We start from the raw sequence: 110,810 nt of genomic DNA on the forward strand, positions 1-110,810 counted from the left end.
CTCGCCCCGCCCGAGACGCCGTACGCCACGATCCTGCGGCACGGCAAGGCCGCACATCGCCGGGGGAGGATCGCGCTGGGCGCCGGGGCCGCCGTGCTGGCCGCGGCCGTGCCGGCCACCACCGTCGCGGTGGGCAACCTCTGGCCCGACGAGCAGGAGCCCGAATCCACCCTCCCGGCCCTCCCCACCCCCTCCAGGGAGGAGACCCTGGCTCCGGCCGAGCCGCCGGAGGCGCGGGGCCCGTCCGATCCGGAGCGCCAGCTGCTGGACGGCTTCACCCTGGAGGAAGCGCGCGCCCATCTCGACACGTGCATGGGCGAGGACCCCTGGGCAGCGGCCGAGGCCGAGGCCCGGGGGGACGAGACCCCTCCGCCGTTGCACGCCGGGGACTTCCGGATCCTGCTCGCCTGGGTCAGCCAGGGCGATGAGAACGTCGGCATGGAGCCGCAACGCCGGGTGCTCGCCGTCACCGACGACCCCGAGGCATCCCCCTACGTCCAGCTGGTGTGCACCGGCACGGGCATGCAGTCCTCGGGGGGCGACGGCCGCCCCGCCCCGGACAACGGCCTGGCGGTCGAGCCCGATGCCAACGCCGGGCGGTACCACATTCCCCCCATGATGGGTGAGTGGGAGCTGCCGTTCCGCTGGGCTGACTTCGGCGTGGTCTCCCCGGAGGTCGAGCGCGTCACCGTGACGTACGCGGGCGAGACCGAGGATGCCGTCATCGAAGCCGGGTACTACGTGGTCGCGGGCATAGCCGAGGAGTGGCCACGGGTGCGCCCCGTGATCACGGGGTACGGCGCCGACGGCGAGGTGCTCTACGACTCCCGCGAGGATCCGACGTACCCGCAGGACCCGATAGAGCCGTAGGGCGGCCACACGGGCGCGTGTCGGCCGGCCCGGGCGTCCGGCAGAATCGGAAACATGAGTGAGCCCCTGAAATACGCCGACCGCACCTACCGCTCCGGCTCCGCCCTGGTGGCGGGGGTGCTGCTGCTCGGCCTCGCGGGCTGGCTGGGCGGAGACGCGGTGCTCCGGGGCGACGGGCGCACGCCGGTGACGGCGCTGTCGACGCTGCTCCTCGCGGTGCCGCTGGTCGTGGCCTTCACGCTGCGGCCGGCGGTCTTCGCCGGGGACGAGCGGCTGCGGGTGCGCAACCCTTTCCGCACGATCACCGCTCCCTGGGGGGCGGTGGAGTCCATCCAGGCGCGGTACTCGTGCGAGCTGATCGCCGACGGCACGAAGTACCAGATGTGGTCGATCCCGGTCTCCCTGCGCGCCCGGAACCGCGCCAACCGCCACAACGAGCAGCTCGCCCGGGGCGAGTCGCCGCGCGGCGGGCTGCTCGGCCTCTCCGGTTTCGGCGGCGGCGGCCTGGACCCGCAGCAGGACCCGACCGAGAAGACGGCCCCGTCGGACGCGGCCGTGGCCGAGCTGCGGGAGCTGGCCGAGCGCCACGCCGAGGAGGAGAAGGCCCAGGGCCCGGTCACGGTCCGCTGGTCCTACGAGATCCTGGCCCCGCTGGCCGCCGGGGCCGTGGCGCTGCTGCTGCTCTGGCTCACCGCCTGAGCGCGAGCCGGCTCACAGGCCCAGCGCCTCGGACAGGGCGGACTTGAGGGCCGCCAGGGTTGCCGACGCCTCCGACCGGGCGTCGGCGAGGGCGGCCGCGTCGCGGACCGGCGTGGCCGTCTCCAGGTAGCACTTGAGCTTGGGCTCGGTGCCGGACGGGCGGACGATCACGCGCGCGGCGTCGAGGGTGTAGCGCAGCGCGTCGGTCGCCGGGAGAGAGCCGGAGCCCTCGCGCAGGTCGTCGGCGCGGCGGACGGGCAGGCCGGCGAGCTCACGGGGCGGGGTGGCGCGCAGGCGGCGCATCGCCTCGGCGATGAGGGACAGGTCCGCGACCCGCACCGACAGCTGGTCGGTGGTGTGCAGGCCGTGGGCGAGCGCGAGCTCGTCGAGGAGGCCGGCGAGCGTGCGGCCGCGCTCCTTCAGGTCGGCGGCGAGCTCGGCGGCGAGGAGAGCGGCGGTGATGCCGTCCTTGTCGCGCACGCCGTCGGGGTCGACGCAGTAGCCCAGCGCCTCCTCGTAGGCGTAGCCGAGCCCGGGGACGCGCGCGAGCCACTTGAAGCCCGTGAGGGTCTCGGCGTGGGGCAGGCCGGCCGAGGCGGCGATCTTGCCGAGAAGGGAGGAGGAGACGATCGAGGTGGCGAAGGTGCCGCGCACGCCCTTGGCGACGAGGTGGGCGGCGAGCAGGGCGCCGAGCTCGTCGCCGCGCAGCATCCGCCAGCCGTGGGGGCCGGGGATGCCGACGGCGCAGCGGTCGGCGTCGGGGTCGTTGGCGATGACCAGGTCGGGCCCGGGCCGGGCGGCGTGGGCGGCGGCCAGCGCCAGGTCCATCGCGCCGGGCTCCTCCGGGTTGGGGAAGGCGACGGTGGGGAAGTCCGGGTCGGGCCGGGACTGGGCCGGGACCTCGATGGGCGCGGGGAAGCCCGCGCGGGCGAAGGCGGCGTTCAGCACGTCCTGGCCCACCCCGTGGAGCGGCGTGTAGACGGTTGTGGTGGTGCGCGGCGAGCCGGGCGTCAGCGGCGCGGTGGCGCGGTCCAGGTAGGCGTCGACGATGTCCTGGCCGAGGAGCTCCCAGCCCTCCTCGGGGCGGGTCACGTCGGCGAGCGGGCCGACGTCGGCGATCTCCGCGGCGATGTCCTCGTCCACGGGCGGCACGATCTGACTGCCGTCGCCGAGGTAGACCTTGTAGCCGTTGTCGCGCGGCGGGTTGTGGCTGGCGGTGACGGCCACGCCGGCGACCGCGCCGAGGTGCCGCACGGCGAACGCCAGCACCGGCGTGGGCAGCGGCCCGGGCAGCAGCGCGGCCCGCAGCCCGCCGCCCGCGCCGGTGATGACGGCGGCCGTGTCGCGGGCGAAGGTGGCGCTGTGGTGGCGGGCGTCGTGGCCGATGACGACGAGGCCGGGGGTGCCGGCGCGTTTCGTCAGGTAGGCGGCGAGCCCGGCGGCGGCGCGGATGACGACGGCGCGGTTCATCCGCATGGGGCCGGCGCCCATCTCGCCGCGCAGCCCGGCGGTGCCGAACCGCAGCGTGCCGGAGAAGCGTTCGGCCAGCGCGGCGGTGTCGCCGGCGTCGAGCAGGGCAGCGAGTTCGGCCCGGGTGCCCGGGTCGGGGTCCTCGGCGAGCCAGGCCCGCGCGCGGGCGGTCAGCTCCGCGGTGGCGGCCTCGTCCACCTCGTCCACGGTGGTGCCTCCTGTCAGCTCCGGGGCCTTCGGGTTCAGATTCTGCCGAGGACGCGGGCCAGCAGCGAGCCCATCCGGGCGGCCGAGTCGCGGCCCGCCTGGAGGACCTCCTCGTGGTTGAGGGGTTCGCCCGTCAGGCCGGCGGCGAGGTTGGTGACCAGCGAGATGCCCAGCACCTCCGCGCCCGCCTCGCGGGCGGCGATCGCCTCCAGCACCGTGGACATGCCCACCAGGTCGCCGCCGATCGCGCGCACCATGCGGATCTCGGCGGGCGTCTCGTAGTGCGGCCCGGGGAACTGCACGTAGACGCCCTCCTCCAGGGAGGGGTCGATCTCCTTGCACAGGGCGCGCAGCCGGGGCGAGTACAGGTCGGTGAGGTCGACGAAGTTGGCGCCGGCGATGGGGGAGGCGGCGGTCAGGTTGATGTGGTCGCTGATGAGGACGGGCTGCCCGACCCGCATGCCCACGCGCAGTCCGCCGCAGCCGTTGGTGAGCACCACCGTCTTGCAGCCCGCGGCGACCGCGGCCCGCACGCCGTGCACCACGGAGGCGACGTCGCGCCGCTCGTAGTAGTGGGTGCGGCCCAGGAAGACGAGCGCCCGGGTGCCGCCCAGCGCGTAGGAGCGGACGGTGCCCGCGTGGCCCTTGACGGCCGGCGGCGCGAAGCCCGGCAGCTCGGTGATGGGCAGCTCGTGCTCCGGTTCTCCGAGCGCTTCGGCGGCGGGGACCCACCCGGAGCCCATCACGAGGGCGACGTCGTGAGCGGCCACGCCGGTCAGCTCTCGCAGCCGGACGGCGGCGGCGGTCGCGTTGGCGGCCGCGTTGTCAGATGCGTTCACGCGCTGAGCCTAACCGGTCGAGCCCTACGCGCGTAGAAGGCCTCCGGCGGGCCGGGTCCGGTCTCTCCCGCGCGTCCGACTCAGCAGGGGCGCTTGCGGAGTTCCATGACGTAGTCGTGAGGGGCGCCGCCCGACTCGGCGGCGTCGGCGATCTCGCCGAGGTAGCGGGCCGAGGGCAGGCCGCCCTCGTAGGCGTTCAGCACATAGACCCAGGCCGGGAGGTCGCCGTCGAGGGTGTGGACCCTGACGCGGGTGCGGCGGTAGATGCCGAGGCCCACGCCCTCCCAGCGGTCGAGGTGGTCCTCGTCCATGGGGGCGATGTCGTACAGGGCGACGAAGACCGCCGAGGGCGGGGCGTCCTCCACGATGGTGGCCAGCGCGCCCTCCCAGCCCATCTCCTCACCGCCGAAGGTGAGCCGCCATCCGGTGAGCCAGCCGGTACCGCGCAGCGGCGAGTGCGGGGCGCGGCGGGCCATCAGCCGGGCGTCCAGGTTTCCGGCGTATGCGGCGTAGAGCGACATGCACCTGAGCGTACGGGAGGGGCAACGATGTCCGTATGAGCCGCCTGGTGTCACAGGGCCCCGGCCCGGGGCGCCGCCCCCCGGCTCCCGGGGGGCGCGGAAAGGGCGGGCGGGTGCGGGAGGCGAAGCGGCCGTAGGCCACACTGGAAACGTGACTCGAATCGTGATCATTGGTGGCGGACCCGGAGGCTACGAGGCGGCGCTGGTGGCGGCGCAGCTCGGTGCGGAGGTGACCGTCGTCGATCGCGACGGCCTGGGCGGCGCCTCCGTGCTCACGGACTGCGTGCCGTCGAAGACGCTGATCGCCACCGCCGAGGTGATGACCGGCTTCGACTCCTCACGGGAGGAGCTGGGCATCGAGCTGGACTTCGACGGCGACGGCATCGGCGACCAGGTGCGCGGGATACAGGTCGACCTGGGCAAGGTCAACCGCCGGGTGAAGCGGCTGGCGCTGGCCCAGTCGCAGGACATCACCGCCGCCGTCACCCGCGCCGGCGTGCGGGTGCTCCGCGGGCGCGGGCGGCTCAGCGCGGGCCAGGCGCCGGACGGTTCGCGCCGGGTCACGGTGACCGGGGAGGACGGCGCCCCCGGTCAGAGCGAGGAACTGGTGGCCGACGGCGTGCTGGTCGCCACCGGCGGCCACCCCCGGGAGATCCCGGACGCGCGCCCCGATGGCGAGCGGATCCTGAACTGGACGCAGGTGTACGACCTCGCCGAGCTGCCCGAGGAGCTGATCGTGGTGGGCTCGGGCGTGACGGGCGCGGAGTTCGCCGGCGCGTACCAGGCGCTGGGCTCCCGCGTCACGCTGGTCTCCTCCCGCGACCGGGTGCTGCCCGGCGAGGACTCGGACGCCGCCGCCGTGCTGGAGGACGTGTTCCGCCGCCGGGGGATGAACGTGATGGCCCGCTCCCGGGCGGCGGCGGCCAAGCGGGTCGGCGGCCGGGTGGAGGTCACCCTCACCGACGGCCGGGTCATCTCCGGCACGCACTGCCTGATGGCGGTCGGCGCGGTGCCGAACACCGCCGGCATGGGCCTGGAGGAGGCGGGCGTCAAGCTGTCCGGCTCCGGCCACATCGTCACCGACAAGGTGTCGCGCACCTCCGCACCCGGGGTGTACGCCGCAGGCGACTGCACTGGCGTGCTGGCGCTCGCCTCGGTGGCCGCGATGCAGGGCCGGATCGCGATGTACCACTTCCTGGGCGACGCGGTCACGCCGCTGGACCTGGGCACTGTCTCGGCCAACGTCTTCACCGACCCGGAGATCGCCACCATCGGCTACAGCCAGGAGGACGTGGCCGAGGGCCGGATCGACGCGCGGGTGGTGAAGCTGCCGCTGCTGCGCAACCCGAGGGCGAAGATGCAGGGCGTGCGGGACGGCTTCGTGAAGCTGTTCTGCCGGCCGGGCACCGGGATCGTGGTCGGCGGGGTCGTGGTCTCCCCCCGGGCCAGCGAGCTCATTCATCCGATTTCGATCGCGGTGGACAACTCTCTGACGGTCGAACAGATCGCAAAGGCGTTCACCGTGTACCCGTCTCTGTCCGGCTCGATCGCCGAGGCCGCGCGCCAGCTGCACACCCGTAAGACGGACGACGAACAGTAGGCACTGGTCAGCGCTGGTGTCGCCAGACGGGCGCCCGGCCCCTATATCACGCCGGGGGCGTGCGTGCATCAACTTCGGTAATTCCCCGCAACCTGCTGAAACCAGATGGTCGTTGGGGTTACTGTCGGTTCCGTGTTCGCTGCAGAACGTCGTCAGATGATTCTCGAAATGGTGCGGGCCAACGGGGCCGTGTCGCTCCGTGAGCTGGCCCGCGTAGTCCAGACCTCAGAAGTGACCGTGCGGCGCGACGTGCGCGCCCTGGAGGCGGAGGGGCTGCTGGACCGCAGGCACGGTGGCGCCGTCCTCCCCGGGGGCTTCACGCGCGAGTCCGGCTTCCCGCAACGGGCCATGGCCGCGACGGCCGAGAAGGCCGCCATCGCGGAGCTCGCGGCCGGGCTGGTGCGCGACGGCGAGGCCGTCGTCGTCGGCGCCGGCACCACCACCCAGGAGCTCGCCCGCCGCCTCGCCCGCGTCCCCGGCCTCACCGTCGTCACCAACTCCCTGCTCGTCGCCCAGGCACTCGCCCACGCCAACCGCGTCGAGGTGGTGATGACCGGCGGCACGCTGCGCGGCTCCAACTACGCCCTGGTGGGCAGCGGCGCGGAACAGTCGCTGCACGGCCTGCGCGTCAGCCGGGCGTTCATCTCCGGCGCCGGGCTCACCGCCGAACGCGGCCTGTCCACCTCCAACATGCTCGCCGCCAGCGTCGACCGGGCGCTGGTGCGCGCGGCGGCCGAGGTCGTCGTGCTGGCCGATCACACGAAGCTGGGCACCGACACCATGTTCCAGACGGTGCCCACGGAAATGATCGCCCACCTGGTGACCGACCAGCCGCCGCCGGAGTGCGACAAGGCCGGGACACAGCTGGAGATGCTGGCGGACAGCGGGATGCGGATCTCGGTGGCCGGGCAGGCGCCGGCGGTGGGCGGCAAGCCGGGCGGCCTGCCGCCGGGCGCCGGGGGCGCGGGCGAGGGACCCGCCGGGCGCCGGGAGCTGCCGCTCCCAGGCCCGCGCGTGGCGCCCCACCCGCGCAGCGCGGCGGCGCGCCTGCGGTAGGTCCTGGCGGCTCCGCCCCCAGCCCCCCGGCGGGGAGGCTGGAGGGCGGGAGCCCGTCAGCCCTTGATCTCGCAGATCACCGCGCCGGCCGAGAGGGAGCCGCCGACTTCGGCCTTCAGGTCGGCGACCGTGCCGGCGCGGTGGGCGTTGATCGGCTGCTCCATCTTCATCGCCTCCAGGACCACGATCAGGTCGCCCTCGGCCACCTCCTGGCCCTCGGTCACGGCGACCTTCACGACCGTGCCCTGCATCGGCGAGGCCAGCGCGTCACCCGAGGCGGCCGCCACGCTGCGCCTTCCACCGCCCTTGCGCCGCGCCGGCTTCGCGCCGCCCGCCACCGCCGCCCGCGCCAGCGGCATCGCCAGCGTGGCGGGCAGCGACACCTCGAGCCGCTTGCCGCCGACCTCGACCACCACCGTCTCGCGCGGAACGCCCTCCTCGCTCTCGGCTCCGGCCCCGGCGCCCGGGGCGGTGCCGCCGAACGGCTCGATGGTGTTGACGAACTCCGTCTCGATCCACCGGGTGTGGACGTCGAACGGCTGGCCCTCCCGGCCCGTCACCTCGGGCGCGAACGCCGCGTCGGCCACCACCGCGCGGTGGAACGGCAGCGCCGTCGCCATGCCCTCCACCCGGAACTCGTGCAGCGCCCGCGCCGCCCGCTGCAGGGCCTGCTGCCGGTCCGCGCCGGTCACGATCAGCTTCGCCAGCAGGGAGTCCCACGCCGGGCCGATCACCGAGCCGCTCTCCACGCCCGTGTCCAGCCGCACCCCCGGCCCGCTCGGCGGCGCGAAGGTCGTCACCGTGCCGGGCGCGGGCAGGAAGTTGCGCCCGGGGTCCTCGCCGTTGATCCGGAACTCGAAGGAGTGGCCGCGCAGCGGCGGGTCGTCGTACCCCAGCTCCTCGCCCTCCGCGACGCGGAACATCTCCCGGACGAGATCGATCCCGGTGACCTCCTCCGTCACGGGGTGCTCGACCTGGAGGCGGGTGTTGACCTCGAGGAAGGAGATCGTGCCGTCCTGCCCCACCAGGAACTCGCAGGTCCCGGCGCCGACATAGCCGGCCTCCCTCAGGATCGCCTTCGAGGCGCGGTACAGCTCGGCGTTCTGCTCCGGCGACAGGTAGGGCGCCGGGGCCTCCTCCACCAGCTTCTGGTGCCGCCGCTGCAGCGAGCAGTCGCGGGTGGAGACCACCACCACGTTCCCGTGCTTGTCGGCCAGGCACTGCGTCTCCACGTGCCGCGGCCGGTCCAGGTACCGCTCGACGAAGCACTCGCCGCGCCCGAAGGACACCTGCGCCTCGCGCACCGCCGAGTCGTACAGCTCGGGGATCTCCTCCAGCGTGCGCGCCACCTTCAGGCCGCGCCCGCCGCCGCCGAACGCCGCCTTGATCGCGATCGGCAGGCCGTGCTCCTCGGCGAACGCCACCACCTCGTCCGCGCCGCTCACCGGGTCCTTGGTACCCGCCACCAGCGGCGCCCCGGCCCGCTGCGCGATGTGCCGGGCGGCGACCTTGTCGCCCAGCGCGCGGATCGCGTCCGGCGGCGGCCCGATCCAGGTCAGCCCTGCGTCCATCACCGCCTGGGCGAAGTCGGCGTTCTCGGACAGGAATCCGTAGCCGGGGTGCACGGCGTCGGCGCCGGCGTCGGCCGCTGCCTTGAGCACCTTGTCGAAGTCCAGATAGCTGGCCGCCGGCGTGTCACCGCCCAGGGCGAACGCCTCGTCGGCGGCACGGACGTGAACGGCGTCGCGGTCCGGCTCCGCGTACACGGCGACGCTGGCGAGACCCGCGTCCCGGCATGCCCGGGCTACGCGAACGGCGATTTCGCCACGGTTGGCGATGAGCACCTTGCGCACTATGGCTCCCTCCTCGGAACAAGCCGAGTTTAGGTACTGGCGACACCCCGCAACGAGTCGCCCACAGGAGTGACCCTGCCGGCGCGCCGCTTCCCGGGTGGGCGGGCGGTGGCGCGAAGGGGCGCGTGGTGGCGTCGCGATCCGCTGCTGGCCTTGCGTTTCCAAGGTACGCGCCCCGATTGCGTTTGCCTTGAGATTGGCCACGGCCTCGGTTAACTCCGGCAGTCCGACACAGGACTGCGCCATGCGCTTTGTGGAATTCCCATAACTCGCGGGCGCATTATTTGCGCCCGGGCCCGTCGGGCACCCCGGCGGCCGCGCGGGTGCGCGAGGTTGCTTCCAGGGTCTTGCCGCGCGGTCTACCCAGCAGTAGCGTGCGCGGCGTGAACCGGGGCAGACGATGCGTGGCGGCGACGGCCGCGGCCGTCGTGCTGGCCGCGGGCGTGGTGGTCGGCATGGTGCACCTCGTCCTCGGCATGGCCGTGGACCGGCAGGAGATGGAGGTGGCCGGTCTCTCCACGACGGCGATGAGCCTCAGCACCTGGACCGCGGGCGGGCTGCTGGCGGCGTTCCTGCTGCTGTGCGCCGGCCTGCTGGGGCGCACCTGCGTGACCGACCGGCCGCCGGGCCGCGGTGTCCGGGCGCTGCTGGTCGGCGCCGCCGCGCTGCACGCGGTGCTCGCCACCCTCGCCGTGGGCCTGGCGGGCTGGCTGGTCTTCGGGGGCCTGATGCTGGTCTTCGGGCTCATCCTGCTGACGCTGACGCTGTACCCGTCGGCGCCAGCGGCGTCCACGGCGTCAGGTCCACAGGTCGGTGATGGCGACGCCGAGCTCGGCGAGCAGCCCGCGTAGCAGCGGCAGCGACAGGCCGATCACCGTGCCCGGGTCGCCATCGATGCCGTCGATGAACGGCGCCGACCGGCCGTCGAGCGTGAACGCTCCCGCAACATGGAGGGGTTCGCCCGAGGCCACGTAGGCGGCGATCTCCGCGTCGCTCGGCTCCCCGAACCGGACCGTGGTGGCGGCGACGCCGGAGGCGCGGCGCCCGCCCGCCGCCGTGTCGATCACGCAGTGCCCGGTGCGCAGAACGCCGGACCGGCCGCGTATGGCCTTCCAGCGCGCCGTGGCGTCCTCGGCGTCCGAGGGCTTGCCGAACGCCACGCCGTCCACGTCCAGGACGGAGTCGCAGCCGACCACCAGCGCCCCGGCCGCGTCCTGGCGTTCGCTCACCGCCGCCGCCTTCGCTTCGGCCAGCAGCAGCGCCAGCTCTGCGGGCGTGTGGGCGGCGTCGCTCAGGGCCTCCTCGTCCACGCCGCTGACGATCACCTCGGGCGCGAGCCCGGCCTGCCGCAGCAGCCCGAGGCGCGCGGGCGAGGCGGAGGCCAGGATGAGGCGCGGAGCGGGGCGTCGCGTGGGGTGTGCGGGGGGTGCGGGGGCGTCGCTCATGGCCGTCAGCGTAACGCCGGGGGCGGGGGTCCGGGGTCTCCGGCCCCGGACCCCCGCCCACCCACGCCCCAGCACCCCAACAGGGGCTGAGCGCCGTCGTCAGGGGGCGGGTGGGCGGGTGGGGGAGGGCTAATCCGCCGAGTGCGCATCGGCGTTGTCCGTCACCTTGATCCGGCCCCTCGCGATCCGCGCCACCCGCTCGGCGCGGCGGGCAATCGTGCTGTCGTGGGTGACGAGCACGAAGGTCAGCTCCAGTTGGCGCCACTGCTTCTCCAGCACCTCCATCACCTCGTCGCGGGTGGACTCGTCGAGGTTGCCCGTGGGCTCGTCGGCCAGCAGCACGCTGGGGCGTTTGGCCAGCGCGCGGGCGATGGCGACGCGCTGCTGCTGGCCGCCGGACAGCTCGCTGGGCAGGTGGTCGGCGCGTTCGGCCAGGCCGACCGAGGCCAGGGCCTCGGCCGCGCGCCGGCGGCGTTCCGCGCCGCGCAGGCCCAGCGGCACCAGCGCGGTCTCGACGTTCTCCTGCGCGGAGAGCGTCGGGATGAGGTGGAAGCCCTGGAAGACGAAGCCGATGCGCTCGGCGCGCAGCCGGGTCAGCTTCGCCTCCGACAGGCCGCTCATGTCGGTGCCGTCGAGCCGCACGCTGCCCCGCGTGGACCGGTCGAGGCCGCCCAGGAGCTGCAGCAGCGTGGACTTGCCGCCGCCCGTGGGCCCCTGGATCACCAGGCGGCTGCCGGTCGGGACGGTCAGCGAGACGCCGTCGAGGGCGGTGACGGTGGCGCGGCCGCGCCGGTAGTTCTTGGTGACGTCGGTGAGTTCGTACATGGTCGGTCTCCGTTGGCGGTGTGACGGCGGCTAGGCGACGCGGCGCAGGGCGTCGGCGGGGCGCAGGCGGGCGGCGCGCCAGGCGGCGAAGGCGCCGGCGATCAGACCGCCGATCACCGCGAGGGTGACGGCGATGGTGAGCATGTCGAGGCTGACGGGGGCGGTGAGGCCGATGTCGAGCGACCCGCCACCGCCACCGCCGGATCCGGCGGCGTTCTCGGACGCCTCGCCGCCCGCGCCGCCCGGCCTGATCATGACCGGCCCCCCGCCCCCGCCCGGCCCCTGGCCGAGGCCGCCCGCGAGGTCGGCGGTCAGGCCCGGTTTGACGGTGGTGATCGCCCACGCCGCCAGCACGCCGAGGCCCAGCCCGATGGCGCCGCCGACGAGACCGGTGACCAGGGACTCGCTCATCACCTGCCCGGTGACGCGCCGCCGCGTCCAGCCCAGCGCCTTGAGCGTGCCGAACTCCCGCACCCGGCGGGACACGGCCGAGGAGGCCATCATCCCCGCCACGACGAAGGAGGTGCCGAGCACGATCCACGACAGCCAGCGGCCAACGCCGTCGGCCAGGTCGGCCGCCGTCGACAGCGAGCCGGAGACCTGGTCGGCCAGGTCGTCGGCGGTGGTGACCTGGGCGCTGTCGATCCGGTCGGTGATGGCGGTCTCGATCGCGTCGAGCCGCGTGGAGTCGGCCGCCTGGACGTAGATGTCGGTGAGCTCGCCCTCGCTCTCCGAGAGGGTCTGCGCCTGCTTGAGCGGGATGTAGGCGTCCGAGGCGGCGTCGGCGCCGGCGGCGTTGACCAGGCCGACGATCTCGAAGTCCGTCCCCTTGATGGTGAGCGTGTCGCCGACCGCGAGGTCCTCGCTGGCGGCGTAGTCGGCGTCGAGGAGCGCCACGGCGTCGTTGGTCTCGTCCGTGGCGAAGCCGCGCCCGTCGGTGATCTCGGCGCCGTTGAGGGGGCCGAGCTCCGGCTCGCTGACGTCGGTGCCGAGGATCGAGTAGCCGTCGACGCCGAAGTCCGCGCCGCCGCCCCCGACACGGGGCCCGCCGTCCCCGGCCGGAGGCCGGCTCTGATCGCCCTCCCCCCCTTCCTCGCCTTCCGTGATCTCGCCGGGGTCGAAGGAGCCGGAGACCGAGATGCTGCTGAGCCGGAGCGAGCCGGCGGCGTTCGCGACGCCGTCGATGCCGGCGATCTCGGCGACGCGGGAGTCGTCGAGGGTCCCGAAGCCCTCGACGACGAGCTGGTCGCTGGACTGTTCCGCACCCTCCTCGGCGTCGAACTCGAAGCGTGGGCCCCGCCGCTCGCCCTCCTCGGGTTCCTCGAACTCCCGGGTGACGGTCATGTCGGTGCCGAGGCCGTACAGGGATTCCAGCACGTCGTCCTGCGCCTTGCGCATCCCGGAGGAGACGGCGTTGACGATGACGACGAGGGCGATGCCGAGGGCGAGCCCGAGGGAGATGACAAGCTGGGCCTTGCGGCGTCTTCGCAACTCGCGCCGCAGATAGGTGAACATCATGCGGGGGACGCTAGGAAGGGGCCGTGAGCCGGTCGTGAGGGGCCGATGAGAACTTCATGAGAAGCGAGGCCCTGCCGGGGGCTCAGCCGCCGCGTATGAGCAGATACGCCGCCAGCGCCGCCACCGCCAGGATCCACCACATCCGCCGCTGCATGGCTCGGGCGGTGCGGGCCTCCTCGTTCGGCTCCTGGCGCATGTCTGACCACAGCATGGGCCGATGCTGCCGGGCGTGGAGGGCCCGCGACATGAGTACTTCTACTCAGATTCAGACGGCATTCATTCGACGGCATTCATTCAGGGGTGTCGCCGCCCGTGCGGGCATGCTGCCGACATGACGACGATCAGGCAGATCTCGCTGGGCGTGGACGACGACCGGCGGGCGGCGGCGTTCTGGCAGGAGGCCCTGGGCTATGTGCGGCGCGCGCCGCGCTACGACGGGGACGACTGGATCGTGCTGGAGCCGCCGCCGGGCACACCGGGCGCGGCGATCGCGCTGGACGTCAGCGGGAGCCCGGCGGAGGAGTTCCCCCGCGTCCACCTCGACCTCGACGCGGGCGGGCGCGATCTCGACGAGGAGGTCGAACGCCTGGTCGCGCTGGGCGCGCGGCACGTGGACTGGCCGTACTACCCGGACAGCCCGCCCCGGGGAGCGCTGCCGTACGTGGTGCTGGCCGACACCGAGGGCAACCGCTTCTGCGTCGAAGGGCGGCGGCGAGGTCAGCGGTAGCTCATGCGCCAGGCGTCCGGGCCGGGGGCGCTCGGCAGGCCGCGCGGCACGGTGCGGGCCGGATCCGACCACGCGGCGGGCCGCGCGCTCGCGGCGCCGCCCGCCTCCTCCGCGGCGGCCGCCGCCGCGGCGGCAGCCCGCGCCTGCACCACCGCCACGGCGGCGGCCAGCTCCTCCGGCGTCGGATTGCCTCGCACGACCCTGATCATGCGCTCATCGTACGCACGCCCCGCCGGCCGGCCGGCCGGGCACGGCGCGCGCGGGCGAACGCGCCCCTCACAGCGGAATGTTCCCGTGCTTCCGCGGCGGTAGCTGCTCCCGCTTGGTGCGCAGCGCCCGCAGCCCTCGCACCACCTGGTGGCGGGTCTCGGCCGGGACGATCACCGCGTCGACGTACCCGCGCTCGGCCGCCGCGTAGGGATTCAGCAGCGCGTCCTCGTACTCGCGCGTCAGACGCTTCCGCTCCGACTCGCGCTCCCCGTCGTCGTCGATGGCCGCCAGCGTCCGCCGGTGGAGGATGTTGACCGCGCCCTGGGCGCCCATGACGGCGACCTGTGCCGTGGGCCAGGCCAGGTTCAGGTCGGCGCCCAGGTGCTTGGAGCCCATCACGTCGTACGCCCCGCCGAACGCCTTCCGCGTGATCACGGTGATCAGCGGGACCGTCGCCTCCGCGTAGGCGTAGATCAGCTTGGCGCCGCGCCGGATGATGCCGTTGTACTCCTGCTCGGTGCCGGGCAGGAAGCCGGGGACGTCGACGAAGGTCAGCACGGGGATGTTGAAGGCGTCGCAGGTGCGGACGAAGCGGGCGGCCTTCTCGGAGGCGTGGATGTCCAGGCAGCCGGCGAACTGCAGGGGCTGGTTGGCGACCACGCCGACCGAGCGGCCCTCCACGCGGCCGAAGCCGGTGATGATGTTCGGCGCGAACATGGCCTGCGTCTCCAGGAACTCCCTGTCGTCCAGGACGTGTTCGACGACCTCGTGCATGTCGTACGGCTGGTGGTCGGAGTCCGGCACCAGGGCGTTGAGCTGCCGGTCCTCCTCCGTGACCTCCGCCAGGTCCGCATCCTGCGGGTACGCGGGCGGCTCGGCGAGGTTGTTCGACGGCAGATAGGACAGCAGCGCCTTGACGTACTCGACGGCGTCCTTCTCGTCCGCCGCCATGTGGTGGGCGACGCCGGAGCGGGTGTTGTGCGTGCGCGCCCCGCCCAGCTCCTCGAAGCCCACCTCCTCGCCCGTCACCGTGCGGATGACGTCCGGGCCGGTGATGAACATGTGCGAGGTCTGGTCGACCATCACCGTGAAGTCGGTGATGGCGGGGGAGTAGACCGCGCCGCCCGCGCACGGGCCGAGGATCAGGGAGATCTGCGGGACGACGCCGGAGGCGTGGACGTTGCGCCGGAAGATCTCGGCGAAGAGGCCGAGCGCCACCACGCCCTCCTGGATGCGGGCGCCGCCGCCGTCGTTGATGCCGATGACCGGGCAGCCGGTCTTCAGGGCGAAGTCCATGACCTTGACGATCTTCTCGCCGTAGACCTCGCCGAGCGACCCGCCGAAGACGGTGAAGTCCTGCGAGTACACGCAGACCGGGCGGCCGTCGACCGTGCCGTAGCCGGTGACGACGCCGTCGCCGTACGGGCGGGTGGCGTCCATGCCGAAGCTGGTCGAGCGGTGCCGCGCGAACTCGTCCAGCTCGGTGAAGGAGCCCTCGTCCAGCAGCATGCCGACCCGCTCGCGGGCCGTCAGCTTGCCCTTGGCGTGCTGCTTGGCCACGGCGCGCGCCGAGCCGGCGTGCGTGGCCTCCTCCGCGCGCCGCCGGAAGTCCGCGATCTTGCCGGCGGTGGTGTGGATGTCGGGTTCGGGGGGCACGGCACGGGCTCCTCACACGTCGTCGAGCGGCGGCTGGCAGTGGCTGCCGCAAGGCAGGTTAACGACCCCCGGACGCCGCCGACGGTGCGGCGTGGGACACATCACCGGCATAGGCTTGAGACATGACGCCTACCGTCGGCCGTGCCCGGAGCCGCTGGTCCGATCTCGACCGACCGCCGCTGAACGCGGCCGCGCTGCGCTCCGCGCTCGTCTGGCCCGACGGCCTGTGGACGAGCCTGGAGGTGACGCAGTCCACCGGCTCCACCAACGCCGACCTGCTGAACGCCGCGCGCCAGGGCTCGGCCCTGGCCGGGAGTGTGCTCATCGCCGAGGAGCAGACCGCCGGGCGCGGGCGGCTGGGCCGCAGCTGGTCGGCCCCGGCCCGGTCGGGGCTGTTCTTCTCCGTGCTGCTGGAGCCGGAGCCGGAGGTGCCCGCCGCCCACTGGGGGTGGCTGCCGCTGCTGGCCGGGGTCGCCACCGCCACGGCGCTGTCGCGGGCCGCCGGCGTGGACACGGCGTTGAAGTGGCCCAACGACCTGCTGGTGCACGTGGACGGCGAGGAGCGGAAGGTCGGCGGCATCCTCGCCGAGACCACCACGACCTACGACCAGGCCAACGCCGTGGTGCTCGGCGTCGGGCTGAACGTTTCGCTGCGCGCGGACGAGCTGCCGGTGCCGCAGGCGGGCTCGCTGCTGCTGGCGGGCGCGAAGAACACCGACCGCGATCCGCTGCTGCGGGCGGTGCTGCGTTCGCTCGCCGACTGGTACTCGCGCTGGGCGGACAGCGGCGGCGACCCGGCCGTCAGCGGGGTCCAGCCGACGTACGCGGCGGGCTGCGCCACGCTCGGGAGGCGCGTGCGGGCGACGCTGCCCGGCGGGAGGGAGCTCAACGGCGAGGCCGTGGCGCTCGACGGCGAGGGGCGGCTGGTCATCGCCGCCGCCGACGGGGTCCGCCACTCGGTGGCGGCGGCCGACATCGTGCACCTCCGTGCGACGTGACGCAGGGCACACTGCCGTAGGGTTGGGCCGAGGAAAGCGCGCGACGAGCGCGGCGAAGGAACGGTTGGGGAAGTGCGCAGCGGAGGGATTGCCACCCTGATTGTGGATGCCACGCGGAAGGCGGGCGATGGCCGTGGCTGAGGCCGAGCAACCTGGGCCCAGGCGCGCTCCGGGGCCGGATCCCAGACTGGATCCGGGGTCGGATTCCAGGCACGAACGACCGGAACGGCCGGAACAACCGGAACGGACGGAACCACTGGAACCACCGGAACCACCGGATTCCCGGCCGGAACGCACGCCGGACGCCGTCGGCCGGGGCCCGGGCACCGGTCCGGACGCCGGACCCGACGCGGGACCGGAGCCGGCGCCGGAGCGCGGCGGCGACGAGGCACGCGAGCCGGGGAGCGGGGCGGGGCCCGAGACGGAGCTGGAGACGGACGAGACGATCGCGCTCCGCATGGAGCAGCTGATCATCGGCGCCGAGCGGCAGTACACCCCCTTCCAGGCGGCCCGCGCCGCCGGGGTCTCGATGGAGCTGGCCGCCCGCTTCTGGCGGGCGATGGGCTTCCCCGACATAGGGCAGGCCAAGGCCCTGACCGAGGCCGACGTGCTGGCGCTGCGGCGGCTGGCCGGCCTCGTGGAGGCGGGGCTGCTGAGCGAGGGCATGGCCGTGCAGGTGGCGCGTTCCACCGGCCAGACCACGGCGCGGCTGGCGGACTGGCAGATCGACTCCTTCCTGGAGGGCCTGACCGAGCCGCCCGAGCCCGACATGACCCGGACCGAGGTGGCGTATCCGCTGGTCGAGCTGCTGCTGCCGGAGCTGGAGGAGTTCCTGGTCTACGTGTGGCGGAGGCAGCTCGCCGCCGCCGCCGGGCGGGTGGTGCAGGCGCAGGACGACGCGGAGATGGTGGACCGGCGCCTGGCGGTCGGCTTCGCGGACCTGGTCGGCTTCACCCGGCTGACCAGGCGGCTCGAGGAGGAGGAGCTGGGCGAGCTGGTGGAGGCGTTCGAGACCACCGCCGCCGACCAGGTGGCCGCCCAGGGCGGGCGGCTGATCAAGACGCTCGGCGACGAGGTGCTCTTCGCCGCCGACGACGCGGGCACGGCGGCCGAGATCGGGCTGCGGCTGGTCGAGACGCTCGGTGACGACCCGATGATGCCGGAGCTGCGCGTGGGCATCGCCTTCGGGACGGTGACGACGCGCATGGGCGACGTCTTCGGCAACACCGTGAACCTCGCCAGCCGCCTGACCTCGATAGCGCCCAAGGACATGGTGCTGCTCGACGGCGCCATGCGGGAGGAGCTGACCGGGGGCGGGCTCGCGCCGCAGTCGGAGAAGGCGGCCGACGCCAAGGAGGGCGGCAGGGACGGCTACCGCTTCGCGCTCCAGCCGCTCTACCCGCGCCCGGTGCGCGGCCTCGGGATCGTCGAGCCCTGGCTGCTGACGCGGAGGTCGGTGTCGTGAGTGCCGAGAGCGAGCTGGTGTCCGTTCGCGTCGACGCGGAGCGGCACGTGGCCGAGCTGGTCCTGGACCGGCCGGAGGCCATGAACGCCATCTCCACCGGGCTGGCCGGGCAGCTGGCCGACGCCTGCGCCGCGCTCGCCGCCGACCGGTCGGTGCGGGCGGTGGTGCTGTGCTCCACGCACCCGCGGGCGTTCTGCGTCGGTGCCGACCTGAAGGAACGCAACGCCGCCGACGACTCCGAGCTGGCGGCGCAGCGCGAGCGGCTGCGCGCGGCGTTCGACGGCGTACGGGCGCTGCCCATGCCCGCCATCGCCGCCGTGCACGGCTTCGCGCTGGGCGGGGGGTACGAGCTGGCGCTCTCCTGCGACCTGATCGTCGCCGACCCCACGGCCGTGGTGGGCCTGCCCGAGGTGTCCGTGGGCGTCATCCCGGGCGGCGGCGGCACGCAGCTGCTGCCGCGCCGCGTCGGGGCGGCCCGGGCGGCGGAGCTGATCTTCACCGCGCGGCGGGTGGGGGCGGCGGAGGCGCTGGGCCTGGGCCTGTTCGACCGGCTGGCCGGGGACGGCGAGGACCGGGCCGAGGCGCTGGAGCTGGCCGCCCGGATCGCGGCGAACTCCCCCGTGGGGCTGCGCGCCGCCAAGCGGGCGCTGCGCGAGGGCTTCGGCATCGGTCTTGACCGGGCGCTGGAGGTCGAGGACGCCGCCTGGCGGACGGCCGCCTTCTCGCCGGACCGGATCGAGGGCGTCGCGGCGTTCAACGAGAAGCGCCCGCCGCGCTGGCCCGACCCGGCGTGACGTGGGCGTGAGGCGCGCGCGACGGCGCGCGCGAGGTTCGGCCGGTGGTGCGCGGGCAGCCAAGAACACCCAACAGTACGGCGAATGGGGCAGGGAGTAGCCGAAGGCGCCATAGCGTGCCGAACGCCCATAGCCTGGGGCGTATGGGCGAGGAAAACCGGTTGCGGGCCGTGGTGGAGCTGGCGCAGGGCATGGCCGCCGCACACGCCCTGGCGGACGTCGCGCACGCCGCCGCCGACCGGATCCGGCGCGCGCTGGACGGCTCCTTCGCCGCCGTCTCCGTCTGGGAGCGGGAGCGCGGCCGGCTGCGGGTGCTGGCCAACGCCGGGGAGCTGGCCGCGGGCGAGCAGGCGTTCCCCGCCGACGAGAGCTATCCGGTGCACGACTTCCCCGAGATCGCGCTCTTCGCCAGCGGCCGGGGGCGGCTGCGGCGCGGCGAGCCCCAGGCGTGGCTCGCGACGGCCGACGGCGCGGGCAGCGCCGCCACGCCGCGCCGCGTGGCCGCGCTGCGGGAGCGCGGCCGGAGCTGCTGCGTCGTCGCGCCGATCGTGCTGCGGGGCCGCGCCTGGGGCGAGCTGTACGTGGCGCGCGGGCGCGGCGCCGACGCCTTCGGCCGGCGCGACGCGGAGTACGCCGCCGTGCTGGCCTCGGTCGTCGCGACCGGGCTGCTCCAGCACGAGCGGCTGGAGGAGGTGCGCCGGCTCGCCTTCACCGACCCGCTGACCGGCCTGGCGAACCGGCGCGCGGTGGACCTCCGTCTGGACGAGGCGGTGGCGCAGCACCGGGCCACCGGCAGCGTGGTGAGCCTGGTCGTCTGCGACGTCAACGGCCTCAAGCAGGTCAACGACACCTACGGCCACGCCACGGGCGACCGGCTGCTCGAGCGCTTCGGCTCGGTGCTCTCGCTCTGCGGGGCCCAGGTGCCCGGCGCGCTCGCCGCCCGGCTGGGAGGCGACGAGTTCTGCCTGCTGGCGGTCGGCGCCGCGACGGACGAGGTGGTGAGCGCGGCCACCGAGGTGTGCCGACGCGCGGCCGAGCTGGAGCTGGGCAACGGGGTCGCCTGCGGCGTCGCCTCCACGGGCGAGGCCATCGGCACCCCGCTGAGCGCCCGCCGCCTCTTCCGCCTCGCCGACGCAGCCCAGTACCGCGCCAAGGCGGCCCGCTCCCGCGAGCCGGTCGTGGCGGGCAGGGGCGGCCCCCACGACGAGGTCGTCACCCTGGCGGACGCCGCCAAGCCCCCAGCCACCGAGGGCGACGACCGCCGCCGCTTCCGCGGCCGCGCCCCGAGCCCCGGCCGGGCCAGCTAGGCAGCCGACGACGCCCGGGGCTTCGCCCCCGGACCCCGATGCCCCAGAGCCTCCGGGGGCGCGCCGCGCCAGCCCTGGGCCAGGCCAGTCCTGGGCCGGTCCCAGCCCGGAGGGCGAGCACGACGGGCAGGACGCCTCCGGCTCCGCCTCTTCCCGGCCCTCACCGATGCGGCTCCGCCGCGCCCGTGCGGGCCGTGCCCACGCCCCGGAAATCGGTGGGACCAGCGGGCCCGGGGCGGAACCCCCGGGCCGAGGCGTCCGCCGCAGGGCGCGGGCGTCGTGCGATGAGCCGCCCGCCCGGCGAGGACATACGCTCCCGGCATGGCAGCCACGCACCGCACCAGAGACCAAACACCCGCCGTGGTCACCCTCGGCACCTCCGGTACGACGCCCGGCGACGTCATCGCCGTCGCACGCGACGGTGCCCGGGTCGAGCTGTCGGGCGAGGCGCTCGGTGCCATGGCCGCCGCCCGCCGGGTCGTCGACGAGCTGGCCGCCAGGCCCGAGCCGGTCTACGGGGTCTCGACCGGCTTCGGCGCCCTCGCCGTCCGGCACATCGCCCCCGAGCTGCGCATCGCCCTCCAGCGCAACATCGTCCGCTCCCACGCCGCCGGCCTCGGCCCGCGCGTCGAGCGCGAGGTCGTGCGGGCGCTCATGTTCCTCCGCCTGAAGACCCTCGCCTCCGGCCACAGCGGCGTACGCCCCGGCGTGGCGCGCGCCATGGCTGATGTCCTCAACGCCGGCATCACCCCCGTCGTCCACGAGTACGGCTCGCTCGGCTGCTCCGGCGACCTGGCTCCACTCTCGCACTGCGCACTGACACTCATCGGCGAGGGCGAGGCCGAGGGCCCCGACGGCCGCGTCCGGCCCGCCGCCGAGCTGCTGGCCGAGCACGGCATCGACCCCGTCGAACTGCGCGAGAAGGAGGGCCTCGCGCTGCTGAACGGCACCGACGGGATGCTGGGCATGCTGCTGCTGGCCTGCGCCGACCTTGCACGCCTCCTCACCAGCGCCGACATCACCGCCGCCCTCACCCTGGAGGCGTTGCTGGGCACCGAGCGCGTGCTCGACGCCGAGCTGAACGCGCTGCGCCCCCACCCGGGCCAGGCCGCCAGCGGCGCCAACATGCGCCGCGTCCTGGCCGGCTCCGGCCTCACCGGCCACCACCAGGACGACGCCCCCCGCGTCCAGGACGCGTACTCCGTGCGCTGCGCCCCCCAGGTCGCCGGCGCCGGGCGCGACACCCTCGACCACGCCCGTACCGTGGCCGCCCGCGAGCTGTCCGCCTCGGTGGACAACCCGGTCGTCGTCTCGGGCCGCGTCACCTCCAACGGCAACTTCCACGGCGCCCCCCTCGGCTACGCCCTGGACTTCCTCGCCATCGCCGCCGCCGACCTCGCCTCGATCGCGGAACGCCGCACCGACCGGCTGCTGGACCGCAACCGCTCACACGGCCTGCCGCCGTTCCTGGCGCGGGACGCGGGCGTGGACTCGGGACTGATGATCGCCCAGTACACGCAGGCCGCGCTGGTCAGCGAGCTGAAGCGGCTGGCGGTGCCCGCCTCGGTGGACTCCATCCCGTCCTCGGCGATGCAGGAGGACCACGTCTCCATGGGCTGGTCGGCGGCGCGCAAGCTGCGGCGCGCGCTGGACTGCCTGACGGGCGTGATCGCGATCGAGCTGTGCGCGGCGAGCCGCGCGATCGAGCTGCGCGCCCAGCGGCTCCGCCCCGGGCCCGCCGCCGAGGCCGTGGTCGCGGCGGCGCGGGCGGCCGGGGTGGGCGGCGCGGGGGAGGACCGTTTCCTCGCCCCCGACCTGGCGTCGGCCGAGGCGTTCGTGCGCGACGGCTCGCTGGTCCGCGCAGCCGAGGCGGTGACGGGCCCGCTGGCCTAGGGCCCGTCCGCCGGGCCGCTGCGGGTCGCGTGGTTGAGCTGACGGTCCGGCGAATTACGCTCCGAGATATGAGTACCGACGAAGGAGTCCCCGAAGGAGTCCCTGGGGACAAGGGCATGCGTCACGTGAGGGTTCGCGTGGAGATGGTGCTGGAGATCGACGAGCCGGACGAGCTGATCCGGGCCGCCTGGGCGCGGATCGTCGGCGACGAGCAGCTGCCCGCGGGGGAGAGGGAGCAGGCCGCCCGGGCCGTCTCCCGGGACGTGGCGGAGGCCGTCGCGTATCTCATCGACCCGGTCGACCTGGTCGGCGAGATGCCCGGCGTGGTGCTGGCGCAGGCGTCGTGGAGCAGCGAGCTGACGCACTACGACCCGGAGGCGTCGTGGTACGTGGAGGAGGAAGACGACGACGATGACGGGCGCTGACGGACGGGCGCTGTCGGCGTTGACTGTGAGGACGCGGGCGAGGACGGACGGCGACGGTCGGCGACGGCCGGCGAGGGCGGGGAACGTGAGCAATCGGACATCGATCGCACGCATGGTCTCCCGCACAGATTCACCTACAGTGGAACCGGCCGCAGCCGTTGTCGCGTTCTCCCCAATGCCTTTCGGGAGACACGGCTGTGGATGGAGTTAGGGAGCACATGACAGCAATGCGGCGCGGGCGCGGGCGCGTGACGGTGGTGGCGGCGCTGCTGAGTGGGGTGCTGGCGCTGTCAGCATGCAGCGGCGGCGGAGACGACGGGGGCGACGACGCCAACGCCCCTCAGGACGGCAGCAGCGAGCAGGCCGATGCCGATCAGGCGGCGGAGAACGCCAACACCTCGGAGGCCGTCATATCCATGACGCCCGAGGATGCGGCGACGAACGTCGGGATCAACAGCGACGTCCAGGTCTCGGTGGAGAAGGGCACGCTCGACGATGTGACCCTGGTCGCCACGGAGACCGGTGCCGAGGTGGAGGGCTCCACCTCCGAGGACGGGACGAGCTGGGCGCCGGCCACCCAGCTGGAGCGGGCCACGCAGTACGAGCTCACGGTGCAGGCCAGCGACTCCAAGGGCCGCAAGGCCCACGAGAACGCCAGCTTCACCACCATCTCGCCGGAGAACAGCTTCATCGGGTACTTCACCCCCGAGGACGGCAGCACGGTGGGCGTGGGCATGCCGATATCGCTGAACTTCGACACCTCGATCACCAACAAGGCCGAGATAGAGGACGCGGTGGAGATCACCGCCAGCAGCGGCCAGGAGGTCGTGGGCCACTGGTTCAGCGACACCCGGCTCGACTTCCGGCCGGAGGACTACTGGGAGGCCAACAGCGACGTCACGGTGGAGCTGAACTGGGACGGCGTGGAGGGCGCCCCGGGCGTCGAGGGCGTGCAGGACCGCACCTTCAGCTTCCACGTGGACCGCGCACAGGTCTCCACGGTGAACGCCGACACCCAGCAGATGTCGGTCGTGCGGGACGGCGAGACGATCCGGACCATCCCGGTGACCACCGGCGCCGACGAGACGCCGACCTGGAACGGGCAGATGGTGATCTCCGAGAAGTTCGTGGAGACCCGGATGAACGGCGCGACCGTCGGGTTCACCGACGACGACGGCGAGGGGGAGTACGACATCAAGGACGTGCCGCACGCGATGCGGCTGTCCACCTCGGGCACGTTCATCCACGGCAACTACTGGGGCGGGGGCGTGTTCGGCAACGACAACACCAGCCACGGCTGCGTGGGCCTCGCCGACATCCGGGGCGCCGACGACCCCAACACCGACGGCGCCTGGTTCTACGAGAACTCCCTCCTGGGCGACGTGGTGATCGTCATCAACTCGAAGGACGAGACGATCGCCCCGGACAACGGCCTCAACGGCTGGAACATGAGCTGGGCCGACTGGGTGGCCGGCAGCGAGGTGTAGTGACGGTCTGATCCGCTCCGCACGGAACCCCGGGCCCTCGCTGGCCCGGGGTTTCTCGTGGCGCAGTAAACTCCGCGTGTATACACGTGGTGTATAGCTCACCTCATGCGAAGCGGAACCGGGAGCGCCGGCGGAAGGCGAAGACCGAAGACGGGCGGCTCCGCCGGGGGCGGTGACCGGGAGGCCTCGGTCACCGCCCCCACGCTGCCCCCGTGCTCAGGGCTCAGCGCTCAGCGCTCAGCAGGACTTGGAGCTGGCGTTCGCGTTGACGTACGAACACCGGTCCGCCACCGTGCCGTTGCCGCGCCGCAGCGTGGCCCTGTCGGCGTCGTTGTTCCACACGTACCACGAGCTCCCCCAGTAGCGGTGGCGTGCGGTGTTGTCGCCCTTCCCCGTGTGCACCGTCACGCTCCTCCCCGCCGCCAGCGTGTACGAGCCGAACGTGTAGGTGTGGCCGGAGCTGTCGCGGATGGTCCAGCCCTTCAGGCTGACGTTCACGTCCCGGCTGTTGCGGATCCGCACCCACTCGCCGTTCAGGCTGGTGTTGCCGCCGCTGTCCGGCGAGCCGGGGCTGTTGTAGTAGATCGTCTCGATGTGCACCGAGCCGGCGGCCTGCGCCTGCGAGGGCAGCAAGAGCAACCCGGCGCAACTGGCGGCGGCGACGGCGGCGGCGATGAGCGAGCGAGATCTGGCCATGCGGGTGTCCTGTCCGTTGTGCCGGACGCTCCCCTGCGTTCCGGCGGGACCGCAATGCGGTCACACTCTGTGCGCGATCGGGCCCGCTCCGGGGTTCCGGCGCCGTGCGGGCCGCCCGCTCACTCCTCATCGGCGAGCAGCCGCTCCACCGTGCGCACCTTCGAGGTCATGCCGTCCGTGACGCCCTCGTTGATGTCGGCCTTCAGCACCACGCTGACCCGCTCCGCGTGCCGCTGCGCCGCCTCCACCGCCCGCTTCACCACGTCCATCACCTGATCCCACTCGCCCTCGACGCTCGTGAACATGGCGTCCGTCCGGTTCGGCAGCCCGCTCTCCCGCACCACCCGCACGGCGTCCGCCACCGCCTTGCCCACGTGCCGCCCGGCACCGATCGGCGTCACCGAGAACGCGACGATCATCGTTCGCCCTCCTCCGTCCGTCCCGGACCCAGACCACTTCCGGGCCATTGGCTCTACTCCGTCGGCCCTCTCACCGGCGAGACTCCTCGCCATGATCCCTCACGACCCTCACCACCCGGAGACCCGCACCGTCCACCACTCCGTGCCCCAGCCCACCGGCAGCCGCCCCGTCGGCGTACCCCTCTACCAGGGCCACCTGTTCTCCTTCGCCGACGCCGAGGAGATGGCCGCCGCCTTCCAGGAACCCGAGACGACGTTCTTCTACAACCGCTACGGCAACCCCACCGTCCGCGCGCTGGAGGAGGCCGTCGCCGGGCTCGAAGGCGGCACGGCGGGCCTCGCCTTCGCCTCCGGCATGGGCGCGATCAACGGCGTGCTGCTGGCGCTGCTCAAGCCGGGCGACCACGTCATCGCGCAGCGCTGCCTCTTCGGCGGCACGTACACCGTGCTCGACGACCTCGCCACCCGCTGGGGCGTCGAGGTCACCCACGTCTCCGGCGGCGACCCCGCCGAGGTGCGCGCCGCGCTGCGCCCCACCACCCGCCTGCTCTACCTGGAGACCATCGCCAACCCCACCACCCGCGTCGGCGACCTCCCCGCCCTGATATCCGAGGCCGCCGGCCACGGCCTCACCACGGTCGTCGACAACACCTTCGCCACCCCGCTGCTGTGCCGCCCCCTCGACCACGGCGCCGACATCGTGATCCACTCGGCGACGAAGTACCTCGGCGGCCACTCCGACGTGCTGGGCGGCGTCGCGGTCTTCGGCTCCGACGAGCTCCGCCGCCGCGTCTGGCGCTATGCCACCGAACAGGGCGCCTCCGCCGACCCGTTCGCCGCCTGGCTGACGCTGCGCGGCATGCAGACCCTCGCGCTGCGCCTGGAACGCCAGTGCGCCAACGCCCTCACCCTCGCGCGCCGGCTGGCCGACCACCCCGCCGTCACCGCCGTCCACTACCCGGGCCTGCCCGGCCACCCCGACCACGCCATCGCGCGGCGGCTCCTGGCCGGCGGTGCGGGAGGCGGCGTTCTCGCCTTCGACCTCGCCGGCGGCAGGCAGGCGGGCCGCACCGTCATCGAATCCGTGCGCCTGGCCTCCCTCAGCCCGTCACTCGGCGACGTCAAGACCCTCGTCATGCACCCGGCGAGCACCTCCCACCGTCAGCTCGACGCCGACGCGCTGGCCGCCGCGGGCATCGGCGAGGGCACGGTCCGCGTGTCCGTCGGCATCGAGCATCCCGACGACCTGTGGCACGACCTCGGCCAGGCCCTCGCGAAGGTCGCCTAGACCCGGGCGGCTTGGGCGATTTCGCGGGTGGCAGAACGCCGCCACCCTCCCGCTGTCGGTGGTCGCTCCTACTCTGAGGAGATGAGCAGCCACGCGCCGGACCCAGCCCCCGTCGTCCCCCTGCGCCCGAGGGAGCCCCTCTGGCGCCACGTCGTCGGCGAGGTCCTGCGCCGCGAGCGCCGTGCTCAGGAACGCACCCTGAAGGACGTGGCCGAGGACGCCCGGATCTCCATGCCGTACCTCTCGGAGCTCGAACGCGGCCGCAAGGAGGCCTCCTCGGAGGTCCTCGCGGCCGCCGCGCGCGCCCTTGGCCTGGGCCTGGCCGAGCTGCTGACCCTGGTCCAGGACGAGCTCGCCCGCCGCACCGCCACGGGCACCGGCACCGCCACCGGCACTGCCGAGCGCGCCGCGCGGGCCACCTCCTCCATCACCCGGCTGAGCAGCCACCGGGCGAGCGGCCCCCGGCTCGGCGGGCTCGACGCCGAGGTGCGCCTCGCCGCGTAACGCCGGCACCGACCCTCGCCCTCACACGCCGACGACCCGCTGGCTGACCACCTGGTCGGCCAGCCCGTACGCCACCGCCTCCTCGGCCGTGAAGACCTTGTCGCGGTCCATGTCCGCCCGCAGCCGCGCCACCTCGTGGCCGGTGTGCCGCGAGAGGACCTCCTCCACCTGCGAGCGGATCCGCACCATCTCCCTGGCCTGGAGCCTCAGGTCGGAGACCGTCCCCCGCTGCCCGCCGGCCGCCGGCTGCCCCAGCAGCACCCGGGAGTGCTCCAGCACCGCCCGCCGCCCCGGGTCCCCGGCCGCCAGGAGCACCGCCGCCGTGGAGGCGGCCTGCCCCACACAGAAGGTGGATATGGGGGCGTTGACGAAGGTCATCGTGTCGTAGATCGCCATCAGCGCCGTGAAGGAGCCGCCCGGCGAGTTGATGTAGACCGAGATCTCGCGCTCGGGCGCCGCGGACTCCAGGTGGATCAGCTGCGCGATGACGACGTTCGCCACGCCGTCGTCGATCTCCGTCCCGAGGAAGATGATCCGATCCGCGAGCAGCCTGCTGTAGACGTCGTACGCGCGCTCCCCCTGCGGGGTGCGCTCGATGACCGTGGGAATCGTGTACTGGCCCATGTCCTGTCTCCTCTCCCTCAGAGCCCGAGCCCGACGCGCCGCTGCGAACTCGCCGGCCGCACGTCGGCGAGGGAGACCACGACGTGGTCGACCATGCCGTACTCCTTCGCCTCCTCGGCCGTGAACCACCGGTCCCGGTCGCCGTCCCGCGAGATCGTCTCGGGCGACTGCCCGGTGTGCTCGGCGGTGATCTTCTCGACCCGCTTCTGCGTGAACTCCAGGTTCTCGGCCTGGATCTCGATGTCGGCGGTCGTCCCGCCGACCCCGCCCGACACCTGGTGCATCATGATCCGCGCGTTCGGCAGGGCGTACCGCTTCCCCTTCGCCCCGACGGTGAGCAGGAACTGCCCCATACTCGCCGCGAATCCGATGGCGAGGGTGGAGACGTCGTTCGGGATCAGCCGCATCGTGTCGTAGATCGCCAGCCCGTCATTCACCGATCCGCCCGGGCTGTTGATGTACAGGCCGATGTCGGTCCGCGGATCCTCGGCCGACAGCAGGAGCAGCTGCGCGCAGACCCGGTTCGCCGAGCCCGCGTCGACCTCGGTGCCGAGAAACACGATCCGCTGCCCGAGCAGCTGAGCCGCCAGGTGGTCGTCGAACCGCGTCGGCGGCGATTCCCCCTCCGCCGCCCGTGTGATGAGTGATGCCATCTGCCCTCCTCGTGTGTGCCTCGCGTACGCCTCGTGTACGCCCTGAGCACGGCCGCTTGGCCGCGTGCCCTCCACTCTCGGCGGCCGGCGCGGCGGCGTTAAGGTGTATCGGCCCGCAGCAGATTTGCCGAGGGCAGAGCGCGTCCGGCTCCCGCCGGGCGGCCGCGCGGCCCGGGACCGCGGGCGCCGGTCCGGTCGACAACGCCGGGACCCGGCACAACGAGAGGAGGCCGCCCTCCGCCATGACGACGCCGCACCCGCTGGGCCCCGCGCAGACCGGTGTGATCCGCCTGGTCACCCACGCCGATCTGGACGACGGTGCGACGGACGCGCGCCAGATGTCGGTGTCCGCACGGCTCACGGCCGTCCTGGCGGACGGCCGCGGTCTGGTGTTGCTCGACGATCGCGGCTGGAGCTCCTCGCCCCACGGCGGCGGAGCGGACATCCGGGCGTGGATCTCGGCCGAGGAGGTCGCGAGCACGGCCCGGGTCGTGGTCGGGCCGGACGAGCCGGGCGACGGCGAGACGCATGAGCAGGTGGCCGCCGGCCACTGGGCCTCCCTGGCCGGCATCCTCGGGCAGCAGGGTGTGGACGTGGACGCGCGGGAGCTGGAGCGGCTGCCCCATGACGTCGTCCTCAGCGCGCGCCTCCGCGCATGGATCGCCGAGGGCCCCGGCGCCGGCCGCGCCGCGCGCTGACGGAAGGTCCCGGGGCGTCGTGGGGCGTCGTGGGCGTCGTGGGGCGTTCAGCCGAAGTACGCCACCAGCCGGACTCCGTCTTCGTTCAGCACCGTCTCGCCCACGTTCACGAGAGCTTCCTCACGTGGGGACGGGCTTCAGGGTGTGCGGCCGATGAAGGCGAGCAGGCGAGTCTGTACGTCGGCGCTTTCGGGCACCTCGACTCGTGGGCCGTACTGTCCGCTGGTGCGGAGCAGGTCGTCGAGCGGCAACATCCCCTCAAGCAACTGGGTGCACTTGTCGGGGTCGAGGCGCTCGTCCTGGCCGGTCGCTCGCGCCAGGTCCCAGGTGTGCATGAAGACGTCGGCGGTGTAGAACCGATCGACCGCCTGGTCCAGCGGGACCTCTCCGATGTGCGGGTTCGACAACACCCTCTTGGCTGTGTCGGGATCGTCGAGGAGGGCCTGCACCCCATCGCTGTGCACCGTCCAGGCTGCCACCGGGTCGTCGTCCACCGACGGCCCCTTCGGCAGTTCGATTCCGGCGCCGGCCTTCAGAAAGTCCGGGAACCACTCGACGAGGTGCCGCACCACGTCCCGGGCGACCCATCCCTCGCACGGCGCCGGGTTGTCCCATGCCCCCGGAGGCACGCCACGTACACGGTCGCTGAAGACGCGTGCGACGGTGCGGTGCTCATCGGCTGCCCTCGTGCTGCGGAGCAGGTCGTCGAGCCGCTCGTGGCCGTCCCGGACGCCGCCTTCCGCGCCGCTCGCGAGCATCGCGTCGCGGGCTTCGATGGAGTCCATGAGCGACGTGGCGGTGACCCGGGTGCGGCCACCGAGATCCTCGAAAGCGGCTGTCTCGAGGCTGACGCTGTCCGGCCAGTCCTCGAAGGTGAAGGTCTGCACGATGCGCTCGTTGGGGCGTACCTCGTGGAACACGCCGTGGAAGCCGTACTCGGTCCCGTTGTCCGCGCGATGCACATAGCGGTACGACCCACCGCTACGCGCGTCGTACTGGTCGATCCGCATGGTGAGTCGACGCGGGCCGAGCCACTGGACGACCAGGTCAGGATCGGTGTATGCCCGGAACACGCGCTCGGGTGGAGCGTCGAACTCCCGGGTGATCACGATGGTGGGAAGCGCCGGGTCGGCCACGATCTGCGTTTCGTCGCGGTGGTGGGTGTCTGTCGTGCTCATGATGTTGCTTCCTTCGTCGCGGTGCCCGCCCCCGGCTGCTCGTCCATCTCCTCGAGGACGGCATCCAGACGACGGAAACGGTCCTCCGCCTCGCGTCGGTAACGCTCGATCCACTTCGTCATCAGGTGGAAGACCTCCGCCTCAAGGTGGCAGGGCCGCCGTTGAGCGTCCCTGCTGCGACTGACCAGACCGGCGTCTTCCAGGACTCTGATGTGCTTGGACACGGCCTGCACGGTGACGTCGTACGGCTCGGCCAGTTCGTTGACCGTGGCGTCTCCGGCGGCAAGTCGAGCCACGATGTCGCGCCGGGTCGGGTCGGCGAGCGCGGAAAACATCTGGGACAGCCGGTCGGCGGGCACCTCGCACTCCTCGTCTTCAACCAATTGGTTAAATACAACCTACGGCCGGACCTGCCGCGTGGTCAACCGACTGGTTGAGTAGCAGTCCGGCAGGAGCATCCTGATCAACCCCAGTCCGGCTTTGGAGATCCGCCGCCATCCGCGTCGACGGAGAGCGCCCAGCAGGATCGCGCTCGCGATCTCGCGGTTCCGGGGCGATCGTCGTCGGGTTGGGTCAGCGGTCGGGGGAGTCAGGTGTCTCTTTTCCTGCAGGAATCAGATACTCTGATTCCATGAGGACCATGACGGCGACAGAAGTCGCGCGCAACTTCGCCTCCGTGCTTGATCGTGCCGAGCATGGGGAGACGATCGTGATCACCCGAGGGGGGCGGCGGCTGGCGACGCTGTCTCCGGCGACTGCGGGCAACGGCGCGGCGATCAAGGACTTTCTGGACTCGCATCCGGTCGATGAGGAGTATGCCCGCGACGTCGATTCGGCGCGCGATGTCGTGACCGACGAGATGAGCGCGGCATGGCGAGACGACTGATCCTGGACACGGGCGTCATCGTCCGTGCGGAGCGCGGTGACGGAGGGCTGGCTCGCTTGCTGCGCGGCGACGACGACGTGACCATTGCGGCCGTTTCGCTGGCCGAGCTGCAGTTCGGTGTGGAGCTGGCGGACGACTCCCGCCGGGTACGCCGACAGGAGTTCGTGGATGGGGTGCGAGCGCTGATTCCCGTGGAGGACTACACGTCGGACGTTGCCATCGTCCATGCCCGTCTGCTGGCTCATGTACGGCGTGAGGGCAAACCCCGGGGCGCCCATGACCTGATCATCGCCGCAACCGCGGCCGCGACAGTGCGTACGGTGGTGACCACGGACGGCAAGGCCGCCCTCGACGACCTGCCCGGCGTCCACGCGATCGTGGCATCGGCGTCGTGAGCTGATCACCACGCCTTCGCGCTCGTCCGGCAGGTGTTTCCGGCCGACAGGACCCATACCCCTGGCACCTCGTGCTCGACGCCGCCGCTCAGCTCGCAGGCGGTGAGGCGGCGACGTCAGCGCTGGCGTTCACTCTCCCGCGGAAGCCACGCCCACCGGGCAGGACAGGCCCGTCCCGCCCAGGCCGCAGTAGCCCGCCGGGTTCTTCTCGAGGTACTGCTGGTGGTAGTCCTCGGCCGGGTGGAACGGGCGGCCGTCGGCCGGGAGGATCTCCGTGGTGATCTCGCCGTAGCCGGAGCCGGACAGCACCTTCTGGTAGGCCTCCCGGGAGGCCTCGGCGGCGGACTGCTGGGCGGGGGAGTGGGTGTAGACGGCGGAGCGGTACTGCGTTCCGACGTCGTTGCCCTGGCGGAAGCCCTGGGTGGGGTCGTGGGACTCCCAGAAGAGGCGCAGCAGGCGCTCGTACGAGACGACGCTGGGGTCGAAGACGACGCGGACCGCCTCGGTGTGGCCGGTCATGCCGGTGCACACCTCCTCGTAGGTGGGGTTCGCGGTGATGCCGCCCTGGTAGCCGACGAGCGTGGTCCACACGCCGGACGGGAGCTGCCAGAAGCGGCGCTCGGCGCCCCAGAAGCAGCCCAGCGCGAAGTCCGCCACCTCCAGGCCCTCGGGGTAGGGGCCGAGCAGGGGGTTGCCGAGGACGGCGTGCTTCCCGGGGACGGGGAAGGGGGTCTCCGCGCGGCCGGGGAGGGCCTCCTCGGAGGTGGGCAGGCGGGTCTTGAAGGCGTGCAGTCGCATGGTCGTTTCCTATGTCTCCTCGGGTGCCCTGCTCCTCGGGTGCCTCACTGGCGGGCGATGGCCAGGGCGCGGTAGGCGGCGTACTCGTTGGCCGGGTTCTCGCGGTCCACCCACGGGATGGCCCCGACATAACCATCGATCGCCCGCACCTGTTCCGCCGCCTCGGCGTAGCGCTCGGCCAGCACCAGGAAGCACATCAGCAGGTGCCGCACGTGCGGCTCGACGGGGTGTCCGGGCCGGGCGTCGTGCAGGGCGTACCGCGCGGCCTCGATGGCGTCGCCGACCACCGCGCCCTGGAACATGCCGGGGGAGAGCGTCACCTCGGGCAGGTGGTCGTAGACCGCGAAGAGCGGCAGCGCGGGCAGCAGGCTGCCGGCCGGCGCGGTGGCCGCCGCCTGCCGGGCGAAGGCGTCGGCCTCCTCCCGCGAGCCGTGCCACTTCTCCGACCAGTAGGGCAACGCCGCCAGGTGCGCGCCCATGTGCGCGGGGTCGAGCCGCGTCACCTTCTCCCACAACGCCTGGAAGTCGGCCGGGCGGTAGCTCAGGCCGCGCGCGATGAACAGCTCGGTGATGAAGGGGATGGGGTCCTCGGGCGCGAGGCGGGCCGCCTCGCCGCAGACCGTGCGGGCCTCCTCCAGGATGATCCGGTGGTCCGCCGACGCCGGGTCCGCCATGGCCTGCCAGACCAGGAACTGGGCGTACACCTCGGCGCCGCCCACGTCGCCCGGCTCCTCGGCGCGCCAGCGCCGCAGCCAGCCCGCGTCGGAGCGCGGCCCCTTCGCCAGGATCCCGTCGATCCCTTCGTCGGGGTGGTCCGCCGGGCCGCCCGCGGCGCGCCAGCGCGCCAGCTCCATCGCCGCCGCGCCCGCCAGCGACTGCACCCGCTGCCAGCGCAGCTCGCGCTCGTCCGTGAGAGCCAGGAGCTGGCCGGCCGGGCGCCAGGCCTGCGTCCGCTGGCACTCCTCCAGCGCCGCCACCAGCTCCGGGTCGGGGCCCGGCAGCCGCACGTCGAGCTGGTCGACCGGCACCAGGCCGGTGGCGGCGGGGGCGCCTGAGCCGGTACGCGGGCCCGCGGGCGCGCCGTACCCGGGCCCGCCCGGTTCGGCGGCGGCGTCGGGGACCCGCCCGAACTCCCTGCGCTCCTGGCGCCGGCGGATGGCGGGCAGCACGGCCACGCCGAAGATGGCGGTCAGGGCGATGAGCAACAGCAGTGCTTCCATGGCGGCGCGGCTCCCCCTTGGACGGACGATGCGTATCTCCACCGTACGGCGCATTAGCGTTGTGCCATGAACCAGGAGCGTGACGGACAACGTTTCGAAACGGTGGCGATCCATGCCGGGCAGGAGCCCGACCCGGTGACGGGGGCGGTGGTGCCGCCGATCCACCAGTCCTCGACCTTCAAGCAGGACGGCGTCGGGGGCCTGCGCGGCGGCTGGGAGTACGGCCGCTCGGGCAATCCCACGCGCGCCGCGCTGGAGGAGAACCTCGCCGCGCTGGAGGGCGGCCGGCGAGGGCTGGCGTTCGCCTCCGGGCTGGCCGCCGAGGACTGCCTGCTGCGCACGCTGCTCAGGCCCGGGGACCACCTGGTGATCCCCGACGACGCCTACGGCGGCACGTTCCGGCTGGTGGCGCAGGTCGTCGACCGGTGGGGAGTGGCCTGGTCGGTGGCGGACACCACGGATCCGGCGGCGGTGCGGGCCGCGGTCCGGCCGGAGACGAAGGCGGTGTGGGTGGAGACGCCGTCCAACCCGCTGCTGGGCATCACGGACATCGCGGCCGTGGCGGAGGTCGCCCGCTCGGCCGGGGCGCGGCTGGTGGTGGACAACACCTTCGCCAGCCCGTACCTCCAGCAGCCGCTCGCGCTCGGCGCGGACGTGGTGGTGCACTCCACCACCAAGTACCTGGGCGGCCACTCGGACGTGGTCGGCGGCGCGCTGGTCGTCGCGGACGAGGCGCTGGCCGGGGAGCTGACGTTCCACCAGAACGCCATGGGCGCGGTCGCCGGGCCCTTCGACTCGTGGCTGGTGCTGCGCGGCATCAAGACCCTGGCGGTGCGGATGGACCGGCACAGCGCCAACGCCGCCCGGGTCGCCGAGGCGCTGGCCGCCCACCCCCGGGTCGTGCAGGTCTGCTACCCCGGGCTGCCCTCGCACCCGGGGCACGAGACCGCGGCGAAGCAGATGCGGGACTTCGGCGGCATGGTGTCGTTCCGGGTCGAGGGCGGCGAACGGGCGGCGGTCGCGGTGTGCGACCGCGCGCGGCTGTTCACCCTGGGGGAGTCGCTGGGCGGGGTCGAGTCGCTGATCGAGCACCCGGGGCGGATGACGCACGCCTCGGTCGCGGGCTCCGCGCTGGAGGTGCCCGCGGATCTGGTGCGGCTGTCCGTGGGGATCGAGTCGGTGGACGACCTGCTGGCCGACCTCGCGCAGGCCCTGGGATAGCGCACCGGGCTGGTGAGGCCAGCCGGCTAGGCCCGGTTCTGCCACTCGGATATGGCGGCGTTGAAACGTGTGAGGAGCGCGCAGAACGTCTCGCGCTCCTCCTGCGTCCAGTCCGCGGTGAGCAGCGACATCAGCTTGCGCCGCGAGGTGCGGACCTCCTCCAGGCGGTCGCTGCCGCGCGCGGAGAGCTGAAGCACCACGGCGCGGCCGTCGTCGGGGTCGGAGGTGCGCTTGACGAGACCGGAATCGACCAGCGGCGCGACCTGCCGGGTGACGGTGGAGGAGTCGATGCCCATGCCGGCCGCGAGGGCCTTGACCCCCGTCGGGCCGTCCTGGTCGAGCCGGCTGAGCAGCAGGTAGGCGGCTCGGTCCATGGAGTTGCGGGCGGGGCCGAGGCCGGCGAGCCGGGTCTGCTCGGCTCGGCGCGCGAAGACGGCCACCTCGTGCTGGAACGCGTCGAGCAGCGGGAGGTCCTCGGTCTGTGATGTGGTGGGTTCAGAGGTCATTTCCGGTAGGGGTGTAGTGCGGGTGCGGCGATCGCGGCGGGCCGCGATCGAGGGAAACCAGGGAAGCAGCCTGGCAGTTGCGATCGTTGCGGTGTGTGTGGCACAGAGTACGCCGCGAGAGGCGGGATGGTTGCTCAATGCGCAATCCCGTGAAGCGCCTGTGATCTGCCGCCGGAGCGATCCCGCCGCACGCCGCGCGCGCCGCCCCGCCGCGCGCCTGCCAGACTTGCGGCATGGCTGTACATCTCTCCACCCCGCGCTCCCCGTCCCTTGAGGACGTGCTGGCCGCCCAGAAGACGCTGTCGGGCGTCGCCCGGGTGACCGCGATGGAGGGCAGCCGCTTCCTGTCGGAGCTGCTGGGCGCCCCGGTCCACCTCAAGTGCGAGAACCTCCAGCGGACGGGCTCGTTCAAGGTGCGCGGCGCCTACACCCGCATCGCCGGGCTGACCGTTCCGGAGCGGGCCCGGGGCGTCGTCGCGGCGAGCGCGGGCAACCACGCGCAGGGCGTGGCGCTGGCGGCCGCGCTGCTGGGGGTGCCGGCCACGGTGTTCATGCCGACGGGCGCGCCGCTTCCGAAGATCGCGGCAACGCGGGACTACGGCGCCGAGGTGCGGATGCACGGACAGGTGGTGGACGAGGCGCTGGCCGCCGCGCGCGAGCACGCCGAGGAGACCGGGGCCGTCTTCATCCACCCCTTCGACCACCCCGATGTGGTGGCCGGGCAGGGAACGATCGGCCTTGAGATCCTGGAGCAGTGCCCGGAGGTGCGCACCATCGTCCTGGGCATGGGCGGCGGGGGCATGGCCGCCGGGGTGGCGGTGGCGGTGAAGGCGCTGCGCCCCGACGTGCGGATCGTGGGGGTGCAGGCGGAGGGCGCCGCGGCGTACCCGCCCTCGCTGGCGGCGGGGGAGCCGGTGGCGCTGGCCGAGATGTCGACCATGGCCGACGGCATCCAGGTCGGGCGGCCGGGCGAGGTGCCCTTCCGCATCGTGGCCGAGCTGGTGGACGAGGTCCGCACGGTCTCCGAGGACGCGCTGTCGGCGGCGCTGCTGCTGTGCCTGGAGCGGGCGAAGCTGGTGGTGGAGCCGTCGGGCGCCAGCCCGGTGGCGGCGCTGCTGAGCGAGCCGGGGGCGTTCGGCAGCGGGCCGGTGGTCGCGGTGCTCTCGGGCGGGAACGTCGACCCGCTGGTGCTGGAGCGGACGCTGCGGCACGGCATGGCGGCGGCCGGGCGTTACCTGTCGCTGCGGGTGCGGCTGGCGGACCGGCCCGGGGCACTGGCGGCGCTCCTCACGGAATTGTCAGTGGCGGGCGCTAACGTCCTGGCCGTCAATCACGTACGGACCGATCCGCGGCTCGGCGTGAGCGAGGTCGAGGTGGAGCTGCAGCTGGAGACCCAGGGGCCGCAGCACTGCGCCGAGGTCACCGAGGCGCTGCGCGCGGCCGGGTACCGGGTGCTCGGCTGACGAGGCGCCGTCGAGACCTCCTCGACACCGAAAAATGAGTAACGCGATACATCGCGATACTCTACACTGACGAAAGCGCGACTCCGCCCCCAGCGGGCGAATCTCACCTGAAACCACAGAAAACCCCAAGAACTTGGGAGACCACATGCCAGGCGCCATATACGCCGAGGGGCTGGTGAAGACCTTCGGCGAGGTACGGGCACTGGACGGCGTTGACATCGACGTGCCAGAGGGCACCGTCCTCGGCCTGCTCGGGCCGAACGGGGCGGGCAAGACCACCACGGTCAGGGTGCTGACCACCCTGATCCGGCCCGACAGCGGACGTGCCGAGGTCGCCGGGATCGACGTCGTCAAGCACCCGAACGCGGTGCGCCGCTCCATCGGCCTCTCCGGCCAGTTCGCCGCCATCGACGACCTCCTCACCGGCCGCGAGAACCTCCAGATGGTCGGCCAGCTCTACCAGCTCTCCGCGAACGACGCCCGGCGCCGGGCCGGGGAGCTGCTGGAGCGGTTCAACCTCGCCGACGCCGCCGACCGGATCGCCAAGACGTACTCGGGCGGCATGCGCCGCCGCCTCGACCTCGCTGCGGCACTGGTCGTCAGCCCACCCGTCATGTTCATGGACGAGCCGACCACCGGCCTCGACCCGCGCAACCGGCAGCAGCTGTGGCAGGTCATCCAGGAGCTGGTGGCCGGCGGCACCACGCTGCTGCTCACCACGCAGTACCTGGAGGAGGCCGACCACCTGGCCGACACCATCGCCGTGGTCGACCACGGCAAGGTCATCGCCCGCGGCACCTCGGACCAGCTCAAGGAGCAGACCGGCGGCGAGGTCATCGAGGTGGTGGTGCACGACCGGGAGCACGCGACGACCGCCGAGGAGGTGCTGCGCAACCTCGGCGACGGCGATCCGGTCTTCACCGAGCACACCCGCAGGTTCAGCGTGCCGGTGGCCGGCGGCGCCAAGCTGCTGGCCGAGGTGATCCGCGAACTCGACACCCGTGGCGTGGAGATCGACGACATCGGGCTGCGCCGCCCCACCCTCGACGACGTCTTCATCTCCCTCACCGGCCACGCCACCGAGGAGGAGCCGGCCGGGGAGACGGACCAGGACGACGCCAAGGACAGCAAGGGCAGCAAGGGCAGCAAGGACGCCAAGGGCCGCAGGTCCGGCAGTAAGGCCGCCGCCAGGAAGGAGGCATCGTGACCACCACCGTCCAGGACACCCCCCGGCTGGCGGCCCCGGGCCCGGCCGGGGAGCGCATCAGCCTCCGCCAGGGCGTTCGCGACTCGCTCGTCGTCACCAAGCGCAACCTGCTGCGGATGCTGCGCATCCCCGAGATCATCATCTACGGCCTCGTGCAGCCCATCATGTTCGTGGTGCTGTTCGCCTACGTCTTCGGCGGCTCGATCAACATCCCGGGCGCCGGGCTCGACGCGGGCGCCTACCGGGAGTGGCTGATGGGCGGCATCTTCGCCCAGACCGTCACCTTCGCCACGGCGGGCGCGGGCGCGGGCATCGCCGAGGACATGCAGAAGGGCATCATCGACCGCTTCCGCTCGCTGCCCATGGCGCGCGGCGCGGTGCTCACCGGGCGCACCTTCGCCGACCTGGTCCAGACCGCGGTCACCCTGCTCGTGCTCGCCATCGTGGCGTTCTTCGTCGGCTGGCGCATCCACGACGGCGTGCTCAACGCGCTGGCGGGGTTCGGGCTGCTGCTCCTGCTCGGGTACGCCTTCACCTGGATCGGCGCCCTGATCGGCCTGTCGGTCCGCTCCCCGGAGGCGGCCACCTCCGGCGGCCTGATCTGGCTGTTCCCGGTGACGTTCATATCCGTGGCCTTCGTGCCCTCGGAGAACATGCCGGGCTGGCTCCAGCCGGTCGCCGAGTGGAACCCGTTCAGCGCCACCGTGCTGGCCGTCCGCGACCTGTTCGGCAACCTCCCGGCGGACTACAAGGCCCCGGACGCCTGGCCGATGGAGAACCCGGCGCTGGCCTCGGCCCTCTTCTCGGTGCTGATCATCGTGGTGTTCCGCTCCCTGGCGGTGCGCAAGTACAAGTCGGCCACGGCCTGATCCCCGGCTGGTCCGGCTGGTCCCGCTGATCCTGGGCTCGGCCCGGGATCAGCCGGGGCCGACCCGGCCGATCCGCGGCCCGCGGCCCGATCCGCGTGATCGGTTCCCCTTGCCACCACCTGGGCTGTTCGGGCAGCCTCACCCCGGGAATGGGTTCTCGTACACGCGGGAGATCCACGACGAAACGGGGAGGACATCCGATGGCGGGTCAGGCGGGGCTGACGGATCGACACCGGGCGGAGGTCGACCGGCTTCTGGTCCGGGCCGCCGCGGAGGAGGCGCGGACCTCCGAGGGCCGCATCGACGGCGAGCAGCTGGTGCGGCGGGCGCGCGGCACCCTGGACGAGATCGTCCGCCCGGCGCAGGAGGAGTACGACGCCTACCGGCAGGCCGAGGCGGACGCTTCCCCGGGCCGCCTGCGGGACCGTTTCGGCACCCGTGCCCTCGGCGGCGCCCTCGCCGCCGCCGCCGGCTCGGCCGTCGCCGCGCTGCTGCTCATCGGCAGCATGGACGACTCCGTCACCACGGCGTTCGGCGACGCCGCCATCGTCGCCGCCGCCGGGCTGCTCGGCTTCGCCCTGCAGACCGTCGTCGCCCACCTGTGGTCGGCGGAGCGGCACGCGGGCCGCCGCAACCAGCCCGGCGGCGTCGAGCAGCTCCGCCTCGCCTGGCTCGCCGCCGTCGAGGTGCGCGGCATCCGCCCCTACATGGACCACCAGCGTGCCGTCGCGCCGCGCAACAAGCCGCTCGCCCCCGGCGTTCCCGGCCAGCGCGAGTCGCGCCGCCCGCAGCCGCAGTCCCGCTCCCGGGACCGCAGCGGTGCGGCCCGCACCCGCACCACGCTGGCCCGCTCCTTCGACCGGCTGCCCGACCGCGGCCACCCCTTCATCGGCCGCCGCCGCGAGCTGACCCAGATCACCCAGTGGGTCAACCGCGACCGGGCCAGGACCGAGACCCGGCCCACCGTCGTCGTCCTCCACGGCCCTTCCGGCGCCGGCCGCACCATGCTCGCCGTGTGGGCCGCCCACGAGATGCGCGAGCTGTTCCGCGGCGCCTGCCTGGTCGACCTGCGCGGACAGAGCGTCGACCCGCTGCCCACCCGGGACGCCATCCTCCACCTGATGAACCGGCTCGGCGCCCCCCGCGAGCAGCTGCTGTTCCGCGAGGGCATCGGCCGCGGCGCCGACCCCGCCCACCTGCGCCGCCTCGCCGAGCGCTACCACCAGCACCTCACGGGGCTGCCGGTGGTGATCATCCTCGACGACGCCACCGACGCCGAGCAGGTGCGCACCCTCATCCCCGAGCGCTCCGACTCCCTCGTCCTCGTCACCGCCGCCGAGCCGCTGCCGCTCGACCCCGACCTGCCGGCCTCCGTCCACCAGCTCCACCTCGACGCCCTGGGCCGCGACTACGCCGAGGAGCTGCTGCGCGCCTCCGTCACCGACGGCGCCACCATCGCCCCCGGCCCCTACGACGCCGGCGCCTGGCAGCGCGTCACCGAGCTCTGCGACGGCCGCCCGCTGCTGCTGCGCCTGGCCGGCTCCGCCCTCGACGAGCGCTCCCCGGCGCAGCTCGCCGACGACCTCGGGGCGTACGGCGAGGGCCTGGACCCGGCCGAGCGGGCGCTGCGCATGCGCTACGCCGACCAGTCCGAGGCCGCACGCCGCCTGCTGCGCCGCCTCGCGCTCGCCGGCCGCGCCAGCCTCGGCGCCCGCGCCGCCGCCGCCCTGCTCGACGTCGGTCAGCAGGAGGCCGTCCGCCACCTGGAGGAGCTGACCCGCGCCGGCCTGCTGCGCCACGTGCGCGGCAGCCGCTACCGCCTGCACGACCTCGTACGCCGCTTCGCCCGCGCCCGGCTGTACGACGAGGAGAGCGACGAGGAGCGCTCGGCCGCCCAGGAGCGGCTGATCCGCAGCTACGCCGAGCTCGCCGACACCGTCATCCGCCTCGTCGACGGCAAGACCTCCACCCGCGCCGACGTGCTGCCCGCCGCCGCCGGCGGCCACGGCTTCCCCTCCCTGGACGCCGCCCTGCGCTGGCTGGACGACGAGACCAGCTTCATCACCGCCACCCTCCGCCACGCCGACGAGCGCGTCGACCGCCAGGCCGTCCAGCACCTGCTCGGCGCGCTGTGCGACTACTGCCTGCTGCGCGGCGACCTCTACCGCCTCGGTGAGCTGAACGAGCTGACCCAGGCCGTGAACCAGGGCCTGCTCACCCGCTCCGTGCAGTGGCGCACCGGCGTCGCCGCCCGCCAGCTCGGCGAGCTCGACAAGGCCCGCTCCACCCTCTCCTCCGTCGTCACCCTCTACCAGCAGGCGCAGAACGACGCCGGCACCGCCCGCGCCCTGCGCGACCTCGGCATCACCCTCCAGCACCAGGGCCAGCTCCGCGAGGCCGGACAGCGGCTGCGCGAAGCCCTGGACCTCCAGGAGGGCGACGCCCTGACCGGCGACCGGGCCTGGACCCTGCACGCCCTGGCCACCGTCGAGCGCGAGATGGGCCGCATCCACACCGCCCGCCGGATGCTGGCCGAGGCGCTGCGGCTGCACCAGGCCAGCGGCAGCGTCCACGGCGAGGCGTGGACCCGCTTCCAGCTCGGCCAGACCCTGCTGCGCGGCGGCAACATCCCGGACGCCGAGCACGAGATGCGTTCCGCCCTCGACCTCTACGAGCGCTCCCGCGACGTGCGCGGCGTGGCGTGGGCCGTGACCGAGCTGGGCCGCGCCCGGCTCTACGCCGGCGACCCGACCGCCGCCCTGGAGCAGCTGCGCGCCGCGCTGGGCCGCCACACCGAGACGGAGGACGCCCGCGGCGAGGCGTGGACGCTGTACTACCTCGGCCAGGCGCAGGAGGAGGACGGCGACCGCGCCGAGGCGGTGCGCACCCTGGAGCGGTCCCGCACCATGTTCTCCCGGATGCGCGACATCTACGGCCTGGCCTGCGCCCGCCACCACTCGGCCCGCGTCACGCGCGACCAGAGCGCCGACGCCACCGGCTCGCTGCGCAACACCGGCTTCGCCCGGCAGCTGCTGACGGAGGCCCGCCGCGACTTCCAGCGCTCCGGCGTCGTGCACGGGGAGGCGTGGACCTGCCTGGAGCTGGCCGTGATCGAGGCCGGCAACGAGCGGCTCGGCCAGGCGCTGGAGCTCGCCGACGACGCGCTGCGCCTCTTCGGCGAGGGGTACGGCGAGGGGCGGCCGGACGCCCGGGGCACGGACTGGGCGCAGTTCCTGCGCTGCACCCTGCTGCCGCTGGCCTCGCCGGGCGGCTCGGACGTGGGCGAGGCGGTCGCCCAGGAGGAGCTCTCGCAGCTGCTGCGCGAGGAGCACCCCCTGCGCGACCCTCACCTCACGGACTCGGCCAGCAGCTACGCCCTGATGCTGCAGCGCGGCCAGGGGCCGGAGTCCGGCTGGTCCGCGTGGCGACTCGGGATGGTCCCGCGACGCGGCGCCCGGGACCACTTCGGCGTCGTGTCCCGGGCGTAACGAACGTCCGGGCGGGTGTTGCGGGCGTCCGGGGCGCGGCGGGCGTCCCGGGCGTCGAAGGGTTCACAACGGTCGATCGTGTCGGAGTCGAGTGGTCGAGTGGTCGAAGGGTCGGACGACTCAGGCACTCAGGCCGAGGAGGAGGTGGCCCGCGCGGACGACCGCTCGCCACCGGCGGCGGCTCGCTCGGCGTCCTCCTCCTGGAAGTCGATCTTCCCCAGGTGCTTGCTCATGGACTTCAGCAGAATCCACACGCCCACGCCCAGGACGGCGAAGACGATGAAGCCCAGCACCCCCGGCGTCACCGTGTACTCGTCCAACTCCTTGGCGAGGGGTAGCAAATCAATCATGATCTCAATTCTGTCGGATGCCTGCGAACAGATCGGACTCGGGGAGTGAAGTATCCACCCGAGATCGGGCCAGCTCATAGTCCTCGGTCGGCCAGACCTCCTGCTGGAGCTCCATCGGCACCTTGAACCAGCCGCCGTCCGGGTCGATCTGCGTGGCATGCGCGATCAACGCCTTGTCGCGGACCGGGAAGAACTCCGCGCACGGCACCCGCGTGGTCAGCTCGCGCTCCGGCCGCTTGTCGGTGAACTCGTCCCAGCGCTCAAGCCACTCGCCGTACGGCGACTCGAGTCCCCGCGCCAGCATGGCGTTGTGCAGGGCCAGGGTGCGCGGCCGGTTGAAGCCCTGGTTGTAGTAGAGCTTCAGCGGCTGCCAGGGCTCGCCCGCGTCCGGGTAGCGCGCCGGGTCCCCCGCGGCCTCGAACGCCACCATCGACACCTTGTGGGTCATGATGTGGTCCGGGTGCGGATACCCGCCGTTCTCGTCATAGGTGGTCATCACGTGCGGCCGGAAGGAACGGACCAGCCGCACCAGCGCCCCGGCCGCCACCTCCACCTCCTGGAGGGCGAAGCAGCCCTCGGGCAGCGGCGGCAGCGGGTCGCCCTCCGGCAGGCCGGAGTCGACGAAGCCCAGCCACTCCTGCTTGACGCCCAGGATCTCCCGGGCCTCGGCCATCTCCTTCGCCCGCACCTCGTGGATGTGCTCCTCGATGTACGGGTCCCCCTGGAGCTTGGGATTGAGAATGGAGCCCCGCTCGCCACCGGTGCAGGTGGCGACCAGCACGTCCACGCCTTCGGACACGTACTTGGCCATCGTCGCCGCGCCCTTGCTGGACTCGTCGTCCGGATGGGCGTGCACGGCCATGAGTCGCAGCTGTTCAGTCAAGGATCGGTCCTCGTCGTAGTCGTCCGGCACACGCCTTCTATAGTGACCGATGGACCAACGCCTCTATTCCCGATTTTCTCTCCGACCGCTCCCGGCTCCCTGAGGACAACCGCCATGGCCAACGCCGCCGAGCCCCGCGCGGAACTCCCGCAGGGTCGGTACGGCCGCTCCGCCTCGGACAGCGCACGCACCGACCGGCGGCTGAAGATCATCGGCTTCGTGCTCGGCGCCGCGCTGCTGGCGTTCACCGCCTGGGCCGGGGTGTCGTACATCTCCGAGCAGCGCGTCTCCGGCGAGCTGACGACGTTCGACGTGATCTCCGACAAGGAGGTCGAGCTGAGCCTCGCGGTCCGCAAGCCCTCGGACGCGGTCGGGGTGTGCACGGTCCGCGCCCAGGCCGAGGACGGCCTGGAGGTCGGGCGGGCGGACTTCCGCTTCACCGACGACACCGGCGAGATCCACCGCTCGCTCACGCTGCGGACGACGGAGCGCGCCACCGCGATCGAGCTGCTGGGCTGCTCCGAGCCCTAGCCGAGGCCTGGCCGAGCCCTCGCCGAGCCCTGAGCCGATCACCCGGGCCGCGCCGAACCCGCGGGCGAGCTGCCCGGCGACGCCGCCGACCGCGCCCGCCGCGCCGGAGACGAAGACCACGTCCCCGGAGCCGACCCGGGCGGTCTCGGTGACGGCGATGTACGCGGTCAGGCCGGTCGTCCCGGGGGCGCCGAAGTTCTCCGGGGGCGGTTCGCCGACGGGGCGGGTTGCCAGGCGGGACTCGCGGCTGACGATCGCGTTGTCGCTCACGGGCGGCCACGCTCGGCGGCGCTACCCTGTGGGGGTATGCGACCTGCGCCGGAGGCCGGGCGAGATCGTCGACGGGCCTCAGGGTTTGTGCGCGGCAGCGGAGGGTAATCCTTCCGAACATCGATCGGCATTGTTAGAGTCGAGATTTCGATCGATGATCCGCCCGCCCAGGATCGCAACCATCCGGGTCGGGCGTCCTTTTTATCGCTCTGACCGTTTGTAGTCCCTCTCGTACCATCACCCGAGGAGCACCTGTGACCCAGACCAGCGACACTGTCACCTGGCTGACCCAGGAGGCGTATGACCAGCTCAAGGCGGAGCTGGATCACTTGTCGGGTCCCGCACGCGTGGAGATCGCCAAGAAGATCGAGCAGGCGCGAGAAGAGGGCGACCTCAAGGAGAACGCCGGGTATCACGCGGCCAAGGAGGAGCAGGGCAAGATGGAGGCGCGCGTGCGCCAGCTCACCCAGCTCCTGGAGAGTGCGCGCGTCGGGGAGGCCCCCGCCGACACGGGCGTGGTGGCGCCGGGCATGGTCGTGACCATCGCCTTCGACGGTGACGAGGACGACACGCTGACCTTCCTCCTCGCGTCCCGCGAGTTCGCCACCTCGGACATCGAGACCTACTCGCCGCAGTCCCCGCTGGGCAGCGGCGTCAACGGGAAGAAGGTCGGCCAGGAAGCGGAGTACGAGCTTCCCAACGGCAGCAGGACCCGCGTGAAGGTGATGGAGGCCAAGCCCTACCAGGCGTAGCGCGACGGCGGCACGGCGGATCGACCCCGGGACGGACGTGACGCCCGTCCCGGTCGGCGTCACCATGGAGACATGGCAAACCGACTCGCCGCAGAGACATCCCCCTACCTGCTGCAGCACGCGGACAACCCCGTGGAGTGGTGGCCCTGGTGCGCCGAGGCCTTCACCGAGGCCCGCCGCCGCGACGTGCCCGTCCTGCTGAGCGTCGGCTACGCCAGCTGCCACTGGTGCCACGTCATGGCCCGCGAGAGTTTCGCGGACGCCGCCACCGCCGCGTACCTCAACGAGCACTTCGTGCCGGTGAAGGTCGACCGCGAGGAGCGGCCGGACGTCGACTCGGTGTACATGGACGCGGTGCAGGCGGCGACAGGCCAGGGCGGCTGGCCGATGACCGTCTTCATGACCGCCGAGGGCGAGCCGTTCTACTTCGGCACCTACTTCCCGCCCGAGCCCCGGCCCGGCATCCCCTCCTTCACGCAGCTGCTGCAGGGCGTGCACGCCGCGTGGACCGAGCGGCGCGGCGAGGTCGACGGGGTCGCGGCGCACATCGCCCGCGAGCTGGCCGGGCGCGAGCTGTCCTACGCCTCGCCGCGCCCGCCCGGCGCGGACGAGCTGGCCGCCGCCGTCGCCGGCCTCGACCGGGAGTTCGACGCCGCGCACGGCGGCTTCGGCCGGGCGCCGAAGTTCCCTCCCGCGATGGCGCTGGAGTTCCTGCTGCGCCACCACGCCCGCACCGGCTCCTCCCGGGCGCTGGCGCTGGTAGAGCAGACCTGCGGGGCCATGGCGCGCGGCGGCATCTACGACCAGCTCGGCGGCGGCTTCGCCCGCTACGCGGTGGACGCGTCCTGGACCGTGCCGCACTTCGAGAAGATGCTCTACGACAACGCCCTCCTCGGCCGCGTCTACACCCACCTGTGGCGGGCCACCGGCTCCTCGCTGGCGCGCCGCGTCGCGCTGGAGACGGCCGACTTCATGGTGCGGGAGCTGCGCACCGCCGAGGGCGGCTTCGCCTCGGCGCTCGACGCCGACAGCGAGACGGAGGACGGCGGCCACGCCGAGGGCGCCTACTACGTGTGGACGCCCGACCAGCTCCGAGAGGCGTTCGGCGGTGACGACCGGACGGCCCGGCTGGCGGCCGGGGTGTTCGGCGTGACGGAGGAGGGCACCTTCGAGGAGGGCGCCTCGGTGCTGCGGCTCCACGGCGACGAGGCACCGGCCGAGCTGCGCGAAGCCCTGCTCGCCGTCCGCGAACGCCGCGCCCGCCCCGAGCGCGACGACAAGGTGATCGCCGCCTGGAACGGCCTGGCCATCGCCGCCCTCGCCGAGACCGGCGCCTGCCTGGACCGCCCGGACCTGGTCGAGGCCGCCGCCGACGCCGCCGAGCTGCTGGTCGCAGTGCACCTCACCGGCTCCGACGCCCCCGCGCGCCTCGTCCGCACCTCCCGCGGCGGGAGCGCCGGCCCGAGCGCCGGGGTGCTGGAGGACTACGCCGACGTGGCCGAAGGCTTCCTCACGCTCTACGCCGTGACCGGCGCCACGCGCTGGCTCGGCCACGCCGAGGCGCTGCTGGAGACCGTCCTGACCCGCTTCACCAGCCCGGACGGCGCGCTGTACGACACGGCCGACGACGCCGAGCCGCTCATCCGGCGCCCCCAGGACCCCACCGACGGCGCCACCCCGGCGGGCTGGACCGCCACCGCCGGTGCCCTGCTCTCCTACGCCGCCTACACCGGCAGCGCCCGGCACCGCAACGCGGCCGAGCGGGCACTCGGCATCGTCACCGCGCTCGGCACCCGCGCTCCCCGCTTCATCGGCTGGGGCCTGGCCGTCGCCGAGGCCGCGCTGGACGGCCCCCGCGAGGTGGCGATCGTCGGTCCCCGCCAGGACCCGGAGACGGCCGCGCTGCACCGGGCCGCGCTGCACGCCACCGCCCCCGGCGCCGTCGTGGCCGTCGGCGACCCTGCGGAGTCCGGGGCCCCCGGCACGCCGCCGCTGCTCGCCGACCGGCCGCTGCGCGAGGGCCGCCCGGCGGCGTACGTCTGCCGCCGCTTCGCCTGCGAGGCGCCGACCACCGACCCGGCCGCCCTCGCCGAGCAGCTGCGCTGACGCCCTCCGCTCCCTTCGCTCACTCCATGGGCTGGGGCTTCAGCACCACGAAGTCGGCCCCGGCCGGGTCGAGGCAGACGGCCAGCCGCCCCACGCCCTCCGCGTCCTCGGGCCCCATCTGCACGCTGCCGCCGCGCTCGGTGACGCGCGCGACGGTGGCGTCGCAGTCCTCCACCGCGAACACCGGGTGCCAGTACGCCCGGCCGCCGGTCAGCGACAGGTCCCGGGCGCGGAGCTGCATCATGCCGCCGTGCATCTCGTCCTGCCCGGCGCCGGACGGGCCGATCAGCGTGTACGTCCCGCCGTCCCCGGGCAGCGGCATGTCCTGCGTCTCCCAGCCGAAGAGGCCGCCGTAGAACGCCTTGGCCGCGTCGGAGTCCGTCGTGTAGAGCTCGATCCAGATCAGCGCGCCCGGCTCGTCGGTGGCCTGCAGCCCTCCGTCCTTGCCCGGCTGCATGACGGCGAACTGACCCCCCTGCGGATCGGTGAGCTGCGCCATGCGGCCGCCGTCCTCCTCCCCGACGTCGAACGGCGCGGCCCGCACCATGCCGCCCGCGTCCCGCACCGCCTGCGTCGTGCCGTCGGCGTCCTCGGTGGCGAAATAGACCATCCAGGCCGAACGCGCCCCCTCCTCGGTGAGCGGCCCGGCCGCACACACCGTCCTGCCGTTCAGCCGGAACAGGCCATACCCGCCCGCTTCCGGCCCCATCGGGCTGAACTCCCAGCCGAACACCGTTCCGTAGAAGTTCGCCGCCGCGGCGACGTCGGGGGCGCCCAGATCCAGCCAGCACGGCGAACCGGGCACGAAGTCCTTCGCGATCACAGCCAGTCCCTTCCTCGTGACCTTGTGGAATCGAGACTGGCACGGGCCACTGACAATCGCCGCCCGGCCGGTCCGTTCGAGGCACAAGCCGGGCGAAGCGCCCGCTGGACGGCGTAGCGCAACGCAGGGGCGCTGCTGTCAGGCGTGCCGGTAGGCGACGAGAGATATCCCCACGTAATGGACGACGAAGGCGGCGAGTGTGAACGAGTGGAACAGCTCGTGGAAGCCGAACCAGCGCGGCCACGGATCCGGCCGCTTGAGCCCGTAGATCACGCCGCCCATGCTGTAGAGCAGGCCGCCGGCGACCACCAGCGACAGCACCGCGACGCCGCCCGCGCGCAGGAAGTCCGGCAGGAAGAAGAGTGCGGCCCAGCCGAGCGCTATGTAGCACGGCGTGTACAGCCAGCGCGGAGCGCCGACCCAGAAGACGCGGAACGCGATACCCACGCTCGCCCCCGCCCAGATCCCCCACAGCAGGATCTGCTCGCGCGCGCCGTCCAGCAGCAGGATCGTGAAGGGCGTATACGTCCCCGCGATGATCAGGAAGATGTTGGCGTGGTCGAGCCGCCGCAGCAGCGCGGTGGCGCGCGGGCCCCAGTCGCCCCGGTGGTAGAGCGCACTGACGCCGAAGAGCAGGCAGGCGGTGAGCGTGTAGACGGCGCAGGCCACGCGCCCGCGCGGGCTGTCGGCGAGGGCCGAGAGGAAGAGGCCGGCGACCAGCGCGGCGGGGAACATGCCCGCGTGCAGCCAGCCACGCAGGCGCGGCTTGGCTGCGGGCGCTGCGGGCCCTGCTGCGGGCGCGGCCGTCGCTGCGGTCACCGCGGGCGTTTCTGGCGCGTCGAGCAGCGGCGCGGGCGTTGCTGCCGCGGCGCGGGCGGCATCCGGGGCGGGCCGAGTCATGCATTGATGCTAGCGACGCCGTCGCCCATGCTCACTTGAGCACGACTGGACACAGACGAGTAAAAAGGGGAGTATCAGATGAGCGCCATCCCTATCCAATGAGCGCGCATCGCCCAACTCAAAACGCCCATCCTCACCCTCACCCTCACCACCTGGAGCGAACGTGACGCTGACAGACGCCGGTGCCGTCGCCGCCCCCACCCGCCACCGGGAGCTCGCCGCCTGGGTCGACGAGATCGCCGCCCTGACGCAGCCCGACGAGGTCGTCTGGTGCGACGGCTCGCAGCAGGAGTACGACCGCCTGTGCGCCCAGCTCGTCGCCGCCGGCACCTTCACGCCGCTCAACGCCGACAAGCGGCCCGGCTCCTTCTACGCCGCCTCGGACCCGACCGACGTGGCCCGGGTCGAGGACCGCACCTTCATCTGCTCCGAGCGGGAGGAGGACGCGGGCCCCACCAACAACTGGCTGGCCCCTGCCCGCATGCGCGAGATCTTCACGGGCTCCGATGGCCTTTTCCGCGGCGCGATGCGCGGCCGGACCATGTACGTCGTCCCGTTCTGCATGGGCCCGCTCGGCTCCCCCCTCTCCGCGCTGGGCGTCGAGATCACCGACTCCGCCTACGTCGCCGTCGCCATGCGCACCATGACCCGCATGGGCAGCGCCGTGCTCAAAGCCCTCGGCGAGGACGGCGCCTTCGTTCGTGCGATCCACTCCGTCGGCGTCCCCCTCGCCCCCGGCGAGCGCGACGTCCCTTGGCCCTGCAACGCCACCAAGTACATCTCGCACTTCCCCGAGACCCGCGAGATCTGGTCCTACGGCTCCGGCTACGGCGGCAACGCCCTCCTCGGCAAGAAGTGCTACGCCCTGCGCATCGCCTCGGTCATGGCCCGCGACGAGGGCTGGCTGGCCGAGCACATGCTCATCCTCAAGCTGACCCCGCCCGGCGAGGGGCGCGAGCCGCGTTACATCGCCGCCGCCTTCCCCTCCGCCTGCGGCAAGACCAACCTCGCCATGCTCCAGCCAACCCTCCCCGGCTGGACGGTGGAGACCATCGGCGACGACATCGCGTGGATGCGCTTCGGCGAGGACGGCCGCCTCTACGCCATCAACCCCGAGGCCGGCTTCTTCGGCGTCGCCCCGGGCACGGGCTGGCACACCAACGCCAACGCCATGCGCACGCTGTGGGGCAACTCCGTCTTCACGAACGTCGCCCTGACGGACGACGGCGACGTGTGGTGGGAGGGCATGACCGATGAGCCGCCCGCCCACCTGACCGACTGGCGCGGCAACTCCTGGACGCCGTCCTCGTCCACCCCCGCCGCCCACCCCAACGCCCGCTTCACCGTCCCGGCCGCGCAGTGCCCGACCATCGCCCCCGAGTGGGACGACCCGGCAGGAGTCCCCATCTCCGCCATCCTCTTCGGCGGGCGCCGCGCCACGGCCGTGCCGCTCGTCACCGAATCCTTCTCCTGGCGCCACGGCGTCTTCCTGGGCGCCTGCGTCTCCTCCGAAAAAACAGCCGCGGCCGAGGGCACGGTCGGCGAACTGCGCCGCGACCCCTTCGCGATGCTCCCCTTCTGCGGCTACAACATGGGCGACTACTTCGCCCACTGGCTGCGCGTGGGCGCCACCGCCCCCGACCCCTCCCTCCTCCCGCGCATCTACTACGTCAACTGGTTCAAGAAGGACGCCTCTTCCGACGCCTCTTCCGACGCCTCCTCCGGCCGCTACCTGTGGCCCGGCTTCGGCGAGAACATCCGCGTCCTGAAGTGGATCACCGACCGCCTCGACGGCAACGCGGAGGGCGTGACCACCCCGATCGGCACCCTCCCGACTCCGGAGGCCCTCGACACGGACGGCCTGTCCCTTTCCGCTGCCGACCTCACCCACCTCCTGGAGGTGGACCGTGAGCTGTGGCGCGAGGAGGCGTCCCTCATCCCCGCCCACCTGCGCACCTTCGGCGACCACACGCCAGACGGCCTGTGGCAGGAGCACGAGGCCCTGACATCCCGCCTCGGCTGAGCCCGCCCACCCACCCCCCGACTGGGCCCCGCACAACGGAGTGCGGGGCCCCTTTTGTGCGGGGTTGGTGACAACCCGTTCGTGAGTCAGTCCGTACCGTTACGGTGGATGCTGATGGTCCATCAACCACGAGTCAGAACGGGACCCTTGTGAAGCGCCTCATCAGAACCACCCTCATCGCGACGACAGCCACCACGGCCTTGCTCCTGACCGCGTGCGGCGGTTCGGACGACAGCTCGGGGGAGGAGATCGAAGGCGTCGACGAGGGCGGGAACGACCAGGAGCAGCAGGAGGAGACAGAGGAGCCGCAGCAGACGCCGGACGGGGTCGAGCGCCCGGAGATCGTCCTGCCGGACGGTTTCGAGAACGTCTGGGAGGACTGGGAGTCGGACGACACGACAAAGCAGGCAATCCTGCACGACGTCCGGGAGGCACAGAACGCCGTGGATCTCGCCATCATGGAGCGCGACCCAGAGGCCGATTACGTCAGCTTCTATCACTCCGCCGAAGCGCTCGTTGGCGCAAAGGACTGGATCAACGAGTTCATCGATAATGACGGGACCGTCTCAGGTACTGTCCGATACTTCAATCCGGTGGTGAGCCTTCAGGATGATTCCGGCGCGACTGTCACATACTGCGCCGATGAAAGCGAGGCAACTGCCGTAGACGTCAACTCCGGAGAGCAGTTGTCCGAGGACACCGGTCGTCCCTATGTCTGGTACTCCAGCCTCTTGAAGAAGGACGATCAGGGAGTGTGGATGACCACCGTTGTCCAATCAGAACGACGTGCGGAGTGTTCATGAGGTACCTAGCGAGGCAGGCAGCCTTAGTCCTTTCCGTCACAGGAGTGTGGCTTGCCCTGGCGACACCCGCTGGAGCCGAGCTCAACATCGGAGACGAAGATTCGCGAGAAGAGGAGGAGGGCGGACAGAGCGACGGTGTCCTCACCGCCGAAGCCTCAGCGACAAACATCACGGTGAGCGGTGACACGGGCGGTGACGGCGGCAGCCTGGAACCAATCGAAAGCAGCTGGACGCCTCCCGTCTGCTGGTACGAGCCGTGGATGACCGCAAGGCAGTTCGCGGATGCTGTCGAACAAATGGCCCGAGAGAACGGCAGGGCCCATCGTGCGCTCAACATCAACTCTCCTGCCAATGCGTTTATCGACATCTATCGGGACAATGAGCCCGAAGGATGGGCGTACAACTCTAATAGTGAATTCGAGCTCCGTGGCTACGAGAACTACAACCTCGACGCCGAGGAAGAGGGACTCTGGTGGCGCCCGGTGAAAAATCCAAACCGGGAAAGCGAGTATCAGTCCGGGAGCGACTGCGTTGAGCCCATCTTCTGGGGCGATCCGGTCGAAGTACCCGAGGTCGAAGACTCCATCACCGACGAGGTGCTCGCCGAATACGCCTACGACGAGATCGACATCCCCGAGACCGAGATTGAACTGAACCCCGAGGGCACGCAACTCGTTAACCTCCCTACCTGGATCTGGCTCAACGCATCCGACATCGAACCCCGCACCGTCCGCGCCGAGCTGCCCATCAACGGCCTGTGGGCGGAAACCACTGCCGAACCCGTCTCATTGACCATCGAACCGGGCACGGAGGACGCCGAGCTCTTCCCGTCCGACGGCGAGTGCGAGATCGACGAAGACGGCCGGATCGGCGAGCCTTACGAGCGCGGCCGCGCCGACGAGGATCCGCCGTGCGGGGTGATGTACACGCGGGCCACCCACCACGTGGACTCCTACGAGCTGACCGCCAGCCTCACCTGGGAGGTCCACTGGACCGGCTCCCAGACCGAGGGCGAGCAGCCCCTGCCCAGCGGCACCTTCGAGACCACGCACACGATCGTCGTCGACGAGTCCCAGACCATCGTCCGGTAGCGGGACACCGGTCACGGCTGGTGAACTTCGGACAGCGATCCGCTACCGTAGCCGTCGGTCAACACGTGGCCACACGCGCACGTTACAGCGGCCGGGAGGGGAGCCCGGCGGGAGGGGGCACAATTCGCATGAGCGACAACGAGAACTGGCGGAGCGCCAATCCGGATCACTTGGAGCACCTGGCGGATCTGCTGGACGCGAGCGGCAGGAGCAGGTCAATGGAAGACGTGGCCTCTCGCCTGAGCGAGATCTTCCGGGACGCCTCGGAACTCGACGCCTCGGCCGAGTTATCCCGGCTCCGGCCGCTGCTGACCTGGCTGACGGAGACGGCGCCCCAACTCCGTGAGAACGCCCGGCTCCTGCGCGGCGACGACCCTCCCCTGTGGAGCGAACTGCTCGACAGCGTGAACCCGTTCTACGACGACGGCGGCACTTACGCCCTCCGCGTGCCCGGGCAAGAGGATGCGAACGAGTTCGTCCAACTCGCGAACAACGAGGAATGGACCGAAGAAGACCTCCGCGAGATGGCCGACCTGCTCGAACAGTGGGACAACAACCCGGCCTTCGCCGGCTACCTCGTCGACGAGATGGGCATGGAGGAGTACCTGCGCCTGGCCCAGCGGATCGACCAAGCGGGCACCGAAGGGATCGGCGGCGAGGACTTACTCACGACTCTCGACACCCGCATGGGCAACGTCCTCAACGCCTCGCTCCAGGTCCCCGGACAGCCGCGCCCGCTGGTGGGCGAGGATGAGGAGGACATGACCCCGGGCTCGACCGCGTACCAGCGGTGGATCGCCACCACCGCCCAAGGCCAGCGCTACCAAGCACGCCTCTCCGCCCTCCAGGCACTCGGCGGTGACCGGCTCATCGAACCCGAGCCCGATACGTTGATGCAGGAGAACGACCCGCGCTTGGGTTACGACGTAGCCCTCGAACTCCTCGAAAGCTCGACCAGGCCCATCGACGAGCAGTTCTTCGACCAGACCATGAACCACCTCATGGATTTGGAGAGAACCAACCCGGACATCTGGAGCACCGACCGCTATCCCGTGGACGACTTCACAATGACCGAGGACGGTTGGGGCCCGAATCCCGACGCTGGATGGGGCCCGGAGAACGACGCCACCGACCGCCTCCTCGGCATCGGCGGCAACAGCAATCCGGACGCGGTCGAGGCGTTCTTCGATCCGGAGACGAACCCGGGAAATCTGGATTACTTCATTGGTGAGGGGGAGGGTGTCCGCTACGTCACATACGGAGAAGGCGACTTCGGCGCGGCGGTGGCCACATCCCCCGGCGGCTATCCGGGCCTCAATAAGGCGCTGGAGGCGGCCGCTACCGGCTATCCCCCAGGGACTGACCCGCAGCAAGGTGACCCTGGACCCTCCGAGGCCAATGCGCGTATCGCGGAACAGACGTGGAACACCTTCGCCGCCGAATATACGAGCGTTCCGTTCGCCGAAGAGATTGAAGACTCCCGGCTCGTCGAGGGAGGTCACTTCCAGTCCCTTCGCCCAGCGATGGGACAGATCGCGGCTACCTATATTCCCAGCATCCAGGGCGCGATCTCCGGGGAGAGTCTTCAGCCCACCGGCAACCCCAACCCAGCATTTGACTCTAGCGGCCATACGCAGATGCTTCTCTATGAACTTGGCAAGGATCCGGAGATCTATCATGCTGTCACCGCCGCTAATAACGCCTACACTTTTCTCACCGTCGATTACGCTATCAACGGCGACCACGACAGCGAATACGCAACGCCCTCCCAGCGTGTGGAATGGGCAACCGACGCGAGCGGCATGGTCGCAGGCATCATGACCGATTCGCGCGCCACAGCTGTGTACGCCGAGCAGACAGCGGAAGACGGGGAATTTGCCACCACGTTTGACGAAGCCAAGCAATGGGCCGATGTCGCGGCGGCCACTCTGGGCGTTGTTGTGGGCGGCGGCGCAGGGGCAGCCCTGGCCTTGGGCGCTGCCGAGGTCACCCGGTCAATCCACGGGACATTCGAAGCCGATGACACAGAAAGTGCTGCCGCACAATATAACAGACAGTATAACGAGTCCATGGCGCAGCATCGAGACCGAGTGGCGGAGATGGCGGTCAGAATAGCGGTGTCTGATCAAGGACTAAACTTTACGGCCGACGAAGTACGCGACCTTGTGCAAGGTGCTCATGATGGTTCGCAGAGTGGCTTTCTAGGAGGTTCGCTTGTGGGTCGCGGCCCACTTCAAGAAGATCAGTAGCAGTGTCACGTGATCTCTGAGCGTTTCTCCCGGAGGCGTCAATGAGGCTGGCAAAGAATTTCACGCTTATCGCGATGCTTGCGGTGTGCACTTTCTCCTGCACTAATGCCGGGGATGGCGAAAGGCGGGAATATGACATCCCCAAACCGTTGTGCAAAATAGATGTCGATCCTTCGCTTTATGGTCCTCTGTTTCCACCTGGAGAATCGGTCGACGTCACTGATTATAACGATGATATTGGAGGCGGGCATCTTAGTGCTACGGGGGAATGCATCGTTGATGTGGATGGGGCAAGGGCCATTTATATAGAGATTCGCGCGGCGGACTCATCTCTTCATTCCGGAGTTGACTTCTACTTGCTGAACTACTTGGACAGAAGGGGTGATGTTGGAACTTATACGCTCCACGATGCGCGACAGGTGGCTGATAGGCCACGCGAGACGTGGGTGTGGCCCGACTTCGCGGCCACGAGTCTCCTCTGCGCGTCGTCGAGCGTTGACTTTCCCGCCATCATCGTATCCGTGAGGCTCGACTGGGTGGGTAGCGAAGATTACAGCGAGCAGTTGCAGGACTTTATCGGGCCTTTCGCTGATGAACAGCTCCGGAGAATCGGCGAACGGGCCTGCACCCCCGCCTGACTTCAGGAACACGCCTACGCCCGGTCCAGGCGTAGCCGCTCCGCTCGTGGCAGGCCTGCCACCACCAAGTCGTAGGAGTCTTCGATCATGTCCCGGACCATTCCATCCGGGAGGGAGCCGTCGAGCGTGACCGTGTTCCAGTGGCGCTTGTTGAGGTGCCACCCCGGCGCGATTGCCGCGTGGGCGGCGCGGAGCTGGACGGCCAGGTCCGGGTGGCACTTGAGGCTCACCTTCAGCGGGTGCTCGTCCAGTGCGCTGAAGGCGAAGATCTTCCCGCCGACCTTGAACGTGGACACTCCCGGGTTTTGGGGGAAGGGGAAGTCCTCGTGGGTGCCGTTCAGGTCGAGGCAGCAGGCGCGCAGCTCGTCGGGGGTCATGCCCTCCACTATGACGTGCCCGTCACTTTGGGGATGAATGGCACGGTGTAGCCGGGCTGTTTGACCCCGATCCCTCACGCACGCGGGGAGAGCCTGCCGCCGAGCGTGAACCAGACGATCTTCCCGGGCCCGGGGACGTGGTGGCACACGCCCCAGTCGGTGGCGTAGAGGGAGATGAGGAACAGGCCGCGTCCGTGCTCGGCATCGGGGGACGGGAGGCATTCCGCGATCAGCGGGGTGCCGGGGGCCTGGTCGTGGACGACGATGCGGACGGTGCCGGTCGGGGTCCACTCACCGTGGACGGTGATGGGGGTGAGGGAAGGGCCGCCGAGCGAGGCGGTGACGGCGTTGGTGACGAGCTCGGAGGTGAGGAGGGTGGCCAGCTCGACGAGTTCCGCGCCGGTGGGCAGGGCTGGTGCGAGCGCGATGCGGACGGCGTCCCGGGCTCCGCGCACCCAGTGGGGCTGGGGCGGGAAGGTGAGCGAAAAGGCACTGACACGTGCGGCTGCGGTGGTTGGACACATGGAGGTCCGGCCTTCCTGTTGAGTCCTGTTGAGGACCCGACCGGCCAGCCGTGTCATTGCCGCGGCTCCAACGGCCTTGGTGCGCGGTGCGCTTCGGTCCTACGGACGGTCGGGGCAGGGATGCCCCTGACGCTAGGATCTGTAGTCCCAGAGTTGCAACTCACTGGAGCGGATTCACTCCATCGAGTGACTGCGCTCATATCTGGCGGTGCCACGGCTGTGCCCGTGGGGGAAGTTGAAGCATGGGACTGCGTGCGAATCCGACTCAGCAACAGAAACGCCTAGGTCAGGAGCTTCGGAAACTGCGCGAGGCGTCAGGCGTGGGGACGGCAGAGGCGTGTTCCCGGGTAGGGCTGGGCAAGCCGCACCTGAGCCACATCGAGGCCGGGCGGACAGCCTGCCCGGAGCCTCGGTTGCGGGCCTTGCTCGACGCCTACGGTTGCAGTGATGGCACTCTGACCGAGGCCCTTGTCAGGATGACGCGAGCGACGGGCAAGGGATGGTGGACGCGGTACGGCGAGGTGCTCGACGAACGAGCCCGCGACCTGGCCGAGTTGGAGTCCGCCACCGTCGCCTTCCGCTCCTTTGAATGGCTCCACGTGCCCGGTCTGCTCCAGACCCCGGACTACATGCGGGAGATCTTCGCGGGGCGGAACCCGGAGGTGTCGACCGTGCTGATCGACAAGTACATCGAGTTCCGGCTCAGGCGCCAGCAGGTCCTGACCGAGGAGCCCCTGCCCCACTACCACGCGGTCGTCCACGAGGCGGCCTTCCACATGCACTTCGTCAGCCGCAAGACGATGCGGGGCCAGCTGCAGTACCTCGTCGAGGCCGCGCAGTTCCCCAACGTCACCGTTCAGCTGCTGCCGTTCAAGGCCGGGTCATACCCGGCCATTGCCGGGGCTCCCTTCACGATCCACGATCAGGAGGCGCCTCAGCTCGCCACCGTGTACGTCGAGCAGCCCCTCAACCCGCTCTTCCTCGGCGACCGGTTCCACATCGACCAGTTCGGCACGGACTTCGCGCGCATGAGTAGCGTGTCTCTGGCGCCGCTGAATCCGACGGAGGCCCACGAGGAGAGCTCGTTCGGACTCGTGCAGCATCTGCGTTACGTCCTGTAGGAGGGGCACATGTCGAACCTCACCTGGCAGAAGTCCAGCTTCAGCACGGGCGACCCGAACCAGAACTGCCTCGAAGTGGCCCAAGGGCCCGAAGGGCACGGCGTGCGCCTCCGCGAGAGCGAGGACCCGGCCGCCGTCCTGACCACCACCCCCACCCGCCTGGCGGCGTTGCTCAGGTGCCTCCGGCAGGGGCCGGCGCTGCCGCGATGACCTCGGCTGCTCGCGACGGCCATCCTCGCGCCGCTCCGGGGGTCCTGCCGCTGGGCGAGCGGGGACGATCCCTGACCTCCGCCGACAGTTCAACGCCGTGATGTGAAGGGGCGGTTCCGGACGGGGAGGCCCTCGGGGCATGCCTGCGGCGATCTGGGCGCGGGCCGAATCCTTTCGCGCGGCCCGCGCCTCTTATACCTGGCCCGACCCAACGTCGGGCCAGGACCTGGAGGTTGTCGTGATCGTTGGCATCGGGATCGCCGTTGGCGTGGTGCTGCTCTGCGCGTGCGTGTTCGTCATGAGGCGCAGGCGAGGTGAGCGTGGCTGACTCCGCCTGGCCCAGCGAACAGCTGATCGTCGCCGCGCAGCGCGGTGATGTGGATTCGATCGCCGCGTTGGTGGCGGGCTCACACCCGAACGTGCGGCGCTTCGCCCGCTCCCTCTGCGCGACCCCGGAGGACGCCGAAGACGCGGCGCAGGAAGCCTTGATCATCCTGTACCGCAAGATCGGGATGCTGCGGGCCTCCGGCGCACTGGCGTCGTGGATGTTCCGCATCGTCCGCAACGAGTGTCTACGGCGCGCACGGATGATGACGCGGGAACACCGGGAGCACCCACCCTCGCCGGACACCGCCGTGGACTCGGCCGAGGACGAGGCGCTGCGACGCCTGGACGCGGGCAGGGTGGCGGCGGCGGTCGCCGCGCTGCCACCCGACCAGCGCCGGGTGCTGATCATGCGAGACATTCAGGGCCACAGCGGACGGACGGTCGCCGATGCGCTGGGCCTCAGCACGCCGGCGATGAAATCGCGTCTGCACCGAGCACGCGCAGCGCTGCAACACGCGCTCCGTGCCACACCTGACTCAGCTCCTGCGAGGAAACGATGACCGGGACGAAGGCTGACGGTCCCGGGTTCGCGAGCGCCTCGCTGCCCCGGCACCTGATGCGCGGCGCGGTGGGATTCGGCGCGCTGGCCGGCTCGGTCGCACTCATACCGGCCCTCGGGCCGGTCAGCCTGGTGCTCCTGCCGGCCGGTCTGCTCGCGTTGCGCGGGTGCCCGATGTGCTGGACGGTCGGGCTGGTGCAGACCATTTCCAGGGGCCGCCTGCGGCGCGCCTGCGAGGACGGCCAGTGCAAACTGGCCGTCGCGGGCGATCTCATGGATGCGGCGCCTGACAGGGCGCGGGAGCAGTAGGCCTTCCGCGAGTCGGGCCCTGCGGCGTCGGCGGAGGAGGCCGGGGAGCCATGGGCTGCTAGTACTGCGCGTACCCGTCCAGGAAGGAGCCGATCCGCTCGATCGCGTCCGACAGTTGATCGGCCTGCGGCAGGGTCACGATCCGGAAGTGATCGGGCTCCGGCCAGTTGAAGCCCGTGCCGTGCACGATCATGATCTTCTCGGCCCGCAGCAGGTCCAGGACCATCTGGCGGTCGTCCTTGATCTTGTAGACCTTCGGGTCGAGCCGCGGGAAGGCGTACAGCGCGCCCTTCGGCTTGACGCACGTCACGCCCGGGATGCGCGTCAGCATCTCGTACGCCACGTCCCGCTGCTCCCGGATCCGGCCCCCCGGCAGCACCAGCGACTCGATCGACTGGCGGCCGAAGAGCGCCGCGGCCACCGCGTGCTGGGCTGGCATATTCGCGCACAGGCGCATGTTTGCCAGGATCGTCAGACCCTCGATGTAGTTGGCGGCGTGCTTCTTCGGGCCGCAGACCGCGAGCCAGCCGCAGCGGAAACCGGCCACCCGGTAGTTCTTCGACAGGCCGTTGAAGGTCAGCGTCAGCAGGTCCGGCGCGAGAGCCGCGGTGGGGGTGTGGGTGGCGCCGTCGTAGAGGATGCGGTCGTAGATCTCGTCGGAGCACAGCACGAGGCGGTGGCGGCGGGCGACGTCGGCCAGCCGCCGGACCATCTCCTCGCTGTATACGGCCCCGGTCGGATTGTTGGGGTTGATCACGACCAGGGCCTTGGTCCGGTCGGTGATCTTGCGCTCGATGTCGGCCACGTCCGGCATCCACTCCGCCTGCTCGTCGCAGCGGTAGTGCACCGCGCGCCCGCCCGCCAGCGCGACCGAGGCGGTCCACAGCGGATAGTCGGGAGCCGGGACGAGCACCTCGTCGCCGTCGTCCAGCAGCGCCTGCATGGACATCTGGATCAGCTCGGAGACGCCGTTGCCCAGGTAGACGTCCTCGACCGAGAGCATGATGCCCTTGGTCTGGTAGTGCTGCATCACCGCGCGCCGCGCGGCCAGCAGCCCCTTCGCGTCGCCGTACCCGTGGGCCTCGCCGACGTTGCGGAGGACGTCCTCCAGGATCTCCGGCGGGCACTCGAAGCCGAACGCCGCCGGGTTGCCCGTGTTGAGCTTCAGGATGCGGTGGCCCGCCGCCTCAAGCCGCATCGCCTCTTCGAGCACCGGGCCACGGATCTCGTAGCAGACGTTGGCGAGCTTGGTTGACTGGATCACCTGCATGCCCGCCACCTTACGGCCGTGTAACGCCGGGCGCGCTGTGTTTTCCCCCACCCAGGTGGTGGAAGAGGCTCTCAGACGGGGGGAGCAAGGATGCGCCACAGCATGACCCTTTCGTCGCGCTCCGTTGACCCAACCCTTACTCGGTGCTAGGTAGAGTCCTGCTGTGGCAGCCATGGGGGCCGCGCTGCCGCGCGCACTCGGTGACTCGGAGTTTCTATGCACATCGCCATGCAGGTCGCGATGGACAGGCTCGCACTCGACAGACTCGGAGAGGAGGTCGTCGACCACCGCTTCAAGGGGCTCCCGCCCGACGCGGCCGGGATCACCGTCCGCGAGCTGGCGGCACAGCGGCGCGACCTCTACGCCGGCGGGTTCACCACGCCGATCCTCACGCTCTCCGCCGAGGCGGTCGACCACAACCTCCGCTGCCTCGACCGCTTCGCCAGCCGCCACGGCCTGGCGCTCGCGCCGCACGGCAAGACCACCATGGCGCCGCAGCTCTTCCACCGGCAGCTCGAACACGGCGCCTGGGGCATCACCCTCGCCGTGCCGCACCAGGTGCGGGTCGCCCGCGCCTTCGGGGTGCGGCGTGTCTTCCTCGCCAACGAGGTGGTCGACCCCGCCGCCCTGTCCTGGCTCGCCGCCGAGCTGCGCGCCGATCCCTGCTTCCGCTTCATCTGCTACGCCGACTCGGTGCGGGGCGTCTCGCTGATGGACGCCGCGCTGCGGACGACGGCTCGCAGGGGACCGCGGGCCCGCCCGCTGGAGGTGGTGGTCGAGCTCGGCGTCCCCGGCGGCCGCACCGGAGTGCGCGGCCCGGGCGAGGCGGCGGCCGTCGCCGATGCCATCGCGCGCACGGACACCCTGCGCCTCGTCGGCGTCGCCGGGTACGAGGGCGAGGTGCCGAACGCCGACCCCGTCGCCGTGCGCCGCTGGCTGAGGGAGCTCTGCTCGCTGGCCGTGGCGTTCGACCGGGCCGGCCGCTTCGCCGACCTCGACGAGATCGTCGTCAGCGCGGGCGGCAGCGCCTGGTTCGACGTGGTCGCGGAGGTCTTCGACGCCATGCCCGATCTCTCCCGCCCGGTGACGAAGATGCTGCGCTCGGGGGCGTACCTCAGCCACGACGACGGGCACTACCGCACGGTCACGCCGTTCAACCGCATCCCCAAGGAGGGCTCGCTGCTGCCCGCCTTCCGCCTCTGGGCTCAGGTGATCTCCCGCCCCGAGCCGGGCCTGGCCCTCCTCAACGCCGGCAAGCGGGACATCGCGTACGACATGGGCCTGCCGCAGGTGCAGGCGGTCCGTGAGCCGGACGGCCGGGTGCGCGGCGCGGGCGGGCTCAGCCTGACGCGCCTCGCCGACCAGCACGCCTTCCTCGCGGGCCCGGCGGGCAGCTCCGTCATGCCCCGCGTCGGGGACTGGGTGGCGCTGGGCATGTCCCACCCCTGCACGATCTTCGAGAAGTGGCCGATGATCCCGCTGGTCGCCGGGGCCGGCACCGTCGTGGACTACGTCCGCACCTTCTTCTGACCTGTATCTGACCGGTGTCCGGCCGATGTCCGGCTGATTTCCGCCGCAACAAACCTCGCATCCCGCGCATCTGTAGGGGTGGGGTGTGCCGGGAGACAGGGGGTCCCGGCACATTTCCCCCAGTGCTCCGCTGTTTACGCGCGGGGGTATGTCGATAAGCTGCCCAACTGGCGAGACTCTCAACGCGAGACACTCAACGACGTCACGTCAGGTCGAGGCCCAGGGGGAGCGGCATGCCGATTGCCATCGCGGTCACCAGCGCCGACCTCGTGCTGCCGCCCACGGACCAGCACACCCCCGGCGCCCACGTGCTGACCCCGCCCGGGCAGCAGGACTTCGCCGCCGCCCTCGCCGAGGTCGGCGCCCTGCTGCAGCGGCACGGCTACCTCATCGCGCTCTATCCCGCGACCACGCCCCGCGCCCACGTGCAGCGGCTGCACGCGGTGCGCGCCATGCTGGAGTCCGACCGCATCGCGCTGCTGCCCAGCGCCCTGCCGCCGCTCGGCACCGCCGTCCTCGTGCGGCAGCTGCGTCAGCTCTCCGTCTGCGACTTCAGCCCCGGCGTGCTCGGCGCCGCCGCACGCCTCCTCGCGCACTACATCTACGCCGGGGCGCTGCTCGGCTCCGCCGCCCGGCTCGACCGCCTGCCCGTCGCCCTGCCGCAGCCCGTGCCGGGCGGGGCGCGCCCGCCCGCCGGCCAGTGCGCGGTGCTGGCCGGGCCCACGCCGCAGCTCGTCCAGGCGGACGGCGAGGGCGCCCTGGCCGGGCCCCAGTTCTCCACCGCCCTCACCTACGCGCCCGGCAGCCTCGGCAGCGAGTGGGTGACCGGGCGTCTGGCGCGGCAGTGGCACGTGCAGGCCGTCCACCCGGTGCCGATGCCCGCCTCCTCCGCCACCTGGTGGGCCACGCCCAAGATCGTGGAGTTCGCCGCGGCCATCCCCGACGTCTCGCTCCTCTACCAGATGGTCAGCTCGGTGCGTCAGGAGGCGTGTCACTGGTGCGGGCTGACGCTGATCGGCGACCGCTGCGCGTTCTGCTCGGCGCCCGTCGCCCAGCCAGAACGCCGCCCCCGGGCCATAGCGGCAGGCGCGGGCGCGCGCCGCCGGGCCCTCGCCCCGGGCGCGGGACGCGCCGGATGACGCGGCATGACGCACGGAGGACGCCGGATGGCGCCCGGACGACGACGGACGGCGACGGACGACGCCGGATGACGCCGAAGAACCCAGAAGGCAGACAAGGTAGACACGTCTCATGAACGCTCGTCAGCGACGCGGCCTGGTGCTGCTGGTCGTCTCCGTCCTGCTCGCGCTTGCGGCGTTCGCCGGCGTGATCGCCGTGATCGACGACGTGGAGTCCAAGGTCGGCCCCGAGGCCACGGCGTACGAGCTGAGCGAGGACGTGGAGCCCTACGAGGAACTGACGCCCGACCAGCTCCGCAAGGTGACCATGCCCGAGCGGTACATACCGCGGTCGGCCGTCACCGAGCTCGGCCAGATCGAGGACCAGGTGGCGGTGGGCCCGCTGCGCGAAGGCTCCCTGCTGCAGACCGACATGATCACCGACCGTCCGGAACTCGACGCCGGCCAGCAGGAGATAGCGGTCATGATCGACGCCTCCACCGGCGTGGCCGGGAAGATCTATCCGGGCGCGCTGATCAACATGTACGCCGCGTTCGAGGTGCAGGGCAGCTCCGGCACGGAGGAGAACTCCTTCGAGATGGTGCGGCTGATGGTCAACAACGCCGAGGTGATCGAGGTCGGCGACCTCACCGAGGTGGAGGACGACGAGGACAACACCACCGAGGCGGTGCCGATCACCTTCGCCCTCGACAACGAGGACGCGCAGCGCGTCACCTTCGCCGAGGCGTTCGCCGAGGAGGTCCGGTTGGCGCTGGTCGCCCCCGGGGACGAGGAGGAGGTTCCGGACGAGGAGCGCAGCTACACCATCATTGGTGACAGCCTCGGCGATCCCCACGCGGATCCGGGGACACTGTTCCCTCCGGAATGATCCCGGAATGATTCCCGAATGAGGGGCCGCGAAGTGGGCAGATCCGGCGTGAGTGGCGTTCGCGGCGTTCGCGGCGTGAGCGGCGCAAGCGGCACGAACAGCAGGCGCAGGTGGGAGAGATGACGACGCGCATTCTGCCGGCGGTGGGGGACCCGGACACCGCCCGCTCCCTGATCACGCTGCTCAGCCAGCTCCCCGACAGCGAGCCGCTGCGCTCCGTCCCCGACTCCTCCACCCTGCTCGACACCCTCGCGGCCCTCACCCACGAGACCGTCGGCGACCTGCCCGACGTCGTCGTGGTGCACGAGGGCATCGGCCCGCTGCCCGCGCTGGAACTGATCCGCGAGGTGGCGTTGCGCTTCCCCGCCGTCGGCGTGGTCCTCGTCTCCGCCGACGCCACCGCCGGGCTGTACTCGGCGGCCATGGACGCGGGCGCCCGCGGCCTGGTCGGGCTGCCGCTGGCGTACGACGAACTGGCCGCCCGGGTCGCCGCCGCCGCCCAGTGGGCCGTCGGGATGCGCCGGCACCTGGGCGCCGAGCAGCAGGCCGTCAGCGGGCCCGGGGGACAGATCATCACCGTCTCCGGCGCCAAGGGCGGCGTCGGGGCCACGCTGGTCGCCACGCAGCTCGCGCTGGCCGCCCAGACCGCCGGCCCGCCGGAACGCGGCGCCATCCTCGTCGACCTCGACCTGCTCTGCGGCGACGTCGGCTCCTACTTCGACGTGCAGTTCCGGCGTTCGGTCGCCGACCTCGCCGGGATCGCCGACATCTCGCCGCAGGTCCTGGCCGAGGCCGTCTTCGCCCACGACACGGGCCTGTCCATGCTGATCGCCCCGGCCGAGGGCGAGCGCGGCGAGGACGTCACCGACGCCACCGCCCGCCAGCTGCTGACGGCCGTCCGCTCGCGCTACGACGTGGTCGTGGTCGACTGCGGCTGCCAGATGAACAGCGCCAACGCCGCCGCCGTGGAGATGGCCGACACCGCCGTGCTCGTCACCACGCCCGACGTGATCTCGGTCCGTGCGGTCAACCGCATGGTGCGGATGTGGGACCGGCTGCGCATCCGCAAGGCGTCCGAGACCCTCACGGTCGTCAACCGCCTCGGGCGCACCAGCCACATCCAGCCGCAGCTCATCTCCCGGATCACCGGCACGCAGGTGGCGCGCAGCGTGATCCCCGCCAACTTCCGCGAGCTGCAGGAGGCGATGGACGCCGGCCGCATCCAGGACCTGGACCCGCGCGGCCCGGTGCGGCGCGCCATGTGGTCGCTCGCCGCCGAACTCGGTCTGACCGCAGCGGAGTCCACGGCGGCGGGCGGCGGCAGACGCCGGGGCAGACGCGGATGACCAGGGGCCAACGGGATCGCGGCGCGGTGCTGGTGGAGTTCGCCGGGCTCTTCCCGCTCATCCTGGTGATGTTCGCCGCGATCTGGCAGTGCGTCGTCATCGGTTACGCCTTCTCGCTGGCCGGGAACGCCGCCGACACCGGCGCGCGGGCGGCGTCCGGCGCGTCGGGGGGAGAGGCGGAGGCGGCGTGCGAGGCGGCCGCGCTGGAGCACGTGCCGGGCGGGTGGGACGCCGAGGTCTCCTGCCCGCTGGAGGGCAACCTCCGCAAGGCCACCGTCGACCTGCAGGTCCCCGTCCTCTTCCCCGGCGCGTTCAACCTCCCGGTCACGGTCACGGGCACGGCCGGCACCACCGAGGAGGGGCCGTGAGTCCCCGCGGCCGGCGCGACCGCGGCGTCACCGCCGTGGAGTTCGCGGGCTGGGTGCCGATCCTGCTGATCGTCGCGCTCGCCGCGTTGCAGCTCGGCATCGTCGGGTACGCCGCGCTCCAGGCCGGCACCGCCGCGCGCGCCGCCGCCCGCACCGCCTCGCAGGAGGAGATCGCCGACGAGGCCGCGGCCGACGGGCGGGCCGCGATCAACGGCTCGCTCACCGTCGACATCGCGATCGACCCCTGCGGCGATGAGGCCACGGCCACGGCCCGCGTCACCATCCCGTCCGTCATACCGTTCATCGACGACTTTGACGAGGCGAGCCGCACCGTCACCATGCCGTGTGACTGAAAGGAGGCACCGCAGATGAGCCTCAGGTCCCGCGTACAGGCCCCGGACGAGTCGGCCCGCGTCGGCTCGGGCGACAGCCGCCTCGTCGCGACCTACCGCGCCAAGCTGCTGGAGGAGATCGACCTCGCCGAGATGTCATCCCTCGGCACGGCCGACCGCCGCGACCGCCTGGAGCGCGTGCTCGGCCACATCCTCAGCCGCGAGGGCCCGGTCCTGTCCACCCAGGCCCGCGCCCTCCTCATCCGCCGCGTCGTCGACGAGGCGCTGGGCCTCGGCATCCTCGAACCCCTCCTCGAGGACGCCTCCATCACCGAGATCATGGTCAACGGCCACGAGCAGATCTACGTCGAACGCTCCGGCCGCGTCGAGCGCCTCCCCCTCCGCTTCGCCTCCGAGGAGCAGCTGCTCCAGACCATCGAACGCATCGTCTCCGCCGTCAACCGCCGCGTCGACGAGTCGAACCCGATGGTCGACGCCCGCCTGCCCACCGGCGAGCGCGTCAACGTCATCATCCCGCCGCTCTCCCTCTCCGGCGCCACCCTCACCATCCGCCGCTTCCCCCGCGCCTACACCCTCGCCGAGCTCGTCGAGTTCGCCACCCTCGACGAGCACATCGTGATGCTGCTCTCCGGCCTGGTGCGGGCCAAGTTCAACATCATCGTCTCCGGCGGCACCGGCGCCGGGAAGACGACGCTCCTCAACGCCCTCTCCGGCCTCATCCCGGACGGCGAACGCATCGTCACCGTCGAGGACGCCGCCGAGCTCCAGCTCCAGCAGGACCACGTCATCCGCCTCGAATCCCGCCCGCCCAACATCGAGGGCAAGGGCGAGGTCACCATCCGCGATCTCGTGCGCAACTCGCTGCGCATGCGCCCCGACCGCATCATCGTCGGCGAGGTGCGCGGCGGCGAGACCCTCGACATGCTCCAGGCCATGTCCACCGGCCACGACGGCTCCCTCGCCACCGTCCACGCCAACAGCGCCGAGGACGGCCTGCTGCGCCTGCAGACCCTCGCCTCCATGTCCGAGCTCCAGGTGCCGTTCGAGGCGCTCCGCGACCAGATCAACAGCGCCGTGGACGTGCTCGTCCAGCTCGTTCGCCACCCCGACGGCTCCCGCCGCCTCTCGGAGATCGTGGTGCTCGCCTCACGCGGCCGCGAGCCGTTCCGCGTCGCCACCATCGCCGAGTTCGAGCCCGAGCCGATGACGATGGGCGGCAAGGTCCAGGGCCGCTTCCGCCACCACCCCATCCCGCGCGCCGTCGCCGACCGCCTCTACCTCGCCGGGGAGCAGATCCCGCAGGCGTTCGGCGTTCACCTCGACGACAGCCACCTCAGCACGAGGGAGGCAAGCTGACCCATGGACTCCATGGACCGCACCCAGCTCACCCAACTCACCGTCGCCCTGGCCGCGCTCGCGCTCATCGCCGCCATCGCGGGCCTGCTGCTGTACGCCTCGGGCCGCGCGCAGCGCCGCGCGCTGCTGGAGCGGCTGGCCGGGCCCGAGCCCGCGCCCGCCGACGCCCGGCCGCTGCCCGCCCTGACGGGCGCGCCCGGCGCGACGTCCCGCCCGCGCCGCTTCACCGGGCTCGACCGGCGGCTGCGCGACACCCGGCTCGGGCGCCGCCTGCGGCTGCGGCTGTCCGCCACCGGCCTGGACCTGACCGTCGGCGAGTACGTGGCGTACGTGCTCGGCGCCGTCGCCGCGCTGTGGGTCATCGGCTCCTTCGTCCTCGCCCCCTTCTTCGGCCCGGTCTGCGGCCTGGTCGCGCTGTGGGGCGGCCACCTCTTCCTCAACTGGCAGCGCGCCCGCCGCACCGAGCGGTTCATCGGCCAGCTCCCCGAGCTGGCGCGGCTCATCGCCAACGGCACGGCCGCCGGGCTCGCCATGCGGACCGCGCTGTCCATGGCCGCCGAGGAGATGGACGACCCGGCCGGGTCCGAGCTCGCCATCGTCGCCAACCAGCTCGCCGTCGGCCGATCCCTGGAGGAGGCCCTCGACGAGCTCGGCCAGCGCCTGCCCTCCCGCGAGCTCAACGTCCTCGTGACCACCCTCATCCTCGCCAACCGCGCCGGCGGCACCATCGTCTCCTCCCTCCGCAACCTCACCGAGACCCTGGAGGAGCGCAAGGAGACCCGCCGCGAGGTGCGGACCATGCTGGCCGAGATCAACGCCACCGCCGTCACCATTCCGCTGCTCGGCGTCGGCGCGCTGCTGCTGATCAACGCCGCGCAGCCCGGCGCGCTCGGCCGCGTCACCGACAGCCCGGGCGGCCAGATCGCCATGATCGTGGCCCTGGCGATGTACGTCGTAGGCTTCATCGTCGTGCGCCGCTTCGGCCGCATCGACGTCTAGGGAGGGGTGACCGCCGATGGGACTGCTTCTCGGCCTCGCCATGGGCCTGGCCGTCTTCGGCATCATCACCGGCGTGCGCATGATGCGCTCGGGAACGCCGCTGCCGCCCGACCTCGCGCTCGCGCTGGAGATCGGCTCCACCCGCGTGACGGCCACCGGCTCGGCCATCGACCGCCTGGGGATGCGCTTCGCGCCCCTCGTGCTGCGGCTGATGGGCCATAAGGCGGTGGCGCGCAAGCGGCGCCGCATCGACCAGGCGGGCAATCCGCAGGGCCTGACCATCGACCGCTACGCGGCCCGGCGTTTCGTCTACGGCGTCTTCGGGGCGTCGACGACGGTGGTCTTCGTCGCCGCCGGCGTCCCGCTCCTCGCCCTCCTCTCCCTCGCCTTCGGCGCGCTCGCCGCCGACGCGGCGATCTGGCAGGGCATCCGCGAACGCCGGGACGTCATCGACCGCACCCTGCCGGACTTCCTGGACGTGCTGGCCGTGGTCGTCTCCGCCGGACTCAGCTTCCGCCAGGCCCTCGAGCGCGTCTCCGCACGCTACGAGGGCCCGTGGGCGGACGAGATCCGCATCACGCTGCGCCAGATGGACATGGGCGTCTCCCGCCGCCAGGCGTTCGACGAGCTGCGCCGCCGCAACGACAGCGAGCCCGTCAACCAGTTCGTCACCGCCCTCCAGCAGGGCGAGGAACTGGGCGCGCCGATCGCCGACACGCTGATGCAGATCGCGCGCGACATGCGGCGTACCGACGCGCAGAACGCCCGCCGCCGCGCCGCCCGCGCCATCCCGAAGGCGACGATGGCGACGCTGGTCTTCATGGTCCCGGCCACGATGATCGTCATCGTCACCGGCATGCTGCTCGGCTCCGGCACCGACCTGACCGGCATCCTGGACGACTCCGAGTGACCGCCGACATCGTCACCCGGCTCCGCGCCGCGGGCTGCGTCTTCGCCGAGGACGAGGCGCGCCTCATCGCCGCCACCGCGCAGACGGCGGCCGAGGCCGCGGCCATGGCCGAACGCCGCGCCTCCGGCCTCCCCCTCGAACACGTCCTCGGCTGGGCCGACTTCTGCGGCCTGCGCATCCACGTGACCCCCGGCGTCTTCGTCCCGCGCCGCCGCACGGAGTTCCTCGTCGCGCGGGCGGCGGCCCTCGCGCCGCCGGGGGCCGTCGTCCTGGACCTGTGCTGCGGCTCGGGCGCGATCGGCGCGGCCGTGGCCGCGCGGTGCGGCGTGTCCGAGCTGCACGCCGCCGACCTCGACCCGGCGGCCGTGCGGTGCGCCCGCCGCAACCTCGCGCCCCTCGGCGGCCGGGTGTACGCCGGGGACCTCTACGCCCCGCTCCCCGCCGCCCTCGCGGGCCGCGTGGACGTCCTGCTGGCCAACGTCCCCTACGTCCCCAGCGACGAGATCCCGCTCCTCCCGGCCGAGGCCCGGCTACACGAGCCCCTGCTGTCCCTGGACGGTGGCGCGGATGGTGCTGCGGTGCTGCGGCGCGTCGCGGCCGGATCCGGGCGGTGGCTGGCCCCCGGCGGCGTCCTGCTGACGGAGACCGGCGAACGCCAGGCCCCGCTCGCCGCCGAGGCCCTGGCCCGCGCCGGCCTGGCCGCGCGCGTGGCCGAGTCCGACGAGGCCACCGTCGTCATCGGCGAGCTTCGGGGCCGTCCGTCGCCTCTGTCGCCTCCGTCGCCTCCGCCAGCGCCCGCAGGAACTCCTCCGGGTGGCGGGTAGCGATCAGCAGCTGCTGTCCCCGGCGGTTGGCGATGGCGACGCTGCCCATGCCCATCGGCACGGCCCAGGCCCCGCCCACCAGGCGGGGCAGCCGCTTGTCCGCCACGTTCCTGCCCCGGAAGGTGAAGCCCGAGTTCATCGATGTGGCCACGTTGCGCAGCACGCTCGCGCCCCCGTTCTCGGTGGCGCGGCGCAGCTGGGTGCGTACGGAGCGGGGGTCGATGTCCGCCACCGGGATGCGCTCCCGCCCCACGCGGAGGGTGTCCGGGGCGAGGTCGATGCGGTGGTAGACGTACTTGCTGATCGGCACGATGAGCAGCGGCACGAGCGCGAACACGTACAGCCCAGAGACGGCCAGCCAGGCCCCGGGGTTCTCCGGCAGCGCCGCGACCCCGGTCGCGGCGACGGCGGCGACGTACAGCGAGACGCAGACGACGCTCCACGTCTTAGGACCACGCTCCCGGTACATGGTCCTAGTCTCCCTCGTCGTCCTCGTTCTCTCGCTCCTCGGCGTCATCCGCCTGCGAGTCCAGGCTGTCCGCGAGCCCGCGGAGATCGCTGGCCACGGTCCCGCACTCCGTGTTCCAGGTGGTGATCGCCCCCGAGACCTCCTCCTTGTTAGGGCCCTCCCAGGTCGCCATGTCGTTGTTCACGTAGCTCCTGGCGTTGGACAGCAGCCCTTCCACGTCGCCAGCCAGCCCACGCAGTTGCTCGGCCCGATGTCTCAGATCTCCAGCTTCGCTCATGGCACCTCCAGCTCCTCCCGTTGATCGCCGAAGAGGACGAAAACCCCACCCGGCGCGGTTCCGGTAGTGAAGCTATCGAAGACAACACGATCCCCTGGAGGCCCCTGCCGAAGCGGCGTTGGGTGTGGCACCCTCAGTGTCGATAGGTGTACGGATAGGCCCGCTGGAGGGGGTCGGGCATGGTGCATCCCAGCATCAAGCGGGTGCAGCCCGGGCGTACTTGCCCACCGTGCCCCGTGCCCCGCCCCTCCGCCAGGCACTACCGTGAGGGCAACGGGGGCAGGGGCATGGACACGCCGGCTGCTGCGTGGTCAGCCGGAGGAGAGGGACGCCATGAGCAGACTGCTGCTGAAGTGGACACGCACGATCGCCGAGCGAACGCGTGGCCGTTACGACGACCGGGGCGCGGGCTTCGTGGAGTACGCGGGACTGCTCCTGTTGATTGCGACGATCGTGATCGCGGTGATGGGTCTGAGCCTGGACACCGACATCGGCAATTTCATTCAGGACCAGGTGAATCGCGTCTTCGAATCCGAGTGATTCGTGCGGTCCGTGAGTCGGCCGGAGAGCGAGGCGCGGTCTTCCCGCTTTATGTCTGGATGGTCTCCGGATTGCTCTTGATCACCCTGGTGTTCTTCGTTTTCGCGCAGGCGGCCTTCGTGCGCAACAAGGGTCAGGCCGCTGCGGACGCCGCCGCTCTGGCGGCGGCCACGGAGGCCCGTGACCAGCTCTACGACCGCTTTCTCGATGCCATAGACGGCGACGGGGACCTGGGCGACGTCCTGGAGGCGGAGGACATCGCGACGGGCTCCGCCTGCGATGAGGCCGCCCCCCGGCTCGCGGGGGAGAACGACGCGGACGTGAGCTCGTGTGGTCTCGCAAGCGACGGCAGCGGGTTCACCGTGGGAGTGACCACCAGGGACACGATCGGAGACACCGTGGTTCCTGGCACGGAGGACCAGGCGTACGACGCCGAGGCAACTGCCGTCATACGCGGCCTCTGCGAGGTCTCCGACGAAGCGGACGACCAAGTGGAGCTTGACTGCGATGATGAGGACCTGTCCTTCGACCCTGGTGACGAGGACGGACTGCCCGATGCCCGAGAACTTTTCCAGGTTTACCTAGAAGACTGACGACCGATGTTGCCCCTAGAAGGACTGGCCCTCGATGGATTTCCGTGAAAACAAGTCCCGCGTCATTCTGATCGTCGTGGCTCTGGGAGCCGCACTGGTGATCGCCGTGGCCAGTTGCGGCGGCGGCGACGACGGGGATGCAGCCCAGGAGAGCGAGGGGACCACGGAGACCCTCCCGTCCGGCGATGACAGCACCCAGGCGGACGGCGAAGGTCCGGAGGGGGACGCCGAGGAGACCGGCGAACCGGCGGAGCCGCTAGCCGAGGTGACGGGTGGGGAGAGCCTGACCCTCACGGTGACGCGGGCGGAGCGGGAGTCGGGGGGATTCCTGACCGTCGAGGGCACACTCAGCAACGCAGGCGACGGAACGTTCTTCGATCTCACCTGGGCGGGGTCTGAATCGGAACTGGCGGAGAACGGCTTCTCCATGGCAGGCGCGACGCTGACAGCGGCGGAGGAGGGAAAGAGGTACCTGATCCTTCGGGACACCGAGGGCCGGTGCCTTTGCACGGGATTCGGGAACGGAATCGAAGAGGGAGAAACCGTCTCGTGGTTCGCCCAGTTCCCGGAGCCGGACCCGGCCACGACCCAGGTCCAGTTCCAGGTCGGCGATTTGCCTCCCGCCACGATCGGGATCCGATGAGGGGATGGGGACGATGACAGACCGAGTGCGCCGTGCGAGCCAGACAACCCTGATCGCGATGACCAGCGTCTCGTTGTTGGCGTTCGCCCCTTACGCGAACGCCCAGGAGGACGACGGCGAGCCCGAACAGCCGCCGGGCTACGAGGCCCCGGAGACCCCCGAGATCGACGCCAACGCGCCCGGTCTCATGCTGAGCGACGGGGCCGCCCTCGCCGACCCCGAGGTCCTCGACATCAAGTTCGTCACAGAGGACATGGGCGGACAGGAAGACACCGGCAGCGGAGGAAACGGCAGCTCCGGGGGTGGCGGCACCGAGGATCCGGGAGGCGAAGAGCAGCCGGACGACGGCGGCGACGGCGGGACGCGCGAGGAATACACCTCGGGCCAGTACAAGTTCACGCTTCAGACCGACGTCCTCTTCGCCGAGGGCAGCGACGTGATCAGCGAGGAGGCACGCGACTCACTCGCGGAGGTGGCCGCCGCCATCGACCAGTACCACCCGCCCGAAGTGAACATCTTCGGCTTCACCGACGACCAGGGATCGTACGAGAGCGGCCGCGCGCTCTCCGAGTCCCGCGCGCAGAACACCTACGAGGCGCTGCAGGAACTCATCGAGAGTCCCGAGGGCATCCTCTTCAACGTGCGCGGCTACAGCGAGGACTTCCCCCTCTACGACAACAACACGGAGGAGGGGCGTCAGCGAAACCGCCGCGTGGAGGTCTCCTGGCCGACGGAGGAGTAGGGGCAGGGATCAGGGATTGGGTGCCCACTGGGTCGCGGTGGTTAGGTAGGTGCGCAGGTCCTCGTTGTAGGGGTCGGCCGTCACCTCGGTGATCCACAGCAGAACGACGTTCTCTTCGTCGGTTTCGACGCACAGACCCATGTCCTCGTGCAGGGTGGTGTCCTGCCACATGTCCTCAACAGGGATCAGGTGCGGAAGTGTTGGCGTGTGAGCTGCCTCGTAACATTCCTCCGCCGTGGCGTCGGGGTTGTCGATAAGGCCAGTGAAGACCTGCGGGTGAAACTCAATGCCGTTGTCGACGAGCCCGGGGTGATCGCAGTATGAGTACTGAAGCTCTATGCCGGGTTGCACGGTGGTGCCGTATGACTCGTTCGTCTCGACTTCCAGGTCGTCGAGATCCACCTCCGTGATGTTGCCTCCGTAGCAGCGGTCCTCGCGTTCGCGTGTGTCGTGATCGAAGATCGGGGCCACGATGTCGACTTCCGCGTCGCTCCTCATCACCGTGTACGCCGAATCCTCTCCACGACCGCTGCCATCCTCCGCCGCGGAGCCGCCCGCCTCATCCGGCGTGCTCGGCGACGTCATCTCCTCGCCGTGGCCTTCCGGTTCGCTCTGCGTCTCCCGCCCGTCGCCGGCCTGCGCATCGCCCTCGCCCTCGCCCTCGCCTGCCGCCCCGTCACCCCCCTCCAGAACCTGGGAAGCCAGCGCCCCGCCCACGATCGCCGCCGCCACCGCCGTGGCGGTCAGCAGCAGGGCCATGCGCCGCCCACCCGGCCGGGCCGAGGCCGAGGCCGGGATGGCGGGCGCGGCCGCGGGTGCCGCCGGCGGTGGGGGTGGCACGGGCGGCGGCGCCGCCGGGGCCGGGGGCCGGGCGCGCAGCCGGGTCGTCAGCTCGGCCGCCAGTGGCGGCGGCAGCCAGCTCTCGGCCCGCCGCAGCGTCCCGCCCGGCGCCAGCGCGCGGCACGCCTCGATCACCTGTGCGGGGCTCGGCCGCGCCGCCGGGTCCTTCGCCAGGCACGCGCCGATCAGCCCGCGCAGCGCCTCCGGCGCCGCGCCCAGCTCCGGCGGGTCCTGCACGATCCGGTACAGCACCGCGTGCGCCGATCCTTCCCCGAACGGATGCTCGCCCGTCGCGGCGTAATACGCGATCAGCCCCAGCGCGAAGACGTCCACCGCCGGCTGGGCCGCCGCCTCCGGGGAGCCCGTGATCTGCTCGGGCGCCATGTACGACGGCGTGCCGACCCGCACGTCGGTCCCGGTCAGCGACGTGGCGTCGGCGGCCCGCGCGATGCCGAAGTCGATCACCTTGGGGCCGTCGGGGGCCAGCAGCACGTTCCCCGGCTTCAGGTCGCGGTGGATCACCCCGGCCGCGTGGATGGACTGCAACGCCTCGGCCACGCCCGCAACCAGCAGCAGCACCGTCTCCAGCGGCAGCGGGCCGTGCGAGCGGATCACGTCGGCCAGCGAGGGGCCGGGCACGTACGCCGTCGCCAGCCACAGCACCGGGCCCTGCGTGCTGCTGTCCACCACCGGCACGGTGTAGACGCCCTGCACCCGCCGCGCCGCCCGCACCTCCGTCTCGAAACGCCGGCGGAACTCCGGGTCGTCGGCCAGCTCGTTCCTCACCACCTTCAGCGCGACCGGCTGGCCGCCCGGCGAGTAGGAGAGGTAGACGCTGCCCATGCCCCCGGAGCCGAGCCGCGCCCGCAGCTCGTACCCGGCGACCTGGCGCGGGTCGGTTGCGCCCAACGGGCGCATCCCCGGCGGCGTTTCCTCGTGCGATGCCATGATCCCCCCTAGCGGATGGCGAACGACGGGGCCCGGGTGGTCATGCTAGCCCGGGGCTGTCGCGGAACTTGCGCCCCGGCCCGCCGGGACGGTACGAGGGCGCTATGGCAGCGCAGACGGGCGACGGCAGGAACGACGGTACGGGCGACGGCTTCTCCGGCTTCACCTACCGCGAGGTGGGGGCCACCCACCCGGGCGGCTCCCGAGCGCCGCTGCCGCCGCCCGGATTCCACCTGCTCCGCGTCCGCACCCGCCTCGGCACCGGGCCGGGCGTGCAGCGGCGCGCCGGCGAGGCCGTCATGGGCTGGGGCATGCACCGCGCCGTCGGCGTCAGCATCCGCGCCGCCGCGCCCGAGGCCGAGCCCGGGGTCCGGGTGACCGTCGGTCTGGGGCTCGGGCGCCTGCGGCTCAACGCCCCCTGCCGGGTCGTGTGGGCGCTGCGCGAGCCCGACAGGACCGGCTGGGCCTACGGCACGCTGCCCGGCCACCCGGAGTGCGGCGAGGAGGCGTTCCTCGTGGAACGGCTGCCCGACGACTCGGTCTGGCTGACGGTGACGGCGTTCAGCAGGGCCGCGAGCTGGTACACGCGGGCGGCCGGGCCGCTGACCCGGGCGGGTCAGCGCGCGTACGCCAGGCGCTGCGGCCGCGTCCTGCGGCGGCTCAGCGGCGCGGCGTGACCGCCCGGGCAGCCGCCTGAGCAGCCGCCGAGCCCGGGGGGACGGCGCTGAAGAACTGAGCGGTAGCCGTGCGGTATGGTCTCCTCGTCAGCCGCGGCTGACACCTGTGCTGCCAGCGTCGTCACTCCCACCCCGGCGACGGCTGGCGGGGTGACCAGGAGCCAACCCCCCCGGCTCCGGTCTGACCCCATGGGGCCGGTCTGTCCCTCCCCCCCACTCGGGCAGACCGGCCCGTGGTCTGCCGCGTACGCTCGGGCCCGTGCATCCGCTGCTCATCACCGCCGCCGCCGTCTACGGTGCTCTCGTCGGGCTGCTCCTCGCCCGGCCCGGCTACCGGCTGGCCGTCGAGCACCCCGAAGCGGACGAATCGCCCGAGGCGCCCGCCGCGGCGTGGCGCGCGAGCTGCCCGCGCGGACACGACATCTCCGGGTCCTTCGGCGGCTGGCTCGGGCTCGCCCGCTGCCCGGGCTGCCCGCCCGGCCAGGTGCGCTACGGCGACCACCCGGCCCGCCTCGCCGTGCCGACCGCCGTCTGCTGCGCGGGCCTCGCCGCCGCCGTCGGGACGCGGCCCGAACTGGTGGTGTGGCTGCTCGCCGCCCCGCTGGTGGTGCTGCTGGCCGCCGTCGACCGGGCCGTGCAGCGGCTGCCCGACGTGCTCACCCTGCCGCTGGCCCTCCTCGTCATCGTGGGGCTCGGCCTCGCCGTGCCGATCCCGGACGCCGCCGGGGACTTCTCGCGGGCGCTGTGGGCGGGGGCGGTGCTCAGCGGCTCCTACTTCGTGCTCTTCCTCATCAGCCCCAACGGCATGGGGTTCGGGGACGTCAAGCTCACGATCTCCCTCGGCGTCGCCCTCGGGTGGTACGGCTGGGACGTGGTCGTCCTGGGCGTCCTGGCCGGCATGCTGCTGGCCGCCGGCTACGCCGTCTGGCTCGTCGTGGCCAGGGGCGCGGGCCGCAGGACGGCGTTCGCCCTCGGGCCGTGTCTCGCGCTGGGATCGCTGGTCGCGCTGCTGGTCGGCGGCCTGGCGGCGTAGGCCGGCGCCCCCGTCCGGACGCCGTCCGCAGCCCGCCGGGCGTCCCCTCTCCAAGGCACTCTTCAAGGCGCTCTTCAAGGCGCTTCAAGGCGCTCTTCAACAATCCGGCACCGAATCTCGTCCCGGATGCACGCACCATTGCCCGGCATGCGTTACGGTGGAATCCCCCCCTCGGGCCGGTCCGTCACCCCCCCCACGGACCGGCCCGCTTCCTTTTGTCAGGGCTGTCTGCGGCAGGCAGTAGAGTGCTTGAACCAGGGGTGCCGGAGCCTACGGAGGGGCTGACGCAGGGATGAGCGCGAGCGGGGTCGGGATGAAGAACAAGCTGCGCCGCCTGGCCGTCCGGCTGTACGCGCGGCGCGTGGAGGGGCGGCTCGACACCGCGCGGGGGCCGAAGCACATCGGCGTGATCCTGGACGGGAACCGCCGCTGGGCCAAGGCCGCGAGCAACTCGACGAGGCAGGGGTACCAGGCGGGGGCGGCCAAGATCCAGGAACTGCTGGGCTGGTGCGCCGAGACGGACGTGGAGGTCGTCACCCTCTGGCTGCTGTCCACGGACAATCTGGGCCGCGACCCCGAGGAGCTGAACCCGCTGCTGTCCATCGTCGAGGGCGCGGTGAGGAACCTCGCGGCCGACGGGCGATGGCGGGTCAACCACGTGGGCGCGCTCGACGTGCTGCCCGAGCGGACCCGGCGGGTGCTGCTGGAGGCGGAGGAAGAGGCGGGAAACCGCGAGGGAATACTCGTCAACGTCGCGGTGGGGTACGGCGGGCGCCAGGAGATCACCGACGCGGTCCGCTCGCTGCTGGCCAAGCGCGCGGCCGAGGGGCAGACGCTGGAGCAGGTCGCCGACTCGCTGGGCGTGGAGGACATCTCCGAACACCTGTACACGCGGGGGCAGCCCGACCCGGACCTGGTGATCCGCACCAGCGGGGAGCAGCGGCTGTCCGGATTCATGCTCTGGCAGAGCGCCCACTCGGAGTACTACTTCTGCGAGGCGTACTGGCCCGCCTTCCGCAAGGTGGACTTCCTGCGCGCGCTGCGCGACTACGCTGCGCGTCACCGGCGTTACGGCATCTAGCCTACGCGGGCCGCTCCCGAAGGTCTCTGAGCAGGAGCGGCGCCCGGGGATCTCTTCGCATGAGATGCGCAGACTGCGGGCATATTCACCGCGGGTCGCGCGTCGGCGCGTCCCGCCGGGAGGCCCGTTTGCGTACCACGGAGATGGAACGGGGCCGGCACCGGGCCCCCGCGTGGTGGGCCCCGCCGGCACCAGACCCCCGGCGTCCCGAAACCCAGGCTGGTCGTGGCGCCGTGATCCCGTTCCTCGTCCGAGGGGGTTCGTCCACACGTGGCCACCAGCAACAAGCGCTCCATCGACCGCCGCATGTACGTCCTGGACACCAGCGTCCTGCTCGCCGACCCGTCCGCCATCACCCGCTTCGACGAGCACGAGGTGGTGCTGCCGGTCGTCGTCATCTCCGAGCTTGAGGCGAAGCGCCACCACCCAGAGCTGGGGTACTTCGCCCGGCAGGTGCTGCGGCGTCTCGACGAGCTCCGGGTGCGGCACGGCCGGCTCGACACCCCCCTGCCGGTCGGGGACCTCGGCGGCACCCTCCGGGTGGAGCTGAACCACTCCGATCCGGCCATCCTGCCGCCGGCCATGCTCAACGAGCGGGGCCGGCTGGCGGACAACGACTCCCGCATCCTCGCGGTGGCCCGCAACCTCCAGGCCGAGGGCCACGACGTGACGGTCGTCTCCAAGGACCTGCCGCTGCGCATCAAGGCGTCCTCGGTCGGGCTGGCCGCCGAGGAGTACCGCGCGGAGCTCGCCATCACCGACGCCGACGGGTGGACGGGGATGGTGGAGATCACGCTGCCGGGGGAGTCGGTCGACGAGCTCTTCGCCGCGGAGAGCGTGTACGAGGCGAAGGCCGCCGAACTGCCGGTCCACACCGGCCTGGTCATCTCCTCCGAGCGGGGCCGTGCGCTGGGGCGGGTCGCCCCCGGCGGGCGGGTGCGGCTGGTGCGCGGCGACCGGGAGGCGTTCGGCATCCACGGGCGCAGCGCCGAGCAGCGGATCGCGCTCGATCTGCTGCTCGACCCGGAGGTCGGGATCGTCTCGCTCGGCGGCCGGGCGGGCACCGGCAAGTCGGCGCTGGCGCTGTGCGCCGGGCTGGAGTCGGTGCTGGAGCGGCGGCAGCACCAGAAGGTGATGGTCTTCCGCCCGATCTACGCCGTGGGCGGGCAGGACCTGGGTTATCTTCCCGGCAGCGAGGCCGAGAAGATGAACCCGTGGGCGCAGGCCGTCTTCGACACGCTCTCGGCGGTGACCACGCGCGAGGTCATCGAGGAGGTCGTGGCGCGCGGCATGCTGGAGGTGCTGCCGCTGACCCACATCCGGGGGCGTTCGCTGCACGACGCGTTCGTCATCGTCGACGAGGCACAGTCCCTGGAGCGGAACGTGCTGTTGACGGTGCTCTCCCGGGTCGGCCAGGACTCGCGGGTGGTGCTGACGCACGACGTGGCGCAGCGGGACAACCTGCGCGTGGGGCGTTACGACGGGGTCGTCGCGGTGGTGGAGCGGCTCAAGGGGCACCCGCTCTTCGCTCACGTCACGCTGACGCGCTCCGAGCGTTCGCCGATCGCCGCGCTGGTGACAGAGATGCTGGAAGAGTGACGTACGCGGCTCAATTGGGCGCGTCCCGGTGAATCGGACACCGGGGTGATTATCGTCCCGCCGATGTCGATGGTGGGCGCAGCGTAAGGCCAGGTAGGCGAACTACGGGCGCTTTTCCGCGAAGTGGCAAGGCCAAACGGCGTGTGAGCTTTCCCACACTGAGTCGAATTGCCACCCGCCGCCCGCGTCCGGCAGTGTGTCCGTCTGTCAGGCCCCGCATGTGGCAGACCGATAACAACCTCACAACTAAACAACGGCCATTCGCCACATGCCGCCCGAAGCACCACGCGGGTTCGCGCGCCCACCAACGCCGGACCCCGAACGGGTCAGTGCCTCCCGTGACCGACTACGAGGGGAGGCCCGTGAAAGGGGCACGATTGCGCCCGCGAGGTCACCTAAGCGGGCGATGTCGGAAGGAAACCGTGTGAGCCGGATCTCGGTCCGGGGATTCGCAGTGGCGTCCGCCACCGCGGTGACTGCCGTGGGCTCGGCCGTCGGCGTCGCCTCGGGAGACGAGCGACAGGACGCCGCCGACGACCTTGAGGTGGTCGCCGCAGACGCGACGCTACTCGCCGAAATACCCGCTGGCACGAACGCCCAGCTGCAGACCGCATCGTTGACACAGCAGGCGGAGACACAGTCCACCGCCGCTGACGCCGAGGCCCGCATCGCCGCCCAGGAGGCGGCGCGGCTGGAGGCCGCCGCCAACGCCTCGGCGAAGAAGGAGGCCGAGGAGGAGGCCGAGCGCGAGGCGCGGGAGGCCGCCGAGGCGGCTGCCGCCGCGGAGGCGGCGGAGGAGGAGGCCGCCGCGGCCTCCGAGATCCCCGTGCAGACGTCGTACACGGTGTCGGAAGTTCAGGCCATCGCCCAGTCGATGGTGCCGGCCGACCAGTTCACCTGCTTCTCGTCCATCGTCGACCACGAGAGCGGCTGGGACCACACCGCCACCAACCCGTACTCCGGGGCCTACGGCCTGATGCAGGCACTGCCGGGCTCGAAGATGGCCTCGGCGGGTGCCGACTGGCAGACCAACCCGGCCACCCAGATCGAGTGGGGCCTGATGTATATGGGCGACCGGTACGGCAGCCCGTGCGGCGCCTGGGAGTTCTGGCAGGCGAACGGCTGGTACTGACGGCGTCCCTCGGCTGGCCCGCCGACGGTGCCGGGTAAGCCACAGACATTCCTCCCCGTGTCCGGCAGGGCACGGGGAGGTTTCGTTTTCCCGGCAACTCCCCGGGAGTGCCCCTGCGGGGCGAGGTCTCGCGGTAACGTCGTCGCGCATTGCGTGAGACTGCAGGGGGCGGAGGGAAACGGGATGTCACGACGGGGACGGCTCAGGACGGGTGTGGGACGGTTGCGCTCGCGCCTGAGCTTCCGTGCGGCCGCGCAGCGGGAACAGCAGCGGCTGGAGCGCGAGGCAAGCGAGCGCGGCGAGGCCGAGGCCCGCCGAGGCGGCGGCGACGAGGCGGGGGAGCACCTGGGGGGCCGCGCCCGCAAGGCGGTGCTCGCCGGCTCGCCCGAGCTGGAGCCGCCCCAGCGCCCTGAGGCCGCCGCGGCCGCTGAGCCGGCGGCGGCCGTCGAGCCGGCCGCGGCGGCCGTGCCCGGCGAGGCGCCGCCGCCGCCCGCGCCCCCGCCCACGGCGGCCGCGGGCGCGGAGGGCGGCAAGCCCGCCCCGGCCACGATGGTTCCGTGGGGCATGCGCGTCGCCGCCGAGGCAGGCTGGCGGCTGCTGGTGCTGGCGGCGGTCGTCTGGGTGCTGATCCAGATCGTCGGCGCCATCAGCCTGCTCGTCATCTCCTTCACCGTCGGCCTGCTGATCACCGCGCTGCTCCAGCCGTTCGTCGGCTGGCTCAGGCGCCTGGGCATCGGCCGGGGCGCGTCCACGGCGATCACGGCGCTCGGTGGCCTCGCCGTCATCGGCCTGGCCGGGTGGTTCGTGGTCTGGCAGGTCATAGACAACAGCGATGACCTGACCGAAGAGGTCCAGGACGGCATCGAACGCCTGCGGAACTGGCTGATCGAGGACGCCCCCTTCGACGTCTCCGAGAAGAACCTCGACGAGTGGGTCGACAGCATCAACCAGTGGATCAACGAGAACCAGGACACGCTGACCTCGGCCGGCCTGGAAGCCGCCAACTACGCGGTGGAGTTCTTCAGCGGCGCCGCCATCGCCCTCTTCGTCGTGCTCTTCCTGCTCTACGACGGGCGGGGCGTGTGGCATTGGTTCCTGAAGCTGGTGCCCTCCAACGCCCGGCCGGCGATCGCGGGGGCCGGGCCCCGGGCGTGGATCACGCTCACCGGCTACGTGCGCGGCACGGTGATCGTGGCCCTCATCGACGCGATCGGCATCGGCATCGGGCTGGTCGTCCTCGACGTGCCGCTGGCGATCCCCCTCGCCGTCATCGTCTTCATCGCCTCGTTCGTGCCGCTGGTCGGCGCCGTCGCCTCCGGGGCGTTGGCCGTGGTGGTGGCCCTGGTCACCAACGGCCTGGTGGACGCGCTGATCGTGCTCGGCGTCGTGCTGCTGGTGCAGCAGATAGAGGGTCACATCCTCCAGCCCTTCATCCTGGGCCGAATGGTGCGGGTGCACCCGCTCGCCGTGGTGCTCGGCGTGGCCTCCGGGTCGATGGTGGCCGGGATCCCCGGCGCGATCGTCGCCGTGCCGCTGATCGCCGTGACCAACACGGTCGTCGCCTACCTGCGGGCCTACCACGACGAGGCCGACCGCCGCGCGGGCGGCGCGCCGCCCGTCTCCGGCGCCACGGTGGCCGAGATCGCCCCGACCCCGCCGCCCGCCCCGGGCAGGGACTGACCGAGGAGGGCCGGGCGGGCCGAGGGCCGGGCTCGCGGACCGGGGCCGGCCCTACCCCGCCCAGCCCTGCTTGGGCGGGTGCCGGATCTCCAGGAGGAAGCTCAGCCTCTCCGTGTCCGTCCCGGTCCAGTCCTCGGGCGGCGCGATCCGCGCCCACGCCGCCACCGGGTTGGACCCGTACCGGTGCCCGTGCGGCGCCGGCGCCCCGTACGAGACGGCCATGTCGACCGTCGTCTGCCAGAAGGTGACGAACGGGAACCAGTCGATGGACGAGGTCACGTCGGGGCCGAGCGGCTCGTTCAGCCACTCGGGGCGCTGGAAGAGGAGGTCGAAGGACCACCACACCACCGGGTCCGAGGCGTTCTGCAGGTAGACGATGCGCGGCTCCTCCCACACCGAGCCCTGAGGCAGCGCCAGGTCCTGCTCCGGGTACTGCGCGAAGCGCACGTGCCGCCCGTCGTCGTACACCGGCCGCCACACCGGGCTGCCGGGCTCGCGGCGCTCGGTCAGCTCGCTGTGGATCGGGCTGTAGTCCGGCGGCCCGATCAGCAGCGCGCCGTCGGTCCGCTCGATCATGTCGTCGACGCCGTCGAACGCCGCCTCCACGGCCGCCACCGACAGGCTCTCGCCGAACACCAGCAGCTTCGGCCGCTCGTCGGCCGGCTCCTGCTCCCAGCGGGAGTACACGGCGTTGAAGAGCGCCTCGGTGGCGATGCCCGCCTCGTTCCGGTCCACCATGAAGGACGCCCAGCTCGGCATGTAGGAGTACTGCATGGTGACGATCGCGGTGTCGCCGCCGTGCATGAACTCCAGCGCCTCGACCGTCGTCGGGTTGACCCAGCCCGTGCCGGTGGTGCCGGTGACGGCGAGCACCTGCCGGTCGAAGGCGCCGGTCCGCTCCAGCTCCCGCACGGCCAGCTCGGCGCCGTCGGCGTAGTCGTCGTACGCGGCGCGGCCCACGTACGCCCGGATCGGGGGCATCGCGGGCTCGCCGGTGAAGCCCGAGATCTCCTCGGCCGACGGCGCGGTCCCGGTGAAGGTCCGGCCCTTGTTGCCCAGGTCGTCCCAGGCGATGAGCGAGTCGGGGCTGCCGGAGACCAGCGGCGAGTACGGCCGCATCACGCCCGGGTCGGTGCTGCTGTCCTTCGCCTTCGCCCACTGCTCCGCGATGCCGATGACCCCGCGCTCCCAGACCACGTCCCGGGTGCCTATCACCACGATCAGGCTGGTGAGCGCGAGCCCGAGGGCGACCGCGAACGGCCAGGGCATCACCCGGTGCAGCAGCCGCGTCAGCAGCCGGGTCAGCAGCCGGATGGCGCGCGCCACCACCAGCAGCAGCGCCAGCACGACGAGGGCGATCAGCGCGATGAGGATCGAGTGCCAGGTGAGCGTCGGCGGCAGCTCCTGCAGGCGCCGCAGGTCGCGCTGGAGGTCGGCGCTCTGGCCGAGCATGATGCCGATCGCCCACGGCAGCAGCACCAGGTACGCCAGCCAGCAGCGGGCCCGCATCCGCTGGCCCGGCTGCCAGGTCTCCGGCGTGACGAGCCGGTAGATCCAGCTCAGCAGCGCACCGAGGCCGTACCCGATGGCCGCGGTGATGCCGCCGATGGCGCCCTGGTAGTACCACGGGCGGGGGACGAGGGAGGGTGTGAGGGAGAGCCAGAAGAAGAAGGTGGCCACCAGGCAGGCCGCCAGGTCGGGCCAGCGCCGGATGGCCCAGGAGGGGTGCGGCGGGTCCCAGTACGGCTTGCGGGCGACGGCCAGCAGCCGTCGGCCGCCCCGGCGGGCGGCGGCGCGGGCCCGGTCGGCAGGCGCCTCCGGCGCGGCCTGCGCCCTATCCGCGTCCGCCGGCTCGCCCTCGCCGGGCCTCCGGCCCGGGCTCTCGCTCGGCGCCTGCCTCGGCCTCGTCTCCGCGCCGTCCCGCTCCGCCGTCTCCGTCGCCTCCCCTGGGTCCCCGCCGCCCGTCACCGACTTGTCATCCACGAAAACGCCCCGTCACCTTCGGCATGCACCCTGCTTACCGTAAGCGATAGCTCTGACAGGGCCGCGAACTCTTCCCGAACCGTTGCCCCGGCGATGCCGGGGCGTTTTCGTGTCCCTGACTCATCCCCTATGCCAGGCGCGTATAGACCAGGTGTATACGCGATGTGTATAGTGGCTCGCATGTCCATCAGCCACACCCTCCTCGGCCTCCTGGAGTCCGGCCCCCGGCACGGGTACGACCTCAAGCGGTCCTTCGACGTCTACTTCGGGCAGGACCGGCCGCTGCACTACGGCCAGGTCTACGCCACAATGTCCCGCCTGCTGAAGCACGGCCTCGTCGAGGTCGAGGGGATAGAGCCCGGCGGCGGCCCGGAGCGCAAGAGGTACGCCATCACCGACGCCGGGGTCACCGACGTCGAGTCGTGGCTGGCCCGCCCCGAGAAGCCCGAGCCGTACCTGCAGTCCACCCTGTACACCAAGGTCGTGCTGGCGCTCCTCACCGGGCGCGACGCGGGCGGCCTGCTCGACACCCAGCGCGCCGAACACCTGCGCCTGATGCGCGAGCTGACCCGTCGCAAGCGCGACGGCGACCTCGCCGACCAGCTCATCTGCGACCACGCCCTCTTCCACCTGGAGGCGGACCTGCGCTGGCTGGAGCTGGCCACCGCCCGCCTGGACCGCCTGGCCGTGGAGGTCGCGCGATGACCGCCCTGCTGACCGCCACAGACCTGCACAAGACCTACGGTGCCACCCCGGCCCTGGCCGGGGCCGAATTCGCCATCGACGCGGGAGAGATCGTCGCCGTGATGGGCCCGTCGGGGTCCGGCAAGTCCACCCTGCTGCACTGCCTGGCCGGCATCGTGCCGCCCGACTCCGGCTCCGTGCGGTACGACGGGCGCGAGCTGTCCGCCCTGTCCGACGCCGAGCGCAGCGCCCTGCGCCGCGCCGACTTCGGCTTCGTCTTCCAGTTCGGCCAGCTCGTCCCCGAGCTCACCTGCGCGGAGAACGTCGCGCTCCCGCTGCGGCTGGCCGGCACTGGGCGCAGGCAGGCCGAGCGCCGTGCCGTGGAGTGGCTGGCCCGCTTGGAGGTGGACGACGTGCGCCACCAGCGCCCCGGCCAGATCTCCGGCGGCCAGGGCCAGCGCGTCGCCGTCGCCCGCGCGCTGGTGAACAACCCCCGCGTGCTCTTCGCCGACGAGCCCACCGGCGCGCTCGACTCTCTCAACGGCGAGCGCGTGATGGAGCTGCTGACCGACGCCGCCCGGGAGTCCGGGGCCGCGGTGGTGCTGGTCACCCACGAGTCCCGCGTCGCGGCGTACTCCGACCGCGAGATCGTCGTCCGTGACGGCAGGTCCCGCGACATGGCGGGGGCGGCCGCATGAGGGGCTGGGCGCGGGACATGGCCCTCGGCGCCCGCTTCGCCGTCTCCGGCGGCCGGTCCGGCTGGGCCCGGACGCTGCTCACCGCCGTGGGCGTGGGCCTCGGAGTGCTCGTCCTGCTGCTGGCCGCCTCCGCGCCGCGTGTCCTTCAGGCCCAGGACGAGCGCGTCGCGAACCGCGAGCCGAGCTGTTTCACCGCGGTTTCCGGGTGCCCCGACCTGGAACCCGGGCCGGAGACCGTGCTCTTCCGCAACGAGCTCACCCGGTACCACGACGCCGACATCGGCGGTGCCTCGCTCCAGCCGGACGCCGGGGCGGAGACCACGGCCACACCGCCGCCGGGCCTCGACGCCTTTCCCAGCCCCGGCGAGATGGTGGTCTCCCCCGCCCTGGGCCGCATGCTCGACTCGGACGACGGCGAACTGCTCGCGCAGCGCCTTGACTACGAGCGGGTCGGCACCATCGGGGAAGAGGGCCTTGAGGGTTCTGGCGACCTCTTCTTCTACCTGGGCTCGGCCTCCCTCCAAGAGGGCCTCGGCGCGAACGTCGAGCGCGTGGACAGCTTCGGCGGCGAGGTGGTGACCACGGAGTACGGCGCCCCGCTGATGCTGCTGATCGTGATCATCTGCGTCGCGCTGCTGACGCCGATCGCGGTCTTCATCGCCACCGCCGTCCGCTTTGGCGGCGAGCGCCGTGACCGGCGGCTGGCGGCGCTGCGCCTCGTGGGCGCCGACGCCATGACCGCCCGCCGGATAGCCGCGGGGGAGGCGCTGGTCGGCGCGGTCGCCGGACTGCTGCTGGGCGTCGCCGCGCTGCTGTCGACCCGGGAGGTGCTCGGCAGCATCACCCTCTTCGGATTCAGCACCTTCCCCAGCGAGATCACACCCGATCCCTCGCTGACCGCGCTGATCCTGCTCGCGGTGCCCGCGACCGCCGTCGCGGTCGCACTCTTCGCGCTGCGCGGCGTCGCCATCGAGCCGATGGGCGTGGTCCGGCACGGGACGGTCCGGCGGCGCCGGCTGCCCTGGCGGCTGCTTCCCTTCGCCGCCGGGCTTGTGCTGCTCATGCAGTTGGCCGGATCAACCCTCTCCAGCGACGACGACCTCGGCCTCGCCCAGGCCGCCGTCGGCATGGTGCTGGTGCTCGTCGGGCTTACGCTGCTGCTGCCGTGGCTGGTCGATCGGCTGGTCGGCTGGATGCGCGGCGGCCCGGTCTCCTGGCAGCTCGCCACGCGCCGACTCCAGCTCCGCAGCGGCCCCGCCGCCCGCGCGGTCAGCGGTATCACGGTCGCCGTGGCCGGGGCCACCGCCCTGTACATGCTCTTCGCGGGCGTCCGGGCCGACCAGACGACGGAGACCGGACGGGACCCGAGCCAGTACCAGGTGGAGGTCTCGGCCTCGGTCAGCGGAGAGGTAGGGCTCTCGCTCGCGAGGGAGATCGACGGCCTTCCGGGTGTGACCGAGAGCTTTGCCATCACCACGGGCTACGCGACCCGGCCGGACCGGCAGGCGGCCGGGGACGGCGTGCAGCCCGCCGAGGTGGTGGTCGGCGACTGCGCGGCCCTGCGCGAGATGGCCCGGATCGAGACCTGCGCCAACGGCGACGTCTTCCTGACGCGTGACACCGTGCGGCCGGGCGACCGGCTCGACCTGAACGCCGATTACGACGGCCCTCTGCCGGGCGAGTCCCGCCCGTGGACGGTGCCGCGGTCGGCCCGCCGGGTCGCCGTTCCGGAGACGATCGATATCGACCACACGTTCCTTCAGAGCGGCGCCGTCTTCGCGACGCACGGCGCTCTGGACGTGGGCTCGCTCGGCGACGCCTTGCTCATGTCGGCGATCGAGACCGACCCCTCGGACAGGAACGCCATCGAGCAGATCCGCAACGCGGCCTGGGAGCGTGACCCGGACATATACGTCTGGGAGGTCGAATCGGAGACCCTCACCGATGAGTTCAGCGGCATCCAGACCGGGCTGCTGGTGGGGGCGAGCGGGGTGATGCTGCTGATTGGCGCCAGCCTGATCGTCTCCACGCTGGAGCAGCTCCAGGAGCGCAGGCGCCTGCTGTCGGTCCTCGTCGCCTTCGGCACCCGGCGCGGCACCCTCGGCGCCTCGGTCCTGTGGCAGACCGCCATCCCCGTCGTCCTGGGGCTCGCGCTGGCAGCCGTCGTGGGCACCTGCGTGGGCGCCGCGCTGATGGCGACCGTCGACATCTCCGTCACCGGCTGGCTCGCCTTCCTCCCCATGACGGCCGTCGGCGTCGGCGTCATCGCCCTGGTGACCCTCGCCAGCATGCCCTTCCTGTGGCGCCTGATGCGCCCGGACGGCCTCCGCACGGAGTGAGTTCCGAGATCGGGTGCGAACAGACCAGCCCCACCGGTCTGTTCGCACCGATGTGCTCAGAGCGACGTGACGAACTCGTTCCACACCCAGCGCGAGCACATAGAGCCGGTGGTGAGCGGCGACGCCGGCCGGGTCGTCAGCAGGCCGGGCACCAGCGCTGTCCTGACACGGGAGCCTGAGGGCGGGAGCGCCGACGCCGCAGCGTCAACGGAGGCGCGCGCTGCGTCGTGCGCCCCCGTTCCGCGCCCACCGCCCCGGGGCGTTAGATTCGTGCCATGAGCAGCGGGACGAGCAACGAATACCGGATCGAACACGACTCCATGGGCGAGGTGCGGGTGCCCGCGCACGCCAAGTGGCGGGCGCAGACCCAGCGCGCGGTGGAGAACTTCCCGATCTCCGGCCAGCGCCTGGAGCGCGCCCACATCGCCGCGTTGGCCCGCGTCAAGGCCGCCGCCGCCACCGTCAACGCCGAGCTGGGCGTCGTGGAGAAGGACATGGCCGAGGCGATCGCCGCCGCCGCCGAGGAGGTAGCCGAGGGCCGCTGGGACGAGCACTTCCCCGTCGACGTGTTCCAGACGGGCTCCGGCACTTCCTCGAACATGAATATGAACGAGGTCGTCGCCACCCTCGCCACGGAGCGCCTGGGCCGCCCGGTCCACCCCAACGACCACGTCAACGCCAGCCAGTCCTCCAACGACGTGTTCCCCTCCTCCATCCACATCGCCGCCACCGCCGCCGTGACGGGGGAGCTCATCCCGGCGCTCACCCACCTGGCTGCCGCGCTGGAGCGCAAGGGCACGGCGTTCGCCGGGATCGTCAAGTCCGGCCGCACCCACCTCATGGACGCCACCCCCGTCACCCTGGGACAGGAGTTCAACGGCTACGCCGCCCAGATCCGCCACGGCATCGAGCGGCTGAACGCCTCCCTGCCCCGCCTCGCCGAGCTGCCGCTCGGCGGCACGGCCGTGGGCACCGGCATCAACACCCCGCCCGGCTTCGCCGCCGCCGTCATCGCCGAGGTGGCCCGCGCCACCGGCCTGCCGCTGACCGAGGCCCGCGACCACTTCGAGGCCCAGGGCGCCCGCGACGGCCTGGTGGAGACCTCCGGCCAGCTGCGCACCATCGCCGTCTCGCTCACCAAGATCTGCAACGACCTGCGCTGGATGGGCTCCGGCCCCCGCACCGGGCTCGCCGAGATCGCCCTCCCCGACCTCCAGCCCGGCTCCTCGATCATGCCCGGCAAGGTCAACCCGGTGATCCCCGAGGCCGTCCTGATGGTCGCCGCTCAGGTCACCGGCAACGACGCCACCGTCGCCGCCGCCGGCTCCAGCGGCAACTTCGAGCTGAACGTCATGCTCCCGGTGATGGCCAAGAACGTCCTGGAGTCCATCCGCCTGCTCGGCAACGCCGCCCGCCTGCTGGCCGACCGTACCGTGGACGGCATCACCGCCAACGCCGAGCGCGCCCGCGAGTACGCCGAGTCCTCCCCGTCCGTGGTCACCCCCCTCAACCGCTACATCGGGTACGAGGAGGCCGCGAAGGTCGCCAAGCGCGCCCTCGCCGAGCGCAAGACCATCCGCGAGGCGGTGCTGGACGGCGGGTACGTGGAGCGTGGCGAGCTGACGATCGAGCAGCTCGACGAGGCTCTCGACGTGCTGCGCATGACCCGCCCCTGACGGGCGTTCCGACAGACGTCCTGACGGGTGTCCTGACGCGCGGTCAGCCGGGCCGGTCCCGCCCCGAATATCATGCATAGATGACAACGGGAACAAACGGGGCCGGATCGGCCGCATCGGCCGGGGTGGGACAGCGCTGGCGGACCGGCGACCACATCCTGTGGCGTTACCGGGCCAACGGACCGGCCAACGGCACGGCGGCGTTCCACATCTGCCGGCCCGTCACCGTCGTCGAGGACACCCCCGACCTGCTCGCCGTCTGGCTGGCCGGCGACACCGAGTGCGTCAAGCCCACGCTGACGGATGGCACCCCCATCCATCTGGAGCCGCTCGCCACCCGCTACACCAAGCCGCGCACCACCGTCCGCGCTCCCTGGACCGGCACCGGCGTGCTGAAGCTCGCCCGCCCGGGCGATCCGTGGTCCGTGTGGCTTTTCTGGGATCTGCACTGGCGCTTCAAGAACTGGTACGTCAACCTTGAAGAGCCCCGCAGGCGCTGGCCCGGCGGGGTCGATTCGGAGGATCACTTTCTCGACATCGCGGTCTACCCCGACCGCAGCTGGGAGTGGCGGGACGAGGACGAATTTGCCCAAGCACAGCAGGCTGGGCTGCTGGACGCCGAGCAGGCGGCGCGCGTCCGCGACGCTGGCGAGGCCGCGATCCGGCTGATCAGCACCTGGGGCTGGCCCTTCAGCGAGAAGTGGACGCGGTGGCGGCCCGACCCCGGCTGGCTGATCCCCCGACTCCCGGCCGACTGGAACCGGCCGGCGCCCGACAGCGGGGGACACCACCCTCCCCAACGATGGGCCGGCCGCCCCAGCACCCCGAGTACCTCTTGATGCGCACCCGGGAGCCAAACGTAGGATCGACCCCCACGACCGCACACCGGAACAACCGCACAACATCCCTCTCCCGCACGTCAGTTCCCCTTGGATGGATGGACATCCCCCCGTGACGGACCCGACCCGACCGCAGCCCGTGGCACGCACAGCGGACGTAACCTCCCCCGCGGAGAGATCAGCGTTCCCGCACGCCCGCTCCGGGCCAGAAGGCGTGACCGCGGAGCACCCCCACGTCCGTCCCGGCCCCGACGCGAACGACGTGACGCCCGAGCCCCGGCCCGACCACCAGGCCGAACACCAGCCGGGCCCTCAGCCGGAGCTCAAGCCCGACGAGGGCCTGAGCGGCGGGATGCGCGAGACCGAGCGGTTGCGGTTCGTGGGCTCGGCCACCCGCCGCATCGCGCGCGGCATGGACCTGGACGAGATCGTGCTCGGCCTGTGCCGCGCCTCCGTCCCCACCTTCTCCGACGCGATCATGGTGTATCTGCGTCACCCGCTCCCGGTCGGTGACGAGCAGCCCGTCAACCCCTGGGTGCTGAAGCTGCGCCGCACCGACCGGATTCCCGAGGCGCTGTCGCTCGGCGACGCCCTCCCCGACGGCGCCGCGCCCGTGCTGCCGCTGCTGTCCGGCGCCACCTCCCTGGTCGAGGTGCGGGGCAACGGCCCGCTGGCGGAGGTGCTGCGCGGCGTACGCCCGGTCTTCACCGAATCGCAGGTGCCCAAGGCCGCGCTACGCGAGCTGACCGGCGCCGTGGCGCTGCCCGAGGGCCAGCGCGCCATCCTCGCCCCGCTGCGCGGCCGCCGCCGCGTGATCGGCGCGGCGGTCTTCGTGCGCCGCCCGGACCGCGCCGGCTTCGAGTCCGAGGACCTGCTGGTCGCCCAGCAGCTGGCGACGCACTCGGCGCTCGGCGTCGACAAGGCAGCGCTGTACGGGCGGGAGGCGTCCATCGCCGACGAGCTGCAGCGCACGATGCTGCCGGACGACCTGCCGCAGCCGCCCGGCGTTCGCCTGGCCAGCCGGTATCTCCCGGCGGCGCAGTCGGCGCGGGTCGGCGGCGACTGGTACGACGCGATCCCGCTGCCCGGCAGCCGCGTCGCGCTCGTCGTCGGCGACGTGATGGGCCACTCCACCACCTCGGCCGCCATCATGGGCCAGCTGCGGACCACCGTGCAGACCCTCGCCGGGCTCGACCTGCCGCCGCAGGAGGTGCTCCACCACCTCGACGAGCAGGCGCAGCGGCTGGGCACCGACCGCATGGCGACCTGCCTGTACGCCGTGTACGACCCGATCTCCCACCGCATCACCGCCGCCAACGCGGGCCACCCGCCGCCGGTGCTGCTGCGCGTGGACGCCACCACAGAACGCCTCGACCTGCCGCCGAACGCGCCCATCGGCGTGGGCGGCGTCGACTTCCAGGCCGTGGAGATCGACGCGCCGGTCGGCGCCACGCTGGTGCTCTACACCGACGGCCTGGTGGAGTCCCGCACCCGGGACGTGTGGACGGGCGTGGAGCACCTGCGCGAGAAGCTCACCAAGACCGCGCAGCTCACGCGGCAGAACGCCGCGCCGCCGCTGGAGCCGCTGTGCGACGAGATCCTCGACATCGTCGGCACCGGCGACCGGGACGACGACATCGCGCTGCTCGCCGCCCGCTTCGACGGCATCGCCCCCGACCTGGTGGCGCTGCGCAAGCTCGACCCGAAGGCCGAGTCGGTGCGCGAGGCGCGCCGCCTGGTCCGGGAGAGCCTGGAGCGGTGGGAGCTGACGGAGCTGGAGGACTCCGTCGAGCTGCTGGTGTCCGAGGTGGTCACCAACGCCGTCCGGTACGCCGAGCGGCCGGTCACGGTCCGGCTGCTGCGCACCGACGTGCTGCGCTGCGAGGTCGGCGACGACGTGCCGCTGCTGCCCCGGCTCCGCCAGGCCGGGCCCTCGGACGAGGGCGGGCGCGGCCTGTACCTGGTGCAGCGGCTGGCCCGCCGCTGGGGCGCCACGCGCCTGGGCACCGGCAAGCTCGTCTGGTTCGAGGTCACGCTGCCCGGGCAGCAGACGCCGCCGGCCCCGCTCACGCCGGCTCCCGGCCTCTAGTCGCGATGTATCGCGAATCGGTACGCTGAGCGGGTGAACTCCGAGAACACTCCTGCAGTGTCGCTGGGCAAGCCGGACAAGTCGGACGGGCCGGGCAGGCCGGGCGGTCCGCCCGCCGTGCGGGCTTCGGACGCGGATCGCGACCGAATAGCCGACATCCTGCGCGAGGCCCTGGCCGAGGGGCGTCTGGACGCCGAGGAGCACGCCGAGCGCGTCGAGGCGGTCTACCGGGCCAAGACCGTGGGTGAGTTGGAGCCGCTCATCGAGGATCTGCCCGCCGGGCAGAGGCACGCCGCCGTGCCGCCGTCGAGGTCCCCGGCCCTGGCGCCGCGCCCGGAGCGGGCGCCCGCCCGTGGCCACGGCCTGCACCACAGCGGCGGGAAGAACGTGGTGGCCGTCCTCAGCGGCGCGGTCCGGAGCGGCCGGTGGCGGGTCGGGGGCAAGGTCAACGCGGTGGCGGTCTGCGGCGGCGTGGAGATCGACCTGACCGAGGCGATCTTCGAGCAGCAGCACGTGGTCATCAACGCGACGGCGATCTGCGGGGGCGTCGAGATCAGGGTGCCGGAGAACGTCAGTCTGCGCGGCTCGGGCTCCGGTGTCATGGGGGGTTTCGAAGTCCAGGCGGGCGAGTCGGACCAGCCCGAGGCGCCGGTGGTGACCGTCCAGGGTGTCGCCATCATGGGCGGCGTCGAAGCGAAGCAGGTCAAGGGCAAGCGGGTCGAGGACCTCCGCGAACACTGAGGCGAAAACCGGCCACGAAAAGCACGAACACTCGTCTCGAAAATTAACCAGTACGTCAGGCTGTTGCTCGGTGCATAAGCGCGCGTACAGCGGGTAGGGCTCGGGGGACCGTCACTCGTTTGGCGCATGCTGGGAAGCGCCACCGGCGGGTGAGGGTCCAACAGCCAGGAGCGACCCCCCGGTAGCCGTCCTCAGGAGTTGACCGTGCTGCAATCGTCACCGCCACACGAGTCCCAGTGGTCCGCAGGCGTCCCCACTCAGCACACTTCCAGCAGTTCCAGAACTCTTGCGGGTCCCTGGCACACGGAGGCCGCCTGCCGGCGCGACGAGGCGGGGTTGTTCTTCGCCCCCTCCCAGGAGCCCACGGCGGCCCGGCTCTCCCGGGAGCAGGCGGCGAAGTCGGTGTGTGCCCGCTGTCCCGTGCTCCTGGAGTGCCGGGAGCATGCCCTGTTGCAGCCCGAGCCGTACGGCGTCTGGGGCGGCCTGACCGCCGCGGAACGCCGGGTGATGCTCAGCCGCAGGCGGCGGCGGGAGGCGGCGGCCGGCGGTCGCGTCGCCTAGCGCCCGCGGTCGAAGTCGATCGCACTGTAGGCGCGCAGCTTGGACAGACGATGGGTGGAGTCGATCTGCCGGATCGTTCCCGAGCGGGATCGCATCACCAGTGACTGGGTGGTGGCGGTTTCAGCCCGGTAGCGAACGCCGCGCAGCAACTCGCCGTCGGTGATGCCGGTGGCGACGAAGAAGACGTTCTCCCCGCGCACCAGGTCCCCGGTGTGCAGCACCCGGTCCAGGTCGTGACCGGCGTCCAACGCCGCGCGCCGCTCGGCCTCGTCCTTGGGCCACAGCTTGCCCTGGATGGTGCCGCCGAGGCAGGCGATCGCGCAGGCCGCGATGATGCCCTCGGGCGTGCCCCCGATGCCGAGGAGCAGGTCGACGCCGGTGCTCTCGCGCACGCTCATGATGGCGCCGGCCACGTCACCGTCCTGGATGAACTTGATGCGCGCGCCGGTGTCGCGGACCTCGCGCACGAGTTCGCGGTGGCGGGGCCGGTCGAGGATGACGACGGTCATGTCCTCCGGCGCGCCGCCCTTGGCCTTGGCGACGCGCCGCACGTTCACCGACGGCGGCGCGTCGATGTCGACGAACTCGCTCGCCTCCGGCCCGGTGGCGAGCTTGTTCATGTAGAAGACGGCGCTGGGGTCGAACATGGAGCCGCGCTCGGCGACCGCCAGCACCGAGACGGCGTTGCCCATGCCCTTGGCGGTGAGCGTGGTGCCGTCCACCGGGTCGACGGCCACGTCGCACTCGGGGCCCGTGCCGTCGCCGACCCGCTCGCCGTTGAAGAGCATCGGCGCCTCGTCCTTCTCGCCCTCGCCGATGACGACGACGCCGTTCATCGAGACGGTCGAGATGAGCGTGCGCATCGCCCGCACGGCCGCGCCGTCCGCTCCGTTCTTGTCGCCGCGGCCCACCCAGCGCCCGGAGGCCATCGCCCCGGCCTCGGTCACCCGCACCAGTTCCAGCGCGAGGTTGCGGTCGGGGGCGGCGGGGGCCACGTCGAGCGCGGGCGGCAGCTGGTGTTCGGACATCGAGGACGCACCTCTTTCCGGACGGTGGGAGGGTGTCTTCGACTCTAGCCGCGATCGTTCAAATGAGCACTGGGGTCCTCGAACGAGCGGTGGCGGGGGCGGCTGCGCCGACCGTCACCCCATGGGCCACCATGGAGGAGTGGCAAGCGAGACGGCGACCGACACCGAGGCTCCCGAGACCCCCGAGACGCCCGAGTCCACCGGCGCCCACCCGAACCGGCGGCCGAACTTCAGGCGCGCCCGCGACATGGTCCTGTCCATGGCGGTGCTCTGCGTCGGCGCGTTGTTCCTGTACCTCTTCATCCCGCACGACTCCTCGAAGGACACCGTGCCGCAGCCCGTCGAGTTCGAGGTGGCCGCGCTCACGGCGGCCCGCGCCGCGCCCTACGAGCTGCTCGTGCCGCATGGCCTGGGCGAGCGGTGGCGCGCCACCTCCGTCCGGTACGAGGCGCAGGGCCAGTTCGGCGCCACCTGGCGGCTGGGCTTCGTCACCCCGGACGACGAGTACGCCGCCCTGGCCCAGACCGACGGCCGTGCCAAGGGCTTCGTCGCCGAGATCACCCAGCACGCGGAAGCCACCGAGCTCCATCTCCGCATCGACGGCGAGAGGTGGGAGATCTACCAGGGCCCCAAGTACGACGCGCTCGTGCTCCAGCGGCCCGGGGTCACCACGGTCGTCTTCGGCACCGCCCCCGTCGACACCCCCTCCGACTCCCTCTCCCGCTTCGCCGGGTCCCTCGGCCCGCCGAGCTGATCAGCCGGCCTTCCCGGCCACGCCCTCCACCTCGTCCTCGTCCTCGTCGTCGTCCGCGCCACCGAACTCGTCGGCCAGCTCCTCGTCCTCCTCCGCCTCGGCCTCCTCCGAGGCCAGCGCCGCGTCGAGCCGGGCGCGGGCGCCCTCCAGCCACTGCCCGCAGATCCGGGCCAGCTCCTCGCCGCGCTCCCACAGCGCCAGGGACTCCTCCAGCGTCGCCCCGCCCGCCTCCAGCCTGCGGACCACGTCGATCAGCTCGTCCCGCGCCTGCTCGTAGCTCACGGCCCTGCCCGCCTCCGGTTCCGTCATGACCGCCACCCTATGCTCGCTCCTCTCCGCGCCGGTTCCGAGCCGGTTCGCGCCCACTCGTTCTACGCCCGCTCGCCGACCGTGACCGTGAACGCCCCGTCGGCGACCCGGGCCCGCAGCGCCTCGCCCGCCGCGACCTCGTCCACGGCGCGCACCGCCGCGCCGTCGGCCCGCTGCAGCACGGCGTACCCGCGCTGGAGCGTCGCCGCGGGGGACAGCGCCACCACACGTGCCCTCGTGTGCTCCAGGTCGCTCCGCGCGCGGTCCAGCAGATGCCCGAGCGCCCGCCTGCCCCGGCCGGTCAGCTCCGCCACCTGCGTCTCGCGCTCGGACACCATCCGCCGCGGGTCGGCCAGCACCGGCCGCCCCAGCGCCGCCGCCAGGCCCCGCTCCTCCCGGTCGAGCAGGGACTCCATCACCCACCGCGCCCGCTCCCGGAGCTGCCGCACCCGCGCCAGCTCCTCGCCCACGTCCGGCACGATCCGCTTGGCCGCGTCCGTCGGCGTCGAGGCCCGCACGTCGGCGACGAGGTCGAGCAGCGGCGAGTCCGGCTCGTGCCCGATCGCCGAGACCACCGGCGTCGTGCAGGCGGCCACCGCCCGCACCAGCGCCTCGTCGGAGAACGGCAGCAGGTCCTCCACGCTGCCGCCGCCCCGGGCGACGATGATCACGTCGACCGCCGGGTCCGCGTCCAGCTCCCTGATCGCCTCGATCACCTGCACCACCGCGTGCACGCCCTGGACCGCGACGTTCCGCACCGCGAAGCGGACGGCCGGCCAGCGGTGCCTGGCGTTGTGCAGCACGTCGCGCTCGGCGGCCGAGGCCCTGCCGGTCACCAGCCCGATCCGGTGCGGCAGGAACGGCGGCCGCCGCTTGCGCTCCTCGGCGAACAGGCCCTCGCCCGCCAGCGTCCGCTTCAGCCGCTCCAGCCGCAGCAGCAGCTCGCCCACGCCGACCGCGCGGATCTCCGCCGCGCGCAGCGACAGCTCCCCGCGCGGGGCGTACCACTCGGGCTTGGCGTACACCACGACCCGGGTGCCCTCGCTTATCAGCTCCGCCACCGAGTCGAAGACCGAGCGGTAGCAGGTGACCTTGAGCGACACCTCCCGCGAGGGGTCGCGCAGCGTCAGGAAGACGACGCCGAAGCCGGGTCTGCGGCTGAGCTGCGTGATCTGTCCCTCCACCCACACCGCGCCCAGCCGCTCGATCCAGCCGCCGATGAGACGGGACACCTCGCCGACCGGGATCGGCACCTCCGCTGAGGTCTGCACAGCCATGGCGCAACGCTAACGCCCCGCACTGACACACCCCCCGGCGCGCGCCCATCGCTCCAAGGCGCCCCCTACAGGTGTCAGGGGCGGCCCGTACGATGGCCACATGACCAGTTCGCCCGCCGCCGCCCCCGCGCCCTCGCCGTCCGCCGCGCCGCGCCGCGTCCTGCTCGCCGCCCCTCGGGGATACTGCGCGGGCGTCGACCGGGCCGTCATAGCCGTGGAGCAGGCGCTGGAGCAGTACGGCCCGCCGATCTACGTGCGCCACGAGATCGTGCACAACAAGTACGTGGTGCGGACGCTGGAGCGTAAGGGCGCCATCTTCGTCGAGGAGACCTCCGAGGTCCCCGAGGGCGAGATCGTGATCTTCTCCGCCCACGGGGTCGCCCCCGAGGTCCACCGGGAGGCCGAGCGCGGCAGGCTCGCGACGGTCGACGCCACCTGCCCCCTCGTCACCAAGGTGCACAAGGAGGCCGTCCGCTTCGCCCAGGAGGACTACGACATCCTCCTCATCGGCCACGACGGCCACGAGGAGGTCATCGGCACCAGCGGCGAGGCGCCGGAGCACATCACGGTGGTGGACGGGCCCGACGACGTGGCGAACGTCGAGGTGCGCGACCCGGAGAGGGTCGTGTGGCTCTCGCAGACCACGCTCTCGGTCGACGAGACGATGGAGACGGTCGACGCGCTCAAGAGCCGCTTCCCCAAGCTGGTCAGCCCTCCCAGCGACGACATCTGCTACGCCACGCAGAACCGCCAGACCGCGATCAAGCGCGTCGCCGCCGGCTCCGACCTGGTGCTGGTGGTCGGCTCGAAGAACTCCTCGAACTCCGCCCGCATGGTCGAGGTCGCCCTCGGCGCGGGCAGCCCGGCGGCGTACCTGGTGGACAACGCCTCGGAGATCGACGAGTCGTGGCTCCAGGGCGTGAGCACGGTCGGCCTCTCCTCCGGCGCCTCCGTGCCGGAGGTGCTGGTGGACGAGGTGTTGCGCTGGCTGGCCGAGCGGGGATTCGGCGACGTCGAGGTGGTCCAGCCGATGACGGAGCACATCCAGTTCTCGCTCCCCAAGGAGCTGCGCCGCGACCTGCGCGCGGAGGCCGCCGCCAAGGTGGCCGAGTAGGCCGCGAGTGGAGCAGGCCGGAAGCAGGCCGGGGGTCAGCGCGGCGGCGCGGCCGCGGCCAGGCGTCGCCGCCTGCGGCGGCGCTTGAGGATCGTGCCGAGCAGCAGCAGCGCCCTGCGCAGCAGCACCAGCCCCGCGGCCGTGACCGTTCCCGCGAAGAGCCACGGCGCGCGCAGCGCCAGCTCGGTCACCGCGTCCACCAGCCCGTGCGTGGTGACGAGGCCGGCGGCGAACGCGATGGGCGCGGCGATCGGCGCGCAGATCAGGTCGTGGGGCCGCACCCAGATCGCCGCCGCCACCGCCATGATCAGGAACAGCACGCCGTAGAGCGTCGGCACGCCGCCGAAGAGCTCGCACAGCCACGCGACCGCCACCATCACCGCGGTGGCCAGCACCCCGCAGCCGAGCCCGGTCAGCCGGACGCGGGGCCGCCGCGCGGGCGGCCGCCGATGGCGCGGCTGGGCGCGTACGCGGGGCGAGGTCCGGACGACCCGGCCCCAGGGCCTGGCGGGCTTGGCGGCCCCGGCGGGATCTGCCAGCCGGGCGGGCCGGGGCACGCTCCGCGTGGTCGCCTCCTGGCGCCGCGGAGGGTGCTGCATTGTGCGCGTACCGTGTTCCACGCGCACACGGTAAGCCGCCAACCGTGACAAAAGGCTGCAAAGACACACTTAACGGGCAATAGGATCGCCCCCAATGCCGGAACGCCGGACCCGGCCACGCCCGTAGACTGGGGCACCGGTCCGCCCGTTTGTACGCCTCCTCTCACCGGAAGTCGCTCACGTGTCGCTCACGATCGGTATCGTCGGCCTGCCGAATGTCGGCAAGTCGACCCTCTTCAACGCCCTCACCAAGAACGAGGTGCTGGCGGCCAACTACCCGTTCGCCACGATCGAGCCCAACGTCGGCGTCGTCGGCGTCCCGGACCCCCGCATCGCGCGGCTCGCCGAGCTCTTCGACTCCCAGCGCGTCGTCCCCGCCCACGTCGACTTCGTCGACATCGCCGGCCTGGTGCGCGGCGCCAGCGAGGGCGAGGGCCTGGGCAACCAATTCCTCCACCACATCCGCGAGTCCGACGCCATCTGCCAGGTCATCAGGGCGTTCAAGGACGAGAACGTCGTCCACGTCGACGGCAAGGTATCCCCCAAGAGCGACATCGAGACCATCGACACCGAGCTGATCCTCGCCGACCTCCAGACCATCGAGAGGGTGCTGCCGCGCCTGGCCAAGGAGGCCCGCGTCAAGAAGGAGAAGCAGCCGCTGGTGGCCGCCGTCGAGGAGGCCAAGGCCATCCTGGAGGAGGGCCGCACCCTCTACGCCGCCGGCATCGCCCAGGGCACCGAGCGCGCCGAGCCGCTGCGCGAGCTGCACCTGCTGACCGTCAAGCCGTTCCTGTACGTCTTCAACGTCGACGAGGACGAGCTGACCGACGAGGGCTTCAAGCAGGAGCAGCGCGCCCTCGTCGCCCCGGCCGAGGCGATCTTCCTCAACGCCAAGCTGGAGGCCGAGCTCGGCGAGCTGCCCGAGGAGGAGGCGCTGGAACTGCTCCAGACGGTCGGTCAGGACGAGCCGGGCCTGGCCACCCTCGCCCGCGTCGGCTTCGACACCCTCGGCCTGCAGACCTACCTCACCGCCGGGCCGAAGGAGGCCCGCGCCTGGACCATCAAGAAGGGCGCCACCGCCCCCGAGGCGGCCGGGGTGATCCACACCGACTTCCAGAAGGGCTTCATCAAGGCCGAGGTCGTCTCCTTCGACGACCTCCTCGACGCCGGCTCGGTCGCCGAGGCCCGCTCCCGCGGCAAGGTCCGCATGGAGGGCAAGGAGTACGTGATGCGCGACGGCGACGTCGTGGAGTTCCGTCACGGACCCGCGGGCGGGGGGAAGAAGTGAGCGATACCCCCGGCCGGCCCCGGGCGTGACCGCGACGGCCGTGGACCGGCTCGCCCTCGCGCGGAACGAGCACATGACGTTCCGCGCCAACATGGGCGCCGGGCGCCACGGGTGGCTCCGGCTCACGCCCGCCTACGGCGTACGCCTGGTCCGCGAGCGCATCTCGCACCTGCCCGCCGGCAGCGTCATCACCGACCCGTTCTCGGGCACCGGCACCACCCCGCTGGCGGCGGCGGAGCTCGGCCACACCGGGCAGTCGGTCGACATCAACCCCTTCCTCGTCTGGCTCGGCACCGTCAAGACGCGCCGCTACGCCGGCGGAACGCTGCTCGCCACGGCCGACGCGACGCGCGCCGTCGTGGCCGCCGCCCGCGCCCGGCGCGGCGACGCCGGCCTGTGGCAGCCCGGCCTCTTCAGGATCGAGAAGTGGTGGGGTCCGGGCGCGCTCCAGGCGCTGAAGGCGCTCCGCGCCGCCATCGACGCGTACGACGGCGCCGTCCGGGACCTGCTCGACATCGGCCTGTGCCGCTCGCTCATCTCCTGCTCCAACGCGGCGTTCAACCACCAGTCCATGTCCTTCAAGGCCGCCACGGACGACACCGCCCTCCTCGACGCCGACGACGTGGAGCGGACGATCGCCGCCTTCGACACCGAGATGGCGACGGTCATCGCCTCGGCCCGCTACGACCTGCTGGGCTCGGCCTCGGTGCGGCGGGGCGACTCCCGCCAGGTGCTGGCGGACCTCCCGCCGGCGGACCTCGTGCTGACCTCGCCGCCCTACGCCAACCGCATGAGCTACATCCGCGAACTCCGGCCGTACATGTACTGGCTGCGGTACCTCGACGCCGCGAGCGACGCGGGCGAGCTGGACTGGCGCGCGATCGGCGGCACCTGGGGAACCGCGACCAGCAAGCTGAACACCTGGGTACCGGAGGCCGAGACCCCCGTCGACGCGGCGATGAAGGCCGTCTGCGACAACATCGCCGCCGACGGCGGCAGGAACGGCCCGCTGCTGGCCACCTACGTGCACAAGTACCACCACGACATGTGGCTGCACTTCCGGAGCATCACGGGCCACCTCAAGCCGGGCGGCCGGGCGTCGTACATCATCGGCAACTCGACCTTCTACCAGCACGAGGTCCCCGCGCACGAGTGGTACGCCGCCATGCTGCGCGCCCTCGGCTACCGCGACGTCCGGGTCGAGACCATCCGCAAGCGGAACTCCAACAAGGCGCTCTTCGAGTACGACGTCTCCGGCACGAAGCCGGCCTGACCCACCGCCGGCCCGAGGCCCTACGTGGAAACGCTCTTCGCCTCCCGCCGGATGTCCGGCTCCAGGTAGATGACGCGCGCGATCGGGACCGCCTCGCGGATGCGGGCCTCGGCCGCGTCGATCGCGCTCGCCACCGCGTCGGCGCGCTCGTCGTGGCGTACCGCGATCTTCGCCGCCACCAGCACCTCGTCCGGGCCGAGGTGGAGCGTCCGCATGTGGATCACGCCGGTCACGGTCTCGCCGTCCACCATCGCCTCGCGGATGGCGGCCACCGACTCCGCGCTCGCCGCCTCGCCCAGCAGCAGGGACTTGGTCTCGGCCGCCAGCACCAGCGCGATGATCACCAGCAGCACGCCGATGCACAGCGTGCCGATGCCGTCCCAGACCCCGTCGCCGGTGGCCAGCGCCATCAGCACGCCGCCCAGCGCCAGGAACAGGCCGACGAGGGCGCCGAGGTCCTCCAGCAGCACCACCGGCAGCTCGGGCGCCTTGGCCGTGCGGATGAAACGCCCCCACGACTGCTTGCCGCGGACCTCGTTCGACTCCTTTATCGCGGTGCGGAAGGAGAACGTCTCGGCGATGATCGCGAAGACCAGCACGCCCACCGGCCAGTACCAGTGATCGATCTCGTGCGGGTGCCGGATCTTCTCGTAGCCCTCGTAGAGCGCGAAGACGCCGCCCACGCTGAAGAGCACCACCGAGACGAGGAAGGCGTAGACGTACCGCTCGCGCCCGTACCCGAAGGGGTGCTCCTCGCTGGCCTCACGCTTGGCGCGCTTGCCGCCCAGCAGCAGCAACGCCTGGTTGCCCGAGTCGGCGACCGAGTGCACTCCCTCGGCCAGCATCGACGACGAGCCGCTGAACCCCGCCGCCGTGAACTTCGCCGCCGCGATGGCGAGATTGGCGCAGAGTGCGGCGACGATCGCCCTGGTTCCCCCTGAGGCGCTCATGCTGCTACCGGTTCCCTTCTGCGTGGATGGGTGCGGACCCGCCGAACGCGGCCTGCCCGCGCGGGCGTACGGTACCGCCGCGACCCTATCGGCCCCGCGCCCGCTCCGGGCACCGGCGTCGGCGCCCGGTCCGCGGCCCGGCCGTTCGACTCAGCGGACCTCGATGAACGCCTCGGCCGAGCGCGGCGGCCGGGGAGCAGGCCTGGCGGCGGCGTGGCCCACCGCGACCGCGCCCATGGGGTCCCAGCTCTCCGGCAGCGCCAGCTCCTCCCGCACCACCTCCCGGCAGAACATCGTGGAGGAGACCCACGCCGAGCCCAGGCCCTCGCCCGCCAGCGCGACGAGCAGGTTCTGCACGGCCGCGCCCATCGCCACCACGAACATCTCCCGCTCCGCGGCCGAGCGCCTCGCGTCCGGGTAGGCGTGGGCGCCGCCCTCGGACCCGGCCACCAGGCACGGCACCACCAGATACGGCGCGCGCCGCAGCACCTCGCCGCGCCGCACCCGCCGCGCGATGGACTCCTCCGGCTTCCCGTCACGCCGCAGATCCGTGATCCACGCCCGCAGCATGGCGTCCAGCAGCCGCTCGCGCGCGCCGTCGGACTCCAGCAGCACGAATCGCCACGGCGTGGTGTGGTGCGGCGCCGGCGCGGTGACGGCGGCGGCCACGGCCCGGCGCACCGCCTCCGGGTCCACCGGCGCGTCGGTGAACTCCCGCACCGTGCGGCGCATCGTCACCGCCTCGCGCACCGCCTCCGAGGTGCCGAGCCGGAACATGTCCTGCGCGGGCTCGCGCACCAGCTCGCGCGCGCTCGCCTCGCCGCCGACCCGGTGCGGCAGGCCGCGTATGACCGCCACCGGACAGCCGTTGGTCTTGCCCTTGACCAGCTCGCCGGCGGCCGCCAGCTCGTCGGCGACGGCCGTCATGGTCACCCCGAGCGGGTTGCCGTACGGGTCGGTCCCGCCGCGCAGGTCGTCCAGCACCGTCACGCCGGCGGCGCCGATCGCCACGTCCGTCTGCCCGGTGCGCCAGGGGCGGCCGAAGGTGTCGGTGACGACGACGCCGACCTCGACCGACAGCATCTCGCGCAGGCCGTCCCTGATGCGGGCGGCCGAGGCGTCGGGGTCCTCGGGCAGCAGCAGCACGGTGCCCACGGGGGCGTTCGAGGAGTCGACGCCGGCCGCGGCCATGACGAAGCCGTGCCGGGTCTCGACGATCCGGGTCGTGCCGCGCCGGGCCACCACCCGCACCGCCTCGGCGTCGATCGCCGCCTCGCGGTCCTCGGCGGCCAGCGCCCGCCCCTCCGCCTTGCTGACGATCTTCGAGGTGACGACGAGCACGTCGCCGTCGGCCAGTCCCGGCAGGCCGGGGGCGGTGGCGGCCTGCGCGACGAGCTTGGCCAGCTCGTCGCCCGGCTTGACCTCGGGGATGCCGGGCAGCGCCCAGACGCGGTACGCGGGGAGGCCGCCGGGAATCGAATCAGTCATGCCGGGCGTGCCTCCTCGGCCAGCGCCAGCGCCTCGTCGGCCATGGCGGCGGCGGCATCGACGTCGGTCATCAGCAGGGGAACGGCCCGGCAGCGGATCCCGTCCGCCTCCACGGCCTTGACCGCCTCGGCGTCGACGGTGTCGACCAGCCAGCCGTCCAGCAGCCCGGAGCCGTAGTGCTGGGCCACGGCCGCGGCCGTCGCCTCCACGCCGACGGCGGCCAGCACCTTGTCGGCCATGCCCCGCACCGGCGCGTCACCGACGATGGGGGACAGGCCGATCACCGGAACGCCCGCGCCCGCGATGGCCTCCCTCATGCCGGGCACGGCCAGGATCGTGCCGACGCTCACCACCGGGTTGGACGGCGGAAACAGGATCAGGTCGGCCTCCCCGATCGCCTCCAGCACCCCCGGCGCGGGCGAGGACTGCTCGGCGCCGACCGGCACCACGGCGTGCGCGGGCGGGGCCGCCCGCAGCCGCACCCAGTACTCCTGGAAGTGCACGGCCTTACGCCCGCCCGAGCCGTCGTCGATCACCACGTGGGTCTCGACGCGGTCGTCGGTCATCGGCAGCAGCCGCACGCCGGTCTCCCAGCGCCGGCACAGCGCCTCGGTGACGGCGCTGAGCGGATACCCGGCGCCGAGCATCTGCGTGCGCACGATGTGGGTGGCGAAGTCGCGGTCGCCCAGGCCGAACCACTGCGGCTCGACGCCGTAGGCGGCCAGCTCCTCCTTGACGGTGAACGACTCCTCCGCCCGCCCCCAGCCCTGCTCCTCGTGGATGCCGCCGCCGAGGGTGTACATCACGGTGTCGAGGTCGGGGCAGACCTTCAGCCCGAAGAGGTGGATGTCGTCCCCGGTGTTGCCGATGACGGTGATGTCCGCCTCCGGCGCGGCCCGCTTCAGCCCGCGCAGGAAGCGGGCGCCGCCGATGCCGCCGGAGAGAACCACGATGCGTCGCATGCGGCCAGTCTCTCAGCAGGCCTGGGCGCTCCTGGCCGTGGGTGCGGCGGCCGGCTCGTGCATGGGCATCTCGGTCAGGCCCGGGAAGTAGATGTGCAGGCTGACCGCCGGCTCCAGGGTGACGTTGATCATCTCGTGGACGTATCCGGGCGCGAAGACGCGCAGCGACCCCGGCGTGAGGACGTGCGTGCCCCGGCCCTGGGCCCGCTCGGTCAACGCCCCGTCCAGCACCGTGTAGACGCCGTGCGAGGGGCCGTGGTCGTGCCGCCCGCTGCCCTGGCCCGGCACCCAGCTCAGCAGCCACACCTCGTACCCGGGGCCGGTCCGCAGCCGGTGGTACCAGCGGCTGACGGCGTCGAAGCGCACCAGCGGCGCCCAGCGGCGGCGGTCGCCCGCGATCGCGTTCGCCAGCGCGGCGAACTGCCCGATGGTGGAGGGGTGCTCGGGGGCCGGCGGCAAGAGGTGCGCCACCGCCAGCGGATCGCCGGCGATTTCGATGTCGTTGTCCATGGGCGTGAAGGGGGCCTCGGGGGAGTCTGGGGAAGCGTGAGGTGAGTCTCGGAAGTGTGCCTTAGGGGGCTGACAGCAGCGCTAACGGCAGCGGAGAGCCGCCGCCGGCGTCAACCGGGCGCCGCCGGCCAGGCGCATTCTTTCACCACTTCCGGGGGTCCGGTGTGCCGAAAGGTTTATGCGTCAGCCGCCGCGGACAGACGCGCAGGCATCACTCCCGAACGCCGTTGCTCATCCGTGATCCCGCTGTGATCTGGATCGCTTCGCGTCGGGGCTGGAACGTCTCCGGCGCTTCGCGCGTCCCCCTGTCAAGAAACGACGGAAGGGGAAGCCGAGGGCCGGGACAGCGAGCATGCTTTGTGGCGATTTGAACACTTTCCGTATGGCTGTGGTGCCACAGGGTGAATCATCGGGTGAATGGGAGATCGTGGCTTGACTGCCACAGAGCGCCCCACCTGTAATTTCACTCGTGTCGTTCGTGCGGGATCGATAACGACAGCATCACGGGGAAGCAAAGATGACGAGGGGCGCGCATATGACCGAGCTGTTCCACCAACTGCTGGTCGCCGAGGCCGAAGAAGAACTCGGATGGCAGGAGCGCGCACTGTGCGCCCAGACCGACCCGGAGTCCTTCTTCCCCGAGAAGGGCGGGTCCACACGCGAGGCCAAGAAGGTCTGTCTCGCCTGCGAGGTGCGCTCCGAATGTCTGGAGTACGCCCTCGCGAACGACGAACGCTTCGGAATCTGGGGCGGATTGTCCGAGCGTGAGCGGCGTCGCCTGAAGAAGGCCGCGGTCTGACGGATCGCCGGTCGTCGACCGGTCGCCGATCGATCACCGATCGATCACCGGCCGATCGCCATCGGTCGAGCCGCGGCGCCGGGCGCGAAGCGCCCCACGAGCCCGGGCGGGGCCGTCACACCCAGCCGCTAGGGTGGTTCGCTGTCACGTCACCATCGTCGAGCGAACCGGGGCCCGACCTCGATGTCCCTGCACCGCCAGCCCGCCCATCCGGAGTTTCCGAGGCACGTCGTCACCGCCGTGCTCGTCTCGCATGACGGCGAACGCTGGCTCCCCGACGTCCTGACCGGCCTGCTCGGCCAGGACCGTCCCGTGCAGGACGTCATCGCCGCCGACACCGGCAGCGCCGACACCTCCGCCACCCTGGTCACCGAGGCGTTCGGCGCCGAGCGCGTGCTGCACCTCGCCCGCCGCACGAGCTTCGGCGCCGCCGTGGCCGAGGCGGCCCGCACCGCCCCCGTGCTCACGCCCGAGGAGCTTCCGTACCTCAAGCGCCCCCCGGCCTGGGACCCGGTCACCCGCACGTGGGACACCAGCACCTACGACCTGCCGGAGCTGCCCTTCGGTGAGCCCGTCCACTGGCTGTGGCTGCTGCACGACGACTCCGCGCCCGAGCCCGGCGCCCTCGCCGAGCTGCTGCGCCAGGCCGACGCCGACCCCTCCACCGCCATCGTCGGCGCCAAGCTCCGCGGCTGGTACGACCGCAGGCAGCTGCTGGAGGTCGGCGTCTCCATCGCCAACAGCGGCCGCCGCTGGACCGGCCTCGACCGCCGCGAGCAGGACCAGGGCCAGCACGACCAGGTGCGCCCCGTGCTGTCGGTCTCCACCGCGGGGATGCTCGTCCGGCGCGACGTCTTCGAGCAGCTCGGCGGCTTCGACCGGCGGCTCCCGCTGATGCGCGACGACGTGGAGCTGTGCTGGCGCGCCCAGGCCGCCGGGCACCGCGTCCTCATCGCCCCCGCCGCCGTGCTGCGGCACGCCGAGGCCGCCTCGCGGGAGCGGCGTTCCATCGACTGCGCCGGGCGGCTCGGCGCCGGCCCGCACCGCATCGACAAGGCCGCCGCCTCCTACGTCCTGCTCACCGGCACCCCGGCCCGCGCCCTGCCGTGGGTCCTCTTCCGGCTGATCCTCGGCACCCTGCTGCGCGTCCTGGCGTATCTCGTCGGCAAGGTTCCCCGCCGGGCCCTGGACGAGGCCGGCGGGCTGCTGGCCACGCTGCTGCGCCCCGGCCGCGTCATCGGCGCGCGAAGACGACGCCGCCGCGTGGCCGACCCCGGCGTGCGGCCCGGGGACCTGCGTCCCCTCTTCCCGCCGCCCGGCGCCACCGTCCGCGTCACGGTCGAACAGGTCGTCAGCAACTTCGCGGGCCGCGCCGACGCCTCCTCCGCCTCGGCCGGGCGCCACGGGGCCGTCGAGTCCGGGCCCACCGACGACGACGCCGACTCCCTGGAGATCGAGCAGTTCGCCCGGATCAAACGCCTCACGCGCCGCCCCGGGCCGATGCTCTTCCTCGCGCTGCTGCTGGCCTCGCTGCTGGCCTGCCGCGACCTCATCGGCTCCGGCGCGCTGGTCGGCGGTGCCCTGCTGCCCGCGCCCGACGCGGCGGGCGGCCTGTGGGAGAGGTACCTGGAGACCTGGCAGCCCGTCGGGGTCGGCGGCGACCAGGCGGCGCCCCCGTTCATCGGGCTGCTCGCGCTGCTGTCCACCGTGCTGATGGGCAGCCCCGGCCTCGCCATGACGCTGCTGCTGGTCGGCTCCGTCCCGCTGGCCGGCGCGTCGGCGTACTTCACCTCCCGGCCGCTGGTCATGTCCCGCCTGCTGCGCGCCTGGGGCAGCATCGCGTACGCCCTGCTGCCCGCCGTCACCGGCGCCCTGGCCGGCGGCCGGATCGGCACCGCCGTCCTCGCCGTGCTGCTGCCCCCGCTCGCCCGCACCGCCGTCTCCGCCGCCGGGCACACCGGCGCCGCGAACGCCGGGCGCGGACCGTGGCGCGCGGTCTGGGCCTGCGCGCTGCTGCTGACCGTCGCCACCGCCTTCACCCCGGTCGTGTGGCCGATGGCGGTGCTGCTGGCGGCCTGCTCGCTGCTGCTGCCGCTCCGGGCCGAGCCCGGCCTGCGGCGCGCCAAGGCCGTGCGCTTCGCCGCCCTGCTCCTGACGCCGTTCGTGCTGCTCGGCCCCTGGTCCTGGTCGGTGCTGCTCAGCCCCTCGGACTTCCTGCGTGAGGCCGGGCTCCCCTTCACCACCGCCGAGGCGTCGGCGTTCCAGCTGGTGAACATCAGCCCCGCCGGGCCCGGCACTCCCGGCACCTGGCTGCTGGTCGGCCTGCTGGTGGCCGCGCTCGGCGCGCTGCTGCGGCGGGAGCGGCGGCTGGCCATCGGCACCGCCTGGGCCGGGGCGCTCGCCGGGCTGCTCTTCGCGGTCTGGTCCAACGCCTCCGACGCGGTGTGGGCCGGCCCTGCCACCCTGGTCTACGGCCTGGCCCTGCTGTGCGCCGCCGTCCTGGGCGCCGACGGCGCGCGGTACCGCGTCGCCGCCCAGAGCTTCGGCTGGCGGCAGCCGGTGGCGGTGGCCGTCGCGGGCGCGGCGGCGATCGGGCCGCTGCTGGTAGCGGTCGGCTGGATCCTCGGCGGGGCCGACGGACCGCTGGAGCGGCGCGGCCCGGTTCAGGTGCCGGCGTTCGTCGCCGAGGAGAGCTCCACCCGCGACCAGGCCCGCACGCTCGTGCTGTCGGGCTCGGGCGAGGGCGTGTCGTACGCCCTGGTGCGCGGCTCCGGCGCCCGGCTCGGCGACGCCGACCTCGCCGGGCTGATCGGCGAGGACGCCTCGCTCGGCGAGGCCGTCGGCAACCTGGTGGCGGGCACCGGCGCGGACCAGACGGCCGTGCTCGCCGACTACGCCGTGGCGTACGTGCTGGTGCGGGACGGCTCGCCGCGCGAGCTGCACGAGGTGCTGGACACCACGCCGGGCCTGGAGCGGCTCAGCCAGGAGGACGGCAGCGCGCTGTGGCGGGTCGAGGGCGAGATCTCGCGCGTCGCGGTGCTGCCGCCCGGGCGGGAGGCGGGCAACGCCGCGGCCGCCGACCCGGTGCCGGTCGTCTCCGGCGCCGTCGAGGTCCACACCGAGCTGCCCGACGGCCCGGCCGGGCGCATCCTGCGGCTGGCCGAGACGGCCGCCTCCGGCTGGAAGGCGACGCTGGACGGCGAGCCGCTGACGCCCGTCACGCTCGGCGGCTGGGCCCAGGGCTTCGAACTGCCGGCGGGCGGCGGGCGGCTCGACGTCACCTACGAGACGCCGGGCAGCCACACGCTGTGGGTGTGGGGCCAGGGCTTCGCGCTGCTGGTGCTGTGCGTGCTGGCGCTGCCGGGGCGGCGCCGCGAGCTGGACGACGACATGCCGGAGCCTCAGGCCCCGCCGGCCGGGGCGCCCCAGGGCCGCCGGGCGCGGCGGCTGGCCGCCGAGGCCGCGGTCGCGGGGACGGGCGTGACGCCCGTGCCGCCCGGAGCCGGCGAGGCGCCCGACGCGCCCGCGATGCCGCCGCCCCTGCCCCCGCAGGCGCCGCCGCCCGCGGAGCCGATGCCGGAGACGGAGCCCGCGCCGGTGGCCGCCGAGCAGCCGCAGTGGTCCTACCCGGGCGCCCTGCCCGACCCGGGCTACGCGCAGCCCTATCCGGACCAGTACGACCAGCAGTACCAGGATCCCCAGACCCAGACCTACTACCCCGGCGGTCAGGCCATCCCGCAGCAGCCGCAGCCCTACGAGGAGTCCTACGAGGGTTCCTACGAGGACTACGCGGCGCCGTACGACCACCCGGCCGACTACGGGGACGGGAGCGGCCAGCGATGAACCGTCCCACGATCTCCCTGCTCGCCACGGTCGGGGCGCTGCTCGCGCTGACGGGCCTCGCCGCCGTCGGCTCGGGCGACGAGCCCGCCGACGCCGGGGCGTCCGAGGCCGCCGAGCGCCCCGCGCCCCGGCCGGTCCAGCGCACCGCGCTGACCTGCCCGCGCCCCACCGCCGCCGAGTCGGCGACGACCTGGTACACGGCGTACACCCCCGCGGGGGAGCCGGCCGGCGAGGAGGGGCAGGGCAGCGCCGAGCTGTTCCCCGCCCCCGAGTACGCCCCGGGCACCGAGGGTGGCGAGGGCGGGGAGAACAGCGGGGGAGGCGAGAACGGCGAGGGCGGCGAAGACGGAAACGGCGAGGGCGGGGAGAACGGCGAGGGCCAGCGGGGCCAGGAGAGCCAGGAGAAGCAGGCCGACCCCGTGGCGCCGCTGGCCGAGCCGGGCGTCCCGGTCACCGTCAGCACCGAGGAGACCGGCGCCCCGGCCCTGACCGGCACCGCCGAGCAGCGGCTGGCCCCCGGCTGGACGGTGCAGCAGACCACCCGCGTCCCCTCCGGCATCGGCCGCGGCCTGCTCGGCACCGCCTGCCAGACGCCCGACACCGGCTTCTGGTTCGCCGGCGCGAGCACCGCCGCCACCCGCCACGACTACGTCCACGTCACCAACCCCGACGAGGCGGCCACCGTCGTCGACGTCGAGCTGTACGGGCCGGACGGTCGGCTGGAGGCCGAGGCGGGCGAGGGCATCACGGTCCCCGGCGGCTCCTCGGTGCCCGTGCTGCTGTCCACTCTCACCGACGAGGAGGTCGACGACCTCGCCGTCGAGGTGACCGCCCGCACCGGCCGCATCGGCGCCCAGATCGAGGCGGTCGACGATGCGCTCGGCGCCGACTGGCTGCCCCCCGCCGACCCGGCCGACGGCCCGGTGGTGCTGCCCGGCATCCCGGCCGACGCGCGGAACGCGCAG

Annotated in this window: 109 protein-coding genes and 1 pseudogene (2 of these 110 only partly in view); 72 read left to right on the plus strand and 38 right to left on the minus strand. The window is 72.4% G+C overall.

Features of this window, described 5'->3' with window-relative positions; genetic code table 11:
• Positions 1-870 carry the 3' portion of a hypothetical protein gene (locus ACTWQH_RS04720; protein WP_443285032.1) on the plus strand. It extends 102 nt beyond the left edge of the window, so 870 of the gene's 972 nt are visible here — the last part of the coding sequence; its start codon lies beyond the left edge, outside the window; it ends in the stop codon at positions 868-870.
• A gap of 54 nt (positions 871-924) precedes the next feature.
• On the plus strand, positions 925-1,569 hold the full coding sequence (locus tag ACTWQH_RS04725; protein WP_443285033.1) for a PH domain-containing protein: 645 nt from the start codon (positions 925-927) through the stop codon (positions 1,567-1,569).
• A 12-nt stretch (positions 1,570-1,581) separates the two neighbouring features.
• Here ACTWQH_RS04725 and ACTWQH_RS04730 read toward each other — a convergent pair whose 3' ends face one another.
• The 3 genes from ACTWQH_RS04730 to ACTWQH_RS04740 form a co-directional block, all read right to left on the minus strand.
• Positions 1,582-3,237 carry a phospho-sugar mutase gene (locus ACTWQH_RS04730; RefSeq protein ID WP_443285145.1) on the minus strand — a complete coding sequence of 552 codons (1,656 nt, stop codon included), beginning with the start codon at positions 3,235-3,237 and terminating at the stop codon, positions 1,582-1,584.
• Positions 3,238-3,281: 44 nt separating this feature from the next.
• Positions 3,282-4,085 carry a purine-nucleoside phosphorylase gene (locus tag ACTWQH_RS04735; RefSeq protein WP_443285034.1) on the minus strand — a complete coding sequence of 268 codons (804 nt, stop codon included), beginning with the start codon at positions 4,083-4,085 and terminating at the stop codon, positions 3,282-3,284.
• A gap of 80 nt (positions 4,086-4,165) precedes the next feature.
• Positions 4,166-4,606: a gamma-glutamylcyclotransferase gene (locus tag ACTWQH_RS04740; RefSeq protein WP_443285035.1), complete on the minus strand. Its 441-nt coding sequence runs from the start codon at positions 4,604-4,606 to the stop codon at positions 4,166-4,168.
• 151 nt (positions 4,607-4,757) lie between these two features.
• Between ACTWQH_RS04740 and ACTWQH_RS04745 the strand changes: the two genes are divergently transcribed.
• Together ACTWQH_RS04745 and ACTWQH_RS04750 are read left to right on the plus strand one after the other, a co-directional pair.
• Entirely contained in the window at positions 4,758-6,206 is a 1,449-nt protein-coding gene (locus ACTWQH_RS04745) for an NAD(P)H-quinone dehydrogenase (RefSeq protein WP_443285036.1), read from the plus strand.
• 156 nt (positions 6,207-6,362) lie between these two features.
• Positions 6,363-7,262 carry a DeoR/GlpR family DNA-binding transcription regulator gene (locus ACTWQH_RS04750; protein ID WP_443285037.1) on the plus strand — a complete coding sequence of 300 codons (900 nt, stop codon included), beginning with the start codon at positions 6,363-6,365 and terminating at the stop codon, positions 7,260-7,262.
• Positions 7,263-7,318: 56 nt separating this feature from the next.
• Here the strand turns inward: ACTWQH_RS04750 and ACTWQH_RS04755 are convergent, their stop codons facing one another.
• Positions 7,319-9,115 carry an acetyl/propionyl/methylcrotonyl-CoA carboxylase subunit alpha gene (locus tag ACTWQH_RS04755; RefSeq protein WP_443285038.1) on the minus strand — a complete coding sequence of 599 codons (1,797 nt, stop codon included), beginning with the start codon at positions 9,113-9,115 and terminating at the stop codon, positions 7,319-7,321.
• Between the two features lie 383 nt (positions 9,116-9,498).
• Here ACTWQH_RS04755 and ACTWQH_RS04760 point away from each other — a divergent pair, with 383 nt between their 5' ends.
• Complete coding sequence (locus tag ACTWQH_RS04760; RefSeq protein WP_443285039.1) at positions 9,499-9,966, plus strand: hypothetical protein; 468 nt, start codon at positions 9,499-9,501, stop codon at positions 9,964-9,966.
• Here the strand turns inward: ACTWQH_RS04760 and ACTWQH_RS04765 are convergent.
• The 4 genes from ACTWQH_RS04765 to mmpB form a co-directional block, all read right to left on the minus strand.
• Positions 9,913-10,560, minus strand: a complete 648-nt coding sequence (locus tag ACTWQH_RS04765; protein WP_443285040.1) for a Maf family protein — start codon at positions 10,558-10,560, stop codon at positions 9,913-9,915. The two genes, ACTWQH_RS04760 and ACTWQH_RS04765, sit on opposite strands and share 54 nt — an antisense overlap.
• A gap of 129 nt (positions 10,561-10,689) precedes the next feature.
• Positions 10,690-11,385, minus strand: a complete 696-nt coding sequence (locus ACTWQH_RS04770) for an ABC transporter ATP-binding protein (protein WP_443285041.1) — start codon at positions 11,383-11,385, stop codon at positions 10,690-10,692.
• A 30-nt stretch (positions 11,386-11,415) separates the two neighbouring features.
• Positions 11,416-12,903 carry an ABC transporter permease gene (locus ACTWQH_RS04775; RefSeq protein ID WP_443285042.1) on the minus strand — a complete coding sequence of 496 codons (1,488 nt, stop codon included), beginning with the start codon at positions 12,901-12,903 and terminating at the stop codon, positions 11,416-11,418.
• 82 nt (positions 12,904-12,985) lie between these two features.
• Entirely contained in the window at positions 12,986-13,114 is a 129-nt protein-coding gene (gene mmpB, locus ACTWQH_RS04780; protein WP_443285043.1) for a morphogenic membrane protein MmpB, read from the minus strand.
• A gap of 120 nt (positions 13,115-13,234) precedes the next feature.
• On the opposite strand from mmpB, the gene ACTWQH_RS04785 reads away from it, so the two are divergent.
• Positions 13,235-13,630 carry a VOC family protein gene (locus tag ACTWQH_RS04785; protein ID WP_443285044.1) on the plus strand — a complete coding sequence of 132 codons (396 nt, stop codon included), beginning with the start codon at positions 13,235-13,237 and terminating at the stop codon, positions 13,628-13,630.
• Here the strand turns inward: ACTWQH_RS04785 and ACTWQH_RS04790 are convergent.
• Entirely contained in the window at positions 13,621-13,839 is a 219-nt protein-coding gene (locus tag ACTWQH_RS04790; RefSeq protein ID WP_443285045.1) for an acyl-CoA carboxylase epsilon subunit, read from the minus strand. The two genes, ACTWQH_RS04785 and ACTWQH_RS04790, sit on opposite strands and share 10 nt — an antisense overlap.
• A 67-nt stretch (positions 13,840-13,906) precedes the next feature.
• Positions 13,907-15,496, minus strand: a complete 1,590-nt coding sequence (locus tag ACTWQH_RS04795; protein WP_443285046.1) for an acyl-CoA carboxylase subunit beta — start codon at positions 15,494-15,496, stop codon at positions 13,907-13,909.
• Positions 15,497-15,618: 122 nt separating this feature from the next.
• Here ACTWQH_RS04795 and ACTWQH_RS04800 point away from each other — a divergent pair, with 122 nt between their 5' ends.
• The 7 genes from ACTWQH_RS04800 (at position 15,619) to ACTWQH_RS04830 (ending at position 23,865) form a co-directional block, all read left to right on the plus strand.
• The gene (locus ACTWQH_RS04800; RefSeq protein WP_443285047.1) at positions 15,619-16,494 is read left to right on the plus strand and encodes a biotin--[acetyl-CoA-carboxylase] ligase; all 876 of its coding nucleotides are present in this window, start codon (positions 15,619-15,621) and stop codon (positions 16,492-16,494) included.
• A gap of 427 nt (positions 16,495-16,921) precedes the next feature.
• Positions 16,922-17,959: an adenylate/guanylate cyclase domain-containing protein gene (locus tag ACTWQH_RS04805; RefSeq protein WP_443285146.1), complete on the plus strand. Its 1,038-nt coding sequence runs from the start codon at positions 16,922-16,924 to the stop codon at positions 17,957-17,959.
• Positions 17,956-18,753, plus strand: a complete 798-nt coding sequence (locus tag ACTWQH_RS04810; RefSeq protein WP_443285048.1) for an enoyl-CoA hydratase/isomerase family protein — start codon at positions 17,956-17,958, stop codon at positions 18,751-18,753. Before ACTWQH_RS04805 ends, ACTWQH_RS04810 begins: the two co-directional genes overlap by 4 nt.
• A 143-nt stretch (positions 18,754-18,896) precedes the next feature.
• Positions 18,897-20,060 carry a diguanylate cyclase domain-containing protein gene (locus ACTWQH_RS04815; RefSeq protein WP_443285049.1) on the plus strand — a complete coding sequence of 388 codons (1,164 nt, stop codon included), beginning with the start codon at positions 18,897-18,899 and terminating at the stop codon, positions 20,058-20,060.
• A gap of 321 nt (positions 20,061-20,381) precedes the next feature.
• The gene (hutH, locus tag ACTWQH_RS04820) at positions 20,382-21,953 is read left to right on the plus strand and encodes a histidine ammonia-lyase (protein WP_443285050.1); all 1,572 of its coding nucleotides are present in this window, start codon (positions 20,382-20,384) and stop codon (positions 21,951-21,953) included.
• Between the two features lie 68 nt (positions 21,954-22,021).
• Positions 22,022-22,378 carry a hypothetical protein gene (locus tag ACTWQH_RS04825; RefSeq protein ID WP_443285051.1) on the plus strand — a complete coding sequence of 119 codons (357 nt, stop codon included), beginning with the start codon at positions 22,022-22,024 and terminating at the stop codon, positions 22,376-22,378.
• A gap of 218 nt (positions 22,379-22,596) precedes the next feature.
• On the plus strand, positions 22,597-23,865 hold the full coding sequence (locus ACTWQH_RS04830; protein ID WP_443285052.1) for a L,D-transpeptidase: 1,269 nt from the start codon (positions 22,597-22,599) through the stop codon (positions 23,863-23,865).
• A gap of 237 nt (positions 23,866-24,102) precedes the next feature.
• On the opposite strand, the gene ACTWQH_RS04835 is transcribed toward ACTWQH_RS04830, so the two are convergent.
• Positions 24,103-24,561, minus strand: coding sequence for a lamin tail domain-containing protein (locus ACTWQH_RS04835; protein ID WP_443285053.1), 459 nt, complete (start codon positions 24,559-24,561; stop codon positions 24,103-24,105).
• Positions 24,562-24,680: 119 nt separating this feature from the next.
• Entirely contained in the window at positions 24,681-24,980 is a 300-nt protein-coding gene (locus ACTWQH_RS04840) for an MTH1187 family thiamine-binding protein (RefSeq protein ID WP_443285054.1), read from the minus strand.
• 91 nt (positions 24,981-25,071) lie between these two features.
• On the opposite strand from ACTWQH_RS04840, the gene ACTWQH_RS04845 reads away from it, so the two are divergent.
• Entirely contained in the window at positions 25,072-26,268 is a 1,197-nt protein-coding gene (locus ACTWQH_RS04845) for a trans-sulfuration enzyme family protein (RefSeq protein WP_443285055.1), read from the plus strand.
• 81 nt (positions 26,269-26,349) lie between these two features.
• Positions 26,350-26,772 (plus strand): helix-turn-helix domain-containing protein, encoded by a 423-nt coding sequence (locus ACTWQH_RS04850; protein ID WP_443285056.1) that lies wholly within the window; start codon positions 26,350-26,352, stop codon positions 26,770-26,772.
• Between the two features lie 21 nt (positions 26,773-26,793).
• On the opposite strand, the gene ACTWQH_RS04855 is transcribed toward ACTWQH_RS04850, so the two are convergent.
• A complete protein-coding gene (locus tag ACTWQH_RS04855) occupies positions 26,794-27,525 on the minus strand; it encodes a ClpP family protease (RefSeq protein ID WP_443285057.1) in 732 nt (243 codons plus the stop codon).
• Positions 27,414-28,049, minus strand: a complete 636-nt coding sequence (locus tag ACTWQH_RS04860; RefSeq protein WP_443285058.1) for a ClpP family protease — start codon at positions 28,047-28,049, stop codon at positions 27,414-27,416. Before ACTWQH_RS04860 ends, ACTWQH_RS04855 begins: the two co-directional genes overlap by 112 nt.
• 242 nt (positions 28,050-28,291) lie before the next feature.
• Here ACTWQH_RS04860 and ACTWQH_RS04865 point away from each other — a divergent pair, with 242 nt between their 5' ends.
• A complete protein-coding gene (locus ACTWQH_RS04865) occupies positions 28,292-28,747 on the plus strand; it encodes a hypothetical protein (RefSeq protein ID WP_443285059.1) in 456 nt (151 codons plus the stop codon).
• A 137-nt stretch (positions 28,748-28,884) separates the two neighbouring features.
• Here ACTWQH_RS04865 and ACTWQH_RS04870 read toward each other — a convergent pair whose 3' ends face one another.
• Both ACTWQH_RS04870 and ACTWQH_RS04875 read right to left on the minus strand, forming a co-directional pair.
• On the minus strand, positions 28,885-29,925 hold the full coding sequence (locus ACTWQH_RS04870; protein ID WP_443285060.1) for a TIGR03086 family metal-binding protein: 1,041 nt from the start codon (positions 29,923-29,925) through the stop codon (positions 28,885-28,887).
• A complete protein-coding gene (locus ACTWQH_RS04875; RefSeq protein WP_443285061.1) occupies positions 29,922-30,284 on the minus strand; it encodes an ArsR/SmtB family transcription factor in 363 nt (120 codons plus the stop codon). Before ACTWQH_RS04875 ends, ACTWQH_RS04870 begins: the two co-directional genes overlap by 4 nt.
• 272 nt (positions 30,285-30,556) lie before the next feature.
• Here ACTWQH_RS04875 and ACTWQH_RS04880 point away from each other — a divergent pair, with 272 nt between their 5' ends.
• Positions 30,557-30,811: a type II toxin-antitoxin system Phd/YefM family antitoxin gene (locus tag ACTWQH_RS04880; RefSeq protein WP_443285062.1), complete on the plus strand. Its 255-nt coding sequence runs from the start codon at positions 30,557-30,559 to the stop codon at positions 30,809-30,811.
• Complete coding sequence (locus tag ACTWQH_RS04885; protein ID WP_443285063.1) at positions 30,796-31,206, plus strand: PIN domain-containing protein; 411 nt, start codon at positions 30,796-30,798, stop codon at positions 31,204-31,206. The genes ACTWQH_RS04880 and ACTWQH_RS04885 overlap by 16 nt, the downstream gene beginning before the upstream one ends.
• Positions 31,207-31,335: 129 nt before the next feature.
• Here ACTWQH_RS04885 and msrA read toward each other — a convergent pair whose 3' ends face one another.
• Both msrA and ACTWQH_RS04895 read right to left on the minus strand, forming a co-directional pair.
• On the minus strand, positions 31,336-32,004 hold the full coding sequence (msrA, locus tag ACTWQH_RS04890) for a peptide-methionine (S)-S-oxide reductase MsrA (RefSeq protein WP_443285064.1): 669 nt from the start codon (positions 32,002-32,004) through the stop codon (positions 31,336-31,338).
• Between the two features lie 44 nt (positions 32,005-32,048).
• Complete coding sequence (locus ACTWQH_RS04895; RefSeq protein WP_443285065.1) at positions 32,049-33,224, minus strand: hypothetical protein; 1,176 nt, start codon at positions 33,222-33,224, stop codon at positions 32,049-32,051.
• Between the two features lie 66 nt (positions 33,225-33,290).
• Between ACTWQH_RS04895 and ACTWQH_RS04900 the strand changes: the two genes are divergently transcribed.
• Entirely contained in the window at positions 33,291-34,445 is a 1,155-nt protein-coding gene (locus tag ACTWQH_RS04900; RefSeq protein WP_443285066.1) for a cystathionine gamma-synthase, read from the plus strand.
• A gap of 26 nt (positions 34,446-34,471) precedes the next feature.
• On the opposite strand, the gene ACTWQH_RS04905 is transcribed toward ACTWQH_RS04900, so the two are convergent.
• Positions 34,472-34,951: a MarR family winged helix-turn-helix transcriptional regulator gene (locus ACTWQH_RS04905; RefSeq protein WP_443285067.1), complete on the minus strand. Its 480-nt coding sequence runs from the start codon at positions 34,949-34,951 to the stop codon at positions 34,472-34,474.
• A 233-nt stretch (positions 34,952-35,184) separates the two neighbouring features.
• Between ACTWQH_RS04905 and ilvA the strand changes: the two genes are divergently transcribed.
• The 4 genes from ilvA (at position 35,185) to ACTWQH_RS04925 (ending at position 41,978) form a co-directional block, all read left to right on the plus strand.
• Positions 35,185-36,414 carry a threonine ammonia-lyase gene (ilvA, locus tag ACTWQH_RS04910; protein WP_443285068.1) on the plus strand — a complete coding sequence of 410 codons (1,230 nt, stop codon included), beginning with the start codon at positions 35,185-35,187 and terminating at the stop codon, positions 36,412-36,414.
• Positions 36,415-36,559: 145 nt separating this feature from the next.
• Positions 36,560-37,621, plus strand: coding sequence for an ATP-binding cassette domain-containing protein (locus ACTWQH_RS04915; RefSeq protein WP_443285069.1), 1,062 nt, complete (start codon positions 36,560-36,562; stop codon positions 37,619-37,621).
• 26 nt (positions 37,622-37,647) lie between these two features.
• Positions 37,648-38,490: an ABC transporter permease gene (locus ACTWQH_RS04920; protein ID WP_443285147.1), complete on the plus strand. Its 843-nt coding sequence runs from the start codon at positions 37,648-37,650 to the stop codon at positions 38,488-38,490.
• A gap of 200 nt (positions 38,491-38,690) precedes the next feature.
• Complete coding sequence (locus ACTWQH_RS04925; RefSeq protein ID WP_443285070.1) at positions 38,691-41,978, plus strand: tetratricopeptide repeat protein; 3,288 nt, start codon at positions 38,691-38,693, stop codon at positions 41,976-41,978.
• 128 nt (positions 41,979-42,106) lie between these two features.
• On the opposite strand, the gene ACTWQH_RS04930 is transcribed toward ACTWQH_RS04925, so the two are convergent.
• On the minus strand, positions 42,107-42,328 hold the full coding sequence (locus ACTWQH_RS04930) for a hypothetical protein (RefSeq protein WP_443285071.1): 222 nt from the start codon (positions 42,326-42,328) through the stop codon (positions 42,107-42,109).
• Positions 42,329-42,332: 4 nt separating this feature from the next.
• Complete coding sequence (gene mca / locus ACTWQH_RS04935; protein ID WP_443285072.1) at positions 42,333-43,211, minus strand: mycothiol conjugate amidase Mca; 879 nt, start codon at positions 43,209-43,211, stop codon at positions 42,333-42,335.
• A 114-nt stretch (positions 43,212-43,325) separates the two neighbouring features.
• Between mca and ACTWQH_RS04940 the strand changes: the two genes are divergently transcribed.
• From ACTWQH_RS04940 to ACTWQH_RS04950, 3 genes are all read left to right on the plus strand, one after another.
• Positions 43,326-43,742: a DUF4307 domain-containing protein gene (locus ACTWQH_RS04940; RefSeq protein WP_443285073.1), complete on the plus strand. Its 417-nt coding sequence runs from the start codon at positions 43,326-43,328 to the stop codon at positions 43,740-43,742.
• 524 nt (positions 43,743-44,266) lie between these two features.
• Positions 44,267-44,764, plus strand: coding sequence for a transcription elongation factor GreA (gene greA / locus ACTWQH_RS04945; protein WP_443285074.1), 498 nt, complete (start codon positions 44,267-44,269; stop codon positions 44,762-44,764).
• Between the two features lie 72 nt (positions 44,765-44,836).
• Entirely contained in the window at positions 44,837-46,870 is a 2,034-nt protein-coding gene (locus ACTWQH_RS04950) for a thioredoxin domain-containing protein (RefSeq protein WP_443285075.1), read from the plus strand.
• A gap of 19 nt (positions 46,871-46,889) precedes the next feature.
• Here ACTWQH_RS04950 and ACTWQH_RS04955 read toward each other — a convergent pair whose 3' ends face one another.
• Entirely contained in the window at positions 46,890-47,693 is an 804-nt protein-coding gene (locus tag ACTWQH_RS04955) for a VOC family protein (RefSeq protein ID WP_443285076.1), read from the minus strand.
• Positions 47,694-47,831: 138 nt separating this feature from the next.
• On the minus strand, positions 47,832-48,593 hold the full coding sequence (gene trhA / locus ACTWQH_RS04960; protein ID WP_443285077.1) for a PAQR family membrane homeostasis protein TrhA: 762 nt from the start codon (positions 48,591-48,593) through the stop codon (positions 47,832-47,834).
• 163 nt (positions 48,594-48,756) lie between these two features.
• On the opposite strand from trhA, the gene ACTWQH_RS04965 reads away from it, so the two are divergent.
• From ACTWQH_RS04965 to ACTWQH_RS04985, 5 genes are all read left to right on the plus strand, one after another.
• Positions 48,757-50,616 carry a phosphoenolpyruvate carboxykinase (GTP) gene (locus ACTWQH_RS04965; protein WP_443285078.1) on the plus strand — a complete coding sequence of 620 codons (1,860 nt, stop codon included), beginning with the start codon at positions 48,757-48,759 and terminating at the stop codon, positions 50,614-50,616.
• 149 nt (positions 50,617-50,765) lie between these two features.
• Entirely contained in the window at positions 50,766-51,419 is a 654-nt protein-coding gene (locus tag ACTWQH_RS04970) for a hypothetical protein (protein ID WP_443285079.1), read from the plus strand.
• A gap of 44 nt (positions 51,420-51,463) precedes the next feature.
• Positions 51,464-52,510 carry a hypothetical protein gene (locus tag ACTWQH_RS04975; RefSeq protein WP_443285080.1) on the plus strand — a complete coding sequence of 349 codons (1,047 nt, stop codon included), beginning with the start codon at positions 51,464-51,466 and terminating at the stop codon, positions 52,508-52,510.
• Between the two features lie 128 nt (positions 52,511-52,638).
• Complete coding sequence (locus ACTWQH_RS04980; protein ID WP_443285081.1) at positions 52,639-54,759, plus strand: hypothetical protein; 2,121 nt, start codon at positions 52,639-52,641, stop codon at positions 54,757-54,759.
• Positions 54,760-54,800: 41 nt separating this feature from the next.
• Positions 54,801-55,397, plus strand: a complete 597-nt coding sequence (locus ACTWQH_RS04985; RefSeq protein WP_443285082.1) for a hypothetical protein — start codon at positions 54,801-54,803, stop codon at positions 55,395-55,397.
• Positions 55,398-55,411: 14 nt separating this feature from the next.
• Here ACTWQH_RS04985 and ACTWQH_RS04990 read toward each other — a convergent pair whose 3' ends face one another.
• Positions 55,412-55,774, minus strand: a complete 363-nt coding sequence (locus tag ACTWQH_RS04990) for an MmcQ/YjbR family DNA-binding protein (RefSeq protein ID WP_443285083.1) — start codon at positions 55,772-55,774, stop codon at positions 55,412-55,414.
• A gap of 74 nt (positions 55,775-55,848) precedes the next feature.
• A complete protein-coding gene (locus ACTWQH_RS04995; protein WP_443285084.1) occupies positions 55,849-56,355 on the minus strand; it encodes an ATP-binding protein in 507 nt (168 codons plus the stop codon).
• Between the two features lie 185 nt (positions 56,356-56,540).
• Between ACTWQH_RS04995 and ACTWQH_RS05000 the strand changes: the two are divergent.
• The 6 genes and pseudogenes from ACTWQH_RS05000 to ACTWQH_RS05025 all read left to right on the plus strand — a co-directional run.
• Positions 56,541-56,756, plus strand: a pseudogene (locus tag ACTWQH_RS05000) (helix-turn-helix domain-containing protein); the annotation flags it as partial.
• 18 nt (positions 56,757-56,774) lie between these two features.
• Positions 56,775-57,419, plus strand: a complete 645-nt coding sequence (locus ACTWQH_RS05005; RefSeq protein ID WP_443285148.1) for a DUF5753 domain-containing protein — start codon at positions 56,775-56,777, stop codon at positions 57,417-57,419.
• Between the two features lie 9 nt (positions 57,420-57,428).
• On the plus strand, positions 57,429-57,629 hold the full coding sequence (locus ACTWQH_RS05010) for a DUF397 domain-containing protein (RefSeq protein WP_443285085.1): 201 nt from the start codon (positions 57,429-57,431) through the stop codon (positions 57,627-57,629).
• 139 nt (positions 57,630-57,768) lie between these two features.
• Positions 57,769-57,957: a hypothetical protein gene (locus tag ACTWQH_RS05015; protein ID WP_443285086.1), complete on the plus strand. Its 189-nt coding sequence runs from the start codon at positions 57,769-57,771 to the stop codon at positions 57,955-57,957.
• Positions 57,950-58,516 carry an RNA polymerase sigma factor gene (locus tag ACTWQH_RS05020; RefSeq protein WP_443285087.1) on the plus strand — a complete coding sequence of 189 codons (567 nt, stop codon included), beginning with the start codon at positions 57,950-57,952 and terminating at the stop codon, positions 58,514-58,516. Before ACTWQH_RS05015 ends, ACTWQH_RS05020 begins: the two co-directional genes overlap by 8 nt.
• Entirely contained in the window at positions 58,513-58,824 is a 312-nt protein-coding gene (locus ACTWQH_RS05025) for a hypothetical protein (RefSeq protein ID WP_443285088.1), read from the plus strand. Before ACTWQH_RS05020 ends, ACTWQH_RS05025 begins: the two co-directional genes overlap by 4 nt.
• A 58-nt stretch (positions 58,825-58,882) precedes the next feature.
• Here the strand turns inward: ACTWQH_RS05025 and ACTWQH_RS05030 are convergent, their stop codons facing one another.
• Entirely contained in the window at positions 58,883-60,094 is a 1,212-nt protein-coding gene (locus ACTWQH_RS05030) for a pyridoxal phosphate-dependent aminotransferase (RefSeq protein WP_443285089.1), read from the minus strand.
• Between the two features lie 216 nt (positions 60,095-60,310).
• On the opposite strand from ACTWQH_RS05030, the gene ACTWQH_RS05035 reads away from it, so the two are divergent.
• The 10 genes from ACTWQH_RS05035 to ACTWQH_RS05080 all read left to right on the plus strand — a co-directional run bounded on the left by ACTWQH_RS05035 (position 60,311) and on the right by ACTWQH_RS05080 (position 69,787).
• On the plus strand, positions 60,311-61,624 hold the full coding sequence (locus ACTWQH_RS05035; protein WP_443285090.1) for an amino acid deaminase: 1,314 nt from the start codon (positions 60,311-60,313) through the stop codon (positions 61,622-61,624).
• 233 nt (positions 61,625-61,857) lie between these two features.
• Positions 61,858-62,763, plus strand: coding sequence for a hypothetical protein (locus tag ACTWQH_RS05040; protein ID WP_443285091.1), 906 nt, complete (start codon positions 61,858-61,860; stop codon positions 62,761-62,763).
• Between the two features lie 112 nt (positions 62,764-62,875).
• Positions 62,876-63,631 (plus strand): Flp pilus assembly protein CpaB, encoded by a 756-nt coding sequence (gene cpaB / locus ACTWQH_RS05045; RefSeq protein ID WP_443285092.1) that lies wholly within the window; start codon positions 62,876-62,878, stop codon positions 63,629-63,631.
• A gap of 119 nt (positions 63,632-63,750) precedes the next feature.
• Positions 63,751-64,977, plus strand: a complete 1,227-nt coding sequence (locus ACTWQH_RS05050; RefSeq protein WP_443285093.1) for an AAA family ATPase — start codon at positions 63,751-63,753, stop codon at positions 64,975-64,977.
• Complete coding sequence (locus tag ACTWQH_RS05055; RefSeq protein ID WP_443285094.1) at positions 64,974-65,345, plus strand: TadE/TadG family type IV pilus assembly protein; 372 nt, start codon at positions 64,974-64,976, stop codon at positions 65,343-65,345. The genes ACTWQH_RS05050 and ACTWQH_RS05055 overlap by 4 nt, the downstream gene beginning before the upstream one ends.
• A complete protein-coding gene (locus tag ACTWQH_RS05060; protein ID WP_443285095.1) occupies positions 65,342-65,698 on the plus strand; it encodes a TadE/TadG family type IV pilus assembly protein in 357 nt (118 codons plus the stop codon). The genes ACTWQH_RS05055 and ACTWQH_RS05060 overlap by 4 nt, the downstream gene beginning before the upstream one ends.
• Positions 65,699-65,713: 15 nt before the next feature.
• Positions 65,714-67,054: a CpaF family protein gene (locus ACTWQH_RS05065; protein ID WP_443285096.1), complete on the plus strand. Its 1,341-nt coding sequence runs from the start codon at positions 65,714-65,716 to the stop codon at positions 67,052-67,054.
• A gap of 12 nt (positions 67,055-67,066) precedes the next feature.
• The gene (locus ACTWQH_RS05070) at positions 67,067-68,053 is read left to right on the plus strand and encodes a type II secretion system F family protein (protein ID WP_443285149.1); all 987 of its coding nucleotides are present in this window, start codon (positions 67,067-67,069) and stop codon (positions 68,051-68,053) included.
• Positions 68,054-68,069: 16 nt separating this feature from the next.
• A complete protein-coding gene (locus tag ACTWQH_RS05075; protein WP_443285097.1) occupies positions 68,070-68,963 on the plus strand; it encodes a DUF5936 domain-containing protein in 894 nt (297 codons plus the stop codon).
• Entirely contained in the window at positions 68,960-69,787 is an 828-nt protein-coding gene (locus ACTWQH_RS05080) for a putative protein N(5)-glutamine methyltransferase (protein ID WP_443285098.1), read from the plus strand. Before ACTWQH_RS05075 ends, ACTWQH_RS05080 begins: the two co-directional genes overlap by 4 nt.
• Here the strand turns inward: ACTWQH_RS05080 and ACTWQH_RS05085 are convergent.
• Together ACTWQH_RS05085 and ACTWQH_RS05090 are read right to left on the minus strand one after the other, a co-directional pair.
• A complete protein-coding gene (locus ACTWQH_RS05085) occupies positions 69,699-70,256 on the minus strand; it encodes a hypothetical protein (protein ID WP_443285099.1) in 558 nt (185 codons plus the stop codon). The two genes, ACTWQH_RS05080 and ACTWQH_RS05085, sit on opposite strands and share 89 nt — an antisense overlap.
• 4 nt (positions 70,257-70,260) lie before the next feature.
• Positions 70,261-70,533 carry a WXG100 family type VII secretion target gene (locus tag ACTWQH_RS05090; RefSeq protein ID WP_443285100.1) on the minus strand — a complete coding sequence of 91 codons (273 nt, stop codon included), beginning with the start codon at positions 70,531-70,533 and terminating at the stop codon, positions 70,261-70,263.
• Positions 70,534-70,866: 333 nt separating this feature from the next.
• Between ACTWQH_RS05090 and ACTWQH_RS05095 the strand changes: the two genes are divergently transcribed.
• The 4 genes from ACTWQH_RS05095 to ACTWQH_RS05110 all read left to right on the plus strand — a co-directional run bounded on the left by ACTWQH_RS05095 (position 70,867) and on the right by ACTWQH_RS05110 (position 73,051).
• The gene (locus ACTWQH_RS05095) at positions 70,867-71,073 is read left to right on the plus strand and encodes a hypothetical protein (RefSeq protein ID WP_443285101.1); all 207 of its coding nucleotides are present in this window, start codon (positions 70,867-70,869) and stop codon (positions 71,071-71,073) included.
• 71 nt (positions 71,074-71,144) lie between these two features.
• On the plus strand, positions 71,145-71,666 hold the full coding sequence (locus ACTWQH_RS05100) for a hypothetical protein (protein ID WP_443285102.1): 522 nt from the start codon (positions 71,145-71,147) through the stop codon (positions 71,664-71,666).
• A gap of 34 nt (positions 71,667-71,700) precedes the next feature.
• Positions 71,701-72,309 (plus strand): hypothetical protein, encoded by a 609-nt coding sequence (locus tag ACTWQH_RS05105; protein WP_443285103.1) that lies wholly within the window; start codon positions 71,701-71,703, stop codon positions 72,307-72,309.
• A gap of 58 nt (positions 72,310-72,367) precedes the next feature.
• Positions 72,368-73,051, plus strand: a complete 684-nt coding sequence (locus ACTWQH_RS05110) for an OmpA family protein (RefSeq protein ID WP_443285104.1) — start codon at positions 72,368-72,370, stop codon at positions 73,049-73,051.
• A 9-nt stretch (positions 73,052-73,060) separates the two neighbouring features.
• Here ACTWQH_RS05110 and ACTWQH_RS05115 read toward each other — a convergent pair whose 3' ends face one another.
• Entirely contained in the window at positions 73,061-74,839 is a 1,779-nt protein-coding gene (locus ACTWQH_RS05115) for a serine/threonine-protein kinase (RefSeq protein WP_443285105.1), read from the minus strand.
• Positions 74,840-74,943: 104 nt separating this feature from the next.
• Between ACTWQH_RS05115 and ACTWQH_RS05120 the strand changes: the two genes are divergently transcribed.
• The 6 genes from ACTWQH_RS05120 (at position 74,944) to ACTWQH_RS05145 (ending at position 82,041) form a co-directional block, all read left to right on the plus strand.
• Entirely contained in the window at positions 74,944-75,516 is a 573-nt protein-coding gene (locus ACTWQH_RS05120; RefSeq protein ID WP_443285106.1) for a DUF1990 family protein, read from the plus strand.
• Between the two features lie 259 nt (positions 75,517-75,775).
• Positions 75,776-76,549 (plus strand): prepilin peptidase, encoded by a 774-nt coding sequence (locus ACTWQH_RS05125; RefSeq protein ID WP_443285107.1) that lies wholly within the window; start codon positions 75,776-75,778, stop codon positions 76,547-76,549.
• Positions 76,550-76,841: 292 nt separating this feature from the next.
• On the plus strand, positions 76,842-77,630 hold the full coding sequence (locus tag ACTWQH_RS05130) for an isoprenyl transferase (RefSeq protein ID WP_443285108.1): 789 nt from the start codon (positions 76,842-76,844) through the stop codon (positions 77,628-77,630).
• Between the two features lie 306 nt (positions 77,631-77,936).
• On the plus strand, positions 77,937-79,229 hold the full coding sequence (locus ACTWQH_RS05135; protein ID WP_443285150.1) for a PhoH family protein: 1,293 nt from the start codon (positions 77,937-77,939) through the stop codon (positions 79,227-79,229).
• Positions 79,230-79,653: 424 nt separating this feature from the next.
• A complete protein-coding gene (locus tag ACTWQH_RS05140; RefSeq protein ID WP_443285109.1) occupies positions 79,654-80,361 on the plus strand; it encodes a transglycosylase SLT domain-containing protein in 708 nt (235 codons plus the stop codon).
• A 183-nt stretch (positions 80,362-80,544) separates the two neighbouring features.
• Entirely contained in the window at positions 80,545-82,041 is a 1,497-nt protein-coding gene (locus ACTWQH_RS05145) for an AI-2E family transporter (RefSeq protein WP_443285110.1), read from the plus strand.
• 51 nt (positions 82,042-82,092) lie between these two features.
• Here the strand turns inward: ACTWQH_RS05145 and ACTWQH_RS05150 are convergent, their stop codons facing one another.
• A complete protein-coding gene (locus ACTWQH_RS05150) occupies positions 82,093-84,024 on the minus strand; it encodes an alpha/beta hydrolase (RefSeq protein ID WP_443285111.1) in 1,932 nt (643 codons plus the stop codon).
• Positions 84,025-84,204: 180 nt separating this feature from the next.
• On the opposite strand from ACTWQH_RS05150, the gene ACTWQH_RS05155 reads away from it, so the two are divergent.
• The 8 genes from ACTWQH_RS05155 (at position 84,205) to ACTWQH_RS05190 (ending at position 93,651) form a co-directional block, all read left to right on the plus strand.
• Positions 84,205-84,729 carry a PadR family transcriptional regulator gene (locus ACTWQH_RS05155; RefSeq protein ID WP_443285112.1) on the plus strand — a complete coding sequence of 175 codons (525 nt, stop codon included), beginning with the start codon at positions 84,205-84,207 and terminating at the stop codon, positions 84,727-84,729.
• Positions 84,726-85,406, plus strand: coding sequence for an ABC transporter ATP-binding protein (locus ACTWQH_RS05160; RefSeq protein ID WP_443285113.1), 681 nt, complete (start codon positions 84,726-84,728; stop codon positions 85,404-85,406). Before ACTWQH_RS05155 ends, ACTWQH_RS05160 begins: the two co-directional genes overlap by 4 nt.
• Positions 85,403-87,745: an FtsX-like permease family protein gene (locus ACTWQH_RS05165; protein WP_443285114.1), complete on the plus strand. Its 2,343-nt coding sequence runs from the start codon at positions 85,403-85,405 to the stop codon at positions 87,743-87,745. The genes ACTWQH_RS05160 and ACTWQH_RS05165 overlap by 4 nt, the downstream gene beginning before the upstream one ends.
• A gap of 275 nt (positions 87,746-88,020) precedes the next feature.
• The gene (locus ACTWQH_RS05170) at positions 88,021-89,421 is read left to right on the plus strand and encodes a class II fumarate hydratase (protein ID WP_443285115.1); all 1,401 of its coding nucleotides are present in this window, start codon (positions 88,021-88,023) and stop codon (positions 89,419-89,421) included.
• Between the two features lie 80 nt (positions 89,422-89,501).
• Positions 89,502-90,260 (plus strand): cytidylyl-2-hydroxypropylphosphonate hydrolase, encoded by a 759-nt coding sequence (gene fomD, locus ACTWQH_RS05175; RefSeq protein WP_443285116.1) that lies wholly within the window; start codon positions 89,502-89,504, stop codon positions 90,258-90,260.
• A 94-nt stretch (positions 90,261-90,354) separates the two neighbouring features.
• Positions 90,355-92,349 carry a SpoIIE family protein phosphatase gene (locus ACTWQH_RS05180; protein ID WP_443285117.1) on the plus strand — a complete coding sequence of 665 codons (1,995 nt, stop codon included), beginning with the start codon at positions 90,355-90,357 and terminating at the stop codon, positions 92,347-92,349.
• Between the two features lie 57 nt (positions 92,350-92,406).
• Complete coding sequence (locus ACTWQH_RS05185; RefSeq protein WP_443285151.1) at positions 92,407-93,090, plus strand: DUF1707 SHOCT-like domain-containing protein; 684 nt, start codon at positions 92,407-92,409, stop codon at positions 93,088-93,090.
• A gap of 204 nt (positions 93,091-93,294) precedes the next feature.
• Complete coding sequence (locus tag ACTWQH_RS05190) at positions 93,295-93,651, plus strand: WhiB family transcriptional regulator (protein WP_443285118.1); 357 nt, start codon at positions 93,295-93,297, stop codon at positions 93,649-93,651.
• On the opposite strand, the gene glpX is transcribed toward ACTWQH_RS05190, so the two are convergent.
• A complete protein-coding gene (gene glpX, locus ACTWQH_RS05195) occupies positions 93,648-94,679 on the minus strand; it encodes a class II fructose-bisphosphatase (protein WP_443285119.1) in 1,032 nt (343 codons plus the stop codon). The genes ACTWQH_RS05190 and glpX overlap by 4 nt on opposite strands.
• Positions 94,680-94,818: 139 nt before the next feature.
• Between glpX and ACTWQH_RS05200 the strand changes: the two genes are divergently transcribed.
• Positions 94,819-95,433, plus strand: a complete 615-nt coding sequence (locus ACTWQH_RS05200; protein ID WP_443285120.1) for a DUF4245 domain-containing protein — start codon at positions 94,819-94,821, stop codon at positions 95,431-95,433.
• On the opposite strand, the gene ACTWQH_RS05205 is transcribed toward ACTWQH_RS05200, so the two are convergent.
• Positions 95,434-95,742, minus strand: a complete 309-nt coding sequence (locus ACTWQH_RS05205; protein WP_443285121.1) for an exodeoxyribonuclease VII small subunit — start codon at positions 95,740-95,742, stop codon at positions 95,434-95,436.
• Positions 95,743-95,804: 62 nt separating this feature from the next.
• Positions 95,805-97,019: an exodeoxyribonuclease VII large subunit gene (gene xseA, locus ACTWQH_RS05210; protein WP_443285122.1), complete on the minus strand. Its 1,215-nt coding sequence runs from the start codon at positions 97,017-97,019 to the stop codon at positions 95,805-95,807.
• A gap of 100 nt (positions 97,020-97,119) precedes the next feature.
• Between xseA and ACTWQH_RS05215 the strand changes: the two genes are divergently transcribed.
• On the plus strand, positions 97,120-98,133 hold the full coding sequence (locus tag ACTWQH_RS05215; protein ID WP_443285123.1) for a 4-hydroxy-3-methylbut-2-enyl diphosphate reductase: 1,014 nt from the start codon (positions 97,120-97,122) through the stop codon (positions 98,131-98,133).
• A gap of 35 nt (positions 98,134-98,168) precedes the next feature.
• On the opposite strand, the gene ACTWQH_RS05220 is transcribed toward ACTWQH_RS05215, so the two are convergent.
• A complete protein-coding gene (locus tag ACTWQH_RS05220; RefSeq protein ID WP_443285124.1) occupies positions 98,169-98,690 on the minus strand; it encodes a DUF6542 domain-containing protein in 522 nt (173 codons plus the stop codon).
• A 223-nt stretch (positions 98,691-98,913) separates the two neighbouring features.
• Between ACTWQH_RS05220 and ychF the strand changes: the two genes are divergently transcribed.
• A complete protein-coding gene (gene ychF, locus ACTWQH_RS05225) occupies positions 98,914-100,020 on the plus strand; it encodes a redox-regulated ATPase YchF (RefSeq protein ID WP_443285125.1) in 1,107 nt (368 codons plus the stop codon).
• 25 nt (positions 100,021-100,045) lie between these two features.
• Positions 100,046-101,293, plus strand: coding sequence for a DNA methyltransferase (locus ACTWQH_RS05230; protein ID WP_443285126.1), 1,248 nt, complete (start codon positions 100,046-100,048; stop codon positions 101,291-101,293).
• A gap of 20 nt (positions 101,294-101,313) precedes the next feature.
• Here the strand turns inward: ACTWQH_RS05230 and ACTWQH_RS05235 are convergent, their stop codons facing one another.
• The 4 genes from ACTWQH_RS05235 to ACTWQH_RS05250 form a co-directional block, all read right to left on the minus strand.
• Entirely contained in the window at positions 101,314-102,243 is a 930-nt protein-coding gene (locus ACTWQH_RS05235; RefSeq protein WP_443285127.1) for a cation diffusion facilitator family transporter, read from the minus strand.
• A 150-nt stretch (positions 102,244-102,393) separates the two neighbouring features.
• Positions 102,394-103,731: a coenzyme F420-0:L-glutamate ligase gene (locus ACTWQH_RS05240; RefSeq protein WP_443285128.1), complete on the minus strand. Its 1,338-nt coding sequence runs from the start codon at positions 103,729-103,731 to the stop codon at positions 102,394-102,396.
• Entirely contained in the window at positions 103,728-104,693 is a 966-nt protein-coding gene (gene cofD, locus ACTWQH_RS05245; RefSeq protein WP_443285129.1) for a 2-phospho-L-lactate transferase, read from the minus strand. The genes ACTWQH_RS05240 and cofD overlap by 4 nt, the downstream gene beginning before the upstream one ends.
• Positions 104,694-104,705: 12 nt before the next feature.
• Complete coding sequence (locus ACTWQH_RS05250; RefSeq protein WP_443285130.1) at positions 104,706-105,203, minus strand: cysteine dioxygenase; 498 nt, start codon at positions 105,201-105,203, stop codon at positions 104,706-104,708.
• Positions 105,204-105,738: 535 nt separating this feature from the next.
• Between ACTWQH_RS05250 and ACTWQH_RS05255 the strand changes: the two genes are divergently transcribed.
• The 3 genes from ACTWQH_RS05255 to ACTWQH_RS05265 form a co-directional block, all read left to right on the plus strand.
• Positions 105,739-106,002, plus strand: coding sequence for a WhiB family transcriptional regulator (locus ACTWQH_RS05255; protein WP_347594155.1), 264 nt, complete (start codon positions 105,739-105,741; stop codon positions 106,000-106,002).
• Positions 106,003-106,185: 183 nt separating this feature from the next.
• Complete coding sequence (locus ACTWQH_RS05260; RefSeq protein ID WP_443285131.1) at positions 106,186-109,845, plus strand: glycosyltransferase; 3,660 nt, start codon at positions 106,186-106,188, stop codon at positions 109,843-109,845.
• A protein-coding gene (locus tag ACTWQH_RS05265) for a DUF5719 family protein (RefSeq protein WP_443285132.1) crosses the window boundary here: on the plus strand, positions 109,842-110,810 show its 5' portion. Its footprint extends 687 nt past the window's final position; 969 of the gene's 1,656 nt are visible here — the first part of the coding sequence; the start codon lies at positions 109,842-109,844; its stop codon lies off the right edge, out of view. Before ACTWQH_RS05260 ends, ACTWQH_RS05265 begins: the two co-directional genes overlap by 4 nt.

This window comes from Streptomyces sp. 6N223 (assembly GCF_052246635.1).
Lineage (GTDB): Bacteria > Actinomycetota > Actinomycetes > Streptomycetales > Streptomycetaceae > Streptomyces.

Excerpts from the sequence above, each read along its gene's own strand:
- ACTWQH_RS04725 (WP_443285033.1), top strand. The coding sequence starts at position 925 with ATGAGTGAGCCCCTGAAATACGCCGACCGCACCTACCGCTCCGGCTCC.
- ACTWQH_RS04740 (WP_443285035.1), bottom strand. The coding sequence starts at position 4,606 with ATGTCGCTCTACGCCGCATACGCCGGAAACCTGGACGCCCGGCTGATG.
- ACTWQH_RS04750 (WP_443285037.1), top strand. The coding sequence starts at position 6,363 with ATGATTCTCGAAATGGTGCGGGCCAACGGGGCCGTGTCGCTCCGTGAG.
- ACTWQH_RS04765 (WP_443285040.1), bottom strand. The coding sequence starts at position 10,560 with ATGAGCGACGCCCCCGCACCCCCCGCACACCCCACGCGACGCCCCGCT.
- ACTWQH_RS04770 (WP_443285041.1), bottom strand. The coding sequence starts at position 11,385 with ATGTACGAACTCACCGACGTCACCAAGAACTACCGGCGCGGCCGCGCC.
- ACTWQH_RS04775 (WP_443285042.1), bottom strand. The coding sequence starts at position 12,903 with ATGATGTTCACCTATCTGCGGCGCGAGTTGCGAAGACGCCGCAAGGCC.
- mmpB (WP_443285043.1), bottom strand. The coding sequence starts at position 13,114 with ATGCTGTGGTCAGACATGCGCCAGGAGCCGAACGAGGAGGCCCGCACC.
- ACTWQH_RS04785 (WP_443285044.1), top strand. The coding sequence starts at position 13,235 with ATGACGACGATCAGGCAGATCTCGCTGGGCGTGGACGACGACCGGCGG.
- ACTWQH_RS04790 (WP_443285045.1), bottom strand. The coding sequence starts at position 13,839 with ATGATCAGGGTCGTGCGAGGCAATCCGACGCCGGAGGAGCTGGCCGCC.
- ACTWQH_RS04800 (WP_443285047.1), top strand. The coding sequence starts at position 15,619 with ATGACGCCTACCGTCGGCCGTGCCCGGAGCCGCTGGTCCGATCTCGAC.
- ACTWQH_RS04815 (WP_443285049.1), top strand. The coding sequence starts at position 18,897 with ATGGGCGAGGAAAACCGGTTGCGGGCCGTGGTGGAGCTGGCGCAGGGC.
- hutH (WP_443285050.1), top strand. The coding sequence starts at position 20,382 with ATGGCAGCCACGCACCGCACCAGAGACCAAACACCCGCCGTGGTCACC.
- ACTWQH_RS04825 (WP_443285051.1), top strand. The coding sequence starts at position 22,022 with ATGAGTACCGACGAAGGAGTCCCCGAAGGAGTCCCTGGGGACAAGGGC.
- ACTWQH_RS04830 (WP_443285052.1), top strand. The coding sequence starts at position 22,597 with ATGACAGCAATGCGGCGCGGGCGCGGGCGCGTGACGGTGGTGGCGGCG.
- ACTWQH_RS04835 (WP_443285053.1), bottom strand. The coding sequence starts at position 24,561 with ATGGCCAGATCTCGCTCGCTCATCGCCGCCGCCGTCGCCGCCGCCAGT.
- ACTWQH_RS04840 (WP_443285054.1), bottom strand. The coding sequence starts at position 24,980 with ATGATCGTCGCGTTCTCGGTGACGCCGATCGGTGCCGGGCGGCACGTG.
- ACTWQH_RS04845 (WP_443285055.1), top strand. The coding sequence starts at position 25,072 with ATGATCCCTCACGACCCTCACCACCCGGAGACCCGCACCGTCCACCAC.
- ACTWQH_RS04850 (WP_443285056.1), top strand. The coding sequence starts at position 26,350 with ATGAGCAGCCACGCGCCGGACCCAGCCCCCGTCGTCCCCCTGCGCCCG.
- ACTWQH_RS04860 (WP_443285058.1), bottom strand. The coding sequence starts at position 28,049 with ATGGCATCACTCATCACACGGGCGGCGGAGGGGGAATCGCCGCCGACG.
- ACTWQH_RS04865 (WP_443285059.1), top strand. The coding sequence starts at position 28,292 with ATGACGACGCCGCACCCGCTGGGCCCCGCGCAGACCGGTGTGATCCGC.
- ACTWQH_RS04870 (WP_443285060.1), bottom strand. The coding sequence starts at position 29,925 with ATGAGCACGACAGACACCCACCACCGCGACGAAACGCAGATCGTGGCC.
- ACTWQH_RS04880 (WP_443285062.1), top strand. The coding sequence starts at position 30,557 with ATGAGGACCATGACGGCGACAGAAGTCGCGCGCAACTTCGCCTCCGTG.
- ACTWQH_RS04885 (WP_443285063.1), top strand. The coding sequence starts at position 30,796 with ATGGCGAGACGACTGATCCTGGACACGGGCGTCATCGTCCGTGCGGAG.
- msrA (WP_443285064.1), bottom strand. The coding sequence starts at position 32,004 with ATGCGACTGCACGCCTTCAAGACCCGCCTGCCCACCTCCGAGGAGGCC.
- ACTWQH_RS04895 (WP_443285065.1), bottom strand. The coding sequence starts at position 33,224 with ATGGAAGCACTGCTGTTGCTCATCGCCCTGACCGCCATCTTCGGCGTG.
- ACTWQH_RS04900 (WP_443285066.1), top strand. The coding sequence starts at position 33,291 with ATGAACCAGGAGCGTGACGGACAACGTTTCGAAACGGTGGCGATCCAT.
- ACTWQH_RS04905 (WP_443285067.1), bottom strand. The coding sequence starts at position 34,951 with ATGACCTCTGAACCCACCACATCACAGACCGAGGACCTCCCGCTGCTC.
- ilvA (WP_443285068.1), top strand. The coding sequence starts at position 35,185 with ATGGCTGTACATCTCTCCACCCCGCGCTCCCCGTCCCTTGAGGACGTG.
- ACTWQH_RS04915 (WP_443285069.1), top strand. The coding sequence starts at position 36,560 with ATGCCAGGCGCCATATACGCCGAGGGGCTGGTGAAGACCTTCGGCGAG.
- ACTWQH_RS04925 (WP_443285070.1), top strand. The coding sequence starts at position 38,691 with ATGGCGGGTCAGGCGGGGCTGACGGATCGACACCGGGCGGAGGTCGAC.
- ACTWQH_RS04930 (WP_443285071.1), bottom strand. The coding sequence starts at position 42,328 with ATGATTGATTTGCTACCCCTCGCCAAGGAGTTGGACGAGTACACGGTG.
- ACTWQH_RS04940 (WP_443285073.1), top strand. The coding sequence starts at position 43,326 with ATGGCCAACGCCGCCGAGCCCCGCGCGGAACTCCCGCAGGGTCGGTAC.
- ACTWQH_RS04950 (WP_443285075.1), top strand. The coding sequence starts at position 44,837 with ATGGCAAACCGACTCGCCGCAGAGACATCCCCCTACCTGCTGCAGCAC.
- trhA (WP_443285077.1), bottom strand. The coding sequence starts at position 48,593 with ATGACTCGGCCCGCCCCGGATGCCGCCCGCGCCGCGGCAGCAACGCCC.
- ACTWQH_RS04980 (WP_443285081.1), top strand. The coding sequence starts at position 52,639 with ATGAGCGACAACGAGAACTGGCGGAGCGCCAATCCGGATCACTTGGAG.
- ACTWQH_RS04985 (WP_443285082.1), top strand. The coding sequence starts at position 54,801 with ATGAGGCTGGCAAAGAATTTCACGCTTATCGCGATGCTTGCGGTGTGC.
- ACTWQH_RS04990 (WP_443285083.1), bottom strand. The coding sequence starts at position 55,774 with ATGACCCCCGACGAGCTGCGCGCCTGCTGCCTCGACCTGAACGGCACC.
- ACTWQH_RS04995 (WP_443285084.1), bottom strand. The coding sequence starts at position 56,355 with ATGACACGGCTGGCCGGTCGGGTCCTCAACAGGACTCAACAGGAAGGC.
- ACTWQH_RS05005 (WP_443285148.1), top strand. The coding sequence starts at position 56,775 with ATGACGCGAGCGACGGGCAAGGGATGGTGGACGCGGTACGGCGAGGTG.
- ACTWQH_RS05010 (WP_443285085.1), top strand. The coding sequence starts at position 57,429 with ATGTCGAACCTCACCTGGCAGAAGTCCAGCTTCAGCACGGGCGACCCG.
- ACTWQH_RS05015 (WP_443285086.1), top strand. The coding sequence starts at position 57,769 with ATGCCTGCGGCGATCTGGGCGCGGGCCGAATCCTTTCGCGCGGCCCGC.
- ACTWQH_RS05025 (WP_443285088.1), top strand. The coding sequence starts at position 58,513 with ATGACCGGGACGAAGGCTGACGGTCCCGGGTTCGCGAGCGCCTCGCTG.
- ACTWQH_RS05030 (WP_443285089.1), bottom strand. The coding sequence starts at position 60,094 with ATGCAGGTGATCCAGTCAACCAAGCTCGCCAACGTCTGCTACGAGATC.
- ACTWQH_RS05035 (WP_443285090.1), top strand. The coding sequence starts at position 60,311 with ATGCACATCGCCATGCAGGTCGCGATGGACAGGCTCGCACTCGACAGA.
- ACTWQH_RS05040 (WP_443285091.1), top strand. The coding sequence starts at position 61,858 with ATGCCGATTGCCATCGCGGTCACCAGCGCCGACCTCGTGCTGCCGCCC.
- cpaB (WP_443285092.1), top strand. The coding sequence starts at position 62,876 with ATGAACGCTCGTCAGCGACGCGGCCTGGTGCTGCTGGTCGTCTCCGTC.
- ACTWQH_RS05050 (WP_443285093.1), top strand. The coding sequence starts at position 63,751 with ATGACGACGCGCATTCTGCCGGCGGTGGGGGACCCGGACACCGCCCGC.
- ACTWQH_RS05055 (WP_443285094.1), top strand. The coding sequence starts at position 64,974 with ATGACCAGGGGCCAACGGGATCGCGGCGCGGTGCTGGTGGAGTTCGCC.
- ACTWQH_RS05065 (WP_443285096.1), top strand. The coding sequence starts at position 65,714 with ATGAGCCTCAGGTCCCGCGTACAGGCCCCGGACGAGTCGGCCCGCGTC.
- ACTWQH_RS05070 (WP_443285149.1), top strand. The coding sequence starts at position 67,067 with ATGGACCGCACCCAGCTCACCCAACTCACCGTCGCCCTGGCCGCGCTC.
- ACTWQH_RS05075 (WP_443285097.1), top strand. The coding sequence starts at position 68,070 with ATGGGACTGCTTCTCGGCCTCGCCATGGGCCTGGCCGTCTTCGGCATC.
- ACTWQH_RS05085 (WP_443285099.1), bottom strand. The coding sequence starts at position 70,256 with ATGTACCGGGAGCGTGGTCCTAAGACGTGGAGCGTCGTCTGCGTCTCG.
- ACTWQH_RS05090 (WP_443285100.1), bottom strand. The coding sequence starts at position 70,533 with ATGAGCGAAGCTGGAGATCTGAGACATCGGGCCGAGCAACTGCGTGGG.
- ACTWQH_RS05095 (WP_443285101.1), top strand. The coding sequence starts at position 70,867 with ATGAGCAGACTGCTGCTGAAGTGGACACGCACGATCGCCGAGCGAACG.
- ACTWQH_RS05105 (WP_443285103.1), top strand. The coding sequence starts at position 71,701 with ATGGATTTCCGTGAAAACAAGTCCCGCGTCATTCTGATCGTCGTGGCT.
- ACTWQH_RS05110 (WP_443285104.1), top strand. The coding sequence starts at position 72,368 with ATGACCAGCGTCTCGTTGTTGGCGTTCGCCCCTTACGCGAACGCCCAG.
- ACTWQH_RS05115 (WP_443285105.1), bottom strand. The coding sequence starts at position 74,839 with ATGGCATCGCACGAGGAAACGCCGCCGGGGATGCGCCCGTTGGGCGCA.
- ACTWQH_RS05120 (WP_443285106.1), top strand. The coding sequence starts at position 74,944 with ATGGCAGCGCAGACGGGCGACGGCAGGAACGACGGTACGGGCGACGGC.
- ACTWQH_RS05130 (WP_443285108.1), top strand. The coding sequence starts at position 76,842 with ATGAGCGCGAGCGGGGTCGGGATGAAGAACAAGCTGCGCCGCCTGGCC.
- ACTWQH_RS05135 (WP_443285150.1), top strand. The coding sequence starts at position 77,937 with ATGTACGTCCTGGACACCAGCGTCCTGCTCGCCGACCCGTCCGCCATC.
- ACTWQH_RS05145 (WP_443285110.1), top strand. The coding sequence starts at position 80,545 with ATGTCACGACGGGGACGGCTCAGGACGGGTGTGGGACGGTTGCGCTCG.
- ACTWQH_RS05155 (WP_443285112.1), top strand. The coding sequence starts at position 84,205 with ATGTCCATCAGCCACACCCTCCTCGGCCTCCTGGAGTCCGGCCCCCGG.
- ACTWQH_RS05160 (WP_443285113.1), top strand. The coding sequence starts at position 84,726 with ATGACCGCCCTGCTGACCGCCACAGACCTGCACAAGACCTACGGTGCC.
- ACTWQH_RS05165 (WP_443285114.1), top strand. The coding sequence starts at position 85,403 with ATGAGGGGCTGGGCGCGGGACATGGCCCTCGGCGCCCGCTTCGCCGTC.
- ACTWQH_RS05170 (WP_443285115.1), top strand. The coding sequence starts at position 88,021 with ATGAGCAGCGGGACGAGCAACGAATACCGGATCGAACACGACTCCATG.
- fomD (WP_443285116.1), top strand. The coding sequence starts at position 89,502 with ATGACAACGGGAACAAACGGGGCCGGATCGGCCGCATCGGCCGGGGTG.
- ACTWQH_RS05180 (WP_443285117.1), top strand. The coding sequence starts at position 90,355 with ATGGATGGACATCCCCCCGTGACGGACCCGACCCGACCGCAGCCCGTG.
- glpX (WP_443285119.1), bottom strand. The coding sequence starts at position 94,679 with ATGTCCGAACACCAGCTGCCGCCCGCGCTCGACGTGGCCCCCGCCGCC.
- ACTWQH_RS05205 (WP_443285121.1), bottom strand. The coding sequence starts at position 95,742 with ATGACGGAACCGGAGGCGGGCAGGGCCGTGAGCTACGAGCAGGCGCGG.
- xseA (WP_443285122.1), bottom strand. The coding sequence starts at position 97,019 with ATGGCTGTGCAGACCTCAGCGGAGGTGCCGATCCCGGTCGGCGAGGTG.
- ACTWQH_RS05215 (WP_443285123.1), top strand. The coding sequence starts at position 97,120 with ATGACCAGTTCGCCCGCCGCCGCCCCCGCGCCCTCGCCGTCCGCCGCG.
- ACTWQH_RS05235 (WP_443285127.1), bottom strand. The coding sequence starts at position 102,243 with ATGAGCGCCTCAGGGGGAACCAGGGCGATCGTCGCCGCACTCTGCGCC.
- ACTWQH_RS05240 (WP_443285128.1), bottom strand. The coding sequence starts at position 103,731 with ATGACTGATTCGATTCCCGGCGGCCTCCCCGCGTACCGCGTCTGGGCG.
- cofD (WP_443285129.1), bottom strand. The coding sequence starts at position 104,693 with ATGCGACGCATCGTGGTTCTCTCCGGCGGCATCGGCGGCGCCCGCTTC.
- ACTWQH_RS05250 (WP_443285130.1), bottom strand. The coding sequence starts at position 105,203 with ATGGACAACGACATCGAAATCGCCGGCGATCCGCTGGCGGTGGCGCAC.
- ACTWQH_RS05255 (WP_347594155.1), top strand. The coding sequence starts at position 105,739 with ATGACCGAGCTGTTCCACCAACTGCTGGTCGCCGAGGCCGAAGAAGAA.
- ACTWQH_RS05260 (WP_443285131.1), top strand. The coding sequence starts at position 106,186 with ATGTCCCTGCACCGCCAGCCCGCCCATCCGGAGTTTCCGAGGCACGTC.